At 72.4% G+C, this 114,242-nt stretch carries 104 protein-coding genes and 2 tRNA genes (2 of these 106 cut by a window edge); 72 read left to right on the top strand and 34 right to left on the bottom strand.

From position 1 onward, the window contains the following. The 4 genes from AB0O53_RS09440 to AB0O53_RS09455 all read right to left on the bottom strand — a co-directional run. On the bottom strand, positions 1–364 hold the start of the coding sequence (locus tag AB0O53_RS09440; protein WP_350988084.1) for a succinate dehydrogenase/fumarate reductase iron-sulfur subunit. Its footprint begins 407 nt before the window's first position; 364 of the gene's 771 nt are visible here — the first part of the coding sequence; it begins with the start codon at positions 362–364; its stop codon lies off the left edge, out of view. Continuing rightward, positions 364–2,262, bottom strand: coding sequence for a fumarate reductase/succinate dehydrogenase flavoprotein subunit (locus AB0O53_RS09445; protein ID WP_350988082.1), 1,899 nt, complete (start codon positions 2,260–2,262; stop codon positions 364–366). Before AB0O53_RS09445 ends, AB0O53_RS09440 begins: the two co-directional genes overlap by 1 nt. 1 nt (position 2,263) lies before the next feature. Then, the gene (gene sdhC, locus AB0O53_RS09450; protein ID WP_365194322.1) at positions 2,264–3,088 is read right to left on the bottom strand and encodes a succinate dehydrogenase subunit SdhC; all 825 of its coding nucleotides are present in this window, start codon (positions 3,086–3,088) and stop codon (positions 2,264–2,266) included. A gap of 112 nt (positions 3,089–3,200) precedes the next feature. After that, entirely contained in the window at positions 3,201–3,422 is a 222-nt protein-coding gene (locus AB0O53_RS09455; RefSeq protein WP_350988078.1) for an Rv0250c family protein, read from the bottom strand. 347 nt (positions 3,423–3,769) lie between these two features. Here AB0O53_RS09455 and AB0O53_RS09460 point away from each other — a divergent pair, with 347 nt between their 5' ends. The 18 genes from AB0O53_RS09460 to AB0O53_RS09545 all read left to right on the top strand — a co-directional run bounded on the left by AB0O53_RS09460 (position 3,770) and on the right by AB0O53_RS09545 (position 26,763). After that, positions 3,770–6,115 carry an ABC transporter family substrate-binding protein gene (locus AB0O53_RS09460; protein ID WP_365194324.1) on the top strand — a complete coding sequence of 782 codons (2,346 nt, stop codon included), beginning with the start codon at positions 3,770–3,772 and terminating at the stop codon, positions 6,113–6,115. A 343-nt stretch (positions 6,116–6,458) separates the two neighbouring features. After that, entirely contained in the window at positions 6,459–8,363 is a 1,905-nt protein-coding gene (gene typA, locus AB0O53_RS09465) for a translational GTPase TypA (RefSeq protein ID WP_350988074.1), read from the top strand. A gap of 471 nt (positions 8,364–8,834) precedes the next feature. Further along, complete coding sequence (locus tag AB0O53_RS09470; RefSeq protein ID WP_350988072.1) at positions 8,835–10,490, top strand: peptide ABC transporter substrate-binding protein; 1,656 nt, start codon at positions 8,835–8,837, stop codon at positions 10,488–10,490. Between the two features lie 199 nt (positions 10,491–10,689). Beyond that, positions 10,690–11,616 carry an ABC transporter permease gene (locus AB0O53_RS09475; protein WP_326478217.1) on the top strand — a complete coding sequence of 309 codons (927 nt, stop codon included), beginning with the start codon at positions 10,690–10,692 and terminating at the stop codon, positions 11,614–11,616. A 23-nt stretch (positions 11,617–11,639) separates the two neighbouring features. Then, positions 11,640–12,563 (top strand): ABC transporter permease, encoded by a 924-nt coding sequence (locus AB0O53_RS09480; protein ID WP_350988069.1) that lies wholly within the window; start codon positions 11,640–11,642, stop codon positions 12,561–12,563. A gap of 9 nt (positions 12,564–12,572) precedes the next feature. After that, positions 12,573–13,664, top strand: coding sequence for an ABC transporter ATP-binding protein (locus AB0O53_RS09485; RefSeq protein WP_350988067.1), 1,092 nt, complete (start codon positions 12,573–12,575; stop codon positions 13,662–13,664). Beyond that, positions 13,657–14,709, top strand: coding sequence for an ABC transporter ATP-binding protein (locus AB0O53_RS09490; protein ID WP_350988065.1), 1,053 nt, complete (start codon positions 13,657–13,659; stop codon positions 14,707–14,709). Before AB0O53_RS09485 ends, AB0O53_RS09490 begins: the two co-directional genes overlap by 8 nt. A 152-nt stretch (positions 14,710–14,861) precedes the next feature. After that, positions 14,862–15,848: a helix-turn-helix domain-containing protein gene (locus AB0O53_RS09495; RefSeq protein ID WP_365194329.1), complete on the top strand. Its 987-nt coding sequence runs from the start codon at positions 14,862–14,864 to the stop codon at positions 15,846–15,848. Between the two features lie 53 nt (positions 15,849–15,901). After that, complete coding sequence (locus AB0O53_RS09500; RefSeq protein WP_350988061.1) at positions 15,902–16,828, top strand: GNAT family N-acetyltransferase; 927 nt, start codon at positions 15,902–15,904, stop codon at positions 16,826–16,828. A gap of 107 nt (positions 16,829–16,935) precedes the next feature. Beyond that, on the top strand, positions 16,936–18,564 hold the full coding sequence (locus AB0O53_RS09505; RefSeq protein WP_350988059.1) for a peptide ABC transporter substrate-binding protein: 1,629 nt from the start codon (positions 16,936–16,938) through the stop codon (positions 18,562–18,564). 70 nt (positions 18,565–18,634) lie between these two features. Continuing rightward, complete coding sequence (locus tag AB0O53_RS09510; protein ID WP_350988057.1) at positions 18,635–19,558, top strand: ABC transporter permease; 924 nt, start codon at positions 18,635–18,637, stop codon at positions 19,556–19,558. Between the two features lie 85 nt (positions 19,559–19,643). Next, positions 19,644–20,570, top strand: coding sequence for an ABC transporter permease (locus AB0O53_RS09515; RefSeq protein ID WP_365194498.1), 927 nt, complete (start codon positions 19,644–19,646; stop codon positions 20,568–20,570). A gap of 12 nt (positions 20,571–20,582) precedes the next feature. After that, positions 20,583–21,566, top strand: coding sequence for an ABC transporter ATP-binding protein (locus AB0O53_RS09520; RefSeq protein WP_350988055.1), 984 nt, complete (start codon positions 20,583–20,585; stop codon positions 21,564–21,566). After that, positions 21,559–22,623, top strand: a complete 1,065-nt coding sequence (locus tag AB0O53_RS09525; protein ID WP_365194334.1) for an ABC transporter ATP-binding protein — start codon at positions 21,559–21,561, stop codon at positions 22,621–22,623. Before AB0O53_RS09520 ends, AB0O53_RS09525 begins: the two co-directional genes overlap by 8 nt. A 359-nt stretch (positions 22,624–22,982) precedes the next feature. After that, positions 22,983–23,177: a hypothetical protein gene (locus AB0O53_RS09530; RefSeq protein WP_030036986.1), complete on the top strand. Its 195-nt coding sequence runs from the start codon at positions 22,983–22,985 to the stop codon at positions 23,175–23,177. Between the two features lie 85 nt (positions 23,178–23,262). After that, positions 23,263–24,159 (top strand): N-acetyl-1-D-myo-inositol-2-amino-2-deoxy-alpha-D-glucopyranoside deacetylase, encoded by an 897-nt coding sequence (gene mshB, locus AB0O53_RS09535; protein WP_350988051.1) that lies wholly within the window; start codon positions 23,263–23,265, stop codon positions 24,157–24,159. Continuing rightward, complete coding sequence (locus AB0O53_RS09540) at positions 24,156–24,539, top strand: DUF6113 family protein (protein WP_350988049.1); 384 nt, start codon at positions 24,156–24,158, stop codon at positions 24,537–24,539. Before mshB ends, AB0O53_RS09540 begins: the two co-directional genes overlap by 4 nt. A 205-nt stretch (positions 24,540–24,744) precedes the next feature. Beyond that, the gene (locus tag AB0O53_RS09545; protein WP_435886638.1) at positions 24,745–26,763 is read left to right on the top strand and encodes a peptidoglycan binding domain-containing protein; all 2,019 of its coding nucleotides are present in this window, start codon (positions 24,745–24,747) and stop codon (positions 26,761–26,763) included. Positions 26,764–26,848: 85 nt separating this feature from the next. Here the strand turns inward: AB0O53_RS09545 and AB0O53_RS09550 are convergent, their stop codons facing one another. Further along, on the bottom strand, positions 26,849–27,574 hold the full coding sequence (locus tag AB0O53_RS09550; RefSeq protein ID WP_350988443.1) for a transglutaminase family protein: 726 nt from the start codon (positions 27,572–27,574) through the stop codon (positions 26,849–26,851). A 65-nt stretch (positions 27,575–27,639) separates the two neighbouring features. After that, a complete protein-coding gene (locus tag AB0O53_RS09555; protein WP_365194341.1) occupies positions 27,640–28,626 on the bottom strand; it encodes a GNAT family N-acetyltransferase in 987 nt (328 codons plus the stop codon). Positions 28,627–28,743: 117 nt separating this feature from the next. Between AB0O53_RS09555 and fdxA the strand changes: the two genes are divergently transcribed. Further along, positions 28,744–29,073 (top strand): ferredoxin, encoded by a 330-nt coding sequence (fdxA, locus tag AB0O53_RS09560; protein ID WP_030027294.1) that lies wholly within the window; start codon positions 28,744–28,746, stop codon positions 29,071–29,073. 111 nt (positions 29,074–29,184) lie between these two features. Beyond that, on the top strand, positions 29,185–30,279 hold the full coding sequence (gene dapC, locus AB0O53_RS09565) for a succinyldiaminopimelate transaminase (protein WP_350988042.1): 1,095 nt from the start codon (positions 29,185–29,187) through the stop codon (positions 30,277–30,279). A 67-nt stretch (positions 30,280–30,346) separates the two neighbouring features. Here dapC and AB0O53_RS09570 read toward each other — a convergent pair whose 3' ends face one another. Both AB0O53_RS09570 and AB0O53_RS09575 read right to left on the bottom strand, forming a co-directional pair. Further along, positions 30,347–30,712 (bottom strand): ATP-binding protein, encoded by a 366-nt coding sequence (locus tag AB0O53_RS09570; RefSeq protein ID WP_365194344.1) that lies wholly within the window; start codon positions 30,710–30,712, stop codon positions 30,347–30,349. 245 nt (positions 30,713–30,957) lie between these two features. Further along, a complete protein-coding gene (locus AB0O53_RS09575) occupies positions 30,958–31,941 on the bottom strand; it encodes a hypothetical protein (RefSeq protein ID WP_350988041.1) in 984 nt (327 codons plus the stop codon). A gap of 87 nt (positions 31,942–32,028) precedes the next feature. On the opposite strand from AB0O53_RS09575, the gene dapE reads away from it, so the two are divergent. Both dapE and AB0O53_RS09585 read left to right on the top strand, forming a co-directional pair. Further along, the gene (gene dapE, locus AB0O53_RS09580) at positions 32,029–33,108 is read left to right on the top strand and encodes a succinyl-diaminopimelate desuccinylase (protein WP_350988040.1); all 1,080 of its coding nucleotides are present in this window, start codon (positions 32,029–32,031) and stop codon (positions 33,106–33,108) included. A 64-nt stretch (positions 33,109–33,172) separates the two neighbouring features. Further along, positions 33,173–33,931, top strand: a complete 759-nt coding sequence (locus AB0O53_RS09585; RefSeq protein WP_350988039.1) for an LOG family protein — start codon at positions 33,173–33,175, stop codon at positions 33,929–33,931. Positions 33,932–34,156: 225 nt separating this feature from the next. Here AB0O53_RS09585 and folP read toward each other — a convergent pair whose 3' ends face one another. Next, complete coding sequence (gene folP / locus AB0O53_RS09590; protein ID WP_350988038.1) at positions 34,157–35,017, bottom strand: dihydropteroate synthase; 861 nt, start codon at positions 35,015–35,017, stop codon at positions 34,157–34,159. 76 nt (positions 35,018–35,093) lie between these two features. Between folP and AB0O53_RS09595 the strand changes: the two genes are divergently transcribed. Both AB0O53_RS09595 and AB0O53_RS09600 read left to right on the top strand, forming a co-directional pair. Beyond that, positions 35,094–35,444: a DivIVA domain-containing protein gene (locus tag AB0O53_RS09595; protein ID WP_350988037.1), complete on the top strand. Its 351-nt coding sequence runs from the start codon at positions 35,094–35,096 to the stop codon at positions 35,442–35,444. Continuing rightward, positions 35,441–36,019 carry a DNA-3-methyladenine glycosylase I gene (locus tag AB0O53_RS09600; protein ID WP_365194350.1) on the top strand — a complete coding sequence of 193 codons (579 nt, stop codon included), beginning with the start codon at positions 35,441–35,443 and terminating at the stop codon, positions 36,017–36,019. The genes AB0O53_RS09595 and AB0O53_RS09600 overlap by 4 nt, the downstream gene beginning before the upstream one ends. A 26-nt stretch (positions 36,020–36,045) precedes the next feature. On the opposite strand, the gene chcB is transcribed toward AB0O53_RS09600, so the two are convergent. After that, positions 36,046–36,849 (bottom strand): 2-cyclohexenylcarbonyl CoA isomerase, encoded by an 804-nt coding sequence (gene chcB, locus AB0O53_RS09605; protein ID WP_350988035.1) that lies wholly within the window; start codon positions 36,847–36,849, stop codon positions 36,046–36,048. Between the two features lie 333 nt (positions 36,850–37,182). Here chcB and AB0O53_RS09610 point away from each other — a divergent pair, with 333 nt between their 5' ends. Both AB0O53_RS09610 and AB0O53_RS09615 read left to right on the top strand, forming a co-directional pair. Further along, complete coding sequence (locus tag AB0O53_RS09610) at positions 37,183–37,350, top strand: DUF3117 domain-containing protein (protein ID WP_003966491.1); 168 nt, start codon at positions 37,183–37,185, stop codon at positions 37,348–37,350. A gap of 126 nt (positions 37,351–37,476) precedes the next feature. After that, entirely contained in the window at positions 37,477–38,094 is a 618-nt protein-coding gene (locus AB0O53_RS09615) for a hypothetical protein (RefSeq protein ID WP_350988034.1), read from the top strand. Positions 38,095–38,161: 67 nt separating this feature from the next. Here the strand turns inward: AB0O53_RS09615 and AB0O53_RS09620 are convergent, their stop codons facing one another. Then, complete coding sequence (locus tag AB0O53_RS09620) at positions 38,162–38,824, bottom strand: O-methyltransferase (protein ID WP_030032218.1); 663 nt, start codon at positions 38,822–38,824, stop codon at positions 38,162–38,164. Between the two features lie 177 nt (positions 38,825–39,001). Between AB0O53_RS09620 and sigE the strand changes: the two genes are divergently transcribed. The 5 genes from sigE to AB0O53_RS09645 all read left to right on the top strand — a co-directional run bounded on the left by sigE (position 39,002) and on the right by AB0O53_RS09645 (position 43,338). Next, complete coding sequence (gene sigE / locus AB0O53_RS09625; protein WP_350988033.1) at positions 39,002–39,781, top strand: RNA polymerase sigma factor SigE; 780 nt, start codon at positions 39,002–39,004, stop codon at positions 39,779–39,781. After that, entirely contained in the window at positions 39,778–40,446 is a 669-nt protein-coding gene (locus AB0O53_RS09630; RefSeq protein ID WP_350988032.1) for a zf-HC2 domain-containing protein, read from the top strand. The genes sigE and AB0O53_RS09630 overlap by 4 nt, the downstream gene beginning before the upstream one ends. Positions 40,447–40,500: 54 nt before the next feature. After that, positions 40,501–41,901, top strand: a complete 1,401-nt coding sequence (locus AB0O53_RS09635) for a S1C family serine protease (RefSeq protein ID WP_403138718.1) — start codon at positions 40,501–40,503, stop codon at positions 41,899–41,901. 118 nt (positions 41,902–42,019) lie between these two features. After that, complete coding sequence (locus AB0O53_RS09640) at positions 42,020–42,448, top strand: sec-independent translocase (RefSeq protein WP_350988030.1); 429 nt, start codon at positions 42,020–42,022, stop codon at positions 42,446–42,448. A gap of 137 nt (positions 42,449–42,585) precedes the next feature. After that, positions 42,586–43,338, top strand: coding sequence for a hypothetical protein (locus AB0O53_RS09645; RefSeq protein WP_365194356.1), 753 nt, complete (start codon positions 42,586–42,588; stop codon positions 43,336–43,338). Positions 43,339–43,425: 87 nt separating this feature from the next. Here the strand turns inward: AB0O53_RS09645 and AB0O53_RS09650 are convergent, their stop codons facing one another. From AB0O53_RS09650 to AB0O53_RS09660, 3 genes are all read right to left on the bottom strand, one after another. Beyond that, on the bottom strand, positions 43,426–44,586 hold the full coding sequence (locus AB0O53_RS09650) for an Mrp/NBP35 family ATP-binding protein (protein WP_381843914.1): 1,161 nt from the start codon (positions 44,584–44,586) through the stop codon (positions 43,426–43,428). 42 nt (positions 44,587–44,628) lie between these two features. Beyond that, a complete protein-coding gene (locus tag AB0O53_RS09655) occupies positions 44,629–45,135 on the bottom strand; it encodes a DUF1003 domain-containing protein (RefSeq protein ID WP_225885142.1) in 507 nt (168 codons plus the stop codon). A 175-nt stretch (positions 45,136–45,310) separates the two neighbouring features. Then, positions 45,311–46,582 (bottom strand): magnesium transporter MgtE N-terminal domain-containing protein, encoded by a 1,272-nt coding sequence (locus tag AB0O53_RS09660; RefSeq protein ID WP_350988028.1) that lies wholly within the window; start codon positions 46,580–46,582, stop codon positions 45,311–45,313. 187 nt (positions 46,583–46,769) lie between these two features. Here AB0O53_RS09660 and AB0O53_RS09665 point away from each other — a divergent pair, with 187 nt between their 5' ends. Beyond that, entirely contained in the window at positions 46,770–47,561 is a 792-nt protein-coding gene (locus AB0O53_RS09665; RefSeq protein ID WP_365194359.1) for a hypothetical protein, read from the top strand. 25 nt (positions 47,562–47,586) lie between these two features. Here AB0O53_RS09665 and AB0O53_RS09670 read toward each other — a convergent pair whose 3' ends face one another. Both AB0O53_RS09670 and AB0O53_RS09675 read right to left on the bottom strand, forming a co-directional pair. Continuing rightward, positions 47,587–48,102, bottom strand: a complete 516-nt coding sequence (locus AB0O53_RS09670) for a hypothetical protein (RefSeq protein WP_350988026.1) — start codon at positions 48,100–48,102, stop codon at positions 47,587–47,589. Positions 48,103–48,133: 31 nt separating this feature from the next. Then, positions 48,134–49,249 carry a magnesium and cobalt transport protein CorA gene (locus AB0O53_RS09675; protein ID WP_350988025.1) on the bottom strand — a complete coding sequence of 372 codons (1,116 nt, stop codon included), beginning with the start codon at positions 49,247–49,249 and terminating at the stop codon, positions 48,134–48,136. A 377-nt stretch (positions 49,250–49,626) separates the two neighbouring features. On the opposite strand from AB0O53_RS09675, the gene AB0O53_RS09680 reads away from it, so the two are divergent. The 4 genes from AB0O53_RS09680 to AB0O53_RS09695 all read left to right on the top strand — a co-directional run bounded on the left by AB0O53_RS09680 (position 49,627) and on the right by AB0O53_RS09695 (position 52,574). Beyond that, positions 49,627–50,211, top strand: a complete 585-nt coding sequence (locus AB0O53_RS09680; RefSeq protein WP_350988024.1) for a suppressor of fused domain protein — start codon at positions 49,627–49,629, stop codon at positions 50,209–50,211. Positions 50,212–50,271: 60 nt separating this feature from the next. Then, positions 50,272–50,916, top strand: coding sequence for a DUF6758 family protein (locus AB0O53_RS09685; RefSeq protein ID WP_350988023.1), 645 nt, complete (start codon positions 50,272–50,274; stop codon positions 50,914–50,916). 111 nt (positions 50,917–51,027) lie between these two features. After that, positions 51,028–51,891, top strand: coding sequence for a PHP domain-containing protein (locus AB0O53_RS09690; protein WP_350988022.1), 864 nt, complete (start codon positions 51,028–51,030; stop codon positions 51,889–51,891). A gap of 77 nt (positions 51,892–51,968) precedes the next feature. Further along, positions 51,969–52,574 carry a MarC family protein gene (locus AB0O53_RS09695; RefSeq protein ID WP_136232957.1) on the top strand — a complete coding sequence of 202 codons (606 nt, stop codon included), beginning with the start codon at positions 51,969–51,971 and terminating at the stop codon, positions 52,572–52,574. 103 nt (positions 52,575–52,677) lie between these two features. On the opposite strand, the gene AB0O53_RS09700 is transcribed toward AB0O53_RS09695, so the two are convergent. The 3 genes from AB0O53_RS09700 to AB0O53_RS09710 all read right to left on the bottom strand — a co-directional run bounded on the left by AB0O53_RS09700 (position 52,678) and on the right by AB0O53_RS09710 (position 55,917). Continuing rightward, positions 52,678–52,830 (bottom strand): DUF8834 family protein, encoded by a 153-nt coding sequence (locus AB0O53_RS09700; protein ID WP_183067205.1) that lies wholly within the window; start codon positions 52,828–52,830, stop codon positions 52,678–52,680. Between the two features lie 96 nt (positions 52,831–52,926). Beyond that, positions 52,927–53,784 carry an alpha/beta fold hydrolase gene (locus AB0O53_RS09705; protein ID WP_350988021.1) on the bottom strand — a complete coding sequence of 286 codons (858 nt, stop codon included), beginning with the start codon at positions 53,782–53,784 and terminating at the stop codon, positions 52,927–52,929. A gap of 126 nt (positions 53,785–53,910) precedes the next feature. Continuing rightward, positions 53,911–55,917 (bottom strand): DEAD/DEAH box helicase, encoded by a 2,007-nt coding sequence (locus AB0O53_RS09710; protein WP_435886645.1) that lies wholly within the window; start codon positions 55,915–55,917, stop codon positions 53,911–53,913. A 470-nt stretch (positions 55,918–56,387) separates the two neighbouring features. Here AB0O53_RS09710 and AB0O53_RS09715 point away from each other — a divergent pair, with 470 nt between their 5' ends. Continuing rightward, the gene (locus AB0O53_RS09715) at positions 56,388–57,146 is read left to right on the top strand and encodes a ferritin-like fold-containing protein (RefSeq protein WP_206310035.1); all 759 of its coding nucleotides are present in this window, start codon (positions 56,388–56,390) and stop codon (positions 57,144–57,146) included. 107 nt (positions 57,147–57,253) lie between these two features. Here AB0O53_RS09715 and AB0O53_RS09720 read toward each other — a convergent pair whose 3' ends face one another. The 4 genes from AB0O53_RS09720 to AB0O53_RS09735 form a co-directional block, all read right to left on the bottom strand. After that, positions 57,254–57,556: a hypothetical protein gene (locus AB0O53_RS09720; RefSeq protein ID WP_403138705.1), complete on the bottom strand. Its 303-nt coding sequence runs from the start codon at positions 57,554–57,556 to the stop codon at positions 57,254–57,256. Between the two features lie 109 nt (positions 57,557–57,665). Beyond that, on the bottom strand, positions 57,666–57,893 hold the full coding sequence (locus AB0O53_RS09725) for a DUF3107 domain-containing protein (RefSeq protein ID WP_031151489.1): 228 nt from the start codon (positions 57,891–57,893) through the stop codon (positions 57,666–57,668). Between the two features lie 170 nt (positions 57,894–58,063). Next, the gene (locus AB0O53_RS09730) at positions 58,064–58,702 is read right to left on the bottom strand and encodes a TetR/AcrR family transcriptional regulator (RefSeq protein ID WP_030853473.1); all 639 of its coding nucleotides are present in this window, start codon (positions 58,700–58,702) and stop codon (positions 58,064–58,066) included. Positions 58,703–58,849: 147 nt separating this feature from the next. After that, the gene (locus AB0O53_RS09735; RefSeq protein ID WP_031151494.1) at positions 58,850–59,065 is read right to left on the bottom strand and encodes a hypothetical protein; all 216 of its coding nucleotides are present in this window, start codon (positions 59,063–59,065) and stop codon (positions 58,850–58,852) included. A gap of 132 nt (positions 59,066–59,197) precedes the next feature. On the opposite strand from AB0O53_RS09735, the gene AB0O53_RS09740 reads away from it, so the two are divergent. The 12 genes from AB0O53_RS09740 (at position 59,198) to moeZ (ending at position 73,240) form a co-directional block, all read left to right on the top strand. Continuing rightward, positions 59,198–60,193, top strand: coding sequence for an alpha/beta fold hydrolase (locus AB0O53_RS09740; RefSeq protein WP_350988019.1), 996 nt, complete (start codon positions 59,198–59,200; stop codon positions 60,191–60,193). A gap of 5 nt (positions 60,194–60,198) precedes the next feature. Further along, positions 60,199–61,689 (top strand): DUF3152 domain-containing protein, encoded by a 1,491-nt coding sequence (locus AB0O53_RS09745; protein ID WP_365194369.1) that lies wholly within the window; start codon positions 60,199–60,201, stop codon positions 61,687–61,689. 69 nt (positions 61,690–61,758) lie between these two features. Beyond that, positions 61,759–61,854 carry an Ms4533A family Cys-rich leader peptide gene (locus tag AB0O53_RS09750; RefSeq protein ID WP_312847296.1) on the top strand — a complete coding sequence of 32 codons (96 nt, stop codon included), beginning with the start codon at positions 61,759–61,761 and terminating at the stop codon, positions 61,852–61,854. Positions 61,855–62,039: 185 nt separating this feature from the next. Next, positions 62,040–63,779, top strand: coding sequence for an ABC transporter substrate-binding protein (locus AB0O53_RS09755; RefSeq protein WP_350988017.1), 1,740 nt, complete (start codon positions 62,040–62,042; stop codon positions 63,777–63,779). After that, positions 63,776–64,759: an ABC transporter permease gene (locus AB0O53_RS09760; RefSeq protein ID WP_403138696.1), complete on the top strand. Its 984-nt coding sequence runs from the start codon at positions 63,776–63,778 to the stop codon at positions 64,757–64,759. The genes AB0O53_RS09755 and AB0O53_RS09760 overlap by 4 nt, the downstream gene beginning before the upstream one ends. Further along, the gene (locus AB0O53_RS09765; protein ID WP_350988016.1) at positions 64,756–65,748 is read left to right on the top strand and encodes an ABC transporter permease; all 993 of its coding nucleotides are present in this window, start codon (positions 64,756–64,758) and stop codon (positions 65,746–65,748) included. The genes AB0O53_RS09760 and AB0O53_RS09765 overlap by 4 nt, the downstream gene beginning before the upstream one ends. Beyond that, positions 65,745–67,391, top strand: a complete 1,647-nt coding sequence (locus tag AB0O53_RS09770) for a dipeptide ABC transporter ATP-binding protein (protein ID WP_365194373.1) — start codon at positions 65,745–65,747, stop codon at positions 67,389–67,391. Before AB0O53_RS09765 ends, AB0O53_RS09770 begins: the two co-directional genes overlap by 4 nt. A 193-nt stretch (positions 67,392–67,584) precedes the next feature. After that, positions 67,585–69,210 carry a GT4 family glycosyltransferase PelF gene (gene pelF / locus AB0O53_RS09775; protein ID WP_365194505.1) on the top strand — a complete coding sequence of 542 codons (1,626 nt, stop codon included), beginning with the start codon at positions 67,585–67,587 and terminating at the stop codon, positions 69,208–69,210. Then, positions 69,207–70,112 (top strand): hypothetical protein, encoded by a 906-nt coding sequence (locus tag AB0O53_RS09780; RefSeq protein WP_365194375.1) that lies wholly within the window; start codon positions 69,207–69,209, stop codon positions 70,110–70,112. Before pelF ends, AB0O53_RS09780 begins: the two co-directional genes overlap by 4 nt. Positions 70,113–70,244: 132 nt before the next feature. Then, entirely contained in the window at positions 70,245–71,255 is a 1,011-nt protein-coding gene (locus AB0O53_RS09785) for an NAD-dependent epimerase/dehydratase (RefSeq protein ID WP_350988013.1), read from the top strand. Beyond that, positions 71,243–71,998: a spherulation-specific family 4 protein gene (locus AB0O53_RS09790; RefSeq protein WP_350988012.1), complete on the top strand. Its 756-nt coding sequence runs from the start codon at positions 71,243–71,245 to the stop codon at positions 71,996–71,998. The genes AB0O53_RS09785 and AB0O53_RS09790 overlap by 13 nt, the downstream gene beginning before the upstream one ends. Positions 71,999–72,061: 63 nt before the next feature. Further along, entirely contained in the window at positions 72,062–73,240 is a 1,179-nt protein-coding gene (gene moeZ, locus AB0O53_RS09795) for an adenylyltransferase/sulfurtransferase MoeZ (RefSeq protein WP_350988011.1), read from the top strand. A gap of 58 nt (positions 73,241–73,298) precedes the next feature. Here the strand turns inward: moeZ and AB0O53_RS09800 are convergent, their stop codons facing one another. After that, positions 73,299–74,903 (bottom strand): alpha/beta hydrolase, encoded by a 1,605-nt coding sequence (locus AB0O53_RS09800; RefSeq protein ID WP_350988010.1) that lies wholly within the window; start codon positions 74,901–74,903, stop codon positions 73,299–73,301. 223 nt (positions 74,904–75,126) lie between these two features. After that, positions 75,127–77,916 (bottom strand): lysylphosphatidylglycerol synthase transmembrane domain-containing protein, encoded by a 2,790-nt coding sequence (locus AB0O53_RS09805; protein ID WP_365194379.1) that lies wholly within the window; start codon positions 77,914–77,916, stop codon positions 75,127–75,129. 167 nt (positions 77,917–78,083) lie between these two features. Between AB0O53_RS09805 and AB0O53_RS09810 the strand changes: the two genes are divergently transcribed. From AB0O53_RS09810 to nudC, 5 genes are all read left to right on the top strand, one after another. Then, complete coding sequence (locus AB0O53_RS09810; RefSeq protein ID WP_350988008.1) at positions 78,084–78,449, top strand: MGMT family protein; 366 nt, start codon at positions 78,084–78,086, stop codon at positions 78,447–78,449. Positions 78,450–78,650: 201 nt separating this feature from the next. Next, positions 78,651–82,199 (top strand): ATP-dependent helicase, encoded by a 3,549-nt coding sequence (locus AB0O53_RS09815; protein ID WP_365194382.1) that lies wholly within the window; start codon positions 78,651–78,653, stop codon positions 82,197–82,199. 125 nt (positions 82,200–82,324) lie between these two features. Further along, positions 82,325–86,269 carry a UvrD-helicase domain-containing protein gene (locus AB0O53_RS09820; protein ID WP_365194384.1) on the top strand — a complete coding sequence of 1,315 codons (3,945 nt, stop codon included), beginning with the start codon at positions 82,325–82,327 and terminating at the stop codon, positions 86,267–86,269. A gap of 9 nt (positions 86,270–86,278) precedes the next feature. Then, positions 86,279–87,703 (top strand): dipeptidase, encoded by a 1,425-nt coding sequence (locus AB0O53_RS09825; RefSeq protein ID WP_350988005.1) that lies wholly within the window; start codon positions 86,279–86,281, stop codon positions 87,701–87,703. Positions 87,704–87,754: 51 nt separating this feature from the next. Beyond that, on the top strand, positions 87,755–88,696 hold the full coding sequence (gene nudC, locus AB0O53_RS09830) for an NAD(+) diphosphatase (RefSeq protein ID WP_350988004.1): 942 nt from the start codon (positions 87,755–87,757) through the stop codon (positions 88,694–88,696). Between the two features lie 85 nt (positions 88,697–88,781). Here the strand turns inward: nudC and AB0O53_RS09835 are convergent, their stop codons facing one another. After that, the gene (locus tag AB0O53_RS09835) at positions 88,782–89,042 is read right to left on the bottom strand and encodes a mycoredoxin (protein ID WP_030772737.1); all 261 of its coding nucleotides are present in this window, start codon (positions 89,040–89,042) and stop codon (positions 88,782–88,784) included. Between the two features lie 170 nt (positions 89,043–89,212). Between AB0O53_RS09835 and AB0O53_RS09840 the strand changes: the two genes are divergently transcribed. The 5 genes from AB0O53_RS09840 to AB0O53_RS09860 all read left to right on the top strand — a co-directional run bounded on the left by AB0O53_RS09840 (position 89,213) and on the right by AB0O53_RS09860 (position 93,055). Continuing rightward, positions 89,213–91,378, top strand: a complete 2,166-nt coding sequence (locus tag AB0O53_RS09840) for an ATP-dependent DNA helicase UvrD2 (protein ID WP_365194389.1) — start codon at positions 89,213–89,215, stop codon at positions 91,376–91,378. 167 nt (positions 91,379–91,545) lie between these two features. Further along, positions 91,546–91,869: a hypothetical protein gene (locus tag AB0O53_RS09845; protein WP_381896078.1), complete on the top strand. Its 324-nt coding sequence runs from the start codon at positions 91,546–91,548 to the stop codon at positions 91,867–91,869. A 182-nt stretch (positions 91,870–92,051) separates the two neighbouring features. Further along, positions 92,052–92,423: a WhiB family transcriptional regulator gene (locus tag AB0O53_RS09850; protein WP_030962495.1), complete on the top strand. Its 372-nt coding sequence runs from the start codon at positions 92,052–92,054 to the stop codon at positions 92,421–92,423. Beyond that, on the top strand, positions 92,420–92,749 hold the full coding sequence (locus AB0O53_RS09855; protein ID WP_350988002.1) for a putative WhiB-interacting protein: 330 nt from the start codon (positions 92,420–92,422) through the stop codon (positions 92,747–92,749). Before AB0O53_RS09850 ends, AB0O53_RS09855 begins: the two co-directional genes overlap by 4 nt. A 99-nt stretch (positions 92,750–92,848) precedes the next feature. Then, positions 92,849–93,055 carry a hypothetical protein gene (locus tag AB0O53_RS09860; protein WP_350988001.1) on the top strand — a complete coding sequence of 69 codons (207 nt, stop codon included), beginning with the start codon at positions 92,849–92,851 and terminating at the stop codon, positions 93,053–93,055. 12 nt (positions 93,056–93,067) lie between these two features. Here AB0O53_RS09860 and AB0O53_RS09865 read toward each other — a convergent pair whose 3' ends face one another. Beyond that, the gene (locus tag AB0O53_RS09865; RefSeq protein ID WP_365194393.1) at positions 93,068–94,396 is read right to left on the bottom strand and encodes an ABC1 kinase family protein; all 1,329 of its coding nucleotides are present in this window, start codon (positions 94,394–94,396) and stop codon (positions 93,068–93,070) included. A gap of 76 nt (positions 94,397–94,472) precedes the next feature. After that, the gene (locus AB0O53_RS09870) at positions 94,473–95,627 is read right to left on the bottom strand and encodes a ThiF family adenylyltransferase (protein ID WP_350987999.1); all 1,155 of its coding nucleotides are present in this window, start codon (positions 95,625–95,627) and stop codon (positions 94,473–94,475) included. A gap of 221 nt (positions 95,628–95,848) precedes the next feature. Between AB0O53_RS09870 and AB0O53_RS09875 the strand changes: the two genes are divergently transcribed. The 4 genes from AB0O53_RS09875 (at position 95,849) to AB0O53_RS09890 (ending at position 99,662) form a co-directional block, all read left to right on the top strand. Further along, positions 95,849–96,388 (top strand): M48 metallopeptidase family protein, encoded by a 540-nt coding sequence (locus AB0O53_RS09875; RefSeq protein ID WP_350987998.1) that lies wholly within the window; start codon positions 95,849–95,851, stop codon positions 96,386–96,388. 150 nt (positions 96,389–96,538) lie between these two features. Then, on the top strand, positions 96,539–98,188 hold the full coding sequence (locus AB0O53_RS09880) for a TerD family protein (protein WP_350987997.1): 1,650 nt from the start codon (positions 96,539–96,541) through the stop codon (positions 98,186–98,188). Between the two features lie 20 nt (positions 98,189–98,208). After that, positions 98,209–98,889 (top strand): AIM24 family protein, encoded by a 681-nt coding sequence (locus tag AB0O53_RS09885; RefSeq protein WP_350988431.1) that lies wholly within the window; start codon positions 98,209–98,211, stop codon positions 98,887–98,889. 17 nt (positions 98,890–98,906) lie between these two features. After that, entirely contained in the window at positions 98,907–99,662 is a 756-nt protein-coding gene (locus AB0O53_RS09890) for an AIM24 family protein (protein WP_350987996.1), read from the top strand. Positions 99,663–99,758: 96 nt separating this feature from the next. On the opposite strand, the gene AB0O53_RS09895 is transcribed toward AB0O53_RS09890, so the two are convergent. Both AB0O53_RS09895 and AB0O53_RS09900 read right to left on the bottom strand, forming a co-directional pair. After that, positions 99,759–100,292: an NUDIX hydrolase gene (locus tag AB0O53_RS09895; RefSeq protein ID WP_365194398.1), complete on the bottom strand. Its 534-nt coding sequence runs from the start codon at positions 100,290–100,292 to the stop codon at positions 99,759–99,761. Beyond that, entirely contained in the window at positions 100,289–101,728 is a 1,440-nt protein-coding gene (locus AB0O53_RS09900) for a zinc-dependent metalloprotease (RefSeq protein WP_350987994.1), read from the bottom strand. Before AB0O53_RS09900 ends, AB0O53_RS09895 begins: the two co-directional genes overlap by 4 nt. 194 nt (positions 101,729–101,922) lie before the next feature. Here AB0O53_RS09900 and AB0O53_RS09905 point away from each other — a divergent pair, with 194 nt between their 5' ends. From AB0O53_RS09905 to AB0O53_RS09920, 4 genes are all read left to right on the top strand, one after another. Beyond that, positions 101,923–103,101, top strand: coding sequence for an SDR family oxidoreductase (locus AB0O53_RS09905; RefSeq protein WP_350987993.1), 1,179 nt, complete (start codon positions 101,923–101,925; stop codon positions 103,099–103,101). A 114-nt stretch (positions 103,102–103,215) separates the two neighbouring features. Further along, positions 103,216–103,677: a molybdenum cofactor biosynthesis protein MoaE gene (locus tag AB0O53_RS09910; protein WP_350987992.1), complete on the top strand. Its 462-nt coding sequence runs from the start codon at positions 103,216–103,218 to the stop codon at positions 103,675–103,677. A gap of 166 nt (positions 103,678–103,843) precedes the next feature. Beyond that, entirely contained in the window at positions 103,844–104,059 is a 216-nt protein-coding gene (locus AB0O53_RS09915) for a hypothetical protein (protein ID WP_350987991.1), read from the top strand. Positions 104,060–104,235: 176 nt separating this feature from the next. Next, positions 104,236–105,327: a YlbL family protein gene (locus AB0O53_RS09920; protein WP_350987990.1), complete on the top strand. Its 1,092-nt coding sequence runs from the start codon at positions 104,236–104,238 to the stop codon at positions 105,325–105,327. A gap of 34 nt (positions 105,328–105,361) precedes the next feature. Here AB0O53_RS09920 and AB0O53_RS09925 read toward each other — a convergent pair whose 3' ends face one another. After that, positions 105,362–105,931: a PPA1309 family protein gene (locus tag AB0O53_RS09925; RefSeq protein ID WP_350987989.1), complete on the bottom strand. Its 570-nt coding sequence runs from the start codon at positions 105,929–105,931 to the stop codon at positions 105,362–105,364. A gap of 131 nt (positions 105,932–106,062) precedes the next feature. On the opposite strand from AB0O53_RS09925, the gene AB0O53_RS09930 reads away from it, so the two are divergent. The 4 genes from AB0O53_RS09930 (at position 106,063) to AB0O53_RS09945 (ending at position 111,304) form a co-directional block, all read left to right on the top strand. After that, complete coding sequence (locus tag AB0O53_RS09930) at positions 106,063–108,951, top strand: UPF0182 family membrane protein (protein ID WP_350988429.1); 2,889 nt, start codon at positions 106,063–106,065, stop codon at positions 108,949–108,951. 52 nt (positions 108,952–109,003) lie between these two features. After that, positions 109,004–109,077 (top strand) — tRNA-Met (locus tag AB0O53_RS09935). A 192-nt stretch (positions 109,078–109,269) separates the two neighbouring features. Continuing rightward, the gene (locus AB0O53_RS09940; protein ID WP_350987988.1) at positions 109,270–111,126 is read left to right on the top strand and encodes a tetratricopeptide repeat protein; all 1,857 of its coding nucleotides are present in this window, start codon (positions 109,270–109,272) and stop codon (positions 111,124–111,126) included. A 104-nt stretch (positions 111,127–111,230) separates the two neighbouring features. Further along, a tRNA-Met gene (locus AB0O53_RS09945) sits at positions 111,231–111,304 on the top strand. A gap of 121 nt (positions 111,305–111,425) precedes the next feature. On the opposite strand, the gene AB0O53_RS09950 is transcribed toward AB0O53_RS09945, so the two are convergent. Continuing rightward, positions 111,426–111,842, bottom strand: coding sequence for a Fur family transcriptional regulator (locus AB0O53_RS09950; protein WP_030829274.1), 417 nt, complete (start codon positions 111,840–111,842; stop codon positions 111,426–111,428). A 130-nt stretch (positions 111,843–111,972) separates the two neighbouring features. Between AB0O53_RS09950 and AB0O53_RS09955 the strand changes: the two genes are divergently transcribed. Further along, positions 111,973–113,442: a catalase gene (locus AB0O53_RS09955; protein ID WP_350987987.1), complete on the top strand. Its 1,470-nt coding sequence runs from the start codon at positions 111,973–111,975 to the stop codon at positions 113,440–113,442. Positions 113,443–113,511: 69 nt separating this feature from the next. On the opposite strand, the gene AB0O53_RS09960 is transcribed toward AB0O53_RS09955, so the two are convergent. Further along, positions 113,512–113,904, bottom strand: coding sequence for a CBS domain-containing protein (locus tag AB0O53_RS09960; protein ID WP_350987986.1), 393 nt, complete (start codon positions 113,902–113,904; stop codon positions 113,512–113,514). A 172-nt stretch (positions 113,905–114,076) separates the two neighbouring features. After that, on the bottom strand, positions 114,077–114,242 hold the 3' portion of the coding sequence (hisN, locus tag AB0O53_RS09965; protein ID WP_350987985.1) for a histidinol-phosphatase. It continues 638 nt past the right edge of the window; only the last 166 of its 804 coding nucleotides appear in the window; the start codon falls outside the window, past its right edge — the gene reads right to left on this strand; its stop codon occupies positions 114,077–114,079.

The following is a 114,242-nucleotide window of genomic DNA, read 5'->3' on the forward strand; positions in this document are numbered from 1 at the left end:
CCGGCGGCACGAAGGCCGGGACCTCCCGCGCCTTCTGGTAGTTGAAGGACACGTCCGTGACCAGGTCCCGGACCACGGGGAAGGCACGCAGCGGCGTGATCGTGATCGTCTCGGTCCGCTCGAAGGTGGACATGCGCGTCATGCACATCAGCCGCGGCCGGCCGTTGACCTCCGCGCTGCACGAGCCGCACTTGCCCGCCTTGCAGTTCCAGCGCACCGCCAGGTCGGCCGCCTGGGTGGCCTGGAGCCGGTGGACGATGTCGAGGACCACCTCGCCGTCGTGCACCTCGACCGTGAAGTCCCGCAGGTCCCCGCCCTCCGCGTCGCCCCGCCAGATCCGGAAGCTCGCGTCGTACGTGCTCATCAGTAGAGCTCCTCTTCGGCGAGGTACTTGACCAGCTCTTCCTTGTCGAACAGCGCGAGCAGGTCGGGACGGATGGGATCGGTGCGGGTGCGGACCAGCTCGATCCGGTCGGCCGCCGGGTCCGCCGGTACGGGGTCCACCGGCCGGCACAGCAGGTTCACCGGGCGCCAGGTCCGCTCCATCGCCGGGCAGTCCTCGCGGGTGTGCCCGCCCCGGCTCTCGGTGCGCTCCAGGGCCGCGCGGGCCACGCACTCGCTGACCAGCAGCATGTTCCGCAGGTCCAGGGCGAGGTGCCAGCCGGGGTTGAACTGCCGGTGGCCCTCGACGCCGGCCCGGGAGGCCCGTACGCGCAGGGTCGCGAGCCGCTCCAGGGCCTCGGCCATCTCGCCCTCCCGGCGGATGATGCCGACGAGGTCGTTCATGGTCGCCTGGAGTTCCTGGTGGAGGGTGTACGGGTTCTCCGCGCCCTCGGCGGCGTGGAACGGGGCCAGCGCCTCCGTGGCCGCCGCGTCGATCCCGGCCTGGGAGACGGCCGGGCGCGCGGAGGGCGAGGCCGCGTACTCGGCGGCGTGCAGCCCGGCCCGCCGTCCGAAGACCAGCAGGTCGGACAGGGAGTTCCCGCCGAGCCGGTTCGAGCCGTGCATCCCGCCCGCGACCTCACCGGCCGCGAACAGCCCCGGTACCCCGACGGTGGCCGCGGTCTCGGAGTCGACGGCTATGCCGCCCATCACGTAGTGGCAGGTCGGGCCGACCTCCATCGGCTCCGCCGTGATGTCGACGTCCGCCAGCTCCTTGAACTGGTGGTACATGGACGGCAGCCGCCGCCTGATCCGCTCGGCCGGCATCCGCGTGGACACGTCGAGGAACACCCCGCCGTGCGGGGAGCCTCGGCCGGCCTTCACCTCGGAGTTGATCGCCCGCGCCACCTCGTCGCGGGGCAGCAGCTCGGGCGGGCGCCGGTTGTGGTCCGGGTCCTCGTACCAGCGGTCGCCCTCCTCCTCGGACTCCGCGTACTTCTCCTTGAAGACGTCGGGGACGTAGTCGAACATGAACCGCTTGCCCTCGGAGTTGCGCAGCACCCCGCCGTCGCCGCGCACGGACTCGGTGACGAGGATGCCCTTCACCGACGGCGGCCAGACCATGCCGGTCGGGTGGAACTGCACGAACTCCATGTTGAGCAGCGGGGCGCCCGCGAGGAGGGCCAGCGCGTGGCCGTCGCCGGTGTACTCCCAGGAGTTGGAGGTGGTCTTGAACGACTTGCCGATGCCGCCGGTGGCCAGGACCACGGCCGGCGCCTCCAGCACGAAGAAGCGGCCGGACTCGCGCTCGTAGCAGAAGGTCCCCGCGACCTTGGGTCCGTCCTTGAGGACCTGCGTGACCGTGCACTCCTGGAAGACCTTGAGCCGGGCCTCGTAGTCCCCGTACTCCTTGAAGTCCTCCTGCTGCAGGGCGACGATTTTCTGCTGGAGGGTGCGGATCAGCTCCAGGCCGGTGCGGTCGCCGACGTGCGCGAGGCGGGGGTACTCGTGCCCGCCGAAGTTGCGCTGGGAGATCTTCCCGTCGGGGGTGCGGTCGAAGAGCGCACCCCACGTCTCCAGCTCCCACACCCGGTCCGGGGCCTCCTTGGCGTGGAGCTCGGCCATCCGCCACTGGTTGAGGAACTTCCCCCCGCGCATGGTGTCGCGGAAGTGCACCTGCCAGTTGTCGCCCTCGTTGACGTTGCCCATGGAGGCGGCGATCCCGCCCTCCGCCATCACCGTATGGGCCTTGCCGAAGAGGGACTTGCAGATCACGGCCGTACGGGCGCCCCGCTCGCGGGCCTCGATCGCGGCCCGCAGCCCCGCGCCCCCCGCGCCGACCACGACCACGTCCCACTGCTGCCGTTCCACTTGAGCCATTTCAGAAGATCCTCGGGTCGGTGAAGGCGCCGCTGGCCAGCAGGTAGACGTAGAAGTCGCACAGGGCCACGCTGATCAGGGAGGCCCAGGCCAGTTGCATGTGGCGGGAGTTGAGCCGGCTGATCCAGCCCCAGAGGCGGTAGCGCACCGGGTGCTTCGAGAAGTGCTTGAGCCGGCCGCCCATGATGTGGCGGCAGGAGTGGCAGGACAGCGTGTACGCCCAGATCAGCGCGATGTTGACGAGGAACAGCAGGGTTCCCAGGCCCATGTGGCCCCAGGCGTAGTGCTCGTCGCGGAAGGTCAGCACGGTGTCGTACGTGAGGATGCCCGCCACCGGGATCGCCGCGTAGAAGAAGTACCGGTGGGCGTTCTGGAGGATCAGCGGGAAGCGGGTCTCGCCGGTGTACCCCGCGTGCGGCTCGGCGACGGCGCAGGCGGGCGGTGAGGCCCAGAAGCCCCGGTAGTAGGCCTTGCGGTAGTAGTAGCAGGTCAGCCGGAAGCCGAGCGGGAAGACCAGGATCAGCAGCGCGGGGGACAGGCCCCACCAGCTGCCGAAGAGGTCCCAGTTGGGGCCGCCGCGCATCTCCTCGCAGTTCTCCGCCAGGCAGGGGGAGTAGAAGGGGGAGACGTAGGGGGCGGCGTAGTAGTCGGCGTTGGCGAAGGCCCGCCAGGTCGAGTAGACGATGAAGGCGAGCAGTCCGGCCGCGGTGCCGGCGGGGGCCAGCCACCACCGGTCGGTCCGCAGGTGACGGGCCGCGATCGCGGCCCGCGAGGCGTCGTGGACGCCGCCGGGCCGCTGCTGGGGTCGTTCCGTGCCTGTGGCCAAGGAGGACTCCGGTGGGAGGGGTGAGGGGTCGCTCCCGCGCGGCCCGGCCGCGGGGCGGCCGGGCCGGACGGGTGTGCGGGGTGGACGGTGTGCGGATCGGGCGGGGGAGGCGTCAGGGCGCGCGGCGGTCGCGGGCGCCGAGGCCCTCGTCGTCGGAGTCCGTCCAGAGCGTGCTGTCGTAGGGGGTGTCCGGGACCGTCACCATCCGGGACGGGTCCGGCGGCGGCGCGGGCTTCCCGCGGGTGGCCGCGGCCTGCTGCTCCAGCCGCTCGACCTTGCGCGTCAGCTCGTCCAGGTTGCGTCGTACAGCGGTCAGGTCGTCGTGCAGGGACATGATTTGCCCTCATTTCCGCCAGGGTGCGGTGGCAACGCTCATGTGCGCCTGCGAGTGTCGCGCTTCGTGTCCCCGGTTGTGAAGGGACGTGCAGCGATTGCGGGCGCGCAGGCGTGAAGTGTGCGCCCCTCCCCCTCCCCATTTTCGTCCCTTCCCCGGGGGAGCGCGCTCCTGCGGCCCAACGGGGATTGGTCCGCACGGGTGGGGTTCGCGGCGTGGCGAGAGGCGGCTGCGAAGGGTGCGGAGCGCCGTCGATTTCAGTGGAATCCGGCAACCGGTGTGATCAGCTCCATATACCGCCGAACGTGATCACGCTTCCCCCAAGCCCCGCCCCGGAGGTACCACCCATGTCCCAGAGAAGGCGCAGGTCCTTGGCGCTCCTGACCTCGGGAGTCCTCGCACTGCCGCTGCTCACGGGCTGCGGCGCGGGTGACGACGAGGGCGGCCCGGCCGCCGCAGGGCAGGACATCGCGACGACCACCCGCGACAAGGTCGCGGACGGGGGCGTGCTGCGGTGGGCGGTCGACGCCCTCCCGGAGACCCTCAACGCCTTCCAGGCCGACGCGGACGCCACCACCAGCAGGATCGCGGGAGCCGTGCTGCCGCAGCTGTTCGTGCTGGACGCCAAGGGCCGGCCGGTGGCCAACCCCGACTACCTGGAGAAGGCCGAGGTCATCGAGCGGGAGCCCAAGCAGGTCGTCCTGTACAAGCTGAACCAGCAGGCCGTGTGGAGCGACGGGCGGGAGATCGGCGCCCCCGACTTCGTGGCCCAGTGGCGGGCCCTGAACGGCAAGGACTCGGCGTACTGGACGGCGCGCAACGCCGGCTACGAGCGCATCGAGAAGATCGAGAAGGGCAAGACCGACCTGGAGGTCCGGGTCACCTTCGCCAAGCCGTACGCGGACTGGCGCTCGCTGTTCTCCCCGCTCTACCCCAAGCAGGTCACCGGTACGCCGGACGCCTTCAACGAGGGCGCCCGCGGCGCACTGAAGGTCACCGCCGGGCCCTTCGCCCTCGGCGCGATCGACAAGAAGACCGGCACCGTCGCCCTGACCCGCAACCCCCGCTGGTGGGGCCGGCAGGCCAAGCTGGACACCCTGGTCCTGACGGCGGTGCCCCGTGCCGAGCGCCCGGCGGCGCTGGCCGCGGGCAGGCTCGACCTGGCCGAGATCGACCGCTCGGGGGCCGACCGCATCGCCCTGGCCCGCCGCGACGCCTCCGGCAAGGGCGGCGCGGGCGCGGGCGGCGCCCCGGCGCACGGCCCCGGCGCCGCGATGACCCCGGCGCAGGCCACCCTGTCGTGGGCGAACGCCTTCGGCACGGACGAGGAGAAGGCGGCGCAGGAGAAGGAGTCCCGCACCAAGCACACCGAGTCGGTGAAGCGGTACGCGGACGAGCAGAAGGCCCTGCGGAGCTTCAAGGTCCGAAAGTCCCTGGAGCCGGCCTACACGCAGCTCGCGATGAACGGCTCGTCCGGTCCGCTCGCGGACGAGCGGGTGCGCCGGGCCGTGGCCCGCGCCCTGGACCGCCAGGCGCTGGCCGACCTGGTGCTCAAGCCGCTGGGCCTGCCCGCGAAGCCGGTCGGCAGCCACGTGGCCCTGGCCGGGCAGCAGGCGTACGCCGACAACAGCGGCGCCCTCGGCGGCCAGGACGCCAAGGCGGCCCAGGCCCTCCTCGCCGACGCCGGCTGGCGCCGCGGCGGCAAGATCACCGAGCCGGCCGGGGCCAAGGCCGGCCCGGAGAGCGCGCCGCAGGACGACGGCAAGACCCCCGCGGGCCCGGGCACCGGGAACGACGGCCTCTACATCGTGGGCCAGGACGACGGGGCCAACGGCGACGGCGCGGGCACGGCGCAGGACAGGGCCGCCGGGGCCGGAGCCGGGGCGGCCGACACCACGGACACCGCCGACACCGCCGCGTCCCCGGCGGACGGCGGGCGGGACCGGGTCTCCCCGGTGCTGGCACCCGCTCCCTTCGGGGCCCAGCAGCAGGCCTCCCTGCTGGCCCAGGCGGCCATGGCCCGCCCCGTCGTGGACGACGCCAAGCGCAGCGCGGCCCGGGACGGCGACGCGGCCGACCCGGTCAAGGGCTCCCCGGCACCGGCCAAGCAGGCCACCCGCACCTCGGGCAACATGCTCGCCAAGGACGGCAAGGCGCTCACCCTGCGCTTCGTCCTCCCGGCCGGACCCGGCTCGGAGTCCCTGCGCACCGTCGGCGAGCGGATCGCCCAGACGCTCCGCAAGCTCGGGGTGAACACCGAGACGACCAAGGTGGCCGACGACAGCTTCTTCAAGGACCACATCGCCTCGGGCCAGTACGACCTGGCGCTGTACTCCTGGCCGGCGACGGCCTTCCCGGCCACCGACGCCCGGCCGATCTTCGCCAAGCCGGAGCCGGCGGCGGACGGCTCGCTCCTGGTCGAACAGAACTACACGCGGGTCGGCACCGACCACATCGACCAGCTCTTCGACCAGGCCCTGGGGGAACTGGACGAGGCGCAGTCCCGCGAGCTGGTGCGCAAGGCCGACGCCCGGATCTGGGCCGCGGCCGGCTCCATCCCGCTCTTCCAGCGGCCGGAGCTGGTGGCCGTCAAGCCCGGCCTGGTCAACGCCGGCGCCTTCGGGCTCGGCGCCCCCCGCTACCAGGACATCGGATGGAAGAAGGCGCCGACCGCCAAGGACAAGAAGAAGTAGCCGCGGCGCCGCGGCGAAGATGTGGTGACAAAGCGGTGCCTGTCAGGTTGACCCGAGGGTCACAAGCTCAGATGTGACTCAAGTCCCTTGCCCGCCGTCGAGCACGGCGGGCAAGGTCGTGCGTACCCGTTGACCCGCATGATTTCCCGCAGGAACGGCGGCCCGGGCACCCCACCTCGCGCCCGGCCGCGCTCATTCCTCCGGCCTCTTGACAGACCCCCCGGCAGGCGGTTCCCGCCATTCGACGTACCATGGGGTAAGGCCGTGGCAGGTTTTCGCCCGGTCGAGGCGCGCGTGCCAGGCCGTACGCGACGCCATCCACGATCCCGGGAGAAGCGCCGAAGTGCCCACGCGCCACGACATCCGTAACGTCGCCATCGTCGCCCACGTCGACCATGGCAAGACGACCATCGTCGACGCCATGCTCAAGCAGGCCGGTGCCTTCGCCGCCCACCAGCAGCTCGACGACCGCATGATGGACTCGAACGACCTGGAGCGTGAGAAGGGCATCACGATCCTCGCCAAGAACACGGCGGTGAAGTATCACCCCAAGGACGGCGGGGCCCCGATCACGATCAACATCATCGACACCCCCGGCCACGCCGACTTCGGTGGCGAGGTCGAGCGCGGTCTGTCGATGGTCGACGCCGTCGTCCTGCTGGTGGACGCCTCCGAGGGTCCGCTCCCGCAGACCCGCTTCGTGCTCCGCAAGGCGCTCCAGCAGCGCAAGCCGGTCATCCTCTGCATCAACAAGACGGACCGCCCGGACTCCCGGATCGACGAGGTCGTCAACGAGACCTACGACCTGTTCCTGGACCTGGACGCCGACGAGGACCAGATCGAGTTCCCGATCGTCTACGCCTGCGGCCGTGACGGCATCGCCTCGCTGACCAAGCCGGAGGACGGCACCGTCCCCGCCGACAGCGAGAACCTGGAGCCCTTCTTCTCCACGATCCTGGAGCACGTCCCGGCCCCGGTCTACGACGAGGAGGCCCCCCTCCAGGCCCACGTCACCAACCTGGACGCCGACAACTTCCTCGGCCGCATCGCGCTGCTCCGCGTCGAGCAGGGCGAGCTGCGCAAGGGCCAGACGGTCGCGTGGATCAAGCGTGACGGCACCATCTCCAGCGTCCGCATCACCGAGCTGATGATGACCGAGGCGCTCACCCGCAAGCCGGCCGAGGTCGCCGGCCCCGGTGACATCTGCGCCGTCGCCGGTATCCCCGAGATCATGATCGGTGAGACGCTGGCCGACCCGGAGAACCCGATCGCGCTGCCGCTGATCACGGTGGACGAGCCGGCCATCTCCATGGTCATCGGCACCAACACCTCCCCGATGGTCGGCCGCGGCGGCTCCGGCAAGGGCGCGGACGCCAAGGCCGCGGTCAAGGACCGCAAGGTCACCGCCCGCCAGGTCAAGGACCGCCTCGACCGCGAGCTGATCGGTAACGTCTCGCTGCGCGTGCTCGACACCGAGCGCCCGGACGCCTGGGAGGTCCAGGGCCGCGGTGAGCTCGCGCTGGCGATCCTCGTCGAGCAGATGCGCCGCGAGGGCTTCGAGCTGACCATCGGCAAGCCGCAGGTCGTCACCCGCGAGATCGACGGCAAGGTGCACGAGCCGGTCGAGCGCATGACGATCGACGTGCCCGAGGAGCACATGGGCGCCGTCACGCAGCTCATGGGCGTCCGCAAGGGCCGCATGGACAACATGTCGAACCACGGCTCCGGCTGGGTCCGCATGGAGTTCGTCGTCCCGTCCCGCGGCCTGATCGGCTTCCGTACGGAGTTCCTGACGCAGACCCGCGGCACCGGCATCGGCCACTCGATCCACGAGGGCCACGAGCCGTGGTTCGGCCAGCTGGTCACCCGTAACAACGGCTCCCTGGTCGCCGACCGCGCCGGTGCGGTCACCGCGTTCGCGATGACCAACCTCCAGGAGCGCGGCGTCCTGTTCACCGACCCCGGCACCGAGGTGTACGAGGGCATGATCGTCGGCGAGAACTCGCGCGCCGACGACATGGACGTGAACATCACCAAGGAGAAGAAGCTCACCAACATGCGCTCCTCCTCGGCCGACTCCTTCGAGGCGATCGTCCCGCCGCGCAAGCTCTCCCTGGAGCAGTCCCTGGAGTTCTGCCGCGACGACGAGTGCGTCGAGGTGACCCCGGAGGCCGTCCGCATCCGCAAGGTCGTCCTGGACCAGAAGGACCGCTCGCGCACCGCGTCGCGCGCCAAGTCCGCCAAGTAGTAACCGCGTTCGGGCCGCCGCCCCGGGTTTGCTCGGGCGGCGGCCGCGGCGGCCCCGGCAGGCCGTCGGGGTGCGGGAAAACGGCAGCCCCTCCCCTCACGGAGTCCGTGAGCGGAGGGGCTGTTCGCTTTTGTCAAGCGGATTTTTGCGTTCAGGTGTCCGCATACCGACCGTGACACTCCGGATGATGAGCTAACCGTCCGTTTCGCACGTGTCTGTCTCCTATCCGTTTGTCCGGATTTCGGGTTTCTGCCGCGGATCGATGTTGTGAAAACGAGACCACTTAAGTGTGGTTTACGGCCTGGCGGTACTTGAGGATGGCTCCATTGAGCTCGGGTCAATGGGTCACGCGATGTGGGGATCGCGCCGACTCACGAGCACACTATGGGCAGGAAACCATTCGCCGTCAGGGGTGTCGGCGAGGTTTTCATGCCCCTCAAGTCGATCAGTGGACTCATGAGGAGGAAACCCATGCGCGGTGCCAAGAGCGCCAAGTGGGTCGTGGGCGCGGTTGTCGTCGCCCTGGCCGCTACCGCCTGTGGCGGCGGTGACGGTGACAGCAAGGACAAGGGCAACGCTGCCGGCGGCGGCACGTTCCGCCTGGGCAGCACGGAGCCGGACACCATCGACCCGGGGCGTGCCCACGAGTCCACGGGCATCCTGCTGTCGAACGCCCTGTTCACCGGCCTGTACTCGAACACGCCGGACGGCCTGGCCGAGCCCGCGCTGGCCGAGTCGGCCAGCTCGGACGAGGGCTGCACCTCCTGGACCTTCAAGGTCAAGGCCGACACCAAGTTCTCCAACGGCGAGGTCGTCGACGCCGAGGCGTTCGCCCGCGGTTGGGCGCGTTCCGCGCACAAGGCCGCCGCGTCCGACGTGGCGTACCACTTCGCCGGCATCAAGGGTTACGCGGAGCTGCAGGACGGCTCGGCCAAGACCTTCTCCGGTGTCACCACCCCGGACCCGCACACCATCAAGGTCGACCTGTCCAAGGCCGACTGCGAGTTCGTGCTGAAGACGGCGCACACCGCCTACAGCCCGGTCCCGAAGGCCGCCAAGGTCGGCGAAGAGGACAAGGCGTTCGGCGAGGCCCCCATCGGCAACGGTCCGTTCAAGATGGACGGCAGCTGGGAGCACAACAAGGCCATCAACCTCGTCCGCAACGACGACTACGGCCTGGAGAAGGCGAAGCTGGACAAGGTCCAGGTCACCCTCCTCAACGACAAGACCGCGCAGCAGCTCGAGTACGACGGCTTCCAGGCCGGCACCTTCGACTACGCGCACATCCCGACGCCGATGCTGAAGACGGCCGAGGCGAAGTACAAGCCGCAGAACAAGTGGTTCGCCAAGGACACCAACGGCATGAACTACGTTCTGCCGATCGGTGACAACGGCCCGACCAACAGCAAGGACGCCCGTCTGGCGATCTCCTACGCGATCGACCGTCAGGCCATCGCCAAGGGTGTCTTCCAGGGCTACCAGACCCCGTCGACGACCATCGTGCCGCCGGCGTTCCCGAAGGCGTACCAGAAGGACCTGTGCACCTCCTGCGTCAAGCAGGACGTCGCCAAGGCCAAGGAGCACGCCGAGAAGGCGGGCCTGAAGCCGGGTACCGAGATCAAGTTCTCCTTCAACACCGGTGCGGGCCACGAAGAGTGGGTCCAGGCCGTCGCGCGTCAGCTCGAGGACGTCCTCGGCCTGAAGGTCAAGCTGGACGGCAAGGACTTCCCGGGCATGCTCAAGGAGCAGCAGGGCGCCCAGGCCACCGGCGTCTACCGCTTCGCGTGGGGTGCGGACTACCCGACCCCGGAGAACTTCCTGTTCCCGCTGCTGCACTCGGCATCGATGAACAAGGACGCCGAGGGCAACGTGAGCGGTGACAACCGCGCCCGTTACAACAACCCCGCGTTCGACAAGCTGGTCGACACGGCCCGCGCCACCAAGGACGAGGCCGCGCGTACGGCGATGTACAAGGACGCCGAGAAGATGGCCATGGAGGACATGGCCCTCATCCCGACGTTCAACCGTTCCCAGTTCCGCCTGATGGCGACCGACAAGTTCAACGGTCTGGACGACATCAACTTCAACGAGGACCCGATCCTCGAGAAGATCTCGCTCAAGAAGTAATCGGTTCGGACGGTATATCCGTCAGGAGCGAACGTGCCGCGGCCCCCGGGTGACCGGTGGGCCGCGGCCCCGCTCGGCAGGCCGTTTTTACTTCGGCACCCCTCACATCCGCGGGCAATCCCCGCAGGCCGAGAGCCGGCCCGTTTCCTTGGGCCGGAGGCCGCTGCTCCCAGAAGCGGCCAGGTAGAGAGGCACAAACATGGGAAGGTACGTCGCCCGTCGCCTCGGGCAGATGGTCATAGTCCTCATCGGCGCGACCATGGTTCTGTTCGCTTGTCTTTTCGTTCTCCCCGGTGACCCCGTGGGCTCGATCGCAGGCAGCGACAAGGCACGCGACCCCGCAGTGGTCGCGGAGCTCAAGGCGCGGTACGGGCTCGACAAGTCGCTGCCCGAGCAGTATGTGAACTACGTGTCGAAGGTCGCGACCGGAGACCTCGGCGAGGACTTCGTCCAGCGCCGCGAGGTGTCCGAGATCCTCGGCCCCAAGCTGGCGAACACCGCGAAGCTGGCCCTGCTGGCCATCGCTCTCGTGACGGTGTTCGGTATGGGCGTCGGCATCATCGCCGCCCTGTACAGATACAGCATCTTGGACATGGCCACGACATTCTTTACGACCATGATGGTCGGATTCCCGACCTTCGTGATCGGCATGCTGCTCATGAAGTGGTTCGCGGTCGAACTCCAGTGGTTCCCGCAACTCGGCGGAGACAAGCTCGAAGGCATGATCCTGCCCGCGGTCACCCTCGCCATCACCGACATCGCGTTCGTCGCCCGCCTCACCCGCGGCACGATGCTCGAGGTGCTGCGCGCGGACTACGTGAAGACCGCCGTGGCCAAGGGACTTCCGCGCCGTCGCGTGCTGTTCAAGCACGTGCTCCGCAACTCGTCCATCCCGGTTGTCACCTACCTGGGCATCTCGTTCGGCGCACTTCTCGGTGGCGCGCTCATCACCGAGGCGATCTTCAACTGGGACGGTGTCGGTCTGGCACTGGTTCAGGCGATCCAGCAGCAGAACAACCCGATCGTGATCGGCGTAGTGACCTACAGCGTCGCCATCTTCGTCGTCCTCAGCCTCATCGTGGACCTGCTGTACGCGGCCCTCGACCCGCGTATCCGCCTCAGCTGACCGCCCCCAAGGAGGATTTCCTCATGTCTGAGCTCGTCAAGAGCCCGGCGATCGGGGACGAGAGCCCCGTGCCGGCCACCCCGGCCGCCCCTGAAGCAACCCCCAAGCAGCTCACCCAGTGGGGCGAGATCCGCCACCGCTTCGTCCAGAACAAGCTGGCCGTCGTCGGACTCGTGATCATCACCCTGCTGTTCATCACCGCGATCTTCGGCAACATGTTCACGCCGTTCGACCCCGGTGCGCAGGACCTGGAGAACACCCTCGCGTCGCCCAACGGCACGCACTGGATGGGCACCGACGCCCTGGGCCGCGACATGTTCTCGCGCCTCATAGCCGGTACCCGCGTGGCCATGTTCGTCGGCCTCGCCTCGATCTTCTTCGCCGTGCTGATCGGTGTCGCCCTCGGCGCCATCGCCGGCTACTTCGCCGGCTTCGCCGACACCCTCGTCATGCGCATCGCGGACGTCTTCCTCGCGTTCCCGCTGATGATCGGTGCCGTCGTCATCATCCTGGTCACCGGCCGCGGCATCACCCCGGTGATCATCTCGCTCGCGGTCTTCTCGTGGGCGACCGTCTCCCGACTGCTGCGCAGCTCGATCCTGTCGGTGCGCGAGATGGACTACGTCCACGCTGCCAAGGCGCTCGGCGCCAGCGGCGGCCGGATCGTCCGCACGCACATCCTGCCCAACTCGCTGACCCCCGTCCTGGTCTACGCGACGTTCAACGTCGGTACCACGATCATCGGCGTCGCGGCCCTCTCCTTCCTCGGCGCCGGTGTCCCGGTCGACGTTCCGGAGTGGGGCAACATGCTGGCGGCCGGTCAGGCCTTCATCGGCGTCCACGACTACCTGTGGCTGTACCCCAGCCTCTTCGTCGTCGTCACCGTGCTCGGCTTCGCCTTCGTCGGCGACGGCCTGCGTGACGCGCTCGACCCGAAGCTGCGGTAGGGCCGCCCGATGCTCCGAGACAACATCAGCAAGCAGGACGAAGGTGGCGGCGTGACGACGTCGGAGATTCTCAGCGTTGCGGAGACGGGCGGCGGGTCCGCCGTGCCGCTGCTGGAGGTGGACAACCTCCAGGTCGAGTTCAAGACCCGTGACGGGGTCGCCAAGGCCGTCAACGGCGTGAGCTACAGCGTCAGCGCCGGCGAGACCCTCGCCGTGCTCGGCGAGTCCGGCTCCGGCAAGTCCGTCACCGCGCAGGCGATCATGGGCATCCTCGACAGCCCGCCCGGACGGGTCGCCGGCGGCGAGGTGCGCTTCCACGGCCGCGACATCCTCAAGATGTCCGACGAGGAGCGCCGCAAGCTCCGCGGCGACAAGATGGCGATGATCTTCCAGGACGCGCTGTCCTCCCTGAACCCGGTCTACTCGGTGGGCGACCAGCTCGGCGAGATGTTCCGCGTCCACCGCGGCATGTCCAAGAAGGACGCCAAGGCCAAGGCCATCGAGCTCATGGACCGGGTGAAGATCCCCGCCGCCAAGGCGCGCGTGGGGGACTACCCGCACCAGTTCTCCGGCGGTATGCGCCAGCGCATCATGATCGCCATGGCGCTGGCCCTGGAGCCGGACCTGATCATCGCCGACGAGCCCACCACGGCCCTCGACGTGACCGTCCAGGCCCAGGTCATGGACCTGCTCGCGGAGCTCCAGCGCGAGATGAACATGGGCCTGATCCTGATCACCCACGACCTCGGCGTGGTCGCCGACGTCGCGGACAAGATCGCGGTCATGTACGCGGGCCGGATCGTCGAGACCGCTCCGGTCCACGAGATCTACAAGCGCCCCTCGCACCCGTACACCCGGGGCCTGCTGGACTCGATCCCGCGCCTGGACCAGAAGGGCCAGGAGCTCTACGCGATCAAGGGCCTGCCGCCCAACCTGCTCCGCATCCCGACGGGCTGTGCCTTCAGCCCCCGGTGCCCCAAGGCGCAGGACATCTGCCGTACGGAGATCCCGGTCCTGCACCCGGTCACCGAGCTGGACGGCACCGAACTGCCCGGCCGCGGGAGCGCGTGCCACTTCTGGAAGGACCAGATCCATGGCTGAGCTCAGCAAGAACACCACCGAGCGCGAGCCGATCCTCCAGGTGCGCAACCTGGTCAAGCACTTCCCGCTGACCCAGGGCATCCTCTTCAAGAAGCAGGTCGGCGCGGTCAAGGCCGTCGACGGCGTGTCCTTCGACCTGTACCAGGGCGAGACCCTCGGCATCGTGGGCGAGTCCGGCTGTGGCAAGTCCACGGTCGCCAAGCTCCTGATGAACCTGGAGCGGGCCACCGCCGGCGAGGTCTTCTACAAGGGCCAGGACATCACCAAGCTGTCGGGGCGCGCGCTGAAGGCCGTGCGCCGCAACATCCAGATGGTGTTCCAGGACCCGTACACCTCGCTGAACCCGCGCATGACGGTCGGCGACATCATCGGGGAGACCTTCGAGATCCACCCCGAGGTGGCTCCGAAGGGCGACCGGCGCCGCAAGGTCCAGGAGCTCCTGGACGTCGTGGGCCTGAACCCGGAGTACATCAACCGCTACCCGCACCAGTTCTCCGGCGGCCAGCGCCAGCGCATCGGCATCGCCCGCGGCCTCGCGCTCAACCCGGAGATCATCATCTGCGACGAGCCGGTCTCCGCGCTCGACGTGTCGGTGCAGGCGCAGGTCATCAACCTGATGGAGAAGCTGCAGGACGAGTTCAACCTGTCCTACATCTTCATCGCGCACGACCTCTCGATCGTCCGGCACATCTCGGACCGCGTCGGCGTCATGTACCTCGGCAAGATGGCCGAGATCGGCACCGACGCGCAGATCTACGACCACCCGACGCACCCCTACACCCAGGCGCTGCTGTCGGCGGTCCCGGTCCCGGACCCCGAGGTCCGCGAGTCCCGCGAGCGCATCATCCTCACCGGTGACGTCCCGTCCCCGGCCAACCCGCCGTCGGGCTGCCGCTTCCGCACCCGCTGCTGGAAGGCCCAGGACAAGTGCTCCACCGAGGAGCCGCTGCTGGCGATCCCGGAGCGCTTCAAGGGTGTCAACACCCTGGCGGCGCACGAGTCGGCGTGCCACTTCGCCGAGGAGAAGGCCATCCTGGCGGTCTGATCCGCGCACGTTCCGCGCATGCGGCCGGTTCCCGGTGCCCCACGGCGCCGGGAACCGGCCGTTTTCGTGCGCCGTACGTCGTTCACCTGCGGCGTTGTACCCTCCCCGTGCAGTACGCAGTGTTGGATCAGCAGGGGACCGAGGTACACGAGATGGCGGTCGACAAGGGGGGCGACGGCGGCTCGCCGCCGTTCAGAGACCAGCTCGCGGCAGCGATGCGCGGGACGAAGGAGGAAGCCCGACTCAGCTACGGCAAGTTGGCCGAAAAGACGCACTACAGCCGCTCCTCCTGGGAGAGGTTCCTCAACGGCAAACAGCTGCCGACCACGGTCGCCGTCGAGGAGTTCGCCGCCGCCACCGGAGCGGACGCCGAGGTCCTGCTCACGCTGCTGGCGAAGGCCGCCGCGTACGAGGAGCTCCGCGCGGCCCGGCTCCAGCAGACCGCTCTGCACCCGGCACCGGAAACCGCCGTGCAGCCCGTGCCCGCGCACACCACCGCATCCGCCTCCTCCGTCGCACCGGCACCGGCACCGGCACCGGAGACCGCGACCGTCGACGCGCCGGACGCCCCCGCGCCCGTCCCGCCCCGCCGCCCCTGGCTGCGCGAGTGGAGGGGCCACGCCCGGACGGTGGCGCTCGTCATGGCCGGAGCGGTGCTGGGCAGCATCGTCACGGTCGTCATCGGCGGCGGCTCCGGCGGCGGCGCGGCCGCCGATCCGACGCGGGCCGGAGCCCGGCCCGCCCCGTCCGCGTCCACGGCCGAGGCCCCTCCGTCGCCGCGGCCGCCGGCCTGCTCCGCGGACACCTGCCTGCGGCGCGAGCCGCAGGCGATGGACTGCCACTGGGACGGGACCACGGTCCGGGAGACCTGGCTGCGCGGGCTGAAGATCCAGCTCCGCTACAGCGCCGCCTGCCGGGCGGTGTGGGGTCGGATCGAGAACGGGACGGTGGGGGACTCCGTGACGATCAAGGACAAGGGCGGACGGGAGGAGTCGGCCACGATCCGCATGGACAACGACACCTACACCCGGATGCTGGCCGTCAGCGCGGACGCCCCGCCGGACTCGGTGATCATCTGCGGTCAGATACCCAGGTTCCAGGAATCCGAGTGCTCGCCGCTCGGCGCGGTCCTGCCCTGACCCTGCGCGCAAACCGGTTGCGACCCCGGGATCCCGGGCCCGAGAGTGACGCAATGACCATCACCGTACGGCCCGCCGGCCCCGGGGACGCGGCTGACATCTGCGGCCTGCTCAACGCCGTCGACGTGATCGAGATCGGCCGACCCGAAACCGATCTCGGCACCGTCGAGTCCGATCTCAACGCACCCGACGTGGACCTCGCCACCGACTCCTGGCTCGCCTTCGAGGACGGCCGGCTCGTCGCCTACGCCCTCGTCTGGGCGGACGCGGGACCGGGCCGCGTCGACGGCGACCACTACGTGCTGCCCGGCCACCACGAGGCCGCGGTCCTGCTCCTGGAGCGCATGGAGGACCGGGCCCGGGAGATCAACGCCGGACCGGGCGTCCTGCGCCTCCAGCTCAACGTGGAGCCCACCATCGACCTGGACCTCCTCTCGGGGCGCGGCTACCGCACCATCCGCCGCTACCAGGTCATGACGCGCTCCCTGTCGGCGGCCGCCGACCGCGCGCCCGCCCCGCCCGAAGGGCTCGTCCTGCGCCACTGCGGCGACGACGAAGCCGACCGCCGCCGGGTCCACGCGCTGGTCGAGGAGACCTTCGCCGACCACTTCGGCCATGTGGACCGCCCGTACGAGACCTGGCTGGACCACATCGAGGGCCGCGGACTGGACTGGTCGCTGGTGTGGATCGCGAGCCTGCCGGACCAGGGCGACGTGGCCGTGCTGCTCACCCGGGACGACCGCACGAGCATGGCCTGGTTCAGCCACGTGGGCGTACGCAAGGACGTGCGCGGCCGGGGCGTCGGCGGCCACCTGCTGCGCCACGGCTTCGCCGTCTACGCCGCCCGCGGCCGGGACACCGTCGGCCTCGGCGTGGACACCCACAACGCGACCGGCGCACTCGCGCTCTACGAGGCGCACGGCATGGCCCTGCACTACGGGGTCGACGCCTGGGAGCTGGCTTTGCACCCCCAGGGGTGACACGGGCGGGACGCGCGGGTGCAATCGGTCCAACCATGCGTGTGCGGCCCCCCTCATAGGGTGACATTGGCCCCTAAGTGAGTCTTGGGAGCCATAGGAGGCACTCCATGCGCGGAGCCACCCACGCCAAGTGGGCCGCATGTGCGGTGGCCGTCGCCCTCGCGGCGACGGCCTGCGGCGGCGGGAGCGACAGCGGCGGAGGCGGCGAGGCGGGAGTCATCAGCTCGTCGTGGGGCGACCCGCAGAATCCGCTGGAGCCCGCCAACACCAACGAGGTGCAGGGCGGCAAGGTCCTCGACATGATCTTCCGCGGCCTCAAGCGCTACGACCCCAAGACCGGCGAGGCCAAGAACATGCTCGCCGAGTCCATCCAGACGACGGACAGCCAGAACTTCACCGTCACGCTGAAGGACGGCTGGAAGTTCAGCAACGACGAGCCGGTCACCGCGCAGTCCTTCGTGGACGCCTGGAACTACGGCGCGGACGTGCGCAACAAGCAGAACAACTCGCCGTTCTTCTCCGACATCGTCGGCTACGACGACGTGCACCCGGCGTCCGGCGAACCCAAGTCCAAGACGATGTCCGGACTGGTGGTCAAGGATCCCAAGACCTTCACCGTCGCCCTCAAGAACAAGTTCTCCACCTGGCCGGAGACCCTCGGCTACCAGGCCTTCTCCCCGCTCCCCAAGGCCTTCTTCACCGACCACGCCGCCTGGCTGGACAAGCCGGTCGGCAACGGCCCGTACACGGTGGACTCGTACACCAAGGGCACCGGCATGAAGCTGCGCACGTGGGACGCGTACCCCGGTGAGGACAAGGCGCAGAACGGCGGAGTGGACCTGAAGGTCTACACCGACAACAACACCGCCTACACCGACCTGATCTCCGGCAACCTCGACCTCGTCGACGACGTCCCGGCGCAGCAGCTGAAGAACGTCAAGAACGACCTCGGCGACCGGTACATCAACCAGCCGGCCCTCATCATCCAGACCCTCACCTTCCCGCTGTACGACCCGCAGTGGAACAAGCCGGGCTCGGAGAAGGTCCGCCAGGGCATCTCGCGGGCGATCAACCGCGACGAGATCACCAAGCAGATCTTCCGGGAGACCCGGACCCCCGCCAAGGACTGGACCTCGCCGGCCCTCGGGGAGAAGGGCGGCTTCTCCGCCACGGCCTGCGGCGACGCCTGCGTCTACGATCCGGCCGAGGCCAAGAAGCTCATCCAGGAGGGCGGCGGACTCCCCGGCGGCAAGGTCACGCTGACCTCCAACGTGGACACCGGTTCGCACCGCGACTGGATGGACGCCGTCTGCAACAGCGTCAACAACGCGCTGGGGGAGGGCCCGGTCTGCACGGTCAACCCGGTCGGCACCTTCGCCGACTTCCGCAACCAGCAGAGCAGCTACAAGCTGACGGGTCCCTTCCGCTCGGGCTGGCAGGCCGACTACCCGCTGATCCAGAACTTCCTGCAGCCGCTCTACTACACCGGCGCCTCCTCCAACTACGGGAAGTTCAGCAACAAGGAGTTCGACGCCCTCGTCGACCAGGCGAACCAGGAGAGCGACCCGGCCAAGGCGGTCGCCAGCTTCCAGGAGTCGGAGAAGATCCTCGCCGAGCAGATGCCTTCCATCCCGCTCTGGTACCAGAACGGCAGCGCCGGCTACTCCGAGCGGCTGGAGGACGTGACCCTCAACCAGTTCAGCGTCCCGGTCTACGACCAGATCAAGGTGATCTGACCCCCACCCGGATCCGGGCCCCCCGCCCCGCGGGGGGCCCGCCGCGCCCGCCAACAACATGGAGCACTCCATGGGACGTTATGTGATCCGGCGGCTGCTCCAGATGATCCCGGTGTTCATCGGCAGCACGTTCCTGATCTTCTTCATGGTGTACGCGCTCGGTGACCCGGTCGCGGCCCTCTTCGGTGACAAGGCCCCCGACCCCGCCACCGCCGCCCGCATCCGCAAGGACCTCTACCTCGACCAGCCCCTGTGGAAGCAGTACCTCCACTACATGGGCGCGATCTTCCAGGGCGACTTCGGCACCGCCTTCAACGGACAGTCCGTCACCGAGCTGATGGCCAGCGCCTTCCCCGTCACCCTGCGCCTGACCCTGGTCGCGATCTTCTTCGAGATCGTCATCGGCATCACCCTCGGCGTGATCAGCGGCCTGCGCCGCGGCAAGACCGTCGACACCTCCGTGCTCGTGCTGACCCTGGTGGTCATCTCGGTGCCCACCTTCGTGACGGGCTACCTGCTCCAGTACCTCTTCGGCGTCAAATGGGGCTGGGTGAGGCCCACCGTCTCCCCGGACGCCCCGCTGAACGAGCTGATCCTGCCCGGCATCGTCCTCGCGCTGGTCTCCCTCGCCTACGTCACGCGCCTGTCGCGCACCTCCATCGCCGAGAACGTCAAGGCCGACTACGTCCGCACCGCCACCGCCAAGGGCCTGCCGCGCAGCCGGGTCGTCACCCGTCACCTGCTGCGCAACTCCCTGATCCCGGTGGTCACCTTCATCGGCACCGACATCGGCGCCCTGATGGGCGGCGCCATCGTCACCGAGCGGATCTTCAACATCCACGGCGTCGGCTACCAGCTCTACCAGGGCATCCTGCGCAACAACTCGCCCACGGTCGTCGGCTTCGTGACCATCCTCGTCATCGTCTTCCTGTTGGCGAACCTGCTCGTCGACCTGCTCTACGCGGTCCTGGACCCGAGGATCCGTTATGCCTGATCCCGAGCGCCCCGAACCCGCCGGCTACGACCCGGTGGGCCCCCGCCCGAAGGAGGCGGTCTCACCCACGGGCCAGGGGGGACCCATGGATCTCGCGCTGGACGAGGCGGAGAGCATCGAAGGGATCGAGAAGACCGCCGGACCGGGCGCCACCGGCCCCCGCGAGCGCGCCCGCTCCCTGTGGTCCGACGCCTGGCACCAGCTGCGCCGCAACCCCGTCTTCATCCTCTCCTCGCTGCTCATCCTCTTCCTCGTCGTCATCTCGATCTGGCCGCAGCTCATCGCGAGCGGCGACCCCCTCCAGTGCGACCTCTCCAAGTCCCAGCAGGGCTCCACCCCCGGGCACCCCTTCGGCTACGACACCCAGGGCTGCGACGTCTACACCCGCACCGTCTACGGAGCCCGCGCCTCCATCACCGTGGGCGTCTGCGCCACCCTCGGCGCCGCCCTGCTCGGCTCCGCACTCGGCGGCCTCGCCGGCTTCTTCGGCGGCTGGGGGGACTCCCTGCTCTCCCGCGTCGCCGACATCTTCTTCGGCATCCCGGTCGTCCTCGGCGGCCTGGTCTTCCTGTCGGTCGTCACCAGCACCACGGTCTGGCCCGTGGTCGGATTCATCGTGCTCCTGGGCTGGCCGCAGATCGCCCGCATCGCCCGCGGCTCGGTGATCACCGCCAAGCAGAACGACTACGTCCAGGCCGCCAGAGCCCTGGGCGCCGGCAACGCCCGGATGCTGCTGCGGCACGTGGCGCCCAACGCGGTGGCCCCCGTCATCGTCGTCGCCACGATCGCGCTCGGCACGTACATCGCCCTGGAGGCGACCTTGTCCTTCCTCGGCGTCGGCCTGCGCCCGCCCACCGTCTCCTGGGGCATCGACATCTCCAACGCGGCCTCGCAGATCCGCAACGCCCCGCACATGCTGCTGTGGCCCGCGGGCGCGCTGAGCATCACGGTGCTCGCCTTCATCATGCTCGGCGACGCGGTGCGCGACGCCCTCGACCCCAAGCTGCGCTGAGGAGCCCCGCACATGCTGCTCGAGGTCCGCGACCTGCACGTGGAATTCAAGACGCGCGACGGAGTCGCCAAGGCGGTCAACGGGGTCGCCTATTCGGTGGACGAGGGCGAGACACTGGCCGTGCTCGGCGAGTCCGGCTCCGGCAAGTCCGTGACCGCCCAGGCCGTGATGGGGATCCTGGACGTGCCGCCCGGCCGGATCTCCGGCGGCGAGATCCTCTTCAAGGGCCGCGACCTGCTGAAGATGAAGGAGGACGAGCGGCGCAGGATCCGCGGCGCCGAGATGGCGATGATCTTCCAGGACGCGCTGTCCTCCCTCAACCCCGTGCTGACCGTCGGCAAGCAGCTCGGCGAGATGTACGAGGTCCACCGCGGGATGTCGCGCAAGGACGCCCGGGCCAAGGCCGTCGAGCTCATGGACCGGGTGAAGATCCCGGCGGCGAAGGCGCGCGTGGGGGACTACCCGCACCAGTTCTCCGGCGGCATGCGCCAGCGCATCATGATCGCCATGGCGCTGGCCCTGGAGCCCTCGCTGATCATCGCCGACGAGCCGACGACGGCCCTGGACGTCACCGTCCAGGCGCAGGTGATGGACCTGCTGGCCGAGCTCCAGCGGGAGCTCAACATGGGTCTCATCCTGATCACCCACGACCTGGGCGTGGTCGCCGACGTCGCCGACAAGATCGCGGTCATGTACGCGGGCCGGATCGTCGAGGCGGCCCCCGTCCACGAGATCTACAAGGCGCCCGCGCACCCGTACACGCGCGGCCTGCTCGACTCCATCCCGCGCCTGGACCAGAAGGGCCAGGAGCTGTACGCGATCAAGGGGCTGCCGCCCAACCTGCTCCGCATCCCGCCCGGCTGCGCCTTCAACCCGCGCTGCCCGATGGCGCAGGAGGTCTGCCGCGCCGACGTCCCGCCCCTGTACCCGGTGACCGACTCGCCCGTGGCGCGGGCCAGCGCCTGCCACTTCTGGAAGGAGTGCCTCCGTGGCTGAGCCCCTCCTCGAAGTCAAGGACCTGGTCAAGCACTACCCGCTGACCCAGGGCGTCCTGTTCAAGAAGCAGGTCGGCGCGGTCAAGGCCGTCGACGGGGTGTCCTTCGGTCTGCACCCGGGCGAGACGCTGGGCATCGTCGGCGAGTCCGGCTGCGGCAAGTCCACCGTCGCCAAGATGCTGGTCAACCTGGAACGCCCGACCGCGGGTTCGATCGCGTACAAGGGCGAGGACATCAGCCGGCTGTCGGGGCGCGCGCTGAAGGCCGTGCGCCGCAACATCCAGATGGTGTTCCAGGACCCGTACACCTCGCTGAACCCGCGCATGACGGTCGGCGACATCATCGGGGAGCCGTACGAGATCCACCCCGAGGTGGCTCCGAAGGGCGACCGCCGGCGCAAGGTCCAGGAGCTCCTGGACGTCGTGGGCCTGAACCCGGAGTACATCAACCGCTACCCGCACCAGTTCTCCGGCGGCCAGCGCCAGCGCATCGGCATCGCCCGCGGCCTGGCCCTCCAGCCCGAGATCATCGTCGCGGACGAACCGGTCTCCGCCCTGGACGTCTCCGTCCAGGCGCAGGTCGTCAACCTGCTGGAGAAGCTCCAGGACGAATTCGGGCTGTCCTACGTCTTCATCGCGCACGACCTCTCGATCGTCCGGCACATCTCCGACCGGGTCGGCGTCATGTACCTCGGCCGGATCGTCGAGATCGGCACCGACACCGAGATCTACGAGCATCCGACCCACCCGTACACGCAGGCGCTGCTTTCGGCCGTGCCGGTGCCGGACCCGCAGGCCCACGCCCACCGCGAGCGGATCATCCTCTCGGGTGATGTCCCCTCCCCGGCCAACCCGCCGTCGGGCTGCCGCTTCCGCACCCGCTGCTGGAAGGCCCAGGACCGCTGTGCCACGGAGGTTCCGCTGCTGGCGGTCCCCGAGGTGTTCGCCTCCGGTCCGGCGGCCCATCCTTCGGCGTGCCACTTCGCGGCGGAGAAGCGGGTGGTCCCGCGGGTGCCGCCGGAGGCGGTCGACGGGCCGGGTGGAGAGGTCACGGACTGAGACGGTTTATCCACCGACCAGCTATTTTCGGCCACCCGTCATGTGCCCATGGCGAGGGCGGTCCCGGCCCCCAACGTCGTTTACCTGTAGGCAACTTGACCGTTTCTGCCCCGAGATCTGGGGCATGCAGCCTGGGTGCTGTGCGGCCGTGCGGGTGCCGACAGCCGGCCGGGGGGCGTAAACGCCCCCCGGCCGGCCTTTGCGTGACCCCGACCGTGCGCGGCATGCGCCCCTTGTGCTGCCGGATTTCGATCGATGCGCTGGCACGGATAGTTATGATCCGTAGCGCACGGTGGGTATGACTCTCGCCGAGCACGAATGCGCGTACCGATGTCCGCTCGACGTGGAGGTGAAACGCCGTGGCACTCTCGATCTCTGCCGTGGTGCTGCTGGCGATCATCGTTTTCCTGCTGGTCCGCCGGGCGGGCCTGAAAGCGGGACACGCGGTGGTCTGTGTGCTGCTCGGCTTCTACCTGGCGAGTTCCACCATCGCCCCGACCCTCAGTCAGCTCACCTCGAACGTGGCGAGCATGATCAGCGGCATCAAGTTCTAGGCGGCGTCCCGGCGGCCGCCGCCGGGGCCCGCCGGGCGGGGCGGGCAGGCCGGGACCGGCGCAGGACACCCCCTACGCTAGGCCCATGAACGGTCTTCCCGCCCGTCGTCTGCTCTTCGTGCACGCGCACCCCGACGACGAGTCGATCAACAACGGCGTCACCATGGCCAAGTACGCGGCCCAGGGCGCCCACGTCGCGTTGGTGACCTGCACGCTGGGCGAGGAGGGCGAGGTCATCCCGCCCGGCCTCGCCCACCTGGCGGCCGACCGCGACGACACCCTCGGCACCCACCGGATCGGCGAGCTCGCCGCCGCCATGGCCGAACTGGGCGTCCACGACCACCGGTTCCTCGGAGGCCCCGGCCGCTTCCGCGACTCCGGGATGATGGGCGCCCCGCAGAACCGCCGCCCGGAGGCCTTCTGGTCCGCCGACGTGGACGAGGCGGCCGCGTACCTCGTGGAGGTGATCCGGGAACTGCGCCCGCAGGTGCTCGTCACCTACGACCCGGACGGCGGCTACGGGCACCCGGACCACATCCAGGCCCACCGCGTCGCCATGCGCGCCGCCGAACTGGCCGCGGAGAAGGCCTACCGGCGCGACCTCGGGGACCCCCACACCATCGGGAAGATCTACTGGAACCGCGTCCCGCTCTCGGTGGTCGAGGAGGGCTTCGCCCGGCTGGCCGCCGCCGGGGCGGAGGTGTCCTTCCCGGGGCTGGCCTCGCCCGGGGACGTGCCCGGGGTCGTCGACGACGGGCGGATCACGGCCGAGATCGACGCCGACGAGGCCCTCGTGGCGGCCAAGACCGCCGCCATGCGCGCCCATGCCACCCAGATCGCCGTGGACGGTCCCTTCTTCGCCCTCTCCAACGACCTGGCGCAGCCGCTGTTCGCGCGCGAGTACTACGAACTGGTCGAGGGCCGGCCGGGCGCCGGGGCGGGCGAGCGCGAACACGACCTCTTCGCGGGGGTGGAGGCGTGACCGGCACCCTCACGGCGGGCCGGATCGCCGGCTGCCTGGGCCTGCTGGTGCTCGGCGCGCTGACCGGCGCGGCCGGCTGGCTGGTCGTGGACCTGTGGTTCCCCGCCGGTCTGCTGCTCGCGCTGCTGGCCCTCTTCGGGCTGTTCCTCGGCGGCCGGATCGCCCTCGGGACCGGCCTCGGGGTGGGCGGCGGCGTGCTCGGCTGGTTCCTCGCCTACGTGATGCTCGGCGTCCCGCGCCCCGAGGGGGACTTCATCCTCACTTCGTCCGGAATCGGTATGTACGCCTATCTTTTGGGCGGAACCGTGCTGGCTGTGATGTGTGCCACGATCACCCTTCCGGCCGATCGGCCGGTTTCGGCCTCCCGGCCCGTCAAGTGACGTGGTGTCGGACCTCGTAGGGAGTCCGGCGGAGGCGTGCGGGCAGGGGCTCTCGGGGCGCTTCAGGGGGGTTTGACGGGCCCTGCGGGGAACCCCTGATTCGCCGCAGTCAGTTGCGCGCGGGCGGCGGCCAGTATGGTGGACGGGCCGCCGAGCTGCCCGCGCACGGTATGACGGGCGGCGGAGCCAACCGGGAGAACCTGCCTTGAGTCGTGAAACCGACAGTTCGTCCTCCGGGCCCAAGGGGCACGGTGGAGCCGCTTACCCCTCGGGTACGCCGCCGTACGGAACCGGCCAGTACCCGTCCACGACTGTGCCACCCGGGCCTGGCGCGGCGACCGCCCCGGAGGAGAACCCTGTGACCTCGAATCCGTCCACGCCCGAATCCGACGGGCCCAAGACCGAGACGACCCTGACGACCCGGATCCGGATCAACATCCCGGGTTCGCGGCCGATCCCGCCGGTGGTCGTGCGCAAGTCGATGGGCACCAACTCCGCCACGTCCGGCGGCGGGTCGCAGACCCCGCCGGAGCCGGAGCCGGGGCCCGGGCAGCAGGACCGGCCCCCGCTCGCGCAGCGCCCGGGACCCCGGCCGACCCGTGTCGAGGCCGCTCCGGAGCCGGACCCGGCCCCGGCGCAGGCCGAGGAGCCGGCCGCCAGCAACTGGTTCGCGCCGCGCAAGCCGCCCGCCGCCGCGCCCGCGCCCGCTCCCGCGGCGCCCGCAGCCGCGCAGATGCCGCAGGCCGCCCCGCCGCCGCCGCTCGCCAAGCGGGTGCCCGGTGCGACGCCGACCCCGCCGCCCGCGCCGGGCGCCGGCTTCGCGCCCGCACCGCACGCCCAGGCTCCGCAGGCGCCCGACGCCGCGTACGCGCCGCCGCGCACCCCGCCGCCGCCCGTCCCCGAGTACGGCACCGGCTACGCCCCGCCGCAGGCACCCGCCCCGGCGGCCCCGATGCCCGGCGGCCCCGGCGTCGGAGCGACCCAGGGCTTCCCGGCGTACGGCGCCGGCCACGGCGACGCCGGCCCGTCCACCGAGGCGTTCCCCGTCTACGACAGCCACTCCGGCGGTCCGGCCGGCCCCACCACCGGCGGCCCCGGCTTCGGCTCCGGACCCGCCGCGGGCGGCCCGTCCGCCGCGGCGGACGCCGGCTGGCCCGGCCCGGACCTGGACGGCCCGCTGCCCACCCCCGTACCGGCGCCCGCGCCGGCCGCCCCCCGCGCCACACCGCCCGCGGACAAGGCGGGCAAGAAGGCCGCCGCGAAACCGGCCGCGAAGCCCGCCAAGAAGGGCCGCTCCAAGCTGGTCCTCGTCGGCGGCGGCATCGTGGCGCTCGTCGGCGTGGCCTACGGCGCCGGGCTGCTCCTGAACCACTCCGACGTCCCCAAGGGCACCACCGTCCTCGGCGTCGACATCAGCGGCAGCCGCGACGAGGCCGTCTCGAAGCTCCAGACGGCCTTCGGCACCCGCGCAGGGGCCCCGATCCAGCTGAGCGTCGGCGGCAAGCCGGTCGAGCTGAAGCCCGACAAGGCCGGCCTGACCCTGGACGCCCAGACCACCGTCCGCAACGCGGCCGGCAGCGACTACAACCCCATCACGGTCATCGGCTCCCTCCTCGGCAACGAGCGGGTCGCCGACGCCGTGATGCCCGTGGACGAGGAGAAGCTCCAGGTCGCGCTCCAGGAACTCGCCGGCACGGCGGGCTCCGTCACCGAGGGCACCATCACCTTCGAGGGCGGCAAGGCCGTCGCCGTCCCCGGCAAGGCGGGCACCGGCCTGGACGTGGACGGCTCCGTCGGCCTCGTCACCAAGGCCTTCCGCGACCAGGTCGGCACCGGCAAGGCGGCCGTCGTGCAGCTGCCGACCGCCACCAGGGAGCCGGTCGTGGGCCAGGCCGAACTCGACCGTGCGATGAAGGAGTTCGCCGAGCCGGCGATGTCCGCCAACGCCACCGTCAAGGCCGGCAGCAAGTCCATCGCCTTCGGCAAGCTGTCGCTGCCCAAGATCCTCAGCATGCAGGCCGTGGACGGCCGCCTCACGGAGAAGTTCGACCTGGAGGCGCTCAAGGCGACTTACGGGAACACCTTCGACGGCGTCCTGATCACCCGCGGTACGGGCGCGAAGACCGCGGTCACGCCGCAGGACGTCGCCGGCGCGCTCGGCAAGGCCCTGCGCGGGAAGACCGCGGCCGAGCGGACCGTGGTCATCGACACCAACCCGAGCTGAGGCACGGCACGAGGCGCCCCCGTCCGGACCCCGGACGGGGGCACCGCCGTGTCCGAAGGGCCCGCTCCGCCGGGGCCGGCAGCGGTCAGTTCAGCAGGGCGCGCGCCGAGACGGCCTCGGCACGGATGCGGGCCGCCGCGTCGGTGTCCACGGCCGACACCACCTCGGCGTAGGAGTCCAGCTCGGCCGCGCCTTCCCGGAAGGAGCCCCGCTCCACCAGCAGCCGCGCCCGCTCGTAGCGCAGCGAGGCGGGGTGCGAGGGCAGCAGCAGCGACAGCTCCAGCGCCCACAGGGCCACGCCGGACTGCTCCGGGCGGGTCGAGGCCCAGGCCCGGATGTTGGTCAGGATCCGCAGCACGATGTCGAGCGTCCTGGCCGGCGTACGGGGTCCCGAGGCCAGCTCCGCCGGTCCGGTGCCCAGGGAGGCGCCGCCCGCGAAGGGGTCCACCACCACGCCCTCCTCGGGGTCGCCGAAGCCCACCACGAAGTGCCCGGGCAGCCCCAGCCCGTACACGGGCGCGCCCGCCCGCCGGGCGACCTCCAGCCACACCACCGACAGCAGGATCGGCAGGCCGCGCCGGCGCCGCAGCACCTCGTGCAGCAGCGAGGACGACATCCGCTCGTAGTCCGCCGGGGTGCCGTGGAAACCGAGGCGCCCGCCCAGCAGTTCCGTCACCGCCGAGGCCCAGGCGGGCCCGCCCCGCAGGCCGTACGGCAGCATCCCGGCCAGCCGGTCCAGTTCGATCTGCGCCCAGTCCATGGCGCGTTCGTCCAGCTCCGGGTCGGCCTCCGCCGCCAGCAGCAGGCACATCAGGGCCAGGTCGGGCCGCTCCGCCCGGGCCTCCGCGGCGAACTGCTCCCGGCGCTCGGGCGTGCTCACGGGGCCGCCCGGAAGTGGTGGTAGGTGTGGTGCGTCGCGAAGCCCAGCCCGTCGTACAGCGCCCGCGCCCCCGGATTGTCCGTCTCGACCTGCAGCCACGCGGCCGAGGCGCCCTCCTCCAGCGCGCGCCGCGCCAGGGCGGCCATCACGGCCGTCGCGAGCCCCTCACGCCGGTGCTGCGGATCGACCGTGACCGCCGCGAAGCCGGCCCAGCGGCCGTCCACCACGCACCGGCCGATCGCGCGCCCGCCGGGCAGCGAGGCGAACCACACCGACGGCCCCTCCACCAGGACCCGCCGGGCCACCTCCGGATCGGAGACCCGCCCGTAGCGCCCGAGCCACTCCTCGTCCGGGACGCGGGTCAGCGTCACGGACCCGCTCGCGGGCGCGTCCACGTCGCCCACCGGTGCCAGCGCACCGATCCGCACGTCCGCCGACACCTCGGACACCCAGCCCCGGCGCTCCAGCTCCGCGCAGAGCAGCTCCTGGGTCCCGGCAGCGCCCGTGGCAGCCTGCACATAGGCCGGAAGTTCCCGTTCCGCATACCAGGAGGTCACTCGCGCGAGTGCATCGTCCAGAGGTATGCCCGGGTCGCCGACGGGCAGCACGGAGTTGGCCCGCCGGGTGAACCCGGCCGCCGCCCGCAGCGTCCAGCCGCCCAGCGGCTCGCTCTCCAGCGGCCGCCAGGCCCGCGCGGAGACCCTCGTCAGCTCCTCGAAGGAGGCCGCCGGACCCCGCCGCCGGGCCGGCGCCGCGGGCACGACCTTGCCCGCCACCAGCGCGGATTCCGGGATGCGGACGGACCGGCCGTCCTTCTTTGTGATCAGCAGCACACCACGGTCCCAGGATGTGAGAACGCCGACCGTGTCCGTGAACTCGGGTGATCCGCTCAGTCCGGTCTCCACCCGTCGTACAGAGACACGTTTACCCACGTCAGCCGGGGTGATTCGGACCTCCAGCAGCCCTCCGGCAGTGATTTCCACAGCTCTGTCCGCCCCTCCTGTTCGGATCGTGCCCGGGAACGGAGATACTAGGTGCGGGCATCGACGACGCCGCGCTCCCGCGCGATATGGAAAGCCCTACCGAGGAGGAACGAGAGCGTGACCTACGTCATCGCGGAGCCTTGTGTCGACGTCAAGGACAAGGCATGCATCGAAGAGTGCCCCGTCGACTGCATCTACGAGGGCCAGCGGTCCCTGTACATCCACCCGGACGAGTGCGTCGACTGTGGTGCGTGTGAGCCGGTCTGCCCGGTCGAGGCCATCTTCTACGAGGACGACACTCCGGAAGAGTGGAAGGACTACTACAAGGCGAACGTCGAGTTCTTCGACGAGCTCGGTTCGCCCGGTGGTGCCTCCAAGCTGGGCCTGATCGAGCGCGACCACCCCTTCGTCGCGGGGCTGCCCGCCGGCATCAACGGCGAGCACTGACCTTTCACGGCAGAAGCGCCTCCCCGGTCCCGTACGGCCTTCCCGCCGCACGGGACCGCGGTGTTTTCCCGCCCCGCCACCAGCCAGTACCGAGAGAGAGCAGAGACCACCGTGGCCGCAGTATCCGACCGTCTTCCCGCCTTCCCCTGGGACAAGCTGGAGCCGTACAAGAAGACGGCGGCGGCCCACCCGGACGGCATCGTCGACCTGTCCGTCGGCACGCCCGTGGACCCGGTCCCGCAGCTGATCAGGCAGGCCCTGATCGAAGCCGCCGACTCCCCGGGCTACCCGACGGTGTGGGGCACCGAGGCCCTGCGCGACGCCATCACGGGCTGGCTGCGCGGCCGGCTCGGCGCGAGCGCCGCCGGTCACCGCAACGTCCTGCCCGTCGTGGGCTCGAAGGAGCTGGTGGCCTGGCTGCCGACCCAGCTCGGGCTCGGCGCCGGCGACAAGGTCGCCTACCCGCGCCTCGCGTACCCGACGTACGAGGTCGGCGCGCGGCTGTGCGGCGCCGAGGCGGTGGTCTACGACGACCCCACCGAACTCGACCCGGCCGGCGTGAAGCTGCTGTGGCTCAACTCCCCGTCCAACCCCACCGGGAAGGTCATCCCCAAGGAAGACCTGGTCCGGATCGTGGCCTGGGCGCGGGAGCACGGGATCCTGCTCTTCAGCGACGAGTGCTACCTGGAGCTGGGCTGGGAGGCCGAGCCCGTCTCCGTCCTCCACGACGACGTGTGCGGCGGCTCCTACGAGGGGATCGTCGCGGTCCACTCCCTCTCCAAGCGCTCCAACCTGGCGGGCTACCGGGCGGCCTTCATCGCCGGTGACGCGGACGTCCTCGGCGAGCTGCTGGAGATCCGCAAGCACGGCGGCATGATGACCCCCGCCCCGGTGCAGGCGGCCACGGTGGCGGCGCTCGGCGACGACCGGCACGTGGCGGAGCAGCGCGAGCGCTACGCGGCCCGCCGGGCGGCGCTCCGGGCGGCCCTGGAGGCGCACGGCTTCCGCGTCGAGCACAGCGAGGCGAGCCTCTACCTGTGGGTGACCCGCGACGAGCCCTGCTGGGACACCGTCGCCCACCTCGCGGACCTGGGCATCCTGGTCGCGCCGGGCGACTTCTACGGCGAGGCGGGCGCGCGCTTCGTGCGGGTGGCGTTCACCGCCACCGACGAGCGCGTGGAGGCGGCGGTCAAGCGCCTCGGCTGACCGGCCGGTGACAGCCCGAGGGGGCCGGGAGTGCGAAACTCCCGGCCCCCTCGGTGTTCCCCGGGCGTCAGCCCTGCAGGGCGCCGCCGGGCAGTCCCGCCGGCAGGACACCGCCCACGGGCAGGGCGGAGACCGGCAGGTCCTGCGCGGTGGGCAGGCCGCCGAGCAGGCCGCCCGCCTGGCCGGCCAGGTCGGAGGTGGGCGCCGGCAGGGACTTGGTGGCGGCGCCCGCGTTGCCGAGGGCGTCGGTGGCCGTTCCCGTGGCCGTCTCTGCGGTCGCCGCGGGGGCGTCCGTGGCGGTGAGTGCGCCCAGCTGCGGCACGGACTCCAGACCGGCGGCGTTGGCCGCGCCGGCCGCACCGACCACGGGCGCTGCCCCGGCTGCGACGAGCAGCGCGGCACGGGCGATCCGACGGGTCAGGGGGAGGGACATGATGCTCCTAAGCGGTAGCGGCTGAGTACGGCCTGACTAACCGTTCGAGGGGCGGGTGGAGTTGCGGCGCCGCCGGGTAAAGGATCGGTAACGCATCGTTTAATCGGCTTCCGCGACAAGAGCACCGGATGCGCGTCGACCAGGGGTTTCCGCCCGTTCCCGGGAGGCGGGGCGCGGTGGTGATCACCCCCGCAGGGGTGATCGTTCGTACGCGCTGCCGGGCGCCGTCCGCTGACCCGTGCGGGTCAGCGGGCCATGAAGATCCGCACCTCGCCGGGGGCCGCGCCGTAGGGGTCGCCGCCGCCGTTCTTCGCGCCGGCGTCGCCCCTGTCCTGCCACCGGCCCCGGTCCTGGCCCGCGACCCAGCCGCGCAGGTCGTAGGAGACCCTGGCGATCCCCATCTCGCGGGAGTTGGCGACCGCCCAGTGGGCCATCGCCCGGCTGCGGCGCGTCGCGGCCTCGCCCGCCTCCCGCTTCTCCACCATCGTGATCTCGGGCTCCTCGACCGCCCGGCCCCCGCCGGCGCTGCGGCCGGCCTGACCGCCCTGGCCGCCCTGCGGGCCGGCGGTGTGCATCGCGTCCTTGCCGAAGATCCGTGCCAGGCCCTCCCGCACCTTCTCCGGGTCGCCCGGCTGCGTGGGCGCCGGCCCGCCGCAGTCCAGGCGGCCGCCGCCGCCGAAGGCCGCCGTCAGCACGGTCGCGTCGGGCTCGTGCTTGGCGTAGGCCTGCGGGTAACCGCTGCGCTGCACCTTCTGCGCGGCCACCGTCAGCGGCAGCCGCGAGTACCCCGGCACGTCGACGAGGTGGTCGTAGAAGATCCCGGCCGAGTAGACCGGGTCCGTGATCTGCTCCGGCGTGCCCCAGCCCATCGACGGCCGCTGCTGGAAGAGGCCCAGCGAGTCCCGGTCGCCGTGGTCGAGGTTGCGCAGGGCGGACTCCTGCATGGCGGTCGCCAGGGCGATCGTGACGGCCCGGTCGGGCAGCCCCTTGGCGATGCCGACGGCGGCTATCGTCGCCGCGTTCGCCGCCTGTTCCGGAGACATCTCGTACTTTTCGGATCCGCCGTCACCACCGGACGCATCCGCACTGGCGACACAGAAGGGCGCGCCACCGCCGACCGAGGCGCGCTGCACGGCGAAGTACCCGATCACCGAAAGGAGAACGAGCAGGCCGACGACCGCACGCAGCAGCCTGCGGCGGCGAGGACGGGGTTCACGGATCTCGGACACGCGGCCCACCGTACTTGAGGTATATGGCGCGTCCACCGGACGGACGAGGGACGCTTCGCCACACCCCGGGGCGTTAGGGTCAGTTCCATGTCCGAATCCGAGCTGGACCTCACCCTGGACGCCGCCGAGCTGACCGCCCGGCTCGTCGACATCCCTTCCGTGAGCGGCGACGAGAAGGTACTCGCCGACCTCGTGGAACACGCGCTGCGCGGCCTGCCCCACCTCACCGTGGACCGCTTCGGCAACAACGTCGTCGCCCGTACCGACCTCGGCCGCGCCGAACGCGTCGTACTCGCCGGGCACCTGGACACCGTGCCGATCGCCGACAACGTCCCCTCGCGCCTCGACGAGAACGGCGTCCTGTGGGGCTGCGGCACCACCGACATGAAGTCCGGCGTCGCCGTGCAGCTGCGCATCGCCGCGACCGTCCCCGAGCCCAACCGGGACCTCACCTTCGTCTTCTACGACCAGGAGGAGGTCGCCGCCGACCTCAACGGTCTCGGCAAGGTGGCCGAGGCCCACCCCGACTGGCTCACGGGCGACTTCGCGGTCCTGCTGGAGCCCTCGAACGCCGAGGTCGAGGGCGGCTGCCAGGGCACCCTGCGGGTCCTGCTGCGCACCTCCGGCGAGCGCGCCCACTCCGCGCGCAGCTGGATGGGCTCCAACGCCATCCACGCGGCGAGCCCGATCCTGGCCCGGCTCGCGGCGTACGAGGCCCGCAGGCCCGTCATCGACGGCCTGGAGTACCACGAGGGCCTCAACGCGGTCCGGATCGAGGGCGGCGTCGCCAACAACGTCATCCCCGACGCCTGCACCGTGACGGTCAACTTCCGCTTCGCCCCGGACCGCAGCATGGACGACGCGATCGCCCACGTCCGGGAGGTCTTCGCGGACTGCGGGGTCGAGGAGTTCGTGATCGACGACTTCTCCGGCGGCGCCCTCCCCGGCCTCTCCCACCCGGCCGCGGCGGCGTTCATGGAGGCGGTCGGCGGCCGGGCCATGCCGAAGTTCGGCTGGACGGACGTCTCCCGCTTCAGCGCGCTGGGCGTCCCGGCGGTGAACTACGGCCCGGGCGACGCCCTGCTGGCCCACAAGGTGGACGAGCGGGTGGAGACGAAGGCCATCCTGCACTGCGAGGAACGACTCCGCGCCTGGCTGACCTCCTGAATTCCGCTTCTCGTCACCTTTGTGCGCCTACCCTGATCCAACGATCAGCAGGAGGGAGCACATCATGGGCAACCCCGAAGGCAGCGCTCGTCGTCGGCCCGAGGAGCAGCAGCTCGGGCCGGTGCTGAGGCGGCGCAGCCAGGTGCAGGCGGGCAGTACGACGGACCAGCGGCTGCTGGACTCGGCCGGGCCCTCCGAGTGGGTGCACACCGATCCCTGGCGGGTCCTGCGCATCCAGTCGGAGTTCATCGAGGGCTTCGGCACGCTGGCCGAGCTGCCGCCCGCGATCAGCGTGTTCGGCTCGGCCCGCACCCCGGCGGGCTCGGCGGAGTACGAGGCGGGCGTGCGGATCGGCGGCGCGCTCGTGGACGCCGGGTTCGCGGTGATCACCGGTGGCGGTCCGGGAGCGATGGAGGCGGCCAACAAGGGCGCCCGCGAGGCGAACGGGATCTCGGTCGGCCTCGGCATCGAGCTCCCCTTCGAGCAGGGGCTCAACCAGCACGTCGATCTCGGCCTGAACTTCCGGTACTTCTTCGTCCGCAAGACGATGTTCGTGAAGTACAGCCAGGGCTTCGTCGTGCTGCCCGGCGGCCTCGGCACGCTGGACGAGCTGTTCGAGGCGCTGACCCTGGTCCAGACCCAGAAGATCACCCGCTTCCCCATCGTGCTGTTCGGCACGGAGTACTGGAGCGGGCTCGTCGACTGGCTGCGCGGCACGGTCATCGCCCAGGGCAAGGCCTCGGAGAAGGACCTGTACCTCTTCCACGTCACCGACGACGTGGACGAGGCGATCGCCCTGGTGACGAAGGAAGTCGGCAAGTAGCACCCGCCGCGGGCCGGCGCGGCCGGCCCGCGGCCGTCGGGGCTCGGGCCAGGCCGCGGCGGGTGACCGCCGGGCGTCAGGCCAGGCCGCGGCGGGCGACCGCCGGGGGGCGGTGGCCCTGGATGGACCGGACCATGCCTCCTTTTCGACGCCGCTCTCGCGCGTTGCGGCGCCGGGGCGCCTCACCGGCTTCGGGCGGCTGCGCCGGCCTCCGGCCGTCGGGGCTCAGGCCAGGCCGCGGCGGGCGACCGCCGGGGGGCGGTGGCCCTGGATGGACCGGACCATGTCCAGGATCTGCCGGGTCTCCGCGACCTCGTGGACGCGGTAGACCTGGGCGCCCAGCCAGGCCGAGACGGCCGTGGTGGCCAGGGTGCCCAGCAGCCGCTCCTTGACCGGCTTGTCGAGGGTCTCGCCGACGAAGTCCTTGTTCGACAGGGAGACCAGCACCGGCCAGCCGGTCGCCGTCATCTCCTCCAGCCGCCGGGTCGCCTCCAGCGAGTGGCGGGTGTTCTTCCCGAAGTCGTGGCCCGGGTCGATCATGATCGCGTCCCGGCGGACGCCCAGGGCCGCGGCGCGCTCGGCGAGGCCGACCGTGACCCGCAGGATGTCCTGCATCACGTCCTCGTACGCGGTCCGGTGCGGCCGGGTGCGCGGTTCGACCTCGCCGGCGTGCGTGCAGACCAGGCCGACGTCGTAGCGCGCCGCGACCTCGGCCAGCTTCGGGTCCACCCCGCCCCACGCGTCGTTCAGCAGGTCCGCCCCGGCCTCGCAGACGGCTTCGCCGACCTCGTGCCGCCAGGTGTCCACGCTGATCACCACGTCCGGGTGGCGGCGCCGCACCTCGGCCACGAAGCCGACCGTGCGCCGCGCCTCCTCGGCCGCGTCCACGTGCTCGCCCGGGCCCGCCTTGACCCCGCCGATGTCGATGATCGCGGCGCCCTCGGCGACGGCCTGCTCGACCCGGTCCAGCGCGGGCTCGTCGCGGAACGTCGCGCCCTGGTCGTAGAAGGAGTCCGGAGTCCGGTTCACGATGGCCATGATCACCGGCTCGTGGGTGTCGAACTCGCGCCTGCCCAGTCGCAGCATCCTGGTCTTTCCTCCTTCGGCGGCCCTCGCGCCTCGCCAGCGACCTTAACCTGGTGGCCGGAGTCTCTCAGGGGAGTTGATCGTGTTCTTCTTCTTGATGATCGCGCTGGTCGTGGTCGTGGCAGCGGTCACCCTCGCCGTGATCGGCGGTGGCTCGGAGGCCGTCCTGCCGGAGGCGGAGCCGGACCGGGTGGCGGACGGCCTGCCCGAGACCCGGCCCGTGGTGCGGGAGGACATCGACGCGCTGCGCCTGCCCGTGGCGCCGCGCGGCTACCGGATGGCCGAGGTGGACGACGTACTGGAGCGGCTCGCCGCGGAGCTCGCCGATCGGGACGCGAGGATCGCCCTGCTGACGGGAACGGCGTCGCCCGCGGCCCCGCAGGACTCCTCCGGCCCGGTCGACCTCAGCAAGCACGGTGAGCGGTGAGCGGGCCCGTGGCGGGCCCGGACGGCCTGCTGCGCTGCCCCTGGGGGCTGTCCACGCCCGACTACATCGCCTACCACGACTCCGAGTGGGGCCGTCCGGTCCACGGCGACGACGCCCTCTACGAGCGGCTCTGCCTGGAGGCCTTCCAGTCGGGGCTGTCCTGGCTGACGATCCTGCGCCGCCGCGCGGGCTTCCGTAAGGCCTTCTCCGACTTCTCCATCGCGGCCGTCGCCGGATTCGGCGACGCGGACGCGGAGCGGCTGCTGGCCGACGAGGGGATCATCCGCAACCGGGCCAAGATCGAGGCGACCCTGGCCAACGCGAAGGTCCTCGCCGGCTGGGAGCCGGGCGAGCTGGACGCCCTGATCTGGTCCCACGCCCCCGAGGAGCCCGGCCCGGCCCCGCGCACGGTCACCGAGGTCCCGGCGGTCACTACGGAGTCCACCGCCCTGGCCAAGGCCCTCAAGAAGGCCGGCATCCGCTTCGTCGGCCCGACCACCGCCTACGCCCTGATGCAGGCGTGCGGGCTGGTCAACGACCATCTGGCCGCCTGCGCCCTGCGCGACCCGGCATAGCCGGGCCGCGACGCCCGCGACGGGGATCAGCGGCCGAGGTACTTCGGCGGCTGCTTCGCCAGGAAGGCCTGGACGGCGATGGAGTGGTCCTCGGAGGCCCCGGCGCGGGTCTGCAGCACGTCCTCGTGGACCAGGGACTCCGCGAGCGTGTGGGAGGCCCCGTGGGCGAGGGACTCCTTCAGTGCGGCGTAGGCGACCGTCGGGCCCGCGGCCAGCGTGCGGGCCACGGCCTCGGCCTCGGCGTGCAGGGAGTCCGAGGGCACCAGGCGGTTGACGATGCCGAGCTCGTACGCCTCCTGCGCCTTGACCGAACGCGGGAAGAGCAGCAGGTCCGAGGCGCGGGAGGCGCCGATCAGGCGCGGCAGCGTCCAGGAGACCCCGGAGTCGGCGGTGAGGGCCACACCGGCGAACGAGGTGTTGAAGGAGGCGGTGTCGGCGACGACCCGGAAGTCGGCCGCCAGCGCGAAGCCGAAGCCGGCCCCGGCCGCCACGCCGTTGACCCCGGCCACCACGGGCTTCGGCATCTCCGTGAGCGCCCGCACGATCGGGTTGTAGTGCTCCTTGACCGTGTTCATGGTCAGCGAGGAGCCGCTCTCGCGGTCCGCCGCGAGGTTGCCGATGTGCTCCTTGAGGTCCTGGCCCACGCAGAAGGCCCGGTTCCCGGCGGCGGTCAGCAGGACCGCCCGGACCGCGGTGTCCCCGGCCGCCGCCTGCACCGCGTCGCGCAGGGCGACCTTGGCCTCGGTGTTCATCGCGTTCATCGCGTCGGGACGGTTGATCGTGATGGTCGCGAGTCCGTCGGTCACTTCGTAGAGCACACTGTCGGCCATGGCAGGGGGTCCCCCTTCGTCGCGGGCTTGGCTACCGGCCGGTACCGGCCGGTGCAAGGGTCAGCATGGCGGACCGGACCGGGAGCGCACATGTGATGTGCGTCAAAGAAAGCCGGAGCAGTTCCCCAGGTGCGGCGGCGAAGTATCGCAGGCGGATCCCCGAAATGAGTGGTTTTGGTCGAGCGCGTTGCCCAAGCGTTCCCGGGTGATGTTGGTCATCGGGTCCTGACATGCGGGATAATGGCTGGGAAGCAATGTGTTCGATGCCGGGTATTAGGCGCCTGAACGGGGCCGTCGGCTGACGATGAGCTGGTTTCAGGAAGGGGAACGAGCATGGCGGCCATGAAGCCGCGGACGGGCGACGGCCCGCTCGAGGTCACCAAGGAGGGGCGGGGCATCGTCATGCGCGTACCGCTCGAGGGCGGCGGTCGGCTTGTCGTCGAGCTGACCCCCGATGAGGCGGACGCCCTGGGTGACGCCCTGAAGAAGGTCGTCGGCTGACCCGCTGACAGCACTTCCACCTTCTGCTTTCGCATTCTCTGCGCTGCCCCGACCGCGATCCGCGGCCGGGGCAGCGTTGTGTCGTGTCCCGGGACCCCCGTCCCCAGCATCCCGGCGGAGCCGCACGTGACCTTCTCCCCGCCCGCGCCGCCGGCCTTCGCCGACTGCACCCCCCGCCAGAAGGCGGCCCGCGTCCTGTCCGACGGACTGGCACCGGCGAACCTGGTGGTCGCCCTGCTCCTGCTGGTCGGGTGGCACAGCACCGGCTCGTGGACGGGGCTCGGCTGGGGGCTGCTCGCCGCCCTGTTCTGCGGCGTCGTCCCGATCGGCATCATCGCCCTCGGGGTCAGGCGGGGGGCGCTGACCGACCAGCACATCCGGGTGCGGCGCCAGCGGGTGGTGCCGATGGCGCTGAGCCTGGTCTCCGTCGTGGCCGGGGTCGTCCTGCTGCGCCTGCTCGGCGCCCCGGCGGACGTCTTCGCGCTCGTCGTCGCGATGCTCGTCGGCCTGGTCTCGTCCCTGCTGGTGACCGTGGCCTGGCAGATATCCATCCACATGTCGGTGGCGGGCGGCACCGTGATGATCCTGCTGCTCGTCTTCGGCCCGGCGGTCCTCCCGGCGGCCGCGGTCGCCGCCGCGGTCGGATGGTCCCGTCTGACGCTGCGGGCGCACACCCCGGCCCAGCTGCTCGCCGGCACCGCCCTGGGCGGCACGGCGGCGCTCACCTTCGCGCTGCTGAGCTGACCCGGCCCCGGCAGGATCCGAAAGAGCCGGCCCAGGGGGTGTCCGGCGGATCAGGCTCGGACGGCTCCTAGCGGCGCACGGCGCACAGCAGGCCGTCGCCGACCGGGAGCAGCGCGGCCTCCAGGGCGGGGCTCTCCCGGACGCTGCGCAGCAGCTCGCGGACGCGGAGCACCTCCACCGGCTGGGCGGCGGAGTCGACCGTACGGCCGTCGGAGAAGACCCCCTCGAAGCACACCAGCCCGCCGGGGCGCAGCAGCCGCAACGATTCAGCGAGGTAGTCGAGGGACTCGGTCGGGTCCCCGTCGCAGAAGACGAGGTCGTACCCGCCGTCGGCGAGGCGGGGCAGGACGTCGAGGGCGCGGCCGGGGATGAAGCGGGCGCGGTTGCCCGCGAACCCGGCGGCGCGGAAGGCCTGGCGGGCGAAGGCCTGCCGGTCGGCTTCGGGATCCACCGTGGTCAGCACCCCGTCGGGGCGCATCCCGTGCAGGAGGTGGATGCCGGAGACGCCGGTTCCGGTGCCGATCTCGGCGACCGCCTTGGCGTCCGCGGTGGCGGCCAGCAGGCGCAGCGCGGCGCCGGTCCCGGGGGAGACGGAGCGCAGGCCCGCTTCCCTGGACCGGTCGCGGGCCCATCGCAGAGCGTCGTCCTCGGCGACAAACGCGTCGGCGAACGCCCAGCTCGTCTGCCGGTTGCCGGTAATGACCCTCTCCTGTCCCCATAGTTGGCGCAACGGTGACTGTATCCGTTGACGTCGGGAACCCGCAGATGGGACCGGGCGTTGTGTGGGGTGGAGGCGGGACGAGAAGGACGGCGCCGGGCAGATCGGCGGCGGGGACCGCCCCGGGGCCTAAGGCTTGCGTAAAGATACTGCAAAAACCCTTATCCGGAGCTGACAGAGGGGGTGGCTATGGTAGGGACTCCACTGGACACCACCAGAGCCGACAGGGGAGGTGCGGCTGCGCCTGTGGATCGTGGAGGCGTGTTCAGACGCCTCTTCTGGTCGGCGGGTGAGCCGAAATCCGTGACCTACATTGCTGACCGCTTCCACACCGCAGACACCGCAACCACCGCGACCTTTGCCGCAGATGCGGGATCGCAGGCGTGGACCCCTCCCTCGTGGGAGGAGATCGTCAGCACGCACAGCGCGCGGGTCTACCGCCTTGCCTACCGTCTGACGGGCAACCAGCACGACGCCGAGGACCTCACCCAGGAGGTCTTCGTCCGCGTCTTCCGCTCGCTGTCCACCTACACGCCCGGCACGTTCGAGGGCTGGCTGCACCGCATCACGACGAACCTGTTCCTGGACATGGTCCGCCGCAAGCAGCGGATCCGCTTCGACGCGCTCGCCGACGACGCCGCCGAGCGGCTGCCGAGCCGTGAGCCGTCCCCCCAGCAGGTCCTCCACGACACGCACTTCGACGCGGACGTCCAGCAGGCGCTGGACACCCTCGCGCCCGAGTTCCGCGCGGCCGTGGTGCTGTGCGACATCGAGGGCCTGTCCTACGAGGAGATCGCCGCGACGCTCGGCGTGAAGCTCGGCACCGTCCGCAGCCGTATCCACCGGGGCCGTTCGCACCTGCGCAAGGCGCTCAAGCACCGGTCCCCCTCGGCCCGGGCCGAGCAGCGGGCGCTGGCCGGCGTGGGGTCGGGCGCGCCGGACGCCGGGAGAGAGGGCGGAGCCGAGTGAGCGGAGCCAGTCCTTCCCCTGCCGAACAGCATCTGGGCGACCGGCTTGCCGCCCTGGTGGACGGCGAGCTCAAGCACGACGCCCGCGAGCGGGTCCTGGCCCACCTGGCGACCTGCGCCAAGTGCAAGGCCGAGGCCGACGCCCAGCGCCGCCTGAAGACCATGTTCGTGGAGAGCGCGCCGCCGCCGCTGTCCGCGGGCCTGCTGGCACGCCTCCAGGGGCTCCCGGGGGGCGGTCTCGACGGCCCGGCCGGACCCCTGGGCCCGCCGGGACCGGGACCCGCAGAACCGGACCCCTTCGAGGCGTTCGCGTACGGCCTGCCCGTGGCCGCCGCCGCGCGGCCGCAGCAGGAGGGCTTCCGCATCCACGAGGTGGGCCGCCCGCGCCGCCGGTTCGCCTTCGTCGCCGCCGGGGCGGTGTCGCTGGCCGCCCTCGCGCTGGGCGGCACGCTGCCCCTGGAGGGCACGGAACCGAACGGCCGGGGAGATTCCCCGGCGCCCGCCTCCAGGCCCGGCCCCGCCCTTCCCGTGACCGACGCGGCGGTCCGCGACCGGATGCCCACTCCCGCGGCCGTACCGAGCCTGCTGACGGCCGTGGCGAGCCCGCTGCCGCCACCGCAGCCCTCCCCGCCGGGCTCGGCGCGTCCGGTCTCCCTGCTGCGCTGACCGGGGACCTGGTTGAATCGGCCGGACATGCGCACAGGTACGCGGGGAGCGCCGATGGCCGACAGGCAGCAGACCGACCCGGCTCCACAGTGGTGGAGCCGGCCCGAGGGCACGGCCGACAGCCGCCGTGACGGGGTTCCCGCCCCGCGTCCCGAGAACCGCGGCGGCGGTGGGCAGGGAGCGGAGGGTGAAGGGGCCGCCGGGCCGGCGGCCCCCCTCCAGGAGGCGTCCGTCCAAGAGGAGCCCGTCCAGGAGGCGCACGCCGGCGGGGCACCGGCCCACGAGCCGTCGGCCCACGCGGTCCGGTACGACCCCTGGGGCGTACAGCCCCTCCAGGCCGTGGACCGGGGCCGTGACCGGCGGGGCTTCCGGCTGTGGCAGGTGGCGGCGCTCGCCGCGGCCACGGCGCTGCTCGCCGGCGGCATCGGCGGCTGGCTGGGCGTGCTCGCCGAGCGGCAGAGCAGCACCCGGCTGGAACTGCCCCAGGCGGCCGTCGCGGACAAGGGGCGGGCGCCCGACAGCGTGGCCGGGATCGCGGCCACCGCACTGCCCGGCGTGGTCACCCTGCACGTGCGGGGCGCGAAGAGCAGCGGTACGGGCACCGGCTTCGTGCTGGACCCGCAGGGCCACATCCTGACCAACAACCACGTGGTCGCCGACGCCAAGGAGATAGCGGTCACCTTCAGCACCGGCGAGAGCGTCACCGCCGAGCTGGTCGGCCGCGACTCCGGCTACGACCTGGCCGTGGTCAAGGTCAGCGGGGTGCGCGGGCTGCGCCCGCTCAGCCTGGGCAACTCCGAGAACGTCAAGGTCGGCGACCCGGTGGTGGCCATCGGCGCGCCCTTCGACCTCTCCAACACGGTCACCGCGGGCATCATCAGCGCCACCGGCAGGCCCGTCACCGCGGGCGGCGACAAGGGCGACGGCAGCGACATCAGCTACGTCGACGCGCTGCAGACCGACGCCCCCATCAACCCCGGGAACTCCGGCGGCCCCCTCCTGGACGCCAAGGCGCACGTGGTCGGCATCAACAGCGCCATCCGCGGCGCCGACAAGGACGACCCCGACCGGCAGGGCGGCTCCATCGGCCTGGGCTTCGCCATCCCCATCAACCAGGGCAAGCGCGTCGCCGAGGAGCTGATCGCCACGGGCCGCGCCACGCACCCCGTCATCGGGGTCACCCTCGACATGGATTACACGGGCGACGGGGCCCGGGTGGGGGACAAGGGCGAGGACGGCAAGCCGTCGGTCACCGCCGGCGGACCGGGCGCGCGCGCCGGGATCAAGCCCGGCGACGTGATCACCAAGGTGGACGGGCAGCGGGTCCGCGGCGGCGACGAGCTGATCATCAAGATCCGGGCCCACCGCCCGGGCGATCCGCTCACCCTCACCGTGCTGCGGGACGGCCGGGAGCGCACGCTGGACGTCGTCCTCGGGTCGGCGAACGGATCATGATCTTGGGATGGCCGGGGTGTGAAACCCTCACAGGTCCGGGACGCGTGTAGGGGCCCGCGGGCAAGGCCGGGTACCGTGTGTTCGGGCCCGAAGTGACAGAGAGCCGAGGAGCGGCAAGGTGTTCAACGACATAGGCGCACTCGAACTCGTCACGATCGTGATCCTGGCCATCCTCGTTTTCGGCCCGGACAAGCTCCCGAAGGTCATTCAGGACGTGACGGGCTTCATCCGCAAGGTCCGCGCGTTCTCCGACAGCGCCAAGAACGACATCCGCTCCGAACTCGGACCGGACTTCAAGGACTTCGAGTTCGAGGACCTGAACCCGAAGACCTTCATCCGCAAGCAGCTCTCGGAGAACGAGGACCTCAAGGAGATCCGCACCAGCTTCGATCTCCGCAAGGAGCTGAACGACGTCTCGGACGCCGTCAACAACCCCGAGCCCGACCCGGCCCCTGCCTCGCCGTCCACCGCCGGTCCGGACCTGCTGAAGAAGCCCGCGGCCCCGGCCGCCGAACAGCGCGTGCGCTTCGACGCCGACGCCACCTGACGCAGCCTGCCCGGCGATCCGGGGTCCGATGGCTATCCTCCATCTGTCCGGATCGCGGGACGCCCGAGGGAGGGGGTCCCCCCAGCGCAGCGAGGGGGAGGGCCGTTCCGGACCCCACGGAACGAGAGGCCGCCCACATGGAGACGACGAGCAGCAGCCTGGTAGGGGCGCAGACCGCCGACGCACCCGCCGCCGCGGACGCCGCGCAAGAACCCCATACCGGTTCGCATACGAGCCCGCATACCGGCGACCCGGCCGAGGCGCAGCAGCCGGAGGCCGCCGCCCCCGTGCCGGCGGCCCGCCGGGCCGTCGAGGGCTTCCTGGCGGCGGACTTCCCCTGGTACGGGCTGGACGGGGCCTTCACCGGGCCCCGCCGGCTCATGCAGGTGGGCACCGCCGCCGACGGGACGGTGGAGCACGGTTCCACCGGCCACGGCGACGAGCCCTCCGCCCGGGGCGAGATCGCCACCGGCGAGAAGGAACGCTTCGCGGTGGTCATCACCGTGGCCAGCAACCCGCTGCGCCGCAGCAGTGACGGCACCGGCATCCTGGAGGCCACCTCGGTCTCCTCGGCCGCCTGGCTGGCCGGCTCCGGGCTGCTGGCGTACAGCTGGCCCGGACAGATGGACCACGCCCTGCGCAACGACTGGCTGGACCAGCAGACCGAGGCCGCGTGGGAGCTCGCCGACGACCTGGAGGGCGAGGACTGGTCCACGCTGTCGCTGCCCGTGGACGGGGAGCCGACGACCTTCCACTACCGCGAGTCGGAGTTCGGCTGGGTGCTGGCCGGCTCCACCGGCAGCGGGGTCCACCTGGGCGCCTACGGCCGCGGCATGAGCGCCTACGGCCTCGGCTTCTCCGCCATCACGGACCTCGGCACGTACGAGTAGCCCCGCCCGGCCGGACACCGGCCGGAGCCGGGTACGCGAGAGGGGCACCGCCGGCCGGCGGTGCCCCTCTCGCGTACCCCGGAGGGCCTAGAACTTGTTGCGCGGGGTGATGCCCAGCGACATGCCCGACAGGCCGCGGGCCCGGCCGCCGAGCTTGCCCGCGATCGAGCGCAGGGCCGCGCCGGCGGGCGAGTCCGGGTCGGACAGGACGACGGGCTTGCCCTCGTCGCCGCCCTCGCGCAGGCGGACGTCGATCGGGATCGAGCCCAGCACCGGAACCGTGGCACCGACGGTCTTGGTCAGCCCGTCGGCGACCTTCTGGCCGCCGCCCGAGCCGAAGACGTCCACCATCTCGTCGCAGTGCGGGCACGGCAGGCCCGACATGTTCTCGACGACGCCGACGATCTTCTGGTGGGTCTGCACGGCGATCGAACCGGCCCGCTCGGCCACCTCGGCCGCGGCCTGCTGCGGGGTGGTGACGACCAGGATCTCCGCGTTCGGCACGAGCTGGGCCACGGAGATCGCGATGTCGCCCGTACCCGGCGGCAGGTCCAGCAGCAGCACGTCCAGGTCGCCCCAGAAGACGTCGGCCAGGAACTGCTGCAGCGCCCGGTGCAGCATCGGACCGCGCCACACGACCGGCGCGTTGCCCGGGGTGAACATGCCGATGGAGATGACCTTCACGCCGTTCGCGGACGGCGGCATGATCATGTTCTCGACCTGCGTGGGACGGCCGTCCACGCCCAGCATGCGCGGCACGCTGTGGCCGTAGATGTCCGCGTCGACCACGCCGACCTTCAGGCCGTCCGCCGCCATCGCCGCGGCCAGGTTGACCGTGACGGAGGACTTGCCGACGCCGCCCTTGCCGGAGGCGACCGCGTACACGCGGGTCAGCGAGCCCGGCTTGGCGAAGGGCACCTCGCGCTCGGCGGTACCGCCGCGCAGCGTGGCCGCGAGGTCCTTGCGCTGCTCGTCGCTCATCACGTCCAGCGACACCGACACGGAGGTGACACCGGCGACCTTCTCGACCGCCTCGGTGACGTTCTTGGTGATCGTCTCGCGCATGGGACAGCCCGACACGGTCAGGTAGACCGTGACGGCGACCGCGCCGCCGTCACCGATCTCCACCGATTTGACCATGCCGAGCTCGGTGATCGGCCGGTGGATCTCGGGGTCGTTCACCGTCGCCAGAGCGTCCAGGATCGCGTCCTGCTCAGGCACGGCGGCGGAGCTTGTGTCGGTAGCCATGCCCCGATGGTACGGCTCGGTAGCACGCCTCAGGAAAGCCGCTCAGCGGTCGCCTTCATCACGTTCCGCCGGGAATAGACGCCGCTCGTCCATCTCCTTGATCAGGTCCTGGAACTCCGACCTGATCCAGTCGCGGGTGGCGACCTCGCCGAGGCCCATGCGCAGCGCCGCGATCTCCCGCGTCAGGTACTCCGTGTCGGCGATGGACCGCTCGTTCTGCTTGCGGTCCTGCTCGTGGGTGACCCGGTCGCGGTCGTCCTGCCGGTTCTGCGCGAGCAGGATCAGCGGAGCGGCGTAGGAGGCCTGGAGCGACAGCATCAGCGTCAGGAAGATGAACGGGTACTTGTCGAACCGCAGGTCGTCCGGTGCGAACACGTTCCACAGCACCCACAGGATGATGACCAGCGTCATCCAGACGATGAACCGGCCCGTGCCCAGGAACCGCGCCACCCGCTCGGAGAGCCGCCCGAAGGCCTCCGGGTCGTACTCGGGCAGCAGGGACCGGCGCGGCGCGCGCGGCAGGTCGAGGCGGACCCTGGGGCGCGTCAGCGCGCTCGACCCGGTGCCCGACGACTTCGCCGCGCGCTCGCCGGAACGTTCCGCCGCGTCCGCGGCGGGCCCGTGCTCGCGCGCCTGCGTCCGTGCCTGCTCGCGCCGCTCCCGGATCTGCTCGCGGCGCCGCTCGCGCGCCTGCTCCCCGCGCCCCCGGTCGAAGCGCCCTCGCTCAGCGGCCACCGACGGCCTCCTCGGAATGGAATTCCGTCTCCCGCCAGTCGTCCGGCAGCAGGTGGTCCAGTACGTCGTCCACGGTCACGGCGCCCAGCAGCGACCCGCTCTCGTCGACCACCGGCACCGCGACCATGTTGTAGGCGGCCAGGTGCGTGGTCACCGCGGGCAGCGAGGCGTCCGGTCGCAGCGGCGGCAGGTCCGTGTCCACGATCGAGCTGACCAGGGTGAACGGAGGGTCCCGCAGCAGCCGCTGGAAGTGCACCGTGCCCAGGTACTTGCCCGTCGGCGTCTCGTCCGGCGGCCGGCACACGTACACCTGCGCCGCCAGCGCCGGAGACAGGTCCGCCTGCCGTACGCGGGCCAGCGCGTCGGCGACCGTGGCGTCCGGGCGGAGCACGATCGGCTCGGTGGTCATCAGACCGCCGGCGGTGTTCTCCTCGTAGGACAGCAGGCGGCGCACGTCGGCGGCGTCGTCCGGCTGCATCAGCGTCAGCAGCCGCTCCTTGTCGTCCTCCGGCAGCTCGGAGAGCAGGTCGGCCGCGTCGTCCGGGTCCATCGCCTCCAGGACGTCGGCGGCGCGCTCCTCCTTGAGCTTGCCGAGGATCTCCACCTGCTCGTCCTCGGGCAGTTCCTCCAGCACGTCCGCGAGCCGGTCGTCGTCGAGGGCGTTGGCCACCTCGGCGCGCCGCTTGGGCGTCAGGTGGTGCAGGACGTTGGCCACGTCGGCCGGGCGCATCTGCTCGAAGGTGGCGACCAGGTTCTCGGCGCCCTGCCCGTGCTCCTCCAGCGAGAAGCCCGTCACGGCCGACCATTCCACCGTCAGCGCCTCGCCGCGCCGGCGCAGCGCCCCCGACTTGCCCTTGCGGACGAAGATCCGGTCGATCTCCCAGTCCCGGCGGGCCGGCAGCTGCTGGATGGCCACGTCCAGGACGGTGACCTCCTCGCCGCTGGCGACCAGCGTCACCCGCCGGTCCAGCAGTTCGCCCAGGACGAGCCGCTCCGTGGGGCGCTGCTCGAAGCGCCGCATGTTGATGACACCGGTGGTGATGACCTGCCCCGACTCGACGCCCGTGACGCGGGTCATCGGCAGGAAGATCCGGCGCCGGCTGACCACCTCGACCACCAGGCCCAGCAGCCGCGGCGGGCGGCCGCCGACCCGCAGCATCGCCACGAGGTCGCGGACCCGGCCGACCTGGTCGCCGTTGGGATCGAAGACGGGCACACCCGACAGATGCGAGACGAAGATCCGCGGGGCGCCTGCAGCCATCCGAGCGCCTCCTAGAGCGTCAATCGACAGTCCTGCCGCCCCTCAGGCTAGCCCGTGCCGCAGCCAAGCGTCCTGGTGGGGAGGTCCGCCCGGGGCCGCACGGACCCCGGGGAGCGGTCGCGGGCCGCGGGACACGGACGGGTACGCTGCCTGCTGCCCGCAGACGAACGACGAGAGGCACCTGCTCGTGACCGCCTACTTCCCCGCCGCGCGGCTGCGCCGGGCCGCCTTCATCGGTGTGCTGTGCGCGGGTCTCGCCGTGACCGGTACGGGTTGCGGGGACGACTCGGACGAGGGCACGAACGGCGTCGGCAGGCTCACCGCCGACAAGATCGAGGCGAAGGCGAAGGCCGCCGCGGGCGAAGCCGAATCGGTGCACCTGTCCGGCACGCTCGTGAGCGGCGGCAAGGCCTTCACCGTCGACATGCGCCTGAAGTCGGACGGCGGCTCGGGCGAGGTGAAGTCGAAGGACGACACCTTCCAGCTGCTGCGCGTGGGCGAGCAGCTCTACCTGAAGGCCAGCGCGGCGTTCTGGGGCCAGACCGACTCGGCCGGGAAGCTCGGCGACAAGTACGTGAAGGTGCCCGAGGGCGACCCCTCCTACAAGCAGTTCCGCGGCTTCACCGACATGGACGTCCTGCTGGACGGGCTGCTGGGCCTGGAGGGCAAGCTCGCCAAGGGCTCCTACACCAAGGTCGGGCACACCCGCGCGGTCCAGGTCACGGCGGACGAGGGCAAGGGCGGCAAGCTCTCGGTGTCGCTGGAGGGCACCCCGTACCCGCTGCTCATGGAGCGGGCCGGCGGCGCCGGCCGGGTGGAACTCGCCGAGTGGGGCAAGCCCTTCCAGCTCGACCCGCCCGCGCAGGACCAGACCGTCGACTACGGCAGCCAGCTCCCGACGACCAAGGGGGAGGGCGGCGAGGCGGCCCCGGCCCCCTCCAAGGGCTCCGGCCAGGGCGCGGACCCCACCAAGCCCTAGGGCGCGCCCGGGCGTGTCGCGCCGGTCAGCCCCGCGCGGCCTTCTTCCGCTTCAGCAGCAGCTTCGGCAGGGCCGCCGGGACCGGGCGGCGGGTCGTCGCGGGAGAGCCCAGCGGGGCCGCGGCCAGCGAGCCGTCCGGCAGGGCGGACCGCACCGACTCCGGCTCCAGCCGCAGCAGCCGGCACTCGCGGGCCCACCGCTCCGTCATCTCCTCCGAGTCGGGCGCGTTCAGCCGCTTGCCCTTGAGCTCGGCGACGGCCGCCTGCCACTCCTCGCCGCGGGGCGGGAGCTCCCGTACGGTCGCCGTCCAGGCCACCAGCCGGCCGCCCTTGTCCTTGCTCCGCACGGTCACCTCGGCGCCCGCGCCGTCCGCCAGCCCCGGGAACGGCTGCTCGCCGGGCCCGTCGCCCAGCACGTGGGCCGCGCCGTCCACCCAGGCGTGCCACAGGGCGCGGTCGGCCCCGGCGCCGCGGACCCAGATCAGGCCGGACTTCTTGGTGGCCTCCTCGACGAGGGCCAGGTCGAGCGTGCTGAGAGTCATGCGCACAGGTTAGGCGGTCGCCCCGGCGGTGCTACAGCCAGCCGTTGCGGCGCAGGGCGCGGTGGATGGTGAAGCAGGCGCCGAAGATCGTCGCCATCACCATCGGGTAGCCGTACTCCCACCGGAGCTCGGGCATGTGGTCGAAGTTCATCCCGTACACGCCGCAGATCATCGTCGGCACGGCGATGATGGCCGCCCAGGAAGTGATCTTGCGCATGTCCTCGTTCTGGGCGACCGTCGCCTGCGCGAGATTGGCCTGCAGGATCGAGTTCAGCAGCTCGTCGAAGCCCACCACCTGCTCGTGCACCCGCGCGAGGTGGTCGGCCACGTCCCGGAAGTACTTCTGGATGTCGGGGTCCACCAGCCGCATCGGCCGCTCGCTCAGCAGCTCCATCGGGCGCAGCAGCGGCGAGACCGCCCGCTTGAACTCCAGCACCTCGCGCTTGAGCTGGTAGATCCGGCCCGCGTCGCCGCCACGGGCGCTGCCCTTGGCCGGAGCCGCGAAGACATCGCTCTCCACCTCGTCGATGTCGTCCTGCATCGCCGCCGCGACCGCGATGTACCCGTCGACGACGTGGTCGGCGAGGGAGTGCAGGACCGCCGAGGGCCCCTTGGACAGCAGCTCCGGGTCGTCCTGGAGGCGGTGGCGCAGACCCTTGAGGGAGCCCTGCCCGCCGTGCCGGACGGTGATGACGAAGTCGGGGCCGGTGAAACACATCACCTCGCCCGTCTCCACCACCTCGCTGGTGGCGGTCAGTTCGGCGTGCTCCACGTAGTGGATGGTCTTGAAGACCGTGAAGAGGGTGTCGTCGTAGCGCTCCAGCTTCGGCCGCTGGTGCGCGTGCACCGCGTCCTCCACGGCCAGCGGGTGCAGGCCGAAGGTGGCGGCGATCCCCGCGAACTCGGCCTCCGTCGGCTCGTGCAGGCCGATCCAGGCGAAGCCGCCGTCCTCGCGGACCCGGCGGATCGCCTCACGGGGCGTCAGACACGCCGGCCCCAGCACCCGGCGGCCCTCGCGGTACACGGCGCAGTCGACCACCGCGCTGCTCGCCGACGGGTCGCGCGTCGCGTCGTAGCCGGGCTGTACGGGGGTGGACCTGCGCAGGGACGGGCGGACGGCCGCACGCAGGTAGGGCAGCATCGACATGGCAGGCTCCTTCGCGCGCACGGCTGCGGACCGTACGGGTGGGAGACCCTCCGGCACCGCGGGCGGGCAGGCCCGGGCAGGCGGGAGGGAACAGGACGGGAGGACAGACGTTCTGCCGTCGCTCTTCTACTGATCAGAAGATCACAGGGGGCGGGAAACGCCCGCCGGAGAAGCGGAAGAGCGATTGGTACTGCACGATCGACTTCGGTCCACCGCAGCCCCACCTCCTCCGGCCGGTCCCCCGTAGGGGACGTCCTGTCTCCGGAGCCTTGAAACAACGCTTCTGCGTGCGGCCCCGAACAGCTGTCAACACTATCAGCCGACGGATGGTCAAGACCCGCCCTTTACCCGGCTGATACGAGTTCTATGCTCGTTTCATGGCAGAAATTCTGGCCCTCGTCGAGGCCCGGCTGCGCACCGCGTTCGGTGAACCCGACGCCCGCGCCGCCGTCACCTTCCTGGGCACCGACCGCATCGAGGTACTCCGTTTCGCCGAGGGCGACCTCGTGCGGTACGCGACCCTCGGGATGTCCGCGAACCCGATGACCGATCCGACCGCCGTGGTCGCCGACCCCGTACGGGGCCCGCGCGCCGAACTGGTGCTGACCGTACGGGGAGGGCTGGCGGACACCGACAAACTGCTCAGGCCGCTCGCGGTGCTGGCCGCCTCCCCGCAGGTCGAGGGGCTGGTCGTGGCCCCCGGGGCCTCGCTCGACGTGGGCGAGCCGCTGTGGGAGGGGGCGCCGTTCAGCTCCGTCCTCGTGGCGGAACCGGGCGGTCTGGTCGAGGACCTGGAGCTCGACGAGCCCCTGGAACCGGTGCGCTTCCTGCCGCTGCTGCCGATGACGGCGAACGAGGCCGCCTGGAAGCGGGTGCACGGTGCGGCGGCCCTCCAGGAGCGCTGGCTCGCGCGCGGAACGGACCTGAGGGACCCCCTGCGCAGTGCCGTCGCACTGGACTGACAGCCCGGACGGGTGACCATGCCTTGACGGGCGGCCGGGCGGGGAGGAGCGTGGCTACCTATGAGGGGTGAACCAACTTGCCCGAAGTGCGGTGGCCGGGTCAGGGCGCCCGGACTCTTCTCCGACTCCTGGCAGTGCGCGGTGCACGGCGCTGTCCACCCCCTGCAACCCGTCATCCCGCCGAGCGTGGAGGGCCTGGGCGTGGTCGTGCACCGGGCACGGGTACCGGTGTGGATGCCGTGGCCGCTGCCGCTCGGATGGCTGTTCACCGGGGTGGCGTCCGCCGGTGACGACCGCAGCGGGGGCCGGGCGACGGTGGTCGCCTGCTCGGGCCCCGGCCCGGTGGGCGGCATGGGCGAGCTGCTGCTGATCGCCGAGGAGCTGGGCGTCGGCCTGGGCGCGCGGTACGCGGGGATCGACGGCCTCGACCCGGGCCGGTCCATCAACATGGCCGGGCCGCCCCACACCAAGGTGGTCGCGGCGGGCCGGCCGACACCGCTGTGGCACGTGGGCGGGGGCCCGGACGACCGGGCCGTCTTCGCGGGCGAGGCGCGCGGCCTGTGGCTGTGGGCCATCGTGTGGCCGCAGCAGTCCGGCCTCCTGCTGTACGACGAGCTGGTCCTGACCGACCTGCGCGAAGGGGGCGCCGAGGTCGAACTCCTCCCGTGCGGGGCCCTGAGCCCGCGCATCCTGGGCCCGGTCTAGACCGCGTGGATCGACGGAGGCGTCCCGCGTAGATCCTTACCGGCGAAAGCGGACCTTCCGCCCGGTTATCCTGGGGTGTCCCCCCGTCCGTACGACCCATGGAGCTCGGCTGTGCGCATCGACCTGCACGCCCACTCCACGGCCTCCGACGGTACGGACACCCCCGCCGAGCTGGTGCGCAATGCCGCCGCAGCGGGGCTGGACGTGGTCGCGCTGACCGACCACGACACCGTGGGCGGGTACGCCGAGGCCCTCGCCGCCCTTCCCGCCGGACTGACCCTGGTGACCGGCGCGGAGCTGTCCTGCCGGCTCGACGGGACCGGCGTGCACATGCTCGCCTACCTCTTCGACCCCGAGGAGCCGGAGCTCGCCCGCGAGCGGGAGCTCGTCCGGGACGACCGGGTCCCGCGGGCCCGCACCATGGTCGGCAAGCTCCAGGACCTCGGCGTGGACATCACCTGGGAACAGGTGGCGCGGATCGCCGGCGACGGCTCGGTCGGCCGGCCGCACATCGCCACCGCACTCGTCGAGCTGGGCGTCGTGCCCACCGTCTCCGACGCCTTCACGCCGGACTGGCTCGCCGACGGCGGCCGCGCGTACGCCGAGAAGCACGAGCTCGACCCCTTCGACGCCGTACGCCTGGTCAAGGCGGCCGGCGGCGTCACCGTCCTCGCGCACCCCGCCGCCGTCAAGCGCGGCCGGTGCGTGCCGGAGTCCGCGATAGCCGCGCTGGCGGCCGCGGGCCTGGACGGCATCGAGGTGGACCACATGGACCACGACGCCGACACCCGCGCGCGCCTGCGCGCTCTGGCGGCGGACCTCGGGCTGCTGACCACCGGCTCCAGCGACTACCACGGCAGCCGCAAGACCTGCCGCCTGGGCGAGTACACCACCGACCCCGAGATCTACGGCGAGATCACGCGCCGCGCGACCGGGGCCTTCCCCGTGCCGGGCGCCGGCGGAACCGGGCGCTGACCGGCCACTGAGCGGCCCGCTCGACTCGTCCTTCGACTTCTTCTTCGCGACACCCCTCTCTCCTGCAAGGCATCACTGTGTTCGACTTCGCCGTCTTCGGATCCCTTTTTCTCACCCTTTTTGTGATTATGGACCCCCCGGGGATCACGCCGATCTTCCTGGCGCTGACCTCCGGCCGTCCCGTCAAGGTGCAGCGCCGCATGGCCTGGCAGGCCGTCTGCGTGGCCTTCGGCGTCATCGCGGTCTTCGGCATCTGCGGGCAGCAGATCCTCGACTACCTGCACGTCTCCGTCCCGGCGCTGATGATCGCCGGTGGTCTGCTGCTCCTGCTCATCGCGCTCGACCTGCTCACCGGCAAGACCGACGAGCCCAAGCAGACCAAGGACGTGAACGTCGCCCTGGTCCCGCTCGGCATGCCGCTGCTGGCCGGGCCCGGTGCGATCGTCTCCGTCATCCTGGCCGTCCAGAAGGCGGACGGGGCGGCCGGCCAGATCTCCGTCTGGGCCGCGATCATCGCCATGCACGTCGTGCTGTGGATCACCATGCGCTACTCGCTGGTGATCATCCGGGTCATCAAGGACGGCGGCGTCGTCCTCGTGACCCGGCTCGCCGGCATGATGCTGTCGGCGATCGCCGTCCAGCAGATCATCAACGGCGTGCTCCAGGTGGTCCAGGGCGCCTGACCGCCTTCGGCCGCGGCACCGCACTGCCGCGGTCATGGCCGCAGTCATGCGAACGCCCCCGCACCGGTCCCGGTGCGGGGGCGTGAACGTTTCGCGCGGAGCGTCAGGAGGACGCACTCTCGGCCGGTCGGATCAGGATGCGCTGGCCGATCGACGCGGCCTGCTGCACGATCCGGTTGACGGAGGCCGCGTCCACGACGGTGCTGTCCACGGCGGTCCCGTCGACGTCGTCCAGGCGCAGAATCTCGAAGCGCACGGGGCTTCTCCCTTCGTCAGTGTTCTCCTTGCACTGGTTCAACGAAGTGTAGGCCGCAATCATTCCCTACGCTAAAGAAATTTTTTCACTGGCTAACTACATGCCGGTGGCGGCGTCCCAGAACGAGGCCAGCGCGGCCGCCGTAGTCGCCGGATCCTCGGCGTTCGGGGAGTGCTCGGTACCGGGAACGACCACCCGGCGCGCACCGAGCCGCACGGCCATCGCGTCCATCAGCGGAACCGGCCAGGCGTAGTCCACGGCCCCCGACAGCACCAGCTTGGGGAGCGCCACCCGGCTCAGCTCGTCCACCCGGTCGGGCTCGCAGATCAGCGCCCGGCCCGTGACGACCAGCTGCTCGGGGACGGTGGCCAGCCACCGCTCGCGCAGGAACTCCGTCAGCTCGGGGGAGTCCCCGGCCGCGTCCTGCGGGTCGTGCGCCCGCATCGCCGCCCAGATCCCCGGCATGTCGTCGCCCATCGCCTCCAGCGCGGCGACCAGCAGCTTCGTACGCGCCTGCTGCTCCTCGGCGATCGCCGCCGGCCCGCTGCTCAGCAGCGTGAGGGAGACGAACGGCGACGGGTCGCGCAGCACGGCGGCCCGCGAGATCAGCCCGCCCAGGGAATGGCCCACGAGGTGCACGCGGTCCACGCCCAGGGCCCTGACCTGCGCGAGGACATCGCCCGCCAGCTCCTCCAGGCCGTACGCCGACTCCTCGCGCGGGCCGGGCGTCTCGTACTGGCCGCGTCCGTCGACGGCGACCACCCGGTAGCCGGCGGCGGCCAGCGGCTCCAGCAGGCCGATGAAGTCCTCCTTGCTGCCCGTGAAGCCGGGGACCAGCAGGGCGGTGCCGCGGACCGGCTCGCCGGCCTCGTGCACGGCGAAGGGGCCGCGGTCGGTGGACAGGCGGTACGCACGGGCGACCGGCGGCAGCGTGAGGCGCGGGGGCTTGCTCATGGCCCGAGGTTACCGGCCCGTAGATTCCGCCGCGGCCCGGGTGCGGCCCGGGTGCAGCCCGGGTACGCCGACGGCCCCGGCCCCCTTCGGAAAGGGGGCCGGGGCCGTCGCCGTACGGGCCGGGTGCTACGCCTCGGGCGCGGCCGCGGCCTTGCGGGTGCGCGTGCGCTTCGGCTTCGCCGGAGCCTCCTCGGCCACGGCGGCGGCCTCGGTGGCGACCGGAGCGGCCGCGGCCTTGCGGGTGCGGGTCCGCTTCGGCTTGACCGGAGCCTCCTCGGCCACGGCGACCGCCGGGGTCTCGGTGGCGACCGGAGCGGCCTCCGCGGCCTTGCGGGTACGGGTGCGCTTCGGCTTGGCCGGGGCCTCCTCGGCCACGGCGACCGCCGCGGCCTCGGCCACCGGGGTCACCGGAGCGGCCGCGGCCTTGCGGGTGCGGCGGGCCCGGACCGGCTCGACGGGCGGGGCCATCTGGAAGTCCGGCTCCGGAGCCGTCTCCACGATCCGGCGCGGACGCCGAGCACGGACGGGCGCCGGCTCGACGAGCGGGGCCATCTGGAAGTCCGGCTCCGGGGAGCTCTGCACGGCCTTGCGGACGCGGGCGCGCCGCGGCTTGGCCGGGGCCTCCTCGGCGACCGGGGCCGCCTCGGCCACGGGAGCCGCAGCCACGGGAGCCGCTGCGACCGGGGCCTCGGCCACCGCCGCCGGGGCGGACTGCACCGGCACCGCACCCACACGGGTCCGGCGGCGGCGCGGCCTGCGCGGCTCGTCGGCGGCCGGTTCCTGCGGGGCCTCGACCACCGGGGACACGGCGGCCTGCTCGGCGCCGACCTCGGACCCGCCCCGCGTACGGCGGCGCTGGCGCGGCGTACGGGTACGGGCCGGACGCTCCTCGGTCGCCGTGGCGGCCTGCGCGGAGCGCCCGCCGCGGCCACCGCGGCCGCCGGTCTCGCCCAGGTCCTCCAGCTCCTCGGCCTTCAGGCCGGCCCGCGTGCGCTCGGCGCGCGGCAGGACGCCCTTGGTGCCGGCCGGGATGTTCAGCTGCTCGAACAGGTGCGGCGACGTGGAGTACGTCTCGACCGGCTCGTGGAAGTCCAGCTCCAGCGCCTTGTTGATCAGCTGCCAGCGCGGGATGTCGTCCCAGTCGACCAGGGTGACGGCGGTGCCCTTGTTGCCCGCGCGGCCGGTACGGCCCACCCGGTGCAGGAAGGTCTTCTCGTCCTCCGGCGTCTGGTAGTTGATGACGTGGGTCACACCCTCGACGTCGATGCCGCGCGCGGCCACGTCGGTGCACACCAGCACGTCGACCTTGCCGTTGCGGAACGCGCGCAGGGCCTGCTCGCGCGCGCCCTGGCCCAGGTCGCCGTGGACGGCACCGGACGCGAAGCCGCGCCGCTCCAGCTGCTCGGCGATGTCGGCCGCCGTGCGCTTGGTACGGCAGAAGATCATGGCCAGGCCGCGGCCCTCGGCCTGCAGGATGCGGGAGACCAGCTCCGGCTTGTCCATGTTGTGCGCACGGAAGACGTGCTGCGTGATGTTGGCGACGGTCGCGCCCTCGCCGTCCTCGGAGACGGCGCGGATGTGCGTCGGCTGGGACATGTACCGGCGGGCCAGGCCGATGACCGCACCCGGCATCGTCGCCGAGAACAGCATCGTCTGACGCTTGGCGGGCAGGTAGGCCATGATCTTCTCGACGTCGGGCAGGAAGCCCAGGTCGAGCATCTCGTCGGCCTCGTCCAGGACGAGCGCACGGACGCGCGACAGGTCGAGCTTGCGCTGCCCGGCCAGGTCGAGCAGGCGGCCGGGGGTGCCGACGATCACGTCGACGCCCTTGTTGAGGGCCTCGACCTGCGGCTCGTACGCGCGGCCGCCGTATATGGCCAGGACGCGGACGTTGCGGACCTTGCCGGCGGTCAGCAGGTCGTTGGTGACCTGGGTGCACAGCTCGCGGGTCGGAACCACCACGAGGGCCTGCGGGGCGTCGGTCAGCTGGTCGGGCGTGGCCCGGCCGGCCTCGACGTCCGCGGGGACGACGACCCGCTCCAGCAGGGGAAGCCCAAAACCGAGCGTCTTGCCGGTTCCGGTCTTGGCCTGGCCGATGACGTCCGTGCCGGAAAGGGCGACGGGGAGGGTCATCTCCTGGATGGGGAAGGGGGACACGATGCCGACGGCTTCAAGGGCTTCGGCAGTCTCGGGAAAGATCCCGAGGTCTCGGAACGTAGTCAGGGTGCTGCCTCTTCTGTGAGACGCGGCGCGAGGCGGCGAGGGGGGTCCTACCGTGCTGTGCTTGCAGTACTGCTACGTACGAAGCTGCGCGGGACCACTGGCCTTCGCTCAAGCGCTCTGCCGCTGAGGGGGCCCCTCGTGGGAGGCGGTACGCATGGACGTACGCACCACACCGAGGGCGGTCGGTTGGAGCCGATCGGGCCACCGACCGGGCATCCTCATTCGGATGGCCCGCCGAGTATTCGGCAGGCGCATTACCACTGTACCCCGGAATCGCGCAGGTGTGTCGGGTGAATTCACCGGGTAGGTGGGTTTAGGTGGACAGGCTGGGAGTAGACGTGGTGCCTTGAGGGGCCATTCGGCGGGCTATTGTGCGGAGCATGCCGACCGTAGAAAACGCCTCGCCCGCCGACGACAGCAACCCCGCCGAGGCCACGGGGATCGCCTCGCAGGACTGGGCGACCGCATCTGCCTCGCCGCAGTACCGGGCCGCCGTCGTGGACCTGCTCGGCGCGCTCGCCTACGGGGAGCTCGCGGCCTTCGAGCGCCTCGCGGAGGACGCGAAGCTCGCGCCCACCCTGGACGACAAGGCCGAGCTCGCCGCGATGGCCTCCGCCGAATTCCACCACTTCGAGCGGCTCCGGGAGCGCCTCACGAAGATCGAGGCCGAGCCCACCGCCGCCATGGAGCCCTTTGCCCAGGGCGTCGACGCATTCCACCGCCAGACCGCCCCGTCGGACTGGCTGGAGGGTCTGGTCAAGGCGTACGTCGGCGACTCCATCGCCAGTGACTTCTACCGTGAGGTCGCCTCCCACCTGGACACCGACACCCGCGCCCTCGTGCTCGGCGTGCTCGACGACACCGGCCACGGCAACTTCGCCGTCGAGAAGGTGCGCGCCGCGATCGAGGCCGACCCCCGCTGCGGCGGCCGGCTCGCGCTGTGGGCGCGCCGCCTGATGGGCGAGGCGCTCTCGCAGGCCCAGCGCGTGGTCGCCGAGCGCGACGCGCTCTCGACCATGCTGGTCGGCGGCGTCGACGGGATGGCGGCCGGCTTCGACCTCGCGGCCGTCGGCGAGATGTTCACCCGCATCACCAAGGCCCACACCAAGCGGATGGCGGCCCTCGGCCTCGCCGCCTGACCGGCCCCTCCCGTACCCGTACGTAACGTCGGCCCCGGCGCGCCAGGTGCGCGCCGGGGCCGACGTACGTGGTCCGGGTGACGGGCCTCACGGTCCCGCTTCAGGGGTCACCCCCGCGACGGGAGCGAAAACGGAGTCCTGTGGGGACGCCTGCGGGGCCCGTGGGCCGGACGGAGCAGCAGGGACAGGACCACGGCCGACACCAGCACGGCGCCGATGAACGTCGCCACCAGCGTGTAGTGCCCAGGGCCCAGCGCGAAGTGGGTGAGATAGGCCCCGAACAGGGCTCCCACCACCCCGCTGACCAGCACCACCCGCCGGGAAGGAAGCCGGGGCTCGAGCCCTCGGACGGCTGCGGCGGACAGGGCGAGCCCCAGCAGTGCGGAGCCGAGCACTTCCATCAGCAGCATCAGGTCTCTCCCATACGTCAGGGCAAACCGGGTCACTGCGGTCCTACCCGAAGCGGAAGAAAGAGAAACGGCCCGGTGGAATCAACCACCGGGCCGTTTCGGACAGTTCTCAGAGCGCTCCGAAACCGACCTTGCGTGCGGTCGGCTCACCCAGGTCGACGTACGACAGACGGTCGGACGGCACCAGGACCTTGCGGCCCTTGTTGTCGGTGAGGCTCAGCAGCGGCGCCTGGCCGGACAGCGCGGCGGCCACGATGCCCTCCAGCTCCTCGGCGCTCAGGTCGCTCTCCAGCACGATCTCCCGGGGTGCGTGCTGCACGCCGATCTTGACCTCCACGGCTTTGTCCCTCCGACGATCCGGTTCGCGCGATCAGCCGCGCCGTACGCGGTCCACATTAGCCCGGAGAGGGGATGCGGACCGCGCAGAGCGGACACGCTCGCAGCGAACACCGGCGGGTTCGGCGCGGGAACCGCGCCGCGGCGACCGCGGGACGGGCCGTCGGGCCGTCAGGATTCGGTGCCGTGCAGCGGGAAGCCGGCGATGCCGCGCCAGGCGAGCGAGGTCAGCAGGCCGACCGCCGTCTCGCGGGCGACCGGGCTCTCGCTGGAGAGCCAGTAGCGGGCCACCACCTGCGAGACCCCGCCCAGGCCCACGGCCAGCAGCATCGACTCGTCCTTGGACAGGCCGGTGTCCTCGGCGATGACGTCGGAGATCGCCTCCGCGCACTGGAGCGAGACGCGGTCGACGCGCTCGCGCACCGCGGGCTCGTTCGTCAGGTCGGACTCGAAGACCAGCCGGAAGGCGCCGCCCTCGTCCTCCACGTACGCGAAGTAGGCGTCCATGGTGGCCGCCACGCGCAGCTTGTTGTCCGTCGTCGACGCGAGCGCCGTGCGCACGGCCAGCAGCAGCGCCTCGCAGTGCTGGTCCAGCAGGGCCAGGTACAGGTCGAGCTTGCCCGGGAAGTGCTGGTAGAGCACCGGCTTGCTCACCCCGGCACGCTCGGCGATGTCGTCCATCGCGGCCGCGTGGTAACCCTGGGCGACGAAGACCTCCTGGGCCGCGCCCAGCAGCTGGTTGCGCCGGGCCCGGCGCGGCAGTCGCGTGCCCCGCGGACGCGCTGCCTCGGTCTGCTCGATGGCTGTCACGCCGCCTCCCACTTTCTCTCGGAACACAGGCGCTCTGCGCCGCGCCGCCATCGTACTTTTCGGTAACCGAATCTGGGGGGTCCAAGCCGAGTTTTCTCGCGGTACGGACCGCCCGGAGACGCTGGTCAGCGGTCGGTCGACGGTCGGTCAGCGGTAGTCGTCCTCGTCGAGCTGCACCACGCGCGCCTGCTCGGCGGCGTCGCCGTCAGCTGCCTGGCCCGCCTCGCGGCCGGCGTCGGGGTCGTCCTCGCCAGGCCGTAGATCGGCCTGCTGCTCCGCAACATCCGCCTCGGGCGCCTCAGGATCGAGGGATTCCGGAAACCGCTCCCGGAAGGTGTCCGGCTCCGCAGGGTCGACAGTCATGCCGCTCCCCTCGCTTCCATGTGTCACTTACGAGCCTAGGAGGATCGAGGGGGCGCCGCTATGCGGATCCGCGATGAGACTGTGACCGCGAACACAACAAGTGGAACGTGATCGTCTCGTAACATTGCCCGCATGTCTTCGACCGAGCTGCCGGGCGTACGCTCCGCCGCCGAACCCTCCTCCTCCGGGGGAGCGGTCCGGCTGGCCGACGGTGAGCAGCTGCGCACCGCCGTGCTGCCCGGGCTGGAACTGGCTGTCCGGGTGCGCCCGCCCCGCCGCGACGGCCTGCCGCCCGCCCTCTTCGTGCACGGCCTCGGCGGCTCCTCGCAGAACTGGTCGGCGCTCATGGAGCAGCTGGCGGACACCGTCGACGGCGAGGCCGTCGACCTGCCCGGCTTCGGCTGGTCCCCGCCGCCCGCCGACCGCGACTACTCCGTCACCGCGTTCGCGCGGGCCGTCATCCGCCACCTCGACGCCGCCGGGCGCGGGCCGGTCCACCTCTTCGGGAACTCCCTGGGCGGCGCCGTCTCCACCCGGGTCGCGGCCGTCCGGCCCGACCTCGTGCGCACCCTGACGCTGGTCTCGCCCGCCCTGCCCGAGCTGCGCGTGCAGCGGTCGGCCGTGCCGACCGCGCTGCTGGCCCTGCCCGGGGTGGCCGCGCTCTTCAGCCGGATGACCCAGGGCCTCAGCGCCGAGCAGCGCACCCGGGGGGTGACGGAGCTCTGTTACGGAGACCCCTCCCGGGTGACTCCCGACGGGTTCCGCAACGCCGTGGAGGAGATGGAGCGCCGGATGGCGCTCCCGTACTTCTGGGACGTGATGACCCGCACCTCGCGCGGCATCGTCGACGCCTACACCCTCGGTGGCCAGCACGGACTGTGGCGGCAGGCGCAGCGGGTGCTCGCCCCGTCCCTGCTGGTCTACGGTGGCCGCGACCAACTGGTCTCGTACCGTATGGCGCACAAGGCGGCCGCGGCCTTCCGGGGCTCGCGGCTGCTGACCCTGCCCGAGGCCGGGCACGTGGCGATGATGGAGTACCCCGAGGTGGTGGCCGCCGCCTTCACGGAGCTGCTGCGCGACACCTGCGCGGGGGCTGCGGACCGGGACACCGAAGACGGCAGGGGCTGAGGGCCGTGGGACGACACAGTCGAAAATCCGGGGCGCCCGCTCCGGAGTCCGCTCCGGCGCCGGCGCCTGCAGCAGCGCGCCCGCAGGCGCAGCCGGATCCCGCCGGGTACGACGACCGGTTCGCGTACGACGCGTTCGGCGGTGACGTCCTCGGCGGCGACGACCCGTTCGCCGGGTGGCCCGAAGCGACCGTCACCCACCAGGGGTACGCCCCGCACGACCCGCCGTCCGCGGGCACGCGGGCCGGCGGCCACCCCCAGCAGTACGAACCGGGCGGCGCCTGGGGCGCCCGGCCCGACTCCGACTCCGGCTCCGTGTACGGGGACTGGCGCGGGGTGCCGCGCCCCCGCCCCGAGGCCCAGGCGGCCGGGGCGCAGGCCTCCGCCGCGCTCCTGGACTCCGGCACCCCGGCCTTCGGCACGCCCGCCGTGGGCTTCCCGCAGGTCACCCTGACGCCGCAGCCGCAGCCGCAGCCGCAGCCGCAGGTGCCCGGGTCCGCGTCCGGGCCGGATGCGGACTGGGACGCCTTCACCTCCACCGGCTCGCACCGCCGGGTCCCCGGCCCGCGCAAGCCGGCCGAGCCCGTCGCGGCCGAGCCCGCGGCCTTCGAACCCCCGGCCGGGGCCCCCGAGGAGAAGTCCGCCCCGGGCCGCGGCAAGAAGGCCCTGACGTACACCGGCATGGCCGCCGCCGCGGTCACCACCGTCCTCGCGGTGGTCGTCGCCGGCCAGACGTTCCTCGACACGGACTCCGACGAGGCCCGGGCCGGCGCGCCCGCCGCCACCGGCCAGGACCGCAGCGACACCGCCGCCTCCCGCTCCGACGGCCGGCCGACCCCGAACGGCGGCGCGGCCGCCCCCGTCGCGCCCTCCGCCGCCGCGCCCGCGCCCGAGCTGACGTACGAACAGCAGATGGCCGCGCAGCTGCCCCTCGACCCGAAGCTCACCGGGCCCGGGACCTTCGACACGGTGCCGGGCGTGGCCAAGGGGCCCGGCAAGGGCAAGGTCGTGCGCTACCGCGTCGACGTCGAGCAGGGCCTGGGACTGGATCCGATGCTGTTCGCCGAGGCCGTCCACCGCACCCTCAACGACGACCGCAGCTGGGGCCACGGCGGTACGAAGACCTTCGAGCGGGTACCGGGCGGCGAGGCGGACTTCGTGATCACCCTCGCGAGCCCCGGCACCACGGGCGTCTGGTGCGCCAAGTCCGACCTCGACACGGTCGTCGGCAACGTCTCCTGCGACTCGGCGAAGACCGAGCGCGTGATGATCAACGCCTTCCGGTGGGCCCAGGGCTCCGAGACCTACGGTCCGGACCAGATGCTGACCTACCGCCAGATGCTCATCAACCACGAGGTCGGTCACCGGCTCGGCCACGGCCACGTCAACTGCCGCACCCCCGGCGCACTCGCCCCGGTCATGCAGCAGCAGACGAAGTCCCTCAACATCGACGGCATCCAGTGCAGGCCCAACCCCTGGGCCTTCCCCGGGAATTGACGCAGCCGCCGGCGGGCGGGCCGGTGGCCGCGTTGACAAGGTGTCCGATCATCGGCCATCGTTCTCCGCATGTCGCACCGCCACACCCTGACCGCGAGCGCCGCCATTGAGCTGGCGCTCCTCGGTGTGGCCGCGCACAGCGTGGCCGACATCTTCTGTCGCTGACGCCGGCCCGACCGCGCAGCGACCCTTTTCGTCCCTTTCGTGACGCCGCCGCGCCCGGGCACCCCATGCCCGCAGGCGCGGCTTCCTCCTGTTCGGTGCCGGTCCGGTACCGCCGCTGATCGCTGACCGTCGCCCCTCGCGTGGCCCTTTCCGCTCTTCCTTCACGCCGAGAGGTGCTTCTTACCATGTCCCGTCAGTCCCACATATCGCGCCGCGTGGCCGCGGCCGCCGTCAGCCTCGTACTGGCCGGGGGCGCCGCCGCCTGCGGGCCCAAGGACGGCGCGGACGCGGCCGGTGCCGCCGACGGCAGGCCCGGCGCCGCGGGTGCGCCGCAGAAGGGCGGCACCCTGACCGTCCTCAACTCCGAGCCGCAGAACGACTTCGACCCGGCCCGGCTCTACACCTCGGGCGGCGGAAACGTTCCCTCGCTGGTCTTCCGCACGCTGACCACCCGCAACCGCGAGGACGGCGCGGCCGGCACCAAGGTCGTGCCCGACCTGGCCACCGACACCGGCCGGCCCAACGCCGACGCCACCGAGTGGACCTACACCCTCAAGGACGGCCTCAAGTACGAGGACGGATCCCCGATCACCACCGCCGACATCAAGTACGGCATCGAGCGGTCCTTCGCCGCCGAGCTGAGCGGCGGAGCCCCGTACCTGCGGGACTGGCTGGTCGGCGGCGAGTCGTACGAGGGCCCCTACAAGGACGGCGGCAAGGGACTCGACTCGATCGTCGTGCCCGACGCCAGGACGATCGTCTTCAAACTGCGCAAGCCCGAGGGCGAGTTCCCCTTCGTCGCCACCCAGACGCAGTTCGCCCCCGTCCCCAAGGCCAAGGACACCGGCGCCAAGTACGAGGAGCACCCGGTCTCCTCCGGCCCCTACAAGGTCGTCAAGAACGACAACGACGGCGAGCACCTCGCCCTGGAGCGCAACGAGCACTGGGACGAGAAGACCGACGAGGAGCGCAAGGCCTACCCGGACCGGATCGACGTCCGCTCCGGTCTCGACTCCGCCGTCATCAACCAGCGCCTGACCACCAGCGCCGGCCCCGACGCGGCCGCCATCACCACCGACACCAACCTCGGCCCGGCGGAGCTGGCGCAGATCGGCGACAACAAGGAACTCGCGGGCCGCGTCGGCACCGGCCACTTCGGCTACGTCAACTACATCGCCTTCAACCCCAAGGTCGCCCCCTTCGACAACCCGAAGGTCCGTCAGGCGATCTCCCACGCCGTCAACCGCACCAGCGTGGTCAACGCCGCCGGCGGCTCCGCCCTGGCCGAGCCCGCCACCACCTTCCTGCCCGAGCGCGAGGCCTTCGGCTTCGCCCCCTACGACCACTTCCCCGCGGGGAAGACCGGAGACCCGGCCAAGGCGAAGGAACTGCTGAAGGAGGCGGGCTTCCCCGACGGGATCACCGTCACCCTGACCCACTCCACCGCGCAGAACCGCCAGACCAGCCCCGAGGTCGCCACCGCCGTCCAGCAGGCGCTCGCCGCCGCCGGCATCACCGTCAAGCTGGAGGGCCTGGAGAACAACGCCTTCAACGAGCGGCGCTGGGACGCCGCGAACACCCCCGGCTTCTTCCTCTCCCGCTGGGGCGCCGACTGGCCCTCCGGCGGCCCCTTCCTCGCGCCCATCTTCGACGGCCGGCAGATCGTGACGGGCGGCTCCAACTACAACCACGCGCAGCTCGACGACCCGGCCGTCAACGCCGAGATCGACGAGATCGCCAAGCTGACCGACCTCGCCGCCGCCGGCAAGCGCTGGGGAGCCCTCGACAAGAAGATCGGCGAGGAGGCCCTGACCGTGCCGCTCTTCCACCCCGTCTACAAGCGGCTCGTCGGCAAGGACGTCAAGAACGTCGTCATCAGCGACTGGACCGGCGTCCTCGACATCTCGCAGGTCGCGGTCAAGTGAGCATCGCCCTCGAACGGTCCGCGCCGGCACCCGGGGCCGTCCCCCCGGGCGCCGGCGCCGGACGCCAGGTGTGGCGGCGGCTGCGCCGACGGCCCTCCGCCGTCCTGGCCGCCGCCGTCCTGGCCCTGCTCGTCCTGCTCGCCCTCGCCGCCCCGCTGCTCGCGCAGCTCACCGGCCAGGACCCGAACGCGTACCACGACGACCTCGTGGACTCCGCCCGCGGCGGCGTCCCGATCGGCTCCTTCGGCGGGATCTCCGCCGACCACTGGCTCGGTGTGGAACCGGGCACCGGCCGGGACCTGTTCACCCGGCTCCTGTACGGAGCACGCGTCTCGCTGCTCGTCGCCCTCGGCGCGGTCGCCGTGGCGACCTTCGTCGGCGTGGCCGTCGGACTCGCCGCCGCACTCGGCGGGCGCATCGCCGACCAGGTCATCGGGCGGTTCACCGACGTGATGATCGCGCTGCCGATGCTGGTCATCGGCATCGCCCTCACCGCGGTCGTCCCGCCCGACTTCCCCCGCCCGCTGCTGCTCGTCCTCATCATCGGACTCCTCGACTGGGGCGGCACCGCCCGGATGGTGCGCGCCCAGGCCCTGGCCCTGCGCGGCCTCGACTTCGTCGACGCCGCCCGGCTCTCCGGCAGCAGCAGGCTGCGCATCGCCCGCCGCGAGCTGCTGCCCTCGCTGGCCGCACCCGTGATCACCTATGCCGCGATCAAGGTGCCCACCGCCATCGTCGCCGAGGCCTCGCTGTCCTTCCTGGGCGTCGGCGTGAAGCCGCCCACCCCCTCCTGGGGCCAGATGCTCTCCGGCGCCCAGACCTGGTTCCGCGCCGACCCCGCCTACGTCCTGCTCCCGGCCGGACTCCTCTTCGTCACCGTGCTCGCCTTCACCGTGCTCGGCGACGCCGTCCGCACGGCACTCGACCCGCGCGAAGGCTCCCGCCTGCGGGTCGGCACCGGAAAGGAGCGCAAGGGGTGACCCGCTTCGTCCTCAGACGGACCGGCGGCGCGCTGCTCGTGCTGCTCGCCCTGTCCGTCATCGTCTACTCCCTCTTCTACCTGGCCCCCGGCGACCCCGCCCGCCTCGCCTGCGGAGAGCGCTGCAACCCGCAGCAGATCGCCCAGGTCCGCGCACAACTCGGGCTGAACGACTCCTCCCTCACCCAGTACCTGCACTTCCTCCAGGGACTGGTCGCCGGACGCGACTACTCCGCCGGCGCCGGGCTGGTCCTCCACTGCGACGCGCCCTGCCTGGGCCTCTCGTACCAGACCGACCAGCAGGTCACCGAGCTGATCCTCACCCGGCTGCCCGCCACCCTGTCGCTCGCGCTGGGCGCGCTGGCGATCTGGCTGCTGGTCGGCGTCGGGACCGGACTGCTCTCCGCGCTGCGCCGCGGCGGCATCACCGAACGCCTGCTGACCGTCCTGACCCTCGCCGGGACCGGCACCCCCGTCTTCATCCTCGGGCTGCTGCTGCTCATGGCGGTCTGCGCACACCTGCAGTGGCTGCCGTTCCCGACGTACGTGCCGCTGACCGAGGACCCCGAGCAGTGGGCCTGGAACCTGCTCCTGCCGTGGCTCACCCTCGGACTCTTCGAGAGCGCCAAGTACGCCCGGCTCACCCGCAGCGCGACCCTGGAGACGCTCGCCGAGGACCACATCCGCACCTTCCGCGCCTACGGCGTGGGGGAGCGGGCCCTGGTCACCCGGCACGCCGTGCGCGGCGCCGTCGCCCCCGTGATCGCCCTCAGCGCCGTCGACTTCGGCACCATGATCGGCGGTGCGGTGCTGACGGAGTCGCTGTTCGGGATCCCCGGACTCGGCAAGACCCTCATCGACGCGGTGCGGGTCGTGGACCTGCCCGTCGTCGTGGGCGTCGTCCTGGCGATCGGCACGGCCGTGGTCGTCGCGGGCGCGATCGCCGACCTGCTGTACGCGGCCGCGGACCGAAGGGTGGCCCTCGCATGACGCAGACGCTGGTGGAGGTCACCGGCCTCACGGTCGAATTCCCCGTCGGCGGCGCCGAGCAGTACGTACGCGCCGTCGACGGAGTCTCCTTCACGCTGGCGGAGGGCCGCGCCCTGGGCATCGTCGGCGAGTCCGGCAGCGGCAAGTCCACCGTGGCCGCCGCCCTGCTCGGCCTGCACCGCGGCACGGGCGCGCGGCTGTCCGGCACCGTCCTGGTCGGCGGCACCGACGTGGCCGCGGCCTCGCCCGCCGCACTGCGCCGCCTGCGCGGCGGGACGGCCGCCATGGTCTTCCAGGACCCGCTGAGCTCCCTGGACCCCTACCTCGCCGTCGGCGACCAGATCGCCGAGGTCCACCGGATCCACTCGGGCGCCTCCCGCCGGGCCGCCCGGTCCCTGGCCGTCCGGGTGCTCGACCGCGTGGGCATCGCCGACGCCGCACGCCGCTCCCGCGCCCGGCCGCACGAGTTCAGCGGCGGCATGCGCCAGCGCGCCCTCATTGCGATGGCGCTGGCCTGCGAGCCGCGGCTGCTGATCGCCGACGAGCCGACCACCGCGCTCGACGTCACCGTCCAGGCCCAGATCCTGGACCTGCTGCACGGGCTGCGCGAGGAACGCGGCCTCGGCCTGCTGCTGGTCACCCACGACGTGGGCGTGGCCGCGGAGAGCGTGGACGAACTGCTGGTCATGCGGGACGGCTCCGCCGTGGAGCGCGGGCCGGTGGCCTCCGTACTGGCCGCACCCGCCGCGCCGTACACGCGTGCGCTGCTGGCGGCTGTCCCGAGGCTGGACGGGCCACGCCGGTCCCCGGGCCCCGCAGCGGACCCTGCACCGGACGGGACCGGCGGCGAACCCGTCGTCGAAGCCGTCGCGCTGCGGAAGGAGTTCGGCCGGCGCGGGCGGCGGGTCGCCGCCGTCGCCGGGGTGTCCCTCGCCGTGCGCGCGGGGGAGACCCTCGGCATCGTCGGCGAGAGCGGCTCCGGCAAGAGCACGCTCGGGCGGATGCTCGTCGGACTGGTCGAACCCGACTCCGGCCAGGTCCGCCACGACGGCGTCCCCGCCGCCGGGATCACGGCCGGGGTGCAGATGGTCTTCCAGGACCCGGTCTCCTCCCTCAACCCGCGCCGCTCCGTCGGCGAGTCCATCGCCGACCCGCTGCGCGCGGCCGGGGAGCGCGACGAGGCCGTCCTGCGCGCCCGCGTCGGGCGACTGCTGGAGCGCGTCGGGCTGGAGGCCGGCCACTACGACCGCTACCCGCACGAGTTCAGCGGCGGCCAGCGCCAGCGGGTGGGCATCGCCCGGGCGCTGGCGCCCCGGCCCCGGCTGATCGTCTGCGACGAGCCCGTCTCGGCCCTCGACGTCACCACGCAGGCCCAGGTCACCGCCCTGCTGGCCGAACTCCAGCGGGAGTCCGGCATCGCCCTGGTCTTCATCGCGCACGACCTGGCCGTGGTCCGGCAGGTCAGCGACCGGGTCGCCGTCATGCGGGCCGGCGAGATCGTCGAGGAGGGCCCGGTGGACGAGGTGTACGACCGTCCGGCCCACCCCTACACCCGCCGGCTGCTGGACGCCGTACCGGGACTCGACCCCGGGGTGGCGTCCGAACGCCGCACGTCGCGTCAGGAGGCCCTGGCGGGAGCCTAGTTCCGGCCGCCCGAGGCTGTACTTCTAGCGTGCTCGAACGCGAACCGTACGGGAAAGTTACGACTCTTCACCCCTTCCGGTGGCGCGACGGACAACCGTCCGTCGCGCCTTCGGCATATCCGCTTGAGTTCTCCCGCGGCGGGTCGCCTGACCGAACGGCGACCGCCTGGACGGGAGATCGGGGGTGCCACTCGTGCGGATCGGACTGCTCACGGAAGGTGGTTATCCGTATGCGACGGGCGAGGCCAGGCTGTGGTGCGACCGGCTCGTGCGCGGACTCCCGCAGCACGAGTTCGAGCTCTACGCACTGAGCCGCAGCGCCGGCCAGGAACGCTCCCGGGTCCCGCTGCCCGAGCACGTCACCCACGTCCGCACGGCCCCCCTGTGGGCCCCCGCCGACGACGGCCGGACCTACTCCCGGCGCGAGCGCCGGCGGTTCGCCGACTGCTTCAAGGAACTGGTCCACGGGATCTGCGCCGGCGCGCCGGACCCCTTCGCCGCCGGGCTGTACGGCCTCGCCGGCCTCGCCCGCGAACAGGGCGGGCTCTACGCCGCACTGCGCTCCGAGTCCGCGGTGCGGGCGCTGGAGGCCGCCTGCCGGGCCCCGGGCGCGAGCCGCACCGTACAGGCGGCGCACGTCGCCGACCTGCTGGAGTTCGTGGACGAACTCGAGTGCATGCTGCGGCCGCTGTCCCTCGACTGGTACGAGGAGGACGCCCGGGGCGAGGGCCTCGGCGCGGTCGACGTCTGCCACGCGGCGGCGGGCGGGGTGGCCGCGCTCCCCGGTCTGCTGGTCAAACGCTTCTTCGGGGTCCCGCTGCTGGTCACCGAGTACGGGGTCCAGCTGCGCGCCCACTACCTGTCCCACCTCGGCGCCGGGCCGGGCGAAGAGGAGCCGCGCCCCGCCGTACGGGCCCTGCTCGCCGCCTTCCACCTGCGGCTGGCCTCCGAGATCTACGCCCGGGCCGACTTCCTGACCCCCGGCAACGCCCACGCCCGGCGCTGGCAGGAGCGGTGCGGCGCCACCCGCGACCGGATGCGGACCGTCCACCCGGGGATGGAGGCGGACCGATTCGCCACCGTCGGGGAGTCCGCCGACCGCGGTGACCCCGACACGCTCGTGTGGGTCGGCCGGGTGGAGCCCGCCAAGGACCTCATCGCCCTGCTGCACGCCTTCGCCGAGGTCCGCAGGGCCGAGCCGCGCGCCCGGCTGCGGATCTTCGCCACGGCTGCGGACCCCGGCTACCTCGCCGACTGCCGCGCCCTCGCCGCGCAGTTGTTCCCCGACGAGGCCGCCGACAGCGTCACCGTCGGGGAGAACCCCGTCGCCTTCGAGGAGATCGGCGGACCCGAGGCCCCCTCCGCGGCCGAGGCGTACGGCGCCGGACGGGTCGTCGTGCTGTCCTCCGTGATCGAGGGATTCCCGCTCACCCTTGCCGAGGCGATGCTCTGCGGGCGCGCCACCGTCTCCACCGACGTGGGCGCGGTCCGCGAGGTCATCGGCGGCACCGGACTCGTCGTCCCGCCGCGCAACCCGCGGGCACTCGCCGAAGCCTGCCTGTCCCTGCTCGGGGACGCCGACCGGGCGCAGCGCCTGGGAGCCGCGGCCCGGGCACGGGCCCTGGAGCTGTTCACCGTCGAGCAGAACGTCGCCGCCTTCCAGGAGATCTACCTGCGGCTGCTGGCCAAGGGCTCCGCGCGGACCGACGGCGGCGGCATCCCCTTCGCCCGGCCCCCGGAGGCGCGGGTGCCCGGGCACTGGACCAGCCCGACCTGGGCCAAGCCCGCACCGGACCCGACCTCGGAGGCCGCCGTATGACCACCGTCGACCCCGACACCGCGGCCCCACCCCCGCCGGCGGCGGAACGGGCGCACCGCCGGGCCGCGGGGGACCCCGTCAAGGCGCTGCTGCACCGGCACCGCGAGTTGTGCGAGCGGGCCGTGGACCCCCTGGAGATCGCCGCCGGGCTGGAGGCCCACGGCATCACCGACCGCACCGCCGCCCGCTTCCGCCACCGGGACGTCTTCTCCCTCGCCGAGGAGCTGTACGCGCGCTCCCCGCGCGGCGAGGCGCCCGCCGCCGCGCCCGCCCCGGTCCCGGCCGGACCGTCCGCCCACCGCGCCCTCGGCTGCGCGCTGCTGCCCGGGGCCCTCGCCGCCGCGGCGGCCGCCGCGGGCCAGGCGTGGGCCGGGCCCGCCGCCGTCGCCGCCACCGCCGCCGCGCTGGTGTGGCCGGGGAGGGCCGCACGCGGCCGCTTCCCCTGGCTCGCGCACCTGCTCGCCGCCGCCGTCGCCGGCTGGGCCGCGTACCGGTACGGCACCGCCCTCGCGGTCTGCCTCGCCCTCGCCGTCGCCCCCGGGCACCTGCTCTCCGCGGCCTTCGCGGCCGGGGCCCGGGCCCGCCTCGACGGGAGCCGCGCCCTGGAGGACTTCGCCGACCGGGCCCGCCCGCTGCTGTTCGCGGCCGTCGTGGGCTTCACCGCGGCCGCCGCCGGGGCCGCCGTGCTCGCCGGCACGCCGCTCCAGGCGGCCGTGCCGCTCGCCCTGCTGCTCTTCCTGACCCGGCTGCTGCTGCGGCACGGATCCCGCCGCGGACCCGTCGCCGCCGCACTCGCCCTCGCCCTGATCCCGGTCCCGGCGGCGGCCGCCGCCGCCGCGGCCGCCCTCCTCGTCCACGCCGTCCTCGCCCTGTCCCGCGCATCCGCGCACGCGAGGCCCTGACGTCCCCCGGGACCGCCACAGCCCTTCGGAGCCGACGCCGAGGCGCTCTGCCCGTGCCCCGCCCCATCCGTCCACCCGTCCGCAAGGAGAAACAGACATGACCGGCCAGCCAACCAACCGAGGGGTCACGCGATGAGGGTGCTGCTGATCGGAGCCAACGGATACCTCGGCCGCTACGTCGCCGACCGGCTGCTCGCCGACCCGGCCGTCCAGCTCACCGCGCTCGGCCGCGGCGACGACGCCGACGTCCGCTTCGACCTCGCCACCGGCAGCCCCGGAGCCCTCACCCGCTTCCTCGACGCCGTCCACCCGGGCGTCGTCATCAACTGCGCCGGAGCCACCCGGGGCGGGGCCCGCGAGCTCACCCGGCACAACACCGTCGCCGTCGCGACGATCTGCGAGTCCCTGCGCCGCAGCGGCTGCGGGGCCCGGCTCGTACAGCTCGGCTGCTCCGCCGAGTACGGGCCCAGCCAGCCCGGATCCTCCACGGCCGAGGACGCCGTCCCGAGACCCGGCGGACCGTACGGCGTCAGCAAACTGGCCGCCACCGAGCTGGTGCTCGGCTCCGGGCTGGACGCCGTCGTGCTGCGGATCTTCTCGCCCGTCGGCCCGGGCACCCCCGCCGGGTCCCCGCTCGGCCGGCTCGCCGAGGCCATGCGCCGTGCGATGCAGTCCGGCGACGGGGAGCTCAAGCTCAGCGGGCTGGGCGTGCAGCGCGACTTCGTCGACGTACGGGACGTGGCGCGGGCCGTGCACGCCGCCTCCCTCTCCGCCGCCCAGGGAGTGGTGAACATCGGCACCGGGCGTGCCGTCCGGCTGCGCGACGCGGCCGCCGTCCTGGCGCGGGTCGCCGGCTACGGAGGCGCCCTGCACGAGTTGGACGTGCCGCACGGCGGACCCCAGCAGGCGCACGGACACCCCGGCCGCCCGGCCGGGCTCGCCTCCATCGGCAACCCCCGGTCCGAGGTGACCGCCGATCAGATGGCGGCCGCGGCCCCCCAGCCGTACCCCTACCCCGACGGCTGCGGCGCCTGGCAGCAGGCGGACGTCCGGACCGCCCGCGACCGGCTCGGCTGGCGGCCCCGGATCAACCTGGAGGAGTCCCTCGCGGACATCTGGATGGAGGCGGCGTGCCGCATCTGACCACTCCGCCCGGGGCCCTGGCCGCTGCCGCGACCGGGGCGGGCCGCCTCGGACTGGGCATCCCCGGCTACGCGCACCCGCTGCTCGCCCCGGTCGAGTGGGCCGAGCTGACCCGCCCCGGCACCCCGCTGCACTGGGCCGTGCTGAACGTGACCGACGGCCCCGGCGGCCGGCCCGATCCGCACTGCACCGAAGCGGCCGCGAAGCTGCACCGCGCGGGCGGCACGGTCCTCGGCCATCTCGCGATGCGGGACGGAGCGCGCTCCTTCGGAGAACTGGTCTCCGACGCCCACCGCTTCCGGGACTGGTACGGCGTCGGCGGCTTCTACCTCGCGGACACCCCGGCCGACCGGGCGGACCTGGAACCGGTGCGCCGGGTCGTCGACAGCCTGCGCGGCCTGGGCGAGGACCTGCGGATCGTCCTGGGGCACGGCACGCACCCGTACGAGGGCTACGCGGAGGCCGCCGACCAACTGGTCACCTTCTCCGGGGCCTGGGCCGACTACCGCTGGTCGCAGGTGGCGGAATGGACGGCGGACCATCCGCCGGAGCGGTTCTGCCACCTGGTCCACGGGGTGCCGCGCACACACCTGGAGGAGGCGATGAGGATCGCCCGCTGGCAGGGCGCCGGCACGATCTGGTTCACCGACCGCCGCGCGGTCGGGGACCGCGACCCCTGGGCCTCGATGCCCGGGTACTGGGACGAAATCGTCTCACGTATCGGAACAGGTGTCTTGGAATGAAGACGGGCGTGGCAGTGTTACGGAGAGAACCACCGTTAAGTCGTCACCATCTACGGAGTCCCCGTGTCGCTGCCACCCCTGGTCGAGCCGGCTGCTGAGCTCACCGTTGACGAGGTCCGTCGGTACTCCCGCCACCTGATCATCCCGGACGTCGGGATGGACGGCCAGAAGCGCCTGAAGAACGCCAAGGTGCTGGCCGTGGGCGCGGGCGGCCTCGGCTCGCCCGCCCTCATGTACCTGGCCGCGGCCGGCGTGGGCACCCTGGGCATCGTGGAGTTCGACGAGGTCGACGAGTCGAACCTGCAGCGTCAGATCATCCACAGCCAGTCGGACATCGGCCGCTCCAAGGCCGAGTCCGCCCGCGACAGCGTGCTGGGCATCAACCCCTACGTGAACGTGGTCCTTCACGAAGAGCGGCTCGAGGCCGAGAACGTGATGGAGATCTTCAGCCAGTACGACCTCATCGTCGACGGCACGGACAACTTCGCCACGCGCTACCTCGTCAACGACGCCTGCGTGCTGCTGAACAAGCCGTACGTGTGGGGTTCGATCTACCGCTTCGACGGCCAGGCCTCGGTCTTCTGGTCCGAGCACGGCCCGTGCTACCGCTGCCTCTACCCGGAGCCGCCGCCGCCGGGCATGGTCCCGAGCTGCGCCGAGGGCGGCGTGCTGGGCGTGCTCTGCGCGTCCATCGGCTCCATCCAGGTCACCGAGGCCATCAAGGTCCTCACGGGCGTCGGCGAGCCGCTGGTCGGCCGCCTGATGATCTACGACGCCCTGGAGATGCAGTACCGCCAGGTCAAGGTCCGCAAGGACCCCGACTGCGCGGTCTGCGGCCCGAACGCGACCGTCAAGGAGCTCATCGACTACGAGGCCTTCTGCGGCGTCGTGTCGGAGGAGGCCCAGGAGGCGGCCGCCGGCTCCACGATCACTCCGAAGCAGCTCAAGGAGTGGATCGACGCCGACGAGCCGATCGAGATCATCGACGTCCGCGAGGTCAACGAGTACGAGATCGTCTCGATCCCCGGTGCGAAGCTGATCCCCAAGGGCGAGTTCCTGATGGGCACCGCCCTCCAGGACCTGCCGCAGGACAAGCGCATCGTCTTGCACTGCAAGACGGGTGTCCGCAGTGCGGAAGTCCTGGCGGTCCTGAAGTCCGCCGGCTTCGCCGACGCGGTGCACGTCGGCGGCGGCGTCATCGGCTGGGTCCACCAGATCGAGCCCGAGAAGCCGGTCTACTGATCCGTCCACGGAGGGGCCGTACCCGCGACGAGCGCGGGTACGGCCCCTTCGTGCCGCCTCAGGCGCCCAGGGGTTCCACCGGGGCCGACGGCTGCGCCGGGGACTGCGAGGCGTCCGGGGGCGGGGTGCAGACCGTGTTCGCGGGCGGCACCTTCCCGTCCAGCAGGTAGGAGTTCACGGCGCCCTGCACGCACGGGTCGCCGCTGTTGTACGCCCCGTGCCCCTCGCCCTTGTACGTGAGCTCCACGCCGACGCCGGGGCCCAGCCGCTCGACCATCTTGCGGGCGCCCTCGTACGGGGTGGCCGGGTCGCCCGTGTTGCCGATCACCAGGATCGGGTCGGCTCCGGGGGCGGAGACGTCCGGGGTCGACGCGGTCCCGGGGACCGGCCAGCCGGTGCAGCTCATCATGGCCCAGCCGAGGAAGTCCCCGAAGACCGGGGAGGCGGCTCGGAAGGCGGGCAGCTTCGCCTTCGTCTGCTCCAGGGTGTAGCGGTCCTTGGAGTCGACGCAGTTGATCGCGGTGTTGGCGGCGCCGATGTTGCTGTAGTTGCCGTTCTGGTCACGGCCGTTGAGCGCGTCGGACAGGGCCATCAGCAGCTGCCCCTGGCCGCCCTCCGCCTCGTCCAGCCCCTGTTCCAGGAGCGGCCAGAGCTCCTGGGAGTAGAGGGCCTGGGCGATGCCGTTGGTGGCCGAGGACTCGGTCAGCATCCGGTCGCCGATCCCCGGGATGGGCTTGGCCGCCAGCTGCTTCTGCAGCTTGATGATGTTGTCCTCGATCTCCTTGGCGGTGCTTCCCTGGAGCCGGCACTCGTCGCCCCGGTCCACGCAGTCCTGCGCGAAGTTGCCGAGGGCCAGCTGGAAGCCCTTGGCCTGGCCGAGCGCCCCCTCCTCGGAGGTCGCCGTCGGGTCGACGACGGCGTCGAAGACGGCGCGGCCGACCTTGTCCGGGAAGAGGTGGGCGTAGACCCCGCCGAGCTCGGTCCCGTAGGAGATCCCGAAGTAGTTGAGCTTCTCGTCGCCGAGGGCCTGGCGGATCCGGTCGAGGTCGCGGGCGGCGTTCTCGGTGCCGACGTACGGGAGCACCTTCCCGGAGTTCGCCTCGCAGGCCTGCTGGTACTTGCGGGTGTTGTCGAGGTACTCCTTCACCGCCGCCGGGGTGTCGGGGGAGGAGTTCGAGGCGTAGTACGCGTCGAGCTGCTTGTCGTCCAGGCACAGGACGGGGGCGCTGCGGCCCACCCCGCGCGGGTCAAAGCTCACGAGGTCGTAGCGCTCGCGCAGGGCCTCGTACTCCTTGGCGGCGCCGGGCAGCGTGGTGATCCCGGACCCGCCGGGTCCGCCGAAGTTGAACACGAGCGAGCCGAGGCGCTCCTTCTGGTTCCTCGCCTTCGCCCGGATCAGGGCGAGAGGAATCGTTTCTCCTTCGGGGTCCGCGTAGTCGAGCGGCACGTGGAGCGTGGCGCACTGCCAGTCCTTGGGCGGTGCCTGCCCGCCCCCCTCGGCGGTGGTCGGAGCCTCGCAGTCCCCCCACTTCAGGGGTGGCGCCCCCTCGGTGCCGCCGGCCTTGGGCGTCTTCTCCTCCCCGCTGTCGGAACAGCCACTGGTACTGGCCGCTCCGGCCACGAGAGCGACGGCGACGGCGACCCGCAGGAGGTATTTGGGCATGTCACCATCCTGCGCGCCCCCGCCCGCCCCCGCCCGCGCGCTGACCCGTTCGGGTAGGCCGGGGAAGGTCCGCGTTTGCCGCCGCGCCGCCCGGCAGCCACCACCCCCAGCCCCGCCGGCGTTTGAGGCGCGGGCGCGGAGCGCCGTGCGGGTACGGTCACCCCCGCGGAGCGGAACGGGAAGGCGCGGGCGGGCCCGGCACATCCGCAGACCGAGCCGGAGGCTAGATCGCTTCCTTGCGGGTCAGGAAGTTGAACGAGATCCACCCCGGCAGCACCGGCAGCCAGAACGTCATCAGGCGGAACAGCAGCACCGCGGAGATCGCGACCTCCTTCTCCAGCCCCGCCGCCACCAGTCCCAGCGTCAGGGTGGCCTCCACCGCGCCCATGCCGCCCGGCGTCGGCGCGGCCGAGCCGAGCGCGTTGCCCGCGAGGAACACCACGGCGATGCTCGCGTAGCTGATGGCCTCGCCGCCCCCGAACGCCCGGATCGACGCGTCCAGGCACATCACGAAGCAGCCCGTCAGCAGCAGCATCCCGCCGATGCCCGTCACCAGTTTCTTCGGGCGCTGGAGCACGTCCAGCATGCGCGGCACCACGCCCGCGAACAGCGCCCGCACCCGAGTGACCACGAACTTCCGCATGAACGGGACCGCCGTCACCACCAGCACCAGGACCGCCACCGTCAGCAGCCCCGCGATGACCGCCCGGGACGGGGTCATCTCCGGGGTCTTCTCGGTCCCGGTCAGGTAGCCGAAGGAGAGCAGCAGCAGGATGTGGCTGGCCAGACCGAACAGCTGGGAGGCGCCGACGCTCGCCACCGCGAGCCCCGGCCGGATCCCCGCCCGCTGCAGGAAGCGCGTGTTCAGTGCGACACCGCCGACCGCCGCCGGGGCCACCAGCTTCACGAACGACCCCGCCACCTGGGCGACCACGGTGCGCGCGAACGACACCCGCTCGGGTACGAAGCCCAGCAGGCTCATGGCGGCCGCGAGGTAGCTGAGCGCCGAGAAGGCCAGCGCCGCACCCACCCAGCCCCACTCCGCGTCCGCGACGGTCTCGGCCAGGGGGACGTGCGCCAGCTGGGTGAGCAGGAAGTACGCACCGAACGCGCCCGCGATGAACGACACCAGGGTGCGCGGCCGGATCCGCTCCAGCCGGGCCGGCTCCACCGGCGCCTGCGGGCGGATCAGCAGCACCTGTTGGCGGATCTGGCTCAGCAGATCCTCCTCGCGGGCCTCGTCCAGCGCGTCGTCCAGGGCCCGCTTCTCGGCCTTGCGTTCCGCGGCGGCCGAGGTCGGGGCGCCTGCGGATCCCGCCTCGCGCGCGGCCTTCGCCGCCCGCGAGGACTCCAGTACGGCCTCCCGCTCGCGCTCCGCCCGCTCCCGCGCCAGCTTGCGCAGCGTGGCCCGCGTGGAACGGCTCAGCGCGATCGGCTGGAGCAGCGGCAGGCAGTCCGCCACGATGTCCGGGCCGAGCACCGACACCGCCGAGGCCACCGAGCGCTCCGCGCCGACCCGCAGGCCGAGGGTGGCCAGCAGCTGCGCGACGTCCATCCGGAGCACCAGGTCGCCGGCCGCGATCTCGCCGCCCCGCAGGTCGGTGAGGATGACGTTGCCGGAACGATCCACCACCAGCGCGTCCCCGGTCAGCCTGCGGTGCGCGATCCGCCGCGACTGCAGCGCACGCACCTGCTCCCAGGCGTTGCGGGTCAGGTCGTCGGTGATCTCCTCGTCGGGGAGGGAGTCCAGGGTCCGGCCGCCCAGGTGCTCGTAGACGAGCATCACGGCGTCCGGACCCAGCTCGGACGTGGCGATCAGCTTCGGCGCGTTCGCCCCGGCCGCGATGGCCGCGTACGCGAGGAGCGCCTCCTGTTCCAGGGCTTGGCGCAGCGACTGAAGGCTGCGGCGGGTGGTGATGCCGCGCAGGGTGAGCCGGCGCCAGACCCGGTAGAAGAAGCCCTGGGCCTGCTGCTCCCGGTCGACGACGGTGACGTCGAGCGGCGGACCGTCCTCCAGGGTGACGTGGTAGCGACGGCCGCGGTCGCCGGTCTCGGACGCATCGGGGCCCTCGGGCCCCTCGGCGCGCATCGCGCTGACCGGCTGGAAGCCGACGCGGCGCAGGCCGGCGAGGAGGTTCTGCCCGGTGGGGCGCACGTTGGGGGAGCCGACGGCGTAGAGGGTGCCGTAGGCCACGCTCCAGCCGATCAGCACGGTGAGGATGATCGAGAAGGGGGTGGTGTAGCCGTTGACCAGCATGGTGAAGGCGTTGAGCAGCAGGACCACCCACAGCGCGACGCGCCAGTGGGGCCTGCGGGTCATGCCCACCGCGGTCATGTACGCGATCACGGGCGCGAGGTAGCCGTGCACGGGATCGGTGAGGGCCCCGCCGCCCGCCGGGCGGGTGAGGGCGTCCTGGATGGTGTCGGGGGCGGCCTGGGAGACCCACAGGTCGGTGGCCAGGGTGACGCCGTGCGCGAGGACGGCCGCGAGCACGCCGTCGGCGATGCGCAGCCCGTCGCGTTTGATCAGCCGCTCGATCGCGAAGGCGACGGGGAGCAGCAGCACCGCGATGCTGGACACCAGCGCCGCGACCTTGATCAGCAGGTCCGGCGCCTGGCCGGTGCCCTTGCTGATGTCCTCCTCCAGGCCGACGGTGGTGCCGTGGGCGAAGGCGGCGATGCCGAGCAGGACGGCGATGCCGAGGATGCCGACGAGGAGGCGGACCAGGTCGGAGGGCCGGTGCACACGGGCGGCGAGCAGCGGTTCGTCGACCTCGACCCGGTCGGCGTCGGTCGGGGCGTGGCCGTGCGGGGCCTCCGCGTCCGCTTCGGCCTCGTTCTCGCCGTTGCCGTTGCCGTTGCCGTTGCCGTTGCGGTCCGTGTCGTCGGCGCCGGGGGCACGGCCGGCCGGCAGGCCCGGTGAGAGGTCCTCGGGGCGGTTCTGCGGGCGGGAGGCGGGGCCGCCGTCGGGGCGCGCGTCATCGTCCCCCGCCGCGCCTTCCGGAGGGCTCACACCCTGCTCCTTCGTCGTCACATCCGTCTCTTCTTGATCACGTATCACCAGTCACCGCCCGGAAGATGGTGGCACGGACCGAGGGGCCGCCGGGGCATCAGGGTGCGCGCCGGTCCGGAACCACAACTTCCACCGGCGGGTGGCCGGCGTACTGCACCATGTGCTGAATGAGTGAGGAGCTGCCCGCCTACGCGGAGCGCGTACTGGAGGCTGTCGAGCGTATTCCGCCCGGCCGGGTGATGACATACGGGGACGTCGCCGAATGGCTCGACGAGGGAGGACCGCGCCAGGTCGGGCGTGTCATGGCACTGTACGGGGGAGCCGTGCCCTGGTGGCGCGTGGTGCGCTCGGACGGCCTGCCGCTGCCCGGCCACGAGGCGCGCGCCCTGGAGCACTACCGGACGGAGGCCACGCCGCTGCGCCTGACAGCGGGCGGCGATCCCCGGCTGGACATGCGCCGGGCCCGCTGGGACGGATCCCCGGGACAGGACCCCGGACGGGACTCCGGAGAGGCCCCCGGACGGGACGGCTGACGCGACGAGGCTCACACATGACAGCTTCGGCCATGCGGCGCCGGGGCGGGCGATCGGGCGACCGCGCGAACGCCCGTCCGGGGTACCCCGGGAGACTGCGCGGTACGCGCCGGTTGCCGTAGCGTTGCCTCTTCGGCTTCCGCGCGAGCCGTCACGGCAGCACCGCCACACCCCGCAGACCCACCAGGACCGGCACCTCACGTGATCACCTCTTCCTCGGACCGCTCCGAACGGCGGCGTACGCGGACCCCCGACGCGTACCGCCTCGTGCGCACCGGGCCGGAACGGGTGGATCCCCCTGTGCTGGACGCAGCGCAGCGGGCGGTGGTTGACCACCCGGGCGGACCACTGCTGGTCCTGGCGGGCCCCGGCACCGGGAAGACGACGACGCTGGTCGAGGCCGTCGCCGCCCGCGTGGAAGCGGGTACGGACCCCTCCCGGATCCTGATCCTGACCTTCAGCCGCAAGGCGGCGGTCGAACTGCGCGACCGGGCGGCCCTGCGGCTCGGCGGCGCGCGCGCCCCGCAGGCCACCACCTTCCACTCCTTCTGCTACGGCCTGGTCCGCGCCCACCAGGACACCGACCTCTTCGCCGACCCGCTGCGGCTGCTCTCCGGACCCGAGCAGGACGTGATGGTCCGCACCCTGCTGGAGGGCCAGCGCCGGATCCGCTCGATCCGCTGGCCGGACGACCTGCGGGCCGCGCTGACCACCCGTGGTTTCGCCGACGAGGTCCGGGCCGTCCTCGCCCGCGCCCGCGAGCTGGGCCTCGGCCCGACGGCCCTCGCCGACTTCGCCGACCGCATCGGCCGCCCCGACTGGAAGGCGGCGGCGGCCTTCCTCTCCGAGTACCTCGACGTCCTGGACATCCAGGGCACGCTGGACTACGCGGAGCTCCTGCACCGCGCGGTCCTCCTCGCCGAGCGGACGCCGTCCCTGGCCTCGGACTACGACGTCGTCTTCGTGGACGAGTACCAGGACACGGACGCCTCGCAGCTGCGGCTGCTGCGGGCCCTGACCGGGCGCGGCGGCACGCTGGTCGCCTTCGGCGACCCGGACCAGTCGATCTACGCCTTCCGTGGCGCCGACATCAACAACGTGCTGGACTTCGAGTCCGCCTTCCCGGGCGCGGAGGTCAGGGCCCTGACGGTGGGCCGCCGCTCCGGCGCGGCCCTCCTGGAGGCGACCCGCCTCCTGACCACCCGCATGCCGCTGCCCCGCCTGCCCGCGGCCGCGGTCCGCGCGCACCGCGCCCTGCGCGCCACCCGCGAGGGCGGCCGGGTGGAGGTCTTCACGTACCCGACGGCCGGCGCCGAGCTGGACAACATCGCCGACGTCCTGCGCCGGGCCCACCTGGAGGACGGCGTGCCCTGGCAGGACATGGCCGTCCTGGTCCGCGCGGGCGGCCGCACCCTCCCGGCGATGCGCCGCGCCCTGATCGCGGCGGGAGTCCCGGTCGAGACGGACGGCACGGACACCCCGCTGCGCCACGAGCCGGCGGTGGCCCCCCTCCTGACGGCCCTGCGCCTCACGGCCACCCCCGCCGCCACCCTCCCGGGCAACCCCGGCCCCCAGCCGCAGCCGCAGCCGGACCCGGACCTCGCCGCCGGACCGGACGGCTCGCCCGCCCCGGGCGGGCCCGGTGAGCGGGCCGGCGCTGCCGTCCCGGCACCGGCCGCCGAGGCCGTTGACGAGGACGGGCCCGGTGCGGAGCCGCGCCACGCGGACACGGCCCCGGCAGCGGGCCTCGTAGCGCCTGCGGCCGACGGGTCGGGGGAGTACCCCGGCGAAGGCGACGCGGGCACGGGCGGGCGGCCCGGGGGTGCCGCAGACTTCGGAACGGGATCCGGGGAGGGTCCCGGAGAGTCCGCCGACCCCGACGGAGGCGTCGAGGCGGCGCTCACGCTGCTCGCCTCGCCGCTCGGCGGGATGGACGCCGCCGATCTGCGGCGGCTGGGCCGCGCCCTGCGCGACGAGGAGCGCGCCGCGGGCGTCAAGGTGCCCGCGCCCTCCGACGTCCTGCTCGCCCGCGCCCTCGCCGAGCCCGAACGCCTCACCGCGCACGACCCGGCGTACGCCCGCGGCGCGCAGCGCCTCGGCCTGCTCCTGCGCAAGGCCCGCGAGCTCCTCCAGGGCGGCGGCACCGCCGAAGAGGCCCTGTGGATCCTCTGGGACGGCACGCCCTGGCCCGACCGGCTGGAACGCCAGGCCCGCCGCGGCGGCTCCGCCGGCCGCAACGCCGACCGCGACCTCGACGCCGTCTGCGCCCTCTTCGACACCGCCGCCCGCGCCGAGGAGCGCACCGGCGGCAGCGGTGCGCTCAACTTCCTCGAACAACTGGAGGCGGAGGACATCGCCGCCGACACGTTGACGGCCCGCACCAGCCGCCCCGACGCGGTCCGGCTGATGACCGCCCACCGTTCCAAGGGCCTGGAGTGGTCCCTCGTGGTCGTCGCGGGCGTCCAGGAGGGCCTCTGGCCCGACCTCCGCCGCCGCGGCTCCCTCCTGGAGGCCGACCGCATCGGCCGCGACGGCCTCGCCGAGCCCCTCACCCCCGGAGCCCTCCTCGCCGAGGAACGGCGCCTCTTCTACGTCGCCGCCACCCGCGCCCGCGACCGCCTCGTCGTCACCGCCGTCAAGGCCCCCGCCGAGGACGGCGACCAGCCCTCCCGCCTCCTGACCGAGCTCGGCGTCACCCCGAAGGACGTCACCGGCCGGCCCCGACGCCCCCTCGCCGTCCCGGCGCTCGTCGCCGAACTGCGCGCCACCACCGTCGACCCGGACGCCTCGCCCGCCCTGCGCGACGCCGCCGCCCGCCGGCTCGCCCGCCTCGCCGCGCTCACCGACGACGAGGACCGCCCCCTGGTCCCCGCCGCGCACCCGCAGCGCTGGTGGGGCCTGTACGAGCCCACCCGCAGCAGCGTCCCGCTCCGCGACCGGGACCGGCCCGTCGCCCTCTCCGGCAGCGCCCTGGACCAGCTCGCCAACACCTGCTCCCTGCAGTGGTTCCTCGGCCGCGAGGTCAAGGCCGACGCCCCGTCCACCGCCGCCCAGGGCTTCGGCAACGTCGTCCACGTCCTCGCCGACGAGGTCGCCTCCGGCCGCACCCCCGCCGACCTGGCCGTCCTCATGGAACGCCTCGACACGGTGTGGGACGCGCTCGCCTTCGACGCACCCTGGAAGTCGGCCCAGGAGAAGGAGAACGCCCGCGCCGCCCTGGAACGCTTCCTGCGCTGGCACACCACCGACCGCGGCGGCCGGGCGGCCGTCGCCACGGAGCACGAGTTCGACGTCACCCTCGAAGCCGGCGACGTCGCCGTCCGCGTCCGCGGCTCCATGGACCGCGTCGAGGCGGACCCGCAGGGCCGCGCGTACGTCGTCGACTTCAAGACCGGCAAGTCCGCGCCCACCAAGGACGAGGTCGCCCGCCACCCCCAGCTCGCCGTCTACCAGCTCGCCGTCCGCGAGGGCGCCGTCGACGAGGTCTTCGACGGCGTGCGCCCCGCACCCGGCGGCGCCGAGCTCGTCCAGCTCCGCCAGGGCGCGGCGCAGCGCGACGGCGGTGAAGCGGTCCCCAAGGTCCAGGCCCAGCAGCCGCTCGACGGCGAGTGGGTCGGCGACCTGCTCGCCAACGCCGCCGGCCGGGTCCTGGACGAGCGCTTCGCCCCCGCCGCGGGCCGCCACTGCGACCACTGCTCCTTCCGCAGCTCGTGCAGCGCCCGCCCGGAGGGCCGCCAGACCGTCGAATGAACCGGCGCGCGGGCCCGGCGCTCCGGGGGTCCCGGCGGCCTCGGGGGCCTCGGCGGTCACCGGGCCCCGGCGGTCCGGCGGGCTCGGCGGTCGGGGCTGTCGGTGGAGGCGGCTAGCCTTTTTACGTGCCCGCGCGTGCGTCCGTACTGAGCGATCCCGAGCAGCTCAAAGAGCTCCTCGGGATCCCTTTCACGCCCGAACAGATGGCCTGCGTCACCGCCCCGCCCGCCCCGCAGGTCGTCGTCGCCGGCGCCGGATCCGGCAAGACCACCGTCATGGCCGCCCGCGTGGTCTGGCTCGTCGGCACCGGCCAGGTCGCGCCCGAGCAGGTCCTCGGCCTCACCTTCACCAACAAGGCCGCCGGCGAGCTGTCCGAGCGCGTGCGCACCGCCCTGGCGCGGGCCGGCATCACCGACCCGGACCCCTCCCCGGCCGACGCCGCGGCGGCCGGCGGGGAGCCGCGCATCTCCACCTACCACGCCTTCGCCGGCCAGCTCCTCAAGGACCACGGCCTGCGCATCGGCCTGGAGCCGAGCTCCCGCCTCCTCGCCGACGCCACCCGCTTCCAGCTCGCCGCGAAGGTGCTGCGCGACGCCCCCGGCCCCTACCCCTCGCTCACCAAGTCCGTCCCCGACCTCGTCGGAGACCTCCTCGCCCTCGACGCGGAACTCTCCGAGCACCTGGTCGACCCCGAGCACCTGCGCAGGTACGACACCGCGCTGCTGGACGTGCTCGCCGGCACCCGGCTCACCAACGAGGACCTGCGCAAGGTCCCCGAAGCCGTGCGCGGCCGCCTCGAACTGCTGGAACTCGTCGGCCGCTACCGAGCCGCCAAGCGCTCGCGCGACCTCTTCGACTTCAGCGACCAGATAGCCCTCTCCGCGCAGCTCGCCACCACCCGGCCCGAGGTCGGCGCGCTGCTGCGCGAGGAATTCCGGGTGGTCCTGCTCGACGAGTACCAGGACACCTCGGTCGCGCAGCGCCTGCTGCTGTCCGGACTGTTCGGCGCGGGCTCGGGCCACGCCGTCACCGCCGTGGGCGACCCCTGCCAGGCGATCTACGGCTGGCGCGGGGCCTCCGTGGCCAACCTCGACGACTTCCCGGAGCACTTCCCGCACGCCGACGGCACCCCCGCCACCCGGCTCTCCCTCAGCGAGAACCGGCGCAGCGGCGGCCGCCTCCTGGACCTCGCCAACGGGCTCGCCGCCCCGCTGCGCGCCATGCACGAGGGAGTGGAGGCCCTGCGCCCCGCGCCCGGGGCCGAGCACGTCGGGCAGGTCCGCTGCGCCCTGCTGGAGACCCACGCCCAGGAGCTGGAGTGGCTCGCCGACTCCGTCGCGCACCTCGTGCGCACGGGCACCGAGCCGCGCGAGATCGCCGTGCTGTGCCGGTCCGCCGGTGACTTCGCGCAGATCCAGGCCGTCCTCGTCGACCGGGACGTGCCGGTGGAGGTCGTCGGCCTGTCCGGGCTGCTGCACCTGCCCGAGGTCGCCGACCTCGTGGCCGTCTGCGAGGTCCTCCAGGACCCGGGCGCCAACGCCTCCCTCGTCCGGCTCCTCATCGGCCCGCGCTGGCGGATCGGCGCGCGCGACCTGGCCCTGCTGGGCCGCCGGGCGCGGCTCCTGGTGGGCCGTACGCCGGCCGGGGCCGACCCCGACGAACGGCTGGCGGCGGCCGTGGAGGGCGTGGACCCGGCCGAGATCGTCTCCCTGGCCGACGCCCTGGAGACCTTCCTCGACGGCGCCGGCCAGACCCCGGACGAACTGCCCTTCTCGGCGGAGGCCCGGGTCCGCTTCGCGCACCTCGCGCAGGAGCTCCGCGACCTGCGCCGGTCCCTCGCCGACCCGCTGATGGACGTCCTGCACCGGGTGCTGTCCGCCACCGGCCTCGAAGTGGAACTGTCCGCCTCCCCGCACGCGCTGGCGGCCCGCCGGCGCGAGACCCTGTCGAACTTCATGGACGTCGCGGCCGGGTTCGCCGCGCTCGACGGCGAGGCCACCCTGCTGGCCTTCCTGGCGTTCCTGCGCACGGCCGCCCAGTACGAGAAGGGCCTCGACCACGCCCTGCCGGGCGGCGAGAACACCGTGAAGGTGCTCACCGCCCACAAGTCCAAGGGCCTGGAATGGGACGTGGTGGTCGTCCCCGACCTGTGCGCGGGCTCCTTCCCGAAGGAGAAGGCCCCGGAGGCCTGGACCTCCTACGCCAAGGTCCTCCCGTACGCGCTGCGCGGCGACGCCCCCACCCTGCCCGCGGACCCGGACTGGACCTCGGCCGGCCTGAAGTCCTTCAAGGCCGCCCTCAAGCACCACAAGTCGGTGGAGGAGCTGCGCCTCGGCTACGTGACCTTCACCCGGCCCCGGTCCCTGCTGCTGGCCTCGGGCCACTGGTGGGGCCCGACCCAGAAGAAGCGCCGCGGCCCGTCGGAGTTCCTCACCGCGCTGTACGGGCACTGCGCGGCCGGCTTCGGCGAGATCGAGGCCTGGGCGGACGAGCCCGAGCCGGACGCGGAGAACCCGGCCCTCGCGGGCGAGTCCGCGGCCGAGCACTCCTGGCCGCTCCCGCTCGACCCGAACTCCCTCGCCCTGCGCCGCGCGGCGGCCGCCCTGGTCGAGTCCTACCTGGCGGCCCCGCCCCCGCCGGAACCGGACGACGCCTACCTCTGGCCCCCGGACTGCGAGGACCCCGCCTACGACGACGAGCCCTGGCCCCCGGACCCGGACGACCCCTGGCCCCCCGGCCCCGCCCCCCTGCGGGACGACCCGCCCGTCCTCCCGCGCCCGACGCAGCCGCCCGCCGGAGCGGACCCGACCCCTGCCGCCCTGCGTCCGCAGGGCGCCGCCGCCACGCCCGCCGCCGCCACGCCCGGCGCGGCCGCTCCCGACGCTGCCGTGCCCCGCGCGGCCGCTCCCGACGCTGCCGTGCCCCGCGCGGCCGCCCCCGGCGCGGCCCGGCCCGGGGAGCAGCCACCGGCGGTCACGGCCGCGAGCGATCCTGTCGACGACTGGGACACCGACGACCTCTGGGGCGACGCCACCCCGACCGCCGCCCCCGGCCGGGCCGTGCCCCACCCGCGCGACGCGCGGCCCACCGCCCCGGCGGCGGAGCCGCACTCCGCCGCCGGCACCCCGGCCCCCGGAAACGCGTGGGCCGACGAGGCCTGGGCCGCCGACCCCGCGGCCGAGCCGCGCTCCGGCGCCGGCACCCCGGCCCCCGGGGACGGGTGGGCCGACGAGGCCTGGGCCGCCGAGCCCGCGGCGGCGCGTGGCGCGCGGGGCGGCGAGGTCCGGACTGCAGACCCCGCCGGAGGCGAGCGGCTCACGCCCGAGGAGGCGCGCGCCATCACCTCCTGGGACCGGGACCTCGACGCCCTGGAGGGCGAGCTCCGCCGTGCCCGCGCGGCCGTCCGCGACGTGGAGCTGCCCCCCGCCCTCTCGGCCAGCCAGCTGCTCCGGCTCGCCGCCGACGAGCAGGGCTTCGTACGCGACCTCGCCCGCCCCATGCCCAAGCCCCCGCAGCCCGCGGCCCGCCAGGGCACCCGCTTCCACGCCTGGGTCGAGTCCCGCTTCGACGAACTCCCGCTGCCCTTCCTCGACGTCCTCGACCCCGTCGCCGACCTCCCCGGTGCCACCGGTTACGGCTATGGCTCCGGCCAGGACATCGCCGACGAGGCCGACCTCGAAGCCCTCAAGGCCGCCTTCGAACGCAGCCCGTACGCGGACCGCCCGCCCCACCGCATGGAGGCCCCGGTCCAGCTCACCCTCGCCGGCCGCGTCATCCGGGGCCGGATCGACGCCGTCTACCGGACCACCGACGACAACGGCGACGTCGCCTACGAGATCGTCGACTGGAAGACCGGCCGGACCACCGAGGCCGATCCGCTCCAGCTCGCCGTCTACCGCCTTGCCTGGGCCGAGGCCACGAACACCCCGCTCGACCGGGTCGCCGCGGCCTTCCTCCACGTCCGCAGCGGCCGTGTGATCCGCCCGCGCAACCTCCCCGGCAGGGCCCGTCTTGAGCGGATCCTCCAAGGCGAATCGGGCCCCGGCGGTGACCACCTGGCGGACGGCTAGGCTCGGGGCATGAGCGACACCCAGCCGGACAGCGTCGTCCGCACGTACATCGACACCCACCGCGCCGCGTTCCTCGACGACCTGGCCGAGTGGCTGCGCATCCCCTCCGTCTCGGCCCAGCCCGAGCACGCGGACGACGTACGCCGCAGCGCCGAATGGCTCGCGGCGAAGCTCAAGGAGACCGGCTTCCCGGTCGCCGAGGTCTGGGAGACCGCCGGCGCCCCGGCCGTCCACGCGTACTGGCCCAGCGAGGACCCGGACGCACCGACCGTCCTGGTCTACGGCCACCACGACGTACAGCCCGCCGCGCTCGCCGACGGCTGGCACACCGACCCGTTCGAGCCGGTCGTCCGCGACGGCCGCATGTACGCGCGCGGCGCCGCCGACGACAAGGGCCAGGTGTTCTTCCACACCCTGGGTGTCCGGGCGCACCTGGCGGCCACCGGCGCCGCCGCCCCCGCCGTCAACCTCAAGCTGATCGTCGAGGGCGAGGAGGAGTCCGGCTCCGCGCACTTCCGCGAGCTCGTCGAGACCCGCGCCGCCGAACTCGCCGCCGACGTCGTGATCGTCTCCGACACCGGCATGTGGTCCGAGACCACCCCCACCGTCTGTACCGGCATGCGCGGCGTCGCCGACTGCGAGATCGACCTGCACGGTCCCGACCAGGACATCCACTCCGGCGCGTTCGGCGGGGCCGTGCCCAACCCGGCCACCGCCGCCGCCCGCCTGGTCGCCGCCCTGCACGACGACGACGGGCGCGTCACCGTCCCCGGCTTCTACGACGGCATCGCCGAGCTCACCGACGCGGAGCGCGCGCTCATCGCGGAGCTGCCCTTCGACGAGTCCGAGTGGCTGCGCACGGCCAAGTCCCACGCCGCCGCCGGCGAGGCCGGGTACTCCACCCTGGAGCGCGTCTGGGCCCGCCCGACGGCCGAGGTCAACGGCATCGGCGGCGGCTACCAGGGCCCCGGCGGGAAGACCATCGTGCCCTCCTCCGCCCACGTGAAGCTGTCGTTCCGCCTGGTGTCCGGGCAGGACCCGTACGAGGTCGAGGCGGCCGTCGAGGAGTGGGTCGCGGCCCGGATCCCCGACGGAATCCGCCACTCCATCACCTTCGGCGCACCGACCCGCCCGTGTCTGACGCCGCTGGACCACCCGGCCCTGCAGTCCGTCGTACGGGCCATGGGCCGCGCCTTCGGCCAGAAGATCCGCTTCACCCGCGAGGGCGGCTCCGGACCCGCGGCCGACCTCCAGGACGTCCTCGGCGCGCCCGTCCTCTTCCTCGGCATCTCGGTGCCGTCCGACGGCTGGCACGCGCCGAACGAGAAGGTCGAGCTGGACCTGCTGCTCAAGGGCGTCGAGACGGCCGCGTACCTCTGGGGGGACCTGGCCGACGGCCTCCGCGGCCACCGCACGCCCCGCACACCCGCCTGACCGGCGCACACACCTGTCGTACCGAGCCTGCCTGTCCCACCACCGGGGGAGTTGGAAGTACCAGTGAGCACCCATACCGAGCGACCTCTCTCGCTCACCGCGCCGAGCGGGATCGACCGTGCCGCGCACCACCGCCTCGACGAGGCCTGGCTCGCCGCGGCCTGGAGCCACCCGACGACCCGCGTCTTCGTCGTCTCCGGCGGCCAGGTGCTGATCGACGACACCCCCGACGGCGGCACCGGCATCGTGATGACCCCGGCCTTCGAGGCCCCGGTCACCGAGACCCACCGCTACTTCCTGGGCACGGACGAGGACGGCGTACGGTACTTCGCGCTGCAGAAGGACGCCCTGCCCGGCCGCATGGACCAGTCGGCCCGCCCGGCCGGACTGCGCGAGGCCGGACTGCTGCTGAACGACCGCGACGCCGCCCTGATGGTCAACGCGGTCGCCCTGGAGAACTGGCAGCGGATGCACCGCTTCTGCTCCCGCTGCGGAGAGCGCACGGTGGTCGCGGCCGCGGGGCACATCCGGCGCTGCCCGGGCTGCGGCGCCGAGCACTACCCGCGCACCGACCCCGCCGTGATCATGCTGGTCACCGACGAGCACGACCGGGCGCTGCTGGGCCGCCAGGTGCACTGGCCGGAGGGCCGCTTCTCGACCCTCGCCGGCTTCGTCGAGCCAGGCGAGTCGATCGAGCAGTCCGTGGTCCGCGAGGTGTGGGAGGAAGCGGGCGTCCGGGTCGGGCGGGTCGAGTACGTGGCCAGCCAGCCGTGGCCGTTCCCGTACAGCCTGATGCTGGGCTTCAACGCCCGCGCGACCAGCTCCGAGATCACCGTGGACGGCGAGGAGATCCAGGAGGCCCGCTGGTTCTCCCGCGACGAGCTGCGCGCGGCGTTCGAGTCGGGCGAGGTGCTGCCCCCGTCCGGGATCTCCATCGCGGCCCGGCTGGTCGAGCTCTGGTACGGCGAACCGCTGCCCAGGGCCGCGGCGTAGCCCCGTTCCCCGCGTGACGTCCGTCACGAGCAGCAGGCCCCCGCCGGGGACGGCGGGGGCCTGCTGCGGACGGCGGGGAGCCCGCTCAGACGGCGAGGGCCTGCTTGACCTGGGCCAGGCTCGGGTTCGTCATGACGGACTCGTTGCCGGCGGCGGACTTCACGAGCACGGTGGGCACCGTCTGGTTCCCGCCGTTGGCCTTCTCGACGAACGCGGCGGACTCCGGGTCGAGCTCGATGTTGATCTCGTTGTACGCGATGCCTTCCCGGTCCAGCTGGGTCTTCAGCCGACGGCAGTAGCCGCACCAGGTCGTGCTGTACATCGTCACGGTGCCCGTGTCCTGCATGGTGCGCTCTCCTTCGTGAAGGCTCGGTGGTCCGAGTACACGAACGTACGGGACCGCACGGCCATTCCCGTACGTGCCCGTCCGCACCGCCGGTGTGACCGATACGACGAATCCGCACCCCCTGTGGACGGATTTCCCGCCCGGCTCACCCGACCTGGCAGCATGGCGGAGTGACAGCAGCAACGCACTCCTCCCCCTTCCCCGCCGACTCGGACTCGGCCGACGCGGTGCTCCTGGGCCTCGACCCGGAGCAGCGCCAGGTCGCGACGACCCTGCGCGGACCGGTGTGCGTGCTGGCCGGAGCCGGTACCGGCAAGACCCGGGCGATCACCCACCGCATCGCCTACGGCGTCCGGTCCGGGCAGCTCATGCCGGCCAGTGTGCTCGCCGTCACCTTCACCAACCGGGCCGCCGGCGAGATGCGCGGCCGCCTGCGCGCCCTCGGCGCGGGCGGGGTCCAGGCCCGCACCTTCCACTCGGCCGCCCTGCGCCAGCTCCAGTACTTCTGGCCGAAAGCCGTCGGCGGGGAGGTGCCCCGGCTGCTGGAGCGCAAGGTCCAGTTCGTCGCCGAGGCCGGCGCCCGCTGCCGCATCCGCCTCGACCGCGGCGAGCTGCGCGACGTGACCGGTGAGATCGAGTGGGCCAAGGTCACCCAGACGGTGCCCGCCGACTATCCCGCGGCCGCCCTCAAGGCGGGCCGCGAAGCCCCCCGGGACATGGCCGAGATCGCCCAGATCTACGGGACGTACGAACAGCTCAAGCGCGACCGCGGAATGATCGACTTCGAGGACGTGCTGCTCCTGACCGTCGGCATCCTCCAGGACCGCCACGACATCGCCGAGCAGATCCGCGGCCAGTACCAGCACTTCGTCGTCGACGAGTACCAGGACGTCAGCCCGCTCCAGCAGCGCCTGCTCGAACTGTGGCTCGGCGAGCGCGACAGCCTCTGCGTCGTCGGCGACGCCAGCCAGACCATCTACTCCTTCACCGGCGCCACCCCCGACCACCTGCTGAACTTCCGCACGCGCCACCCGCAGGCCACGGTCGTCAAGCTGGTCCGCGACTACCGCTCCACCCCGCAGGTGGTGCACCTCGCCAACGGGCTGCTGAAACAGGCCAGGGGGCGGGCCGCCGAGCACCGCCTCGAACTGGTCTCCCAGCGCGAGAGCGGCCCCGACCCCCTCTACGCCGAGTACGCCGACGAGCCCGCCGAGGCCGAGGGCGTCGCCCGCCGGATCCGCGACCTGATCGCCGCGGGCGTGCCGGCGGGCGAGATCGCCGTGCTCTTCCGCATCAACGCCCAGTCCGAGGTCTACGAGCAGGCCCTCGCCGATGCCGGGGTGCCCTACCAGCTGCGCGGGGCCGAGCGGTTCTTCGAGCGCCAGGAGGTCCAGAAGGCTATCCTCGCGCTGCGCGGAGCGGCCCGGTCCGGCGGGAACGACCCCCTGCTGGAGGACGTCGTCGACCTGGGCGCCCAGGTCCGGGCCGTGCTCAGCTCCACGGGCTGGACCACGGAGCCGCCCGCCGGTTCCGGCGCCGTGCGCGACCAGTGGGAATCGGTGGCCGCGCTGCTCCGGCTCGCCGAGGACTTCGCCCGCGGCCGGCCCGGCGCCACCCTGGCGGACCTCACGGTCGAGCTGGACGAGCGCAGGGCCGCCCAGCACGCCCCGACCGTCCAGGGCGTCACCCTGGCCTCGCTGCACGCGGCGAAGGGCCTGGAGTGGGACGCCGTGTTCCTCGTCGGCCTCACCGACGGCATGATCCCGATCACCTACGCCAAGACCGACGAACAGGTCGAGGAGGAGCGGCGGCTGCTCTACGTCGGCGTCACGCGGGCCCGCCTGCACCTGACGCTCTCCTGGGCGCTCTCCCGCACCCCCGGGGGAAGGGCCTCCCGGCGCCCCAGCCGCTTCCTGAACGGCCTGCGGCCGGGCTCCGCGGCCCCGGCGGCCCGGGCCGGCTCCGAGGGCGAGCGAGGGGCCCCCAAGCGCGGCCGGCGGGGGCCGGCGCGCTGCCGGGTCTGCGGCAGGACGCTGACCGAGGCGGGCGAGCTGAAGCTGATGCGCTGCGAGGACTGTCCGTCCGACATGGACGAGGGGCTCTACGAGCGGCTGCGGGACTGGCGCGCCGCCCGGTCGAAGGAGCAGGGCCTGCCCGCCTACTGCGTCTTCACGGACAAGACACTGATGGCGATCGCAGAGGCCGCGCCCTCCGAGGCCGGGGAGCTTGCGATGATCTCCGGGGTGGGTGGCCGCAAGCTCGACCGGTACGGGGCCGATGTCCTGGCCATCTGCGCAGGTCAGGAGCCTGAGGGCGAGGATCCTGACGATGCGTAGAAACTCGTCGGAAAAATAGTTTGCACATGCCCAGCGAAGACCCATAGGTTCTTAGCAACGGAAACGGTGGCTTCTCCGAAGCCCGGGATCCGTGCTGTACTTATCCGAATACGCATGGGACAGGCCCTCGGGCCGAGTCCCCGAGACGCCGAGAGGAGGCGAGACCAGTGACCAGCTTCATGACCTTCACCAAGATGACCGATCGCTCGGTCGATGCTTCCTGCCTGCTCGGTTCCGTCTCCGCTCTGGGTACCGGTGCGTCCGCGATTTCCGCCGGCGCCCCCGCCCTGCTCGCGACCCTTGCGGTCAGTGAGCGCAATGAGCGACCGACCCAGGCACCGGTGGCAGTACTGGCAGCAGAAGCCAAGGCGCATGGCGCCTATGGATTCGCCGCCGCGGCCGGTGCCGGATCCCTGAAGAAGCAGACGAAGCAGCAGCACCACCTGATGTGGGCCTTCCGTGGGCTCGAACCCTGGAGTGATCCAGCCTGATCGCATGATCAGGCCGGCGCCTTCAGGGCCGCGGAACCCCACCCGGGATCCGCGGCCCTTCTGTTTGTCCCCGACCGGGGACACGACAGAGAAGGGGCCTCGGGACTGGCAGGACCAGGTACCAGCCGCACCCGGCCGACCGGCCGGAACGACTAGCCGAACAAGACGAGGAAGAAAACACCGTGCAACTCGAAGCGCACGCCCCGTCCGTACCGCAGACCCACACGATCTCCCCGCCCGCAGTCCCGGAGGACCACACCTTGACCCCGCTCACCGCGCTGACCGCGCTCGACGACGCCATCGAGAACCTCGGCGTCCCGGTTCCCTGCCGCACCTTCGACCCCGAGGTCTTCTTCGCCGAGTCCCCGGCCGACGTCGAGTACGCGAAGTCCCTCTGCCGCACCTGCCCGCTGGTCGAGGCCTGCCTCGCCGGAGCGGTCGAGCGCCGCGAGCCCTGGGGTGTCTGGGGTGGCGAGCTCTTCGTCCAGGGTGTCGTCGTAGCCCGGAAGCGCCCCCGTGGCCGTCCGCGCAAGAACCCGGTCGTCTCGGCATGACCGCCCTCGGAACCATCGACCGCCCCCTGACGCACGACCCCCTGAAGCAGGCCCTCATGACCGCCCACACCACGAGCGAGCAGCCCCACGGCGCCGCCCACGCAGACTTCATCACCGCCGGCGCGATCACCTCGCGTCAGAACAGGACCCGCGAAATGCAACTCATCCCAGAAGCCCTGGCTCGTGCCCATATGGACGACCGCATGCGTGAGGTGGACGCCGAGCGTCACGCCGTCCGCCTGGTCGCCGCGCGCCGCATGCAGCGGCGGGCCGAGCGCGTCTCCATGCGCGCCCGGCGCGCACTGGCCATGGCCGTCATGCACTAAGAGCTGAAGAGCAGCGTCCCGGGGGGACCGGTCCGAACGGACCGGTCCCCCCGGTGCGTTGCGCGGGCCCGCACACGCCGGCGGAGGTATCGTCCGGAGGTGGACCAGCCGACTTCCCAGCCCGACCCGTCGGAATCCGAGGCCCAGCCCGTCGTCTGCGCGCGCTGCGGCAAAGAGTCCCCCGGCGGGGCCCCGCCCACCTGGACCTGTTCGGTGGAGAACGGGACCAGAGAGTACTTCTGCGTCGATTGCGCCCGCGCCAACCTCAGGGCGATCGAGGGCAGGCTCGACTCCTCCTGGTGGTGACGGCCCGCGCCGTCACTGCTCGGACGCGAACCCGGGCAGCCAGGTGTCCAGTTCGTCGCGCAGCCGCACCGTCGCGCCCAGCTGGCACAGCACACCGATGGTGCTCAGCGTCACCCGGTGGATCAGCAGGTACGAGGGCGGCAGGTTGATCTGCCGGCCCAACTGGTGCGCGGGGGAGCGGGGGTCGGCGATCCGCGCCGCCTGACCGCGCAGCCACGGCCGGGTGAAGGTGAACTCCTCGGCCTCGGCGGGCTCGATGATCGGCTTGAGGTAGTCCAGCACGGCGTCCGGGTCCAGCTCGACGGACTCCTTCACGAACCCCTCCGCGCACAGGTGGCCGTAGACCCCCTCGGCGTCGCCGTCCAGCGTCATCCGCAGGGACCGGCCGATGGGCCTGGGCCAGCCCCCGGGCAGCCGGTCGACCGTGCCGAAGTCAAGGACGCCCAGCCGCATCCGGCCGTCCGCCCCCGGTATCAGCCGGAAGTTGCCGGGGTGCGGATCGGCGTGCAGCAGACCCGTGCGCGCGGGACCGGAGAAGAGGAACCGGGCCAGCAACTGCCCGGCGCGGTCGCGCTCCTCCTCGGTGCCGTCGGCGATCACCTCCGACAGCGGGGTCCCGTCCAGCCACTCGGTCACGAGCACCTGGTCGCCCTGGTGCACCACGTCGGGGACGACCACGTCCGGGTCGTCCGTGAAGGCGTCCGCGTGCGTCCGCTGGGCCTCGGCCTCCAGCTCGTAGTCGAGCTCCTCCGAGACCCGGTCGCGCAACTCCTTGATCAGCGGCTTGATCTCCATGCCGGGAACCAGCGGCCCCAGCAGCCCCGCGAACCGGCCCAGCTGCTTCAGGTCCGACAGCAGCGCCTCGCCGGCCCCCGGGTACTGCACCTTGACCGCCACCTGCCGGCCGTCGTGCCACACCGCCCGGTGCACCTGCCCGATCGACGCCGCCGCGGCCGGCTTGTCCTCGAACTCCTCGAACAGGTCCCGCCAGTCGGTGCCCAGACGGTCCGCCAGCACCTGGTGCACCGTCGCCGCGGGCAGCGGCGGGGCCGCCTCCTGGAGCTTGGTCAGCGCCGCCCGGTAGGGCCCCGCGACCTCCTCGGGCAGCGCCGACTCGAAGACCGACAGGGCCTGCCCGAACTTCATCGCGCCGCCCTTCAGTTCCCCGAGAGTGCGGAACAACTGCTCGGCCGTGCGCTGCTGGAGCTCGCGCGCCACGATCTCGGCGGACTTGCCGCCGATCCGCTTGCCCAGGCCCCAGGTGACCCGACCCGCGATGCCGATCGGCAGCGCGGCCAGCTTGACGGTACGGGTGACCGCCTTCCGGGGAAGATCAGACATGCCGCCCCCTCCATTTCCCAGACAGCTGCGCCGCAAGCGGCGGTTCGGCAGAAACCCTCGGTCCCGAAGCATCCTGTCACGGCCCTCCCGGCGGGTTCGCTCCCGATCCTCCCCCCGGGGCCCGCCCGGCCGGCTGGAGCCGCGGCGCGCTCTCCGCGGCCGCGCCGCAGGGGCAGTCGGGGTGGGGGCGGACCGGAGCCGACTCCCACCGCAGGACGGGCAGGGCCGCCTCACACCGGGCGCCCGTGGAAGCGGGCAGCTGCCCGTCGAGGAAGGCGAGCGCGTGGGCCGCGGCCAGCCCGGCCACCGCCGTGGACAGGCCCAGGTCGCACGACGCGCTCCCGCGGCGGCGGTGCGACGAACGCCACTGCACGAGCATCCTCGGCCAGGCCGCGTCCCGCTCCACCCGGTCGCGCTCCATGCACCCGGCGCACGCCGTCGTCCCCGGCAGCACCAGCGGCCCCACCAGGCCCGTCCCCTCCACCACCCCCGCGTACAGGTGGGGGATCCCGGAGGCGACCCAGTCGGCCGCGGTGTCCGGATCCGGGGCCCAGGCGTCCAGCCCGTCCCTCGGCGCGACCACCACCAGCGCCAGCCCGGGCTCCGGACCCTCCTCCTGCCCGGCCCGCGGACCCGGCCCCGGGGCGGCGGAGCGGACCACGGCCGCCGCCGCCTCGGACCGCATCCGGCCCACGCTCGCGGGACCCAGCCCGCCCGGTGCCACATCGGCCGGCTCCACCCGGCCCCCGTCGAGCACCTCGACCCGCCCCACGCCCGCTCCCGCCAGGACCGCCGCGATGGCCGCGCCCACCCGGCCGCCCCCGCGCACCCGGACCCGTATCGCCCGGCGGGCCGCGATCCCCCGTAAGTCCCCGCCGGGCTCACGGTGGACCAGCGAGAGCGAACCCAGGTCCGGGCCCAGCCGCTCCAGGGTCTCCGGATGCCTGCGCAGCGCCTGAGCCCGCGGGCCGCCCGCGGTGGCGTCGTCGAGCAGACCGGCCCCCGCCAGCCGCCTGACCAGGGCGTCGGCCAGGCCGTCCGGCAGCCCCATGCGGGTGGCCTCGGCCCGCAGCAGCTCCATCCCCCGCGTCCCGTCGATCCGGTCGATGAACGCACCCGTCGCCGTGTCCACGGGGCCCAGCACCACCGCGTGCGCCGGAGTCACCCCGAACTGAACCGTCTGCAGATCCCGCCAGGCCCGTGCCAGTGCCGGCTTCACCCTCGGAAACATCTCCGACCCCCTCGATATCGGTGCGCACTCGCACCGCCCATTTCCCGCTCCCGGCAACAGTGCCCCGCCGCCGGAATCCGTGCGGAAAGTTGTCCACAGGCAGGAGGTATTCGGCATATGAGGTGAAGAACAATGCCGTTTGGGGCACCGGCTGCGAACCGCCCGTGTTCGAACCCCGGACGAGCGGGACTTCCGCCACCGGCACCGGGTAACGTCGTGGCGTGTCCGCCGACCCACCGCAGCGCGCCGTCGAAGTCCGCCGGAGCGCGCGCCGCCGCAGGACCGTATCCGCCTATCGCGAGGGTGACCGTACGGTCGTCCTGATCCCTGCCCGGATGTCCGAGGCGGAGGAGCAGCGCTGGGTGGGCGTCATGCTCGACAAGCTGGCCGCCCAGGAGAGCAGGCGCACCCTCGGGGACGCGGAACTCACCGAACGCGCCGAGCGTTTGTCCGAGCAGTACTTCGACGGACGCGCCCGCCCCCGCTCGGTCCGCTGGGTCACCAACCAGAACACCCGCTGGGGCTCCTGCACCCCGGCCGAAGGCAGCATCCGGCTCTCGCACCGCCTCCAGGGCATGCCGGAGTACGTCGTCGACTACGTACTCCTGCACGAGCTGGCCCACCTCCTCGTGCCCGGCCACGGCCCCCGCTTCTGGGCGCTGCTGGAGGCCTACCCGCGCACCGAGCGGGCCCGGGGCTACCTGGAGGGCGTGGTCGCCGCCGACCGCCTGCCGACGGTCCCCACCGCCCGCGAGGAGTGACCCCGCCGGCCGGGGCGCACCGGCCGGTACGGCCCGTCATGTCACACAGCGTGATGTGTACCGGGTTGGTACCGGCTTGGCCGGATGTCGGCAGATGCCGTTAGCCTGTGCGGCACGAATGCTCAGTCGGGATGGGGGACGTCGTTACGCATGGCAAGGGAATTCCAACGCGGCCACAAGGCCAAGGTCAGTGATCTCACAGCGGGCACCGATCTGTACGTAGGCGTTCAGATCGCCGGGCCCGGGCTCACCTTCGACATCAGCTGTTTCGGCCTGGACGCCAATGAGCAGCTCTCGGACGACCGTTACTTCGTCTTCTTCAATCAGCCGAAGTCGCCGGAAGAGTCCATTCAGCTGCTCGGCGCGCAGTCCGGCGACACGGAGTCCTTCCGGGTGACCCTGGACCGCGTCCCGGCGTCCATCCACAAGCTGTCCTTCACCGCCACCATCGACGGTGCCGGACAGATGTCGCAGATCGGCCCGGGCTACATCCGGATCGTGGCCGGCGGCGAAGAGGTGGTCCGGTACGCGTTCACCGGCTCGGAGTTCAGCACCGAGCGGGCCGTGATGCTCGGCGACTTCTACCTGAAGGACGTGTGGCGCTTCGCCGCCGTCGGCCAGGGCTTCGACGGCGGGCTCGACGCCCTCCTGAAGAACTTCGGCGGCGAGGTCGCCGAGGAGCAGGACCAGCCGCAGCAGCAGGCCCCGGCGACCGGCGCCCCCGGCTTCGCCCCGCCCCCGCAGGCGGCCGCACCCGCTCCGGCCCCGTCCTTCGGCGCCCCCGCTCCGGCCCCGCAGGCCCCGGCTCCCGCCCCGTCGTTCGGCGCGCCCGTCCAGGCCCCCGCCCCGGCCGCCCCCCAGCCCCCGCAGTACCAGCAGCCCGCGGCCCCTGCCCCGGTGCACGCCGCGCCCACCATGGCCGCGCCCCTGGCCCCGCCGGCCCCCGCGCCCTACGGCCAGCCGCCGCAGCAGCCCTCGTACGGCCAGGTCCCCGGCCAGTACCCGGGCCAGGTGCCGCCGCCCGCCCCTGCCCCCGCTCCCTACGGGCAGCAGCCGGGCTACGGCCAGGTTCCGGGCCAGATGCCCGGGCAGGTCCCCGGCCAGCAGCCCGGCTACGCCCCGCAGGCCGCCGCCCCCGCGGCCGGCCTCGCCGCGGCGCTCCAGCCGTACAAGGAGGCCCCGACCGGCGCCCGCTGGACCCCGCAGAACCAGCAGCTCATGCGCGTCGACCTCTCGATGGGCGGCCAGGCCGTCCTGGCCCGCCAGGGCAGCATGGTCCTGTACCAGGGCAAGGTCGACTTCAGCTACAAGGGCGCCGGCTTCGCCGGCCGCATCGTCGGCAACGCCACCGGCCAGGAGATGCAGCTGATGCGCTGCACCGGCCGCGGCCAGGTCTTCCTCGCCGAGAACGGCGCCCACCTGCACGCCATCGAGCTCCAGGGCGACGCCATCTGCGTCTCCGCGGAGAACGTCCTCGCCTTCGACGAGTCCCTCCAGCACGAGGTCCGCCGGATCGAGGGCCACGGCATCCCCGGCGGCGCCCTGTTCACCATGCAGTTCCAGGGCACCGGCACGGTGATCGTCAAGACCCACGGCATCCCGGTGGTCCTGCCCGTCACCCCGACCACCTTCGCGGACAGCAACGCCATCGTGGCGTGGTCGGCGGCCTCGCAGGTGATCATCTCCAGCCAGGTCCGGCTGCGGCGCAACGCCTACCCCGGCCACAGCGGGGAGACCGTGAACCTCCAGTTCCGCGGCGCTCCCGGCAACTTCATCGTCGTCCAGCCGTACGAGGTCTGAGGGAGCCCGACATGAACGCAATGAACCAGCAGCTCGCGGGCTTCGCCCCGACCCCGGTCACGGCCCGCATGGAGAACCACGGGCGGTCGATGCTCAAGGTCGCCATGCAGAGCGGCCAGGACCTCTTCGCCCGCACCGGCTCGATGGTCGCCTACGAGGGCTTCGTGCAGTACGAGCCCAACCCGCCGGCCGTCCGCCAGATGGCCTCGCAGTGGGTCACGGGCGAGGGCGCACCCCTGATGAAGTGCAGCGGCGACGGTCTGCTGTACCTCGCCGACTACGGCGCCGACGTCGTCGTCATCAACCTCAACAACGACTCGCTGTCGGTCAACGGCACCAACCTGCTCGCCTTCGACGCGCACCTCCAGTGGGGCGTCGAGCGGGTCAAGGGCCTGGCGAAGTTCGCCGGCCAGGGCCTGTTCAACGTCCAGGTCGCCGGCACCGGCTGGGTCGCCCTGACCTCGCGCGGCACCCCGATCGTGGTCGACTGCGGCCGAGGCGAGGACGAGACGTACGTCGACCCCGACGCGCTCGTCGCCTGGTCGCCCAACCTGAAGGTCAAGGGCAAGCGCAGCTTCAAGGCCTCGTCCATGCTCGGCCGGGGCAGCGGAGAGGCCTACCAGATGGCCTTCTCCGGTCAGGGCATCGTCGTCGTACAGCCCAGCGAGGACAGCACCGACCGGCTCCGGGCCCGGGGCTGAGGGGGAGCGGACACATCATGCAGAGCGCACTTTTCGCCCACGCCGAGGCGCAGTCCCAGGACCGGTACACCGTCCAGAACCCGCAGCTGCTGCGGGTCTCGCTGACGGGCTCCGACGACGTACTCGCCCGCAAGGGCGCCATGGTCGCCTACCAGGGGCTCATCGACTTCGACGGCGAGTACCAGAGCAGCAGCCAGCGGGGCGCCCGCCGCCGCACCGGCGAGGGCCTGGACCTCATGCGCTGCTCCGGGCAGGGCACGGTCTACCTCGCCAACCTGGCCCAGTACGTCCACGTCGTGGACGTCGACCAGGAAGGCCTCACGGTCGACAGCAGCTACGTCCTGGCCCTGGACTCCACCCTGCACACCGAGGTCATCGCGGTGGACAGCCAGTACGGGATCTCCGGATCGGGCAAGTACCAGCTCAACATCTCCGGCCGCGGCAAGGTCGCCCTGATGACCTCCGGGCAGCCGTTGATGATGCACGTCACGCCCGACAAGTACGTCAACGTCGACGCGGACGCCATCGTCGCCTGGTCCACCTCGCTGCGCGTGCAGATGCAGGCCCAGACGCACTCCAGCGGCGTGTGGCGGCGCCGCGGCAACACCGGCGAGGGCTGGGAGCTCAGCTTCCTCGGCACCGGCATCGCGCTGGTGCAGCCCAGCGAGGCGCTGCCGCCGCAGAACGCCCAGATCGGACAGGGCGTCGCCGCGCAGTTCGGCATGGGCCAGCACGGCGCCCACGCCCAGAACCAGAACAACGCCTGGAACTGATCCGGGACGGCGAAAGGGGCGGCCCCGTACGGGACCGCCCCTTCGTCATGCCCGGAGCCCGGCGCGGGTCAGAGCCCGGCGCGGGCCGGCCTCGCGTCAGTGCGCGGCGAGCCGTGCCAGGGTCGCCTCCAGCAGCCGGACGACCGAGGCGTCGGCCACCGCGGCCACCTCCTCGTACGGGAACCAGCGCACGTCCAGGGACTCCTCGCTGACCTCTGCCACCGCGCCGGCCGGGGCCAGCGCCGCGTACTGCACGTCCAGGTGCCAGTTGCAGGGGGCCGGGATGGGGTGCCGGTCCAGGCGCACCGGGCCGCCGGGCACGAGGGTCAGCCCGTGCTCGATGCCGGACTCCTCGCGGGCCTCGCGCAGGGCCACCTCCGCCATCGTCGTGTCACCGGGCTCGCAGTGGCCGCCCATCTGCAGCCACATGCCCAGCTTCTTGTGCAGGGTCAGCAGCACCCGCTCGCCCACCGGGTCGATCACGAGCGCGCTGCCCGTGACGTGCCCCGCCGTGCAGGGCTTGTAGACCCCGTCCGGGTGGGCGGCCAGGTGCTCCAGGTAGAGGTCGCGCAGCTCGCTCTGGTCCCCGTAGCCCTTCAGGACCAGGACCGCGTCGTCGTACAGGCTCACTTGTTCTCTTCGCCCTCGTTCTTTTCGCCCTGGCTGTCGCCGTCGTCCTGCCGGCCCCGCTTCTCGGCGGCCTCGCCGAGCATCTTGTCGATCTCGGAGAAGTCCAGCTGCTCGCGGTGCACGAAGCCGTCCGGGTCGTCCAGGTCGGAGGCCGTCGGCAGCATGTCCGGGTGCTCCCACAGCCCGTCGCGGCCGTCCACCCCGCGCGCGTCGGTCAGCGAGGCCCACAGGCGGGAGGCGTCGCGCAGCCGGCGCGGCCGCAGCTCCAGGCCGATCAGCGTCGCGAAGGTCTGCTCCGCCGGGCCGCCCGAGGCGCGCCGCCGGCGCATGGTCTCGCGCATCGCGTCCGCCGAGGCCAGCCGCGGCTTGGCGGCCTCGTGCACCACCGCGTCGACCCAGCCCTCGACCAGCGCGAGCGCCGTCTCCAGGCGGGCCAGGGCGGCCTTCTGCTCGGGGGTGTCCTGCGGCTGGAACATGCCGCCCTGCAGGGCCTCCTGCAGCTGCTCCGGGTTGGACGGGTCCAGCTGGCCGACCACGTCCTCCAGCTTCGAGGTGTCCACCTTGATGCCGCGGGCGTAGCCCTCGACGGCTCCGAAGAGGTGCGAGCGCAGCCACGGGACGTGCGCGAAGAGCCGGGCGTGGGCGGCCTCGCGCAGCGCCAGGTACAGCCGCACCTCGTCCGAGGGAACGCCCAGGTCCTTGCCGAAGCCCTCGATGTTCAGCGGGAGCAGCGCGGCCTTGCCCGCCGGGCCCAGGGGCAGCCCGATGTCGGTCGAGCCGACGACCTCGCCGGCGAGGACGCCGACGGCCTGCCCGATCTGCTGGCCGAACATGGCCCCGCCCATGGAGCGCATCATGCCCAGCAGCGGGCCCGCCATGGCCTGCATCTCCTCGGGCAGCACACCGCCCATGGCCGCTCCGACGCGCTCGGCGACCGGGTCCACGAGCTCCTTCCACACCGGGAGGGTGGCCTCGACCCACTCGGCGCGGCTCCACGCGACGGCCGTGGTGGCCCCGGAGGGCAGCGAGGTCACGCCGTCCAGCCAGTGGTCGGCCAGGCGCACGGCCTCCTCGACGGCCGACCTCTCGGCGATGCCGACGCTGGTGTCCTTCACGCCGTCCGCCGTGCCCTGCGCGACGGTGCGGCGGGCGATGTCCTTGGCCATGTCCCAGTTCACGGGACCGCCCTCGTAGCTGAGCATCTGGCCGAGCTGCTGGAAGGCCGCGCCGAGGTCGTTCGGGTTCATCGAACCGAACATCGCGGCGAACGGATTGTCCGCGCCGCCGGTGCCACCGGCGCCCGGCAGCCCCATGCCGGGGAACCCGAAGGGATTCGCGGGGCCGCCCTGACCGCCCTGGTTGCCCTTCTTGCTGCCTTCGTCGCCGTTGTCCGGCTCCTCCGGCGGAAGGCCGAATCCGAATGGGGTGTCGCTCACGGGTTTCCTCGGCTCGTAGGGCCGCCGGCGGGAGCCGGCGGGCAATGGTCCCGACAACACCACCCAGCGTAGACACCGGAGCCCGCATCCGGGCTCGGTGCTCCGCCGACTCCTGGGCTGCGGCAGGATGGACATCACCTGGTGGGTACGCGTCACGGCGTGTCCCTACTGAAGACAACCGCTGGAGACGCCCGGTGAGTTCCCCAGATCCGCACGTTTCGGATAAGCGCAGCCGCGCTACGCAGGACGACGACCGCCCCGAGCACGGTGACGGCGCCCCCGGCGTTCGCCAGCCGCGAAACCCGGAAGGGCCCCGCCGGCCCAGCCCCGTGATCGCCGTCACCGGCGCCGCCTCGGGCGTCGGCGCGGCCCTCGTCAGCCGCCTCGCCGCCTCCGACGAGGTCAAGCAGGTCGTCGCCATCGACGAGCGGCGCGGGGACTGCGCGGCCGCGCAGTGGCACGTCCTCGACGTACGGGACCCCGCGATCGCCGAGAAGCTGCGCGGCGCGGACGTCGTCGTCCACCTCGCCCTCGACCTGGACCTGGAGACGGATCCGGCGGCCCGCACGGCGTACAACGTCCGCGGCACCCAGACCGTCCTCACGGCGGCCGCCGCGGCCGGCGTGCACCGCGTCGTGCTGTGCACGTCCGCGATGGTCTACGGGGCCCTGCCCGACAACGACATCCCGCTGTCGGAGGACTCCGAGCTGCGGGCCACCGCCGAGGCGACCGGCGTCGGCGACCTGCTGGAGATCGAGCGCCTCGGCCGCCGGGCGCCCCGCGCCCACCCCGGGCTCAACGTCACCGTGGTCCGGCCCGCGGTCCTGGTCGGCGGCACCGACACCGCCCTGACCCGGTACTTCGAGTCCCCGCGCCTGCTCGTGGTCGCGGGATCCCGCCCCACCTGGCAGTTCTGCCACGTCGAGGACCTGGTCAGCGCCCTGGAGTACGCGGCGCTGGAGAAGGTCGAGGGCGAGCTGGCCGTGGGCTGCGAGGGATGGCTGGAGCAGGAGGAGGTCGAGGAGCTGAGCGGCATCCGCCGCATGGAGCTGCCCTCGGCGGTCGCGCTGGGCGCCGCGGCCCGCCTGCACCGCATCGGCCTGACCCCGTCCCCGGCCGGCGACCTCGCGTACACGATGCACCCCTGGGTGGTCAGCGTCAGCGGCCTGCACGCCGCCGGCTGGCGGCCGCGGTGGACCAATGAGGAGGTCCTCGCCGAGCTCCTCCAGGAGGTCGCGGGCCGCCACACCGTCGCTGGCCGCCGGCTGGGCCGCCGGGACGCCGCCACGGCGGCCGGTGCGGCGGGCGCGACGGTGGCCCTGCTCGGCGCGGCCGCCGCGGTCCGTCTGGCCCGCAAGCGCCGCGGGATCTGATCCCGCGGCGTCCGATCCCGTACCGGATCCCTGTAGGAGGCTCCCAAGGCCGGGGCCGCGGGCCGGGCGAATCAGCTATTTCGCCCCGTCGGCGGGTGGGGCACGATGGACGGTATGGCACCGCACTTCGACCACCCCGGCGAGCAGGCCGCCCAGGACCCCGTCCGGCTGCTCGAGATCCGTGACACCCCGCTCTCGATCGACGAGGTCTTCCGGGCCGTCGGCGACGACGCCACGGGCGGCACGACGCTCTTCGTCGGCACGGTGCGCAACCACGACGGCGGGGCGGACGTCGAGTCGCTCGGCTACTCCTGCCACCCGACGGCGGAGGCCGAGATGCGCCGGATCGCCGAGCGCGTCGTGGCCAAGTACCCGGTCCGCGCCCTGGCCGCCGTGCACCGCGTCGGCGACCTCGCCGTCGGGGACCTGGCCGTGGTCGTCGCGGTCTCCTGTCCGCACCGCGGGGAGGCCTTCGAGGCCTGCCGGATGCTGATCGACGACCTCAAGCACGAGGTCCCGATCTGGAAGCACCAGACGTTCGCCGACGGTACGGAGGAGTGGGTCGGCGCCTGCTGACCCGGTCGGCCCGGGCCGGCCGACCCCGGTCGCGGAGCGTGATCGGCGGGCGGGTAGCCTCACACCCGTTCGGCCGCGCAACACGCCCTCGATTTGCGTAACCCCCCCATGGGCACGAGCGTTGAAGCCACCAACGAAACGCACTTCGGGGTAGGGAGACACGCCCATGGCATCTCTGGCGTGGTTGCTGATTCCGCTGTTCGCCGCCATCGGCGCGGCGATATGGGGCAGCTGGGCGGCACGCGACCGCACGCAAGGCGACATATCCGAGCTCGCGGGCTACGCACGGTTCCGCGAAGCCATGGGCAACGGCCAGGGTCACGGCAACGCCGATCAGGTCAGGGCGAAGGCCGAGGCGGCTTCCGCCTCCGACGCCGTCTGACCGCCTCCGACGCGTCCGACGCCGACCGACCCGGCGCGGGGCGTCCGCCCCGCCCGGCTCCGCACCGCGCCACCCCGCGGGACTCCGCTGAGAATCCTCTGAGAGTTTCGCGCACGGACCCCGTACGGACCGGCCCCGAGGGCCGCTCGCCGGGGCCGTCCCGTACTGTCGGATCCATGCCACGCCGCACCGCGACGATGCTCGCCTCCACCCTGGTGCTGTTCGCGCTGCTCTGCGCAGGGGTGTTCATCAAGGTCCCGTACTCCGAGATGAGCCCCGGCCCGACCGTTAACACGCTCGGGGACTCCCACGGCGCGCCGGTCCTCAACATCTCGGGGCGCAAGACGTACCCGACCAGCGGTCACCTCAACATGACGACGGTCCGCGTCACGGGCGCCGACTACGACATGAACCTGCTGGAGGCCGTCTACGGGTGGCTGGCCGGCGACAACATCGTCGTCCCGCACGAGAACCTCTACCCGAACGGCAAGACCGAGGCGGAGTCCACCCAGGAGAACGCCGAGGAGTTCAGCCAGTCGCAGCAGAGCGCCAAGGTCGCGGCGCTCAAGCAGCTCGGCATCCCGGTCACGGCCCGCGTGATCGTCGCCTCCGTGGTCAAGGACAGCCCCTCCGAGGGCCGGCTGCACGCCGGCGACGTGGTCAAGGCCGTCGACGGCGCTCCCGTCACCGCCCCCGAGGACGTGGCCAAGCTCGTCACCAAGCACAAGCCCGGCGAACCGGTCGAGTTCACCATCATTCCCGCCACCGAGGCCGCCGCGGCGGCGAAGGCCGGCCGCGAGCCCACCGGCACCTCCAAGGTCACGATCACCGCCGGCAAGGCGGAGGGCGACGGCCGGGCCATCGTCGGCATCCGGGCCGGCAGCGACCACACCTTCCCGTTCACGATCGACATCAAGCTCGCCGACGTCGGCGGCCCGAGCGCCGGGCTGATGTTCGCGCTGGGCATCGTCGACAAGCTGACCCCGGAGGACCTGACCGGCGGGAAGTTCGTCGCCGGCACCGGCACCATCGACGACGCCGGCAAGGTCGGTCCGATCGGCGGCATCCAGATGAAGACCATCGGCGCCCGCAAGGCCGGCGCGGAGTACTTCCTCACCCCCGCCGACAACTGCGCCTCCGCGTCCTCCGACGTGCCGGACGGGCTGACGCTGGTGAAGGTCTCCACCATCGACGACGCCGTGAAGTCGCTGGAGAAGATCCGCAAGGGGGACACGGCCGGGCTGCCGCAGTGCAGCGCCAAGCCCTGACCGGTCCCGCCTCCCCCGATCCCCTCCCGGGCTCCTAGGCGAAGGTCGCGGCCAGGGCCTCGGCCAGGCCCGGCACCAGGCCCCCGCCGGTGAGGACCTCCGTCGAGGAGTCCTTCTCGCGCAGCCGTACGGCGGACTCCCGCGAGCCGTCGCGCAGCACGGCCACGGTGATCCGGACCTCCTGCCGCTCCGGGTGTCCGGCGACCCACTTCGACAGCTGCTTGTCGTTCAGCCCCTCCGGTACGGAGGCCTCCGCGGACGGCGGCAGCATGAGGCGCTCGACGGTCAGCGCGCACCCGACGACGGCGTCGGGCCAGGCGATCGTGCCCAGGAACTTGTCGAGGGGGGTCCCGGACGGGACCGTGTCCTGCTCGATCGGGGTGAGGGAGCTCTTGCCGGCGTCGTCCGTGTCGAGGCCGAGCTGGGAGGCCAGGCGCGGCTCCTGCTTCTTGAGCCGGGCGGTGTCGACCAGCGCGAAGAGCCGCGCGGGCTTGTCCCAGCCGAGGCCGGCCGCGTACTCGTCGATCTCGAGACAGGCGCGGGTCAGCGGGCTGGCCGCCATGGGGGTGCCGGGGGAAGGCGAAACGTTGGACATGGACAACATCCTGCCTCCTTTCCGCCCCATACCGGGAACTGACCGGAGCCTCAGTAAGTTGCATGAATGGGCTCTACGATCGGGGGTCCGTTCAATACCAGTACTCAGCGACTTTCGAGGTGCGCACCTTGGCTTTCCAGATGCCGGACCGCGGCGGAGGCCCTTCCGGGCCACGGATGAGAGTCGGACGCCCCTCCCGGCGTGCTCGCACTCTCCTCATGACCTTGGGCGTGCTGGCCGTCCTGGGAATGCTCTTCATCATGTTCGCTGGCTTCTGGACGGACTGGCTCTGGTTCCGCTCCGTGAAGTACTCCACCGTCTTCACCACCACGCTGTGGACCAAGATCGGCCTCTTCGCCGTCTTCGGCCTGCTGATGGCCGGTGCGGTCGGGCTGAACATCTGGCTGGCGCACCGGCTGCGGCCGCCGCTCAGCGCGATGTCGATGGAGCAGCAGAGCCTCGACCGCTACCGGATGAGCATCGCCCCGTACAAGAAGTGGCTGCTCCTGGGTATCTCGGTGCTCGTCGGCCTGATCGCCGGGGCCTCGGCGGCCGGTCAGTGGAAGACCTGGCTCATGTACGTGAACGGGGTGCCTTTCGGCACGAAGGACCCCCAGTTCCACATGGACGTGTCCTTCTACACCTTCGACCTGCCCTGGTACCGCTTCCTGCTGGGCTTCGGCTTCGCCGCCGTGGTCCTGTCGGTGATCGCCGCGACCGTCGTGCACTACCTGTACGGCGGACTGCGCGTGACCAGCCCGGGCGCCCGCGCCACCGCGGCCGCGACCGGCCACCTCTCGGTGCTGCTCGGCCTCTTCGTCACGCTCAAGGCGGTCGCGTACTGGCTCGACCGGTACGGCCTCGCCGTGAAGTCCAGCGACTTCAAGGCCGCCGACAACTGGACGGGCCTGCGCTACGTCGACGCCAACGCCTACCTGCCGGCGAAGACGATCCTCGTGGCCATCGCCGCGATCTGCGCCGTGCTGTTCTTCGCGACGCTGTGGCGCCGCACCTGGCAGCTGCCGGTGATCGGCTTCGGCCTGATGGTGCTCTCGGCGATCCTGATCGGCGGGCTCTACCCGGCGATCGTGCAGAAGTTCCAGGTCCAGCCGAACGAGCAGGCCAAGGAATCCCCGTACGTCCAGAAGAACATCAAGGCGACGCGCGACGCCTACGGGATCGCCGCGGCCGAGGTCAAGGACTACCCGGGCGTGCCGCAGACCGAGGACCGCACCAAGCTGCGGTCGGCGGCCGACACCACGGCCAGCCTGCGCCTGCTCGACCCGAACATCGTCTCGCCCGCCTTCCAGCAGCTCCAGCAGGTCAAGGGCTACTACGCCTTCCCGTCCACGCTGGCCGTCGACCGCTACAGCGGCCAGGACACGGTGATCGGCCTGCGTGAGCTGAACATCGGCGGCATCCCGAAGAACAACTGGATCAACGACCACTTCAAGTACACGCACGGCTACGGCGTGGTCGCGGCCAAGGGCACCACCGTGAAGGACGGCGCCCCCGACTTCACCCAGTCCGACCTGCCCTCCAAGGGGATGTTCGGCACGGACTTCGAGCAGCGGATCTACTACGGCGAGCAGACGAAGCAGTACTCGATCGTCGGCGGACCGCAGAAGGAGCTCGACTACTCCGACGACAAGGGCGAGAAGGAGACCAGCTACAAGGGCGACTCCGGCGTCAACCTGGACAACCCGGTCAACCGGGCCGCCTACGCGCTGACCTTCAGCGAGCCGCAGATCCTGTACTCGGGCGCCATCGGCGACGGCTCGCGGATCCTCTACAACCGCACGCCCAAGCAGCGCGTCGAGGCCGTCGCCCCGTGGCTGACCATCGACGGCGCGCCGTACCCGGCCGTGATCGACGGCCGGATCAAGTGGATCGTCGACGCCTACACGACCACCAACGGCTACCCGTACGCCTCGCGCACCACGCTGGGCCAGTCCACCGCGGACTCGCTGACCAACAGCCAGCGCGCGGTGGTCGCGCAGGAGAACCAGGTCAACTACATCCGCAACTCGGTGAAGGCCACCGTCGACGCGTACGACGGCTCGGTGGACCTCTACCAGTGGGACACCCAGGACCCGGTCCTGAAGACCTGGATGAAGGCGTTCCCGGGCACGGTGAAGGCCAAGAGCGAGATCGACAAGCCGCTCATGGACCACCTCCGCTACCCGCAGGACCTCTTCAAGGTCCAGCGCGAGCTGCTGACCCGGTACCACGTCACCGACCCGCAGACCTTCCTCAGCGGCAGTGAGGCCTGGGCGGTCCCGGACGACCCGACGACCAAGGCCGGCACGGCGGTTCCGCCGTACTACCTGTCGATGAAGATGCCGGAGCAGAAGGAGAAGGACCAGGTCTTCTCGCTCACCACCACGTTCACGCCGAACGAGCGGCCCAACCTGAGCGCCTTCATGGCGGTCAACGCCGATCCGGGCACCCCGGACTACGGCAAGATCCGCATCCTGAAGATGCCCACCAGCAAGCCGCCGGAGGGCCCCGGCCAGGTGCAGAGCAAGTTCCAGTCCGAACCGAAGATCGCCGAGTCCATCCGCCTGCTGCGCGGTGGCGACTCGGAGATCGAGTACGGCAACCTGCTCGCCGTGCCGCTCGACGGCGGGATGCTCTACGTCGAGCCGGTCTACGTCCGCAGCTCCGGCCTCAAGTACCCGCTGCTGCGCAAGGTCCTGGTGACCTACGGCAACCAGACGGCCTTCGAGGACACTCTGGAGAAGGCGCTGAACGTGGTCTTCGGTGCCGAGGCGCCGACCACGCCGGTGCCGCCGGCGCAGCCCCCGGGCGAGGGCACCGTCACGCCCCCGACCAACCAGGACCCGACGGTCAAGGCGGCCCTCGCCGACGCCCAGAAGGCGATCGAGGAGGCCGAGAAGGCCAGGCAGTCCGGTGACTGGACCGCCTTCGGCAAGGCCCAGGACGACATCAAGGCCGCGCTGAAGCGGGCGATCGAGGCGGAGGCGAAGGCAACGCCCCCTCCCGCGACCCCCGCCCCGGGCGGCTGATGATCAAAGAGTGAGGGCTCCGTCCCGCGTCGTGATAGTGTGGTTTCACCGACGCGGGGTGGAGCAGCTCGGTAGCTCGCTGGGCTCATAACCCAGAGGTCGCAGGTTCAAATCCTGTCCCCGCTACTGAAAACGAAGGCCCGGATCCATGGGATCCGGGCCTTCGTCATGTCCGGACGGGACACGCGGTAGCTGAGGTGGGTGAGTTGGGGCAGGAGCGTGTTTGACTTACCTCACTGTGGGCATGTCGACAAAACGCCGTAGTGACCTCACTGACTGCGACATACCAGGTGTACGCGGGTAGCAGGTGATGCGACGATGGGATTTATGGGGGACAGGTCAACTCTGCTGGAGACAGGGCGGTTTGTGAGGGCGCAGGCCGAAGCGGGCACAGGAGCCAACGAGTCGGCACCCGTTGCCGACACGCAGACCGCGCTGACCGATGCGGATTTCGCGCAGGAGATGTTCGCCGAGACCGACGCGGCGAGCGACGCCGAGCTGGAGGCCCGGCACCGGGTGGCCGCCGACAAGGGCGACCCCGGTGCCATGAGCGTGCTCGGCGCGCTGCTGCTGCGCCGCGGTGACCTGGACGGCGCCGAGCCGTACCTGCGCGGGGCCACCGCGGAGGGGGACCGCGCCGCCGCCAACAACCTGGGCGTCCTGCTGCTCCAGAGGGGCTACCCCGACGAGGCGGCCGGCTGGTGGCGGGTCGCCGCCGTGGCCGGATCCGCCCCCGCCGCGCACGCCCTGGGCCGCCACTTCCGCGAGCGCGGGGACGAGCCGGCCGCGGAGTACTGGATGCGCCAGGCGGCCGAATCCGGCCACGCGCTGGGCGCGTACGGGCTGGCCGACCTGCTGGAGCACCGCGGGGACAGGGGCGTGGAGCGGTGGTTCCGCGCCGCCGCCGAACAGGGCCACCGCGAGGCCGCCTACCGGCTGGCGAGGCACCTGCGCAAGGGCGACCCCGCCGAGGCCGAGCAGTGGTACCGGCAGGCCGCCGCCCGCGGGCACCGGCGCGCGGCGCTGCACCTGGGCGCCCTGCTGGAGGCGCGCGGGGAGCTCAAGGAGGCCGGGCGCTGGTACCTGACCTCCGCCAAGCAGGGCGAGGCACGGGCCGCGTGCGCGCTCGGCTTCCTGCTGCGCGACGCCGGCGACGAGGAGAGCGCGGCCGCGTGGTGGCACCGGGCGGCGAAGGACGGCGACGGCAACGCCGCGAACGCCCTGGGCGCGCTGCACGCCGCGCGGGGCGAGACGCAGACCGCGGAGCGCTGGTACCGGACCGCCATGGACGCCGGAGATCAAAACGGGGCGTACAACCTTGCTTTGCTGTGCGCCGCACAGGACCGGACGGCGCAGGCCGAGCAGTGGTACCGGCGCGCCGCCTACGCCGGCCACCGCGAGGCGGCCAACGCGCTGGCCATCATGCTGCTCCAGGTCGGCGACGCGGCGGGGGCCGAGCCGTGGTTCTCGAAGGCCGCGGAGGCGGGCAGCGTCGACGCCGCCTTCAACCTCGGCATCCTCTTCGCCAGCCGCGACGAGGACCGCACGGCGCTGAAGTGGTACGAGCGGGCCGCCTCGGCCGGCCACACCGACGCCGCCCTCCAGGTCGGCATCGCGCTGGTGCGCGACGGGGAGGAGCGGGCCGCCGAACGGCACCTGCGGTGCGCGGCGGGCGGCGGCAGCGCGGAGGCGGCGTTCCGCCTGGCCGCGCTGCTGGAGTCGCTGGCCCCGCCGCCGGAGCCGCCGGCGCTGGGCGAGCCGGTCGGCAGCGCCCCGCGCACCGAGAGCGAGGAGTGGTACGAGCGGGCCGCCGAGCTGGGGCACCGCCGGGCCCAGGTGCGCGTGGGCATGCTCGCGGCCGCCCGCGGCGACATGGAGTCGGCCGCCCGCTGGTACCGGGAGGCGGCCGAGGCCGGGTCCCGCAACGGCGCGTTCAACCTGGGGCTGCTGCTGGCCCGCGAGGGCAGCGAGCCGGAGGCGGCCCTGTGGTGGACGCGCGCCGCGGTGGCCGGGCACGGCCGCGCCGCCCTGCGGCTGGGGCTGCTGGCGGCCCGCCACGGCGACCTCGCGGAGGGCCAGAAGTGGTGCGCCCGCGCCATGGAGCTGGGACCCGCGGAGGTCTCGGAGCGTGCGGCCCGGCTGCGCGAGGCCCTGGCGGAGGAACTCTCGGCCTGACCTGCGGCCCGGCCGTCGGCCCGCCGGGGTCGGGCCGCAGGTCAGGCCCCCGGTCAACCGATTTGCATCTGCCGGGGGCCTTCACGTAACGTTGGGTTCACCGACGCGGGGTGGAGCAGCTCGGTAGCTCGCTGGGCTCATAACCCAGAGGTCGCAGGTTCAAATCCTGTCCCCGCTACTGAAGACTCAGGGCCCGGATCCATTGGATCCGGGCCCTGAGTCGTTTCCGCGGGCGAAGTGCCCGGAGCGCGCAAAGGCCCGGACCCCTCGGGGGGGTCGGGCCTTTCGGTCGTCCGGGGTCAGGCGCCCGCGCAGTTCGGGCAGACGCCGCGGTAGGTCACCTCGACCGCCGACACGACGAAGCCGAAGCGCTCCGAGTCCGGCAGGTCGGCCAGCGGGTTGCCCGCCGGATGGACGTCGCGGATGGCGCCGCACTGCGCGCAGACCAGGTGCTGGTGCGGCCGGTGGGCGTTCGGGTCGTACCGCTTGGCGCGCCGGTCTGTGGCGACTTCCAGGACCTCGCCGAGGGAAACGAGCTCGCCCAGCGTGTTGTAGACGGTCGCGCGCGAGATCTCGGGCAGCTTGGCCACGGCACGGGCGTGGACCTCGTCGGCCGTCAGGTGCACGTGGTCGCCGTCGAGCACCTCGGCCACGACGCGCCGCTGTGCCGTCATGCGCCAGCCGCGTCCGCGAAGTCGTTCCAGCAGGTCACTCATGGGCATCAGCCTAACAGTGAGGGGATTCGGTGTAACTCCCGAACCAGTGCGGACTTGGATGCTTACTTGACTTAGACAAAGTCCATCGTAGGATCGAGTACGGCAAACGCCAAGGACAGGACACGCAGCGATGACGCAGGAGGCGCACGTGACGCAGGGACCGCTCACCACGGAGGCCGGGGCGCCGGTGGCCGACAACCAGAACAGCGAGACGGCCGGCATCGGCGGCCCCGTTCTGGTCCAGGACCAGCTCCTGCTGGAGAAGCTCGCGCACTTCAACCGCGAGCGCATCCCGGAGCGCGTGGTGCACGCCCGCGGCGCCGGCGCGTACGGCACCTTCACGCTGACCCGCGACGTCTCGCAGTGGACGCGCGCCGCCTTCCTCTCCGAGGTCGGCAAGCAGACCGAGACCTTCCTGCGCTTCTCCACCGTCGCGGGCAACCTGGGCTCCGCCGACGCGGTGCGCGACCCCCGCGGCTGGGCGCTGAAGTTCTACACCGAAGAGGGCAACTACGACCTCGTCGGCAACAACACCCCGGTGTTCTTCATCAAGGACGCCATCAAGTTCCCCGACTTCATCCACACCCAGAAGCGCGACCCGTACACGGGCTCGCAGGAGGCGGACAACGTCTGGGACTTCTGGGGCCTGTCGCCCGAGTCCACCCACCAGGTGACCTGGCTCTTCGGTGACCGCGGCATCCCGGCGTCCTACCGCCACATGAACGGCTACGGCTCGCACACGTTCCAGTGGAACAACGAGGCCGGCGAGGTCTTCTGGGTCAAGTACCACTTCAAGACCGACCAGGGCATCAAGAACCTCACCCAGGCCGAGGCCAACCTGCTGGCGGGCGAGGACCCCGACTCCCACCAGCGCGACCTGCGCGAGGCCATCGAGCGCGGCGACTTCCCGACCTGGACCGTGCAGGTCCAGATCATGCCCGCGGCCGACGCGGCGACCTACCGCTTCAACCCGTTCGACCTCACCAAGGTGTGGCCGCACGAGGACTACCCGCCGATCGAGATCGGCAAGCTGGAGCTCAACCGCAACCCGGAGAACGTCTTCGCCGAGGTCGAGCAGTCCATCTTCAGCCCGGCGCACTTCGTCCCCGGCATCGGCCCCTCCCCGGACAAGATGCTCCAGGGCCGCCTCTTCGGCTACGGCGACGCCCACCGCTACCGCGTCGGCATCAACGCCGACCACCTGCCGGTGAACCGTCCGCACGCCACCGAGGCGCGCACCAACTCCCGTGACGGATACCTGTACGACGGCCGTCACAAGGGCGCGAAGAACTACGAGCCGAACAGCTTCGGCGGCCCGCACGAGACCGGGCGCCCGCTGTGGCAGCCGGTCGCGGTCACCGGCGGCACGGGCAACCACGCCGCCGCCGTGCACAGCGAGGACAACGACTTCGTCCAGGCCGGCAACCTCTACCGGCTGTACTCCGAGGACGAGAAGACCCGCCTGATCGAGAACCTCTCCGGCTTCATCGCCAAGGTCTCCCGCGACGACATCGTCGAGCGCGCGATCGACAACTTCCGTCGGGCGGACGGCGACTTCGGCAAGCGCCTGGAAGCCGCGGTCCAGGCCCTCCGCGCCTGATCGGGACCGCTTGCCGTAGCAGGACGCCGGGCCGCAGACCTCTCCGGAGGGCTGCGGCCCGGCGTCGTCTCACGCGGAGACCGCGCGCCGCGCCGGGACCCAGCAGCGGATGACGTCGCGCACGGACACGATGCCCACCGGTCCGCCGTGCTCCAGCACGATCAGGTGCCGGAAACCGCCGTGGGCCATGGCCTCGGCCGCTTCCTGCAGTGTGGCGTCCGGGGTGCAGAAGACGACGTTGTTGGTGGTGTGCGCGGCCACCGACTCGCGGTCGGGATCGTGGCCCGCGCCGATCGAGTTGAGGATGTCGCGCTCGGTCAGGATGCCGATTCCGCTGTGGTCGGGGTCGTGGACGACGGCCGCGCCGACGCGCCGGCCGGACATCAGGCAGGCCGCCTGCCGGAGGGTGTGTGCGGGTCCGAGGGTGAGGATCACGGTGCTCATTGCGTCACGGACGAGCATGAAGAGAGCCACCTCCTGGGGGTGAGCCCCCGCGCCAGGGTGGGTGCGACCGGTGGAACGTCTCAAGAGAAACGTTTCACAAGCGCACAAGCGTGGGGATTTTCAGATTCCCACGGACCGGGAGGGCCAGCAAGGAGGCGTGCGAAAGGAGCGCGACCGGCGCGCGGGCGCGTCAGGCGCGCGGACGGAGCAGGTCGAGCATCTCCTCGTGGAGCAGGCCGTTCGACGCCGCCGCGTTCCCGCCGTGCACGCCGTCGACCCCGTCCAGGCTGGTGAAGCGGCCGCCCGCCTCCTGGACCACGACCGCGATGGCCGCCATGTCCCACAGGTTCAGTTCC

It is taken from the genome of Streptomyces erythrochromogenes (assembly GCF_040684695.1).
Taxonomy (GTDB): Bacteria; Actinomycetota; Actinomycetes; order Streptomycetales; family Streptomycetaceae; genus Streptomyces; species Streptomyces erythrochromogenes_C.

Bases quoted from the DNA above. Each gene is read 5' to 3' on its own strand.
- AB0O53_RS09445 (WP_350988082.1), bottom strand. From the start codon at position 2,262: ATGGCTCAAGTGGAACGGCAGCAGTGGGACGTGGTCGTGGTCGGCGCG.
- AB0O53_RS09455 (WP_350988078.1), bottom strand. From the start codon at position 3,422: ATGTCCCTGCACGACGACCTGACCGCTGTACGACGCAACCTGGACGAG.
- AB0O53_RS09460 (WP_365194324.1), top strand. From the start codon at position 3,770: ATGTCCCAGAGAAGGCGCAGGTCCTTGGCGCTCCTGACCTCGGGAGTC.
- AB0O53_RS09470 (WP_350988072.1), top strand. From the start codon at position 8,835: ATGCGCGGTGCCAAGAGCGCCAAGTGGGTCGTGGGCGCGGTTGTCGTC.
- AB0O53_RS09475 (WP_326478217.1), top strand. From the start codon at position 10,690: ATGGGAAGGTACGTCGCCCGTCGCCTCGGGCAGATGGTCATAGTCCTC.
- AB0O53_RS09480 (WP_350988069.1), top strand. From the start codon at position 11,640: ATGTCTGAGCTCGTCAAGAGCCCGGCGATCGGGGACGAGAGCCCCGTG.
- AB0O53_RS09485 (WP_350988067.1), top strand. From the start codon at position 12,573: ATGCTCCGAGACAACATCAGCAAGCAGGACGAAGGTGGCGGCGTGACG.
- AB0O53_RS09490 (WP_350988065.1), top strand. From the start codon at position 13,657: ATGGCTGAGCTCAGCAAGAACACCACCGAGCGCGAGCCGATCCTCCAG.
- AB0O53_RS09495 (WP_365194329.1), top strand. From the start codon at position 14,862: ATGGCGGTCGACAAGGGGGGCGACGGCGGCTCGCCGCCGTTCAGAGAC.
- AB0O53_RS09500 (WP_350988061.1), top strand. From the start codon at position 15,902: ATGACCATCACCGTACGGCCCGCCGGCCCCGGGGACGCGGCTGACATC.
- AB0O53_RS09505 (WP_350988059.1), top strand. From the start codon at position 16,936: ATGCGCGGAGCCACCCACGCCAAGTGGGCCGCATGTGCGGTGGCCGTC.
- AB0O53_RS09510 (WP_350988057.1), top strand. From the start codon at position 18,635: ATGGGACGTTATGTGATCCGGCGGCTGCTCCAGATGATCCCGGTGTTC.
- AB0O53_RS09515 (WP_365194498.1), top strand. From the start codon at position 19,644: ATGGATCTCGCGCTGGACGAGGCGGAGAGCATCGAAGGGATCGAGAAG.
- AB0O53_RS09520 (WP_350988055.1), top strand. From the start codon at position 20,583: ATGCTGCTCGAGGTCCGCGACCTGCACGTGGAATTCAAGACGCGCGAC.
- mshB (WP_350988051.1), top strand. From the start codon at position 23,263: ATGAACGGTCTTCCCGCCCGTCGTCTGCTCTTCGTGCACGCGCACCCC.
- AB0O53_RS09550 (WP_350988443.1), bottom strand. From the start codon at position 27,574: ATGTGCCTGCTGCTGGCGGCGGAGGCCGACCCGGAGCTGGACGAACGC.
- AB0O53_RS09570 (WP_365194344.1), bottom strand. From the start codon at position 30,712: ATGTCCCTCCCCCTGACCCGTCGGATCGCCCGTGCCGCGCTGCTCGTC.
- dapE (WP_350988040.1), top strand. From the start codon at position 32,029: ATGTCCGAATCCGAGCTGGACCTCACCCTGGACGCCGCCGAGCTGACC.
- AB0O53_RS09585 (WP_350988039.1), top strand. From the start codon at position 33,173: ATGGGCAACCCCGAAGGCAGCGCTCGTCGTCGGCCCGAGGAGCAGCAG.
- folP (WP_350988038.1), bottom strand. From the start codon at position 35,017: ATGCTGCGACTGGGCAGGCGCGAGTTCGACACCCACGAGCCGGTGATC.
- chcB (WP_350988035.1), bottom strand. From the start codon at position 36,849: ATGGCCGACAGTGTGCTCTACGAAGTGACCGACGGACTCGCGACCATC.
- AB0O53_RS09610 (WP_003966491.1), top strand. From the start codon at position 37,183: ATGGCGGCCATGAAGCCGCGGACGGGCGACGGCCCGCTCGAGGTCACC.
- sigE (WP_350988033.1), top strand. From the start codon at position 39,002: ATGGTAGGGACTCCACTGGACACCACCAGAGCCGACAGGGGAGGTGCG.
- AB0O53_RS09635 (WP_403138718.1), top strand. From the start codon at position 40,501: ATGGCCGACAGGCAGCAGACCGACCCGGCTCCACAGTGGTGGAGCCGG.
- AB0O53_RS09645 (WP_365194356.1), top strand. From the start codon at position 42,586: ATGGAGACGACGAGCAGCAGCCTGGTAGGGGCGCAGACCGCCGACGCA.
- AB0O53_RS09650 (WP_381843914.1), bottom strand. From the start codon at position 44,586: ATGGCTACCGACACAAGCTCCGCCGCCGTGCCTGAGCAGGACGCGATC.
- AB0O53_RS09660 (WP_350988028.1), bottom strand. From the start codon at position 46,582: ATGGCTGCAGGCGCCCCGCGGATCTTCGTCTCGCATCTGTCGGGTGTG.
- AB0O53_RS09670 (WP_350988026.1), bottom strand. From the start codon at position 48,102: ATGACTCTCAGCACGCTCGACCTGGCCCTCGTCGAGGAGGCCACCAAG.
- AB0O53_RS09675 (WP_350988025.1), bottom strand. From the start codon at position 49,249: ATGTCGATGCTGCCCTACCTGCGTGCGGCCGTCCGCCCGTCCCTGCGC.
- AB0O53_RS09680 (WP_350988024.1), top strand. From the start codon at position 49,627: ATGGCAGAAATTCTGGCCCTCGTCGAGGCCCGGCTGCGCACCGCGTTC.
- AB0O53_RS09685 (WP_350988023.1), top strand. From the start codon at position 50,272: ATGAGGGGTGAACCAACTTGCCCGAAGTGCGGTGGCCGGGTCAGGGCG.
- AB0O53_RS09705 (WP_350988021.1), bottom strand. From the start codon at position 53,784: ATGAGCAAGCCCCCGCGCCTCACGCTGCCGCCGGTCGCCCGTGCGTAC.
- AB0O53_RS09710 (WP_435886645.1), bottom strand. From the start codon at position 55,917: ATGACCCTCCCCGTCGCCCTTTCCGGCACGGACGTCATCGGCCAGGCC.
- AB0O53_RS09715 (WP_206310035.1), top strand. From the start codon at position 56,388: ATGCCGACCGTAGAAAACGCCTCGCCCGCCGACGACAGCAACCCCGCC.
- AB0O53_RS09720 (WP_403138705.1), bottom strand. From the start codon at position 57,556: ATGCTGCTGATGGAAGTGCTCGGCTCCGCACTGCTGGGGCTCGCCCTG.
- AB0O53_RS09735 (WP_031151494.1), bottom strand. From the start codon at position 59,065: ATGACTGTCGACCCTGCGGAGCCGGACACCTTCCGGGAGCGGTTTCCG.
- AB0O53_RS09740 (WP_350988019.1), top strand. From the start codon at position 59,198: ATGTCTTCGACCGAGCTGCCGGGCGTACGCTCCGCCGCCGAACCCTCC.
- AB0O53_RS09750 (WP_312847296.1), top strand. From the start codon at position 61,759: ATGTCGCACCGCCACACCCTGACCGCGAGCGCCGCCATTGAGCTGGCG.
- AB0O53_RS09755 (WP_350988017.1), top strand. From the start codon at position 62,040: ATGTCCCGTCAGTCCCACATATCGCGCCGCGTGGCCGCGGCCGCCGTC.
- AB0O53_RS09770 (WP_365194373.1), top strand. From the start codon at position 65,745: ATGACGCAGACGCTGGTGGAGGTCACCGGCCTCACGGTCGAATTCCCC.
- AB0O53_RS09780 (WP_365194375.1), top strand. From the start codon at position 69,207: ATGACCACCGTCGACCCCGACACCGCGGCCCCACCCCCGCCGGCGGCG.
- AB0O53_RS09785 (WP_350988013.1), top strand. From the start codon at position 70,245: ATGAGGGTGCTGCTGATCGGAGCCAACGGATACCTCGGCCGCTACGTC.
- AB0O53_RS09800 (WP_350988010.1), bottom strand. From the start codon at position 74,903: ATGCCCAAATACCTCCTGCGGGTCGCCGTCGCCGTCGCTCTCGTGGCC.
- AB0O53_RS09810 (WP_350988008.1), top strand. From the start codon at position 78,084: ATGAGTGAGGAGCTGCCCGCCTACGCGGAGCGCGTACTGGAGGCTGTC.
- AB0O53_RS09825 (WP_350988005.1), top strand. From the start codon at position 86,279: ATGAGCGACACCCAGCCGGACAGCGTCGTCCGCACGTACATCGACACC.
- AB0O53_RS09835 (WP_030772737.1), bottom strand. From the start codon at position 89,042: ATGCAGGACACGGGCACCGTGACGATGTACAGCACGACCTGGTGCGGC.
- AB0O53_RS09855 (WP_350988002.1), top strand. From the start codon at position 92,420: ATGACCGCCCTCGGAACCATCGACCGCCCCCTGACGCACGACCCCCTG.
- AB0O53_RS09865 (WP_365194393.1), bottom strand. From the start codon at position 94,396: ATGTCTGATCTTCCCCGGAAGGCGGTCACCCGTACCGTCAAGCTGGCC.
- AB0O53_RS09870 (WP_350987999.1), bottom strand. From the start codon at position 95,627: ATGTTTCCGAGGGTGAAGCCGGCACTGGCACGGGCCTGGCGGGATCTG.
- AB0O53_RS09880 (WP_350987997.1), top strand. From the start codon at position 96,539: ATGGCAAGGGAATTCCAACGCGGCCACAAGGCCAAGGTCAGTGATCTC.
- AB0O53_RS09885 (WP_350988431.1), top strand. From the start codon at position 98,209: ATGAACCAGCAGCTCGCGGGCTTCGCCCCGACCCCGGTCACGGCCCGC.
- AB0O53_RS09890 (WP_350987996.1), top strand. From the start codon at position 98,907: ATGCAGAGCGCACTTTTCGCCCACGCCGAGGCGCAGTCCCAGGACCGG.
- AB0O53_RS09910 (WP_350987992.1), top strand. From the start codon at position 103,216: ATGGCACCGCACTTCGACCACCCCGGCGAGCAGGCCGCCCAGGACCCC.
- AB0O53_RS09915 (WP_350987991.1), top strand. From the start codon at position 103,844: ATGGCATCTCTGGCGTGGTTGCTGATTCCGCTGTTCGCCGCCATCGGC.
- AB0O53_RS09920 (WP_350987990.1), top strand. From the start codon at position 104,236: ATGCCACGCCGCACCGCGACGATGCTCGCCTCCACCCTGGTGCTGTTC.
- AB0O53_RS09925 (WP_350987989.1), bottom strand. From the start codon at position 105,931: ATGTTGTCCATGTCCAACGTTTCGCCTTCCCCCGGCACCCCCATGGCG.
- AB0O53_RS09930 (WP_350988429.1), top strand. From the start codon at position 106,063: ATGCCGGACCGCGGCGGAGGCCCTTCCGGGCCACGGATGAGAGTCGGA.
- AB0O53_RS09940 (WP_350987988.1), top strand. From the start codon at position 109,270: ATGGGATTTATGGGGGACAGGTCAACTCTGCTGGAGACAGGGCGGTTT.
- AB0O53_RS09950 (WP_030829274.1), bottom strand. From the start codon at position 111,842: ATGAGTGACCTGCTGGAACGACTTCGCGGACGCGGCTGGCGCATGACG.
- AB0O53_RS09955 (WP_350987987.1), top strand. From the start codon at position 111,973: ATGACGCAGGAGGCGCACGTGACGCAGGGACCGCTCACCACGGAGGCC.
- AB0O53_RS09960 (WP_350987986.1), bottom strand. From the start codon at position 113,904: ATGCTCGTCCGTGACGCAATGAGCACCGTGATCCTCACCCTCGGACCC.